The 115,343-nt window shown below is 55.6% G+C and carries 52 protein-coding genes and 26 pseudogenes (1 of these 78 cut by a window edge); 48 read left to right on the top strand and 30 right to left on the bottom strand.

Annotated features, from left to right (window positions below; all coding sequences use genetic code 11):
* The first annotated feature begins 324 nt into the window (after positions 1–324).
* A complete protein-coding gene (gene tnpB, locus ACA051_RS31150; protein ID WP_497375786.1) occupies positions 325–441 on the top strand; it encodes an IS66 family insertion sequence element accessory protein TnpB in 117 nt (38 codons plus the stop codon).
* Between the two features lie 310 nt (positions 442–751).
* Here tnpB (ACA051_RS31150) and ACA051_RS31145 read toward each other — a convergent pair whose 3' ends face one another.
* The gene (locus ACA051_RS31145) at positions 752–1,729 is read right to left on the bottom strand and encodes an IS5 family transposase (protein WP_497375784.1); all 978 of its coding nucleotides are present in this window, start codon (positions 1,727–1,729) and stop codon (positions 752–754) included.
* Positions 1,730–2,540: 811 nt separating this feature from the next.
* Between ACA051_RS31145 and ACA051_RS31140 the strand changes: the two genes are divergently transcribed.
* Positions 2,541–5,408, top strand: coding sequence for a chemotaxis protein CheB (locus ACA051_RS31140; RefSeq protein ID WP_497375782.1), 2,868 nt, complete (start codon positions 2,541–2,543; stop codon positions 5,406–5,408).
* An 8-nt stretch (positions 5,409–5,416) separates the two neighbouring features.
* A complete protein-coding gene (locus ACA051_RS31135; protein ID WP_497375780.1) occupies positions 5,417–7,648 on the top strand; it encodes a putative bifunctional diguanylate cyclase/phosphodiesterase in 2,232 nt (743 codons plus the stop codon).
* 495 nt (positions 7,649–8,143) lie between these two features.
* Here ACA051_RS31135 and ACA051_RS31130 read toward each other — a convergent pair.
* Both ACA051_RS31130 and tnpC (ACA051_RS31125) read right to left on the bottom strand, forming a co-directional pair.
* A pseudogene (locus ACA051_RS31130) lies at positions 8,144–8,492 on the bottom strand (IS66 family transposase); the annotation flags it as partial.
* A 31-nt stretch (positions 8,493–8,523) separates the two neighbouring features.
* Positions 8,524–9,054, bottom strand: a pseudogene (gene tnpC, locus ACA051_RS31125) (IS66 family transposase); the annotation flags it as partial.
* A gap of 78 nt (positions 9,055–9,132) precedes the next feature.
* Here tnpC (ACA051_RS31125) and tnpB (ACA051_RS31120) point away from each other — a divergent pair.
* Entirely contained in the window at positions 9,133–9,492 is a 360-nt protein-coding gene (tnpB, locus tag ACA051_RS31120) for an IS66 family insertion sequence element accessory protein TnpB (RefSeq protein WP_024647222.1), read from the top strand.
* Between the two features lie 18 nt (positions 9,493–9,510).
* Positions 9,511–11,043, top strand: coding sequence for an IS66 family transposase (tnpC, locus tag ACA051_RS31115; RefSeq protein ID WP_497370753.1), 1,533 nt, complete (start codon positions 9,511–9,513; stop codon positions 11,041–11,043).
* A 28-nt stretch (positions 11,044–11,071) separates the two neighbouring features.
* Here tnpC (ACA051_RS31115) and ACA051_RS31110 read toward each other — a convergent pair.
* Together ACA051_RS31110 and ACA051_RS31105 are read right to left on the bottom strand one after the other, a co-directional pair.
* Positions 11,072–11,302 (bottom strand): annotated as a pseudogene (locus tag ACA051_RS31110) (transposase); the annotation flags it as partial.
* Positions 11,303–11,409: 107 nt separating this feature from the next.
* On the bottom strand, positions 11,410–12,159 hold the full coding sequence (locus tag ACA051_RS31105; protein ID WP_497375737.1) for an IS5 family transposase: 750 nt from the start codon (positions 12,157–12,159) through the stop codon (positions 11,410–11,412).
* A 635-nt stretch (positions 12,160–12,794) separates the two neighbouring features.
* On the opposite strand from ACA051_RS31105, the gene ACA051_RS31100 reads away from it, so the two are divergent.
* Together ACA051_RS31100 and ACA051_RS31095 are read left to right on the top strand one after the other, a co-directional pair.
* Positions 12,795–13,823, top strand: a complete 1,029-nt coding sequence (locus ACA051_RS31100; RefSeq protein WP_497375778.1) for an aldo/keto reductase — start codon at positions 12,795–12,797, stop codon at positions 13,821–13,823.
* A 265-nt stretch (positions 13,824–14,088) separates the two neighbouring features.
* Positions 14,089–14,839 (top strand): IS5 family transposase gene (locus ACA051_RS31095; protein ID WP_497375776.1). Its coding sequence is split into 2 segments (ribosomal slippage): positions 14,089–14,523 and positions 14,525–14,839, totalling 750 coding nucleotides; the frame shifts between segments, so codons are not numbered across the junction.
* 149 nt (positions 14,840–14,988) lie between these two features.
* Here the strand turns inward: ACA051_RS31095 and ACA051_RS31090 are convergent.
* From ACA051_RS31090 to ACA051_RS31065, 6 genes and pseudogenes are all read right to left on the bottom strand, one after another.
* Positions 14,989–15,585 (bottom strand): annotated as a pseudogene (locus tag ACA051_RS31090) (transposase); the annotation flags it as partial.
* Between the two features lie 458 nt (positions 15,586–16,043).
* A complete protein-coding gene (locus ACA051_RS31085) occupies positions 16,044–16,325 on the bottom strand; it encodes a hypothetical protein (protein ID WP_497375775.1) in 282 nt (93 codons plus the stop codon).
* Between the two features lie 243 nt (positions 16,326–16,568).
* A complete protein-coding gene (locus ACA051_RS31080) occupies positions 16,569–28,145 on the bottom strand; it encodes an autotransporter-associated beta strand repeat-containing protein (RefSeq protein ID WP_497375773.1) in 11,577 nt (3,858 codons plus the stop codon).
* Positions 28,146–28,533: 388 nt separating this feature from the next.
* A complete protein-coding gene (locus tag ACA051_RS31075; protein ID WP_497376033.1) occupies positions 28,534–29,424 on the bottom strand; it encodes an IS3 family transposase in 891 nt (296 codons plus the stop codon).
* Between the two features lie 165 nt (positions 29,425–29,589).
* Positions 29,590–30,048 (bottom strand): annotated as a pseudogene (locus ACA051_RS31070) (IS3 family transposase); the annotation flags it as partial.
* Positions 30,047–30,883: pseudogene (locus tag ACA051_RS31065) on the bottom strand (IS5 family transposase); the annotation flags it as partial. The pseudogenes ACA051_RS31065 and ACA051_RS31070, both read right to left, overlap by 2 nt.
* Before the next feature lie 255 nt (positions 30,884–31,138).
* On the opposite strand from ACA051_RS31065, the gene katB reads away from it, so the two are divergent.
* Complete coding sequence (gene katB / locus ACA051_RS31060; protein ID WP_497376031.1) at positions 31,139–32,680, top strand: catalase KatB; 1,542 nt, start codon at positions 31,139–31,141, stop codon at positions 32,678–32,680.
* Between the two features lie 59 nt (positions 32,681–32,739).
* The gene (locus ACA051_RS31055) at positions 32,740–33,282 is read left to right on the top strand and encodes an ankyrin repeat domain-containing protein (RefSeq protein ID WP_497375771.1); all 543 of its coding nucleotides are present in this window, start codon (positions 32,740–32,742) and stop codon (positions 33,280–33,282) included.
* 218 nt (positions 33,283–33,500) lie between these two features.
* On the opposite strand, the pseudogene ACA051_RS31050 reads toward ACA051_RS31055, so the two are convergent.
* A pseudogene (locus ACA051_RS31050) lies at positions 33,501–34,252 on the bottom strand (IS5 family transposase).
* 108 nt (positions 34,253–34,360) lie between these two features.
* On the opposite strand from ACA051_RS31050, the pseudogene ACA051_RS31045 reads away from it, so the two are divergent.
* Positions 34,361–35,522, top strand: a pseudogene (locus ACA051_RS31045) (IS30 family transposase).
* A gap of 73 nt (positions 35,523–35,595) precedes the next feature.
* Here ACA051_RS31045 and ACA051_RS31040 read toward each other — a convergent pair.
* A complete protein-coding gene (locus ACA051_RS31040; RefSeq protein WP_497375769.1) occupies positions 35,596–36,786 on the bottom strand; it encodes an EAL domain-containing response regulator in 1,191 nt (396 codons plus the stop codon).
* A 535-nt stretch (positions 36,787–37,321) separates the two neighbouring features.
* Here ACA051_RS31040 and ACA051_RS31035 point away from each other — a divergent pair.
* The 4 genes and pseudogenes from ACA051_RS31035 to tnpC (ACA051_RS31020) all read left to right on the top strand — a co-directional run bounded on the left by ACA051_RS31035 (position 37,322) and on the right by tnpC (ACA051_RS31020) (position 40,862).
* Positions 37,322–38,586, top strand: a pseudogene (locus ACA051_RS31035) (IS3 family transposase).
* Between the two features lie 11 nt (positions 38,587–38,597).
* On the top strand, positions 38,598–38,921 hold the full coding sequence (gene tnpA, locus ACA051_RS31030; RefSeq protein WP_197679976.1) for an IS66-like element accessory protein TnpA: 324 nt from the start codon (positions 38,598–38,600) through the stop codon (positions 38,919–38,921).
* A complete protein-coding gene (tnpB, locus tag ACA051_RS31025) occupies positions 38,918–39,253 on the top strand; it encodes an IS66 family insertion sequence element accessory protein TnpB (RefSeq protein WP_083359309.1) in 336 nt (111 codons plus the stop codon). Before tnpA ends, tnpB (ACA051_RS31025) begins: the two co-directional genes overlap by 4 nt.
* A 61-nt stretch (positions 39,254–39,314) precedes the next feature.
* On the top strand, positions 39,315–40,862 hold the full coding sequence (gene tnpC / locus ACA051_RS31020) for an IS66 family transposase (RefSeq protein WP_497375766.1): 1,548 nt from the start codon (positions 39,315–39,317) through the stop codon (positions 40,860–40,862).
* A 33-nt stretch (positions 40,863–40,895) separates the two neighbouring features.
* Here tnpC (ACA051_RS31020) and ACA051_RS31015 read toward each other — a convergent pair.
* Together ACA051_RS31015 and ACA051_RS31010 are read right to left on the bottom strand one after the other, a co-directional pair.
* Positions 40,896–41,713: pseudogene (locus ACA051_RS31015) on the bottom strand (transposase); the annotation flags it as partial.
* A 99-nt stretch (positions 41,714–41,812) separates the two neighbouring features.
* A complete protein-coding gene (locus ACA051_RS31010) occupies positions 41,813–42,679 on the bottom strand; it encodes a hypothetical protein (protein ID WP_497375764.1) in 867 nt (288 codons plus the stop codon).
* 339 nt (positions 42,680–43,018) lie between these two features.
* On the opposite strand from ACA051_RS31010, the gene ACA051_RS31005 reads away from it, so the two are divergent.
* The 4 genes from ACA051_RS31005 to ACA051_RS30990 all read left to right on the top strand — a co-directional run bounded on the left by ACA051_RS31005 (position 43,019) and on the right by ACA051_RS30990 (position 46,465).
* On the top strand, positions 43,019–43,417 hold the full coding sequence (locus tag ACA051_RS31005) for a topoisomerase C-terminal repeat-containing protein (protein ID WP_497375762.1): 399 nt from the start codon (positions 43,019–43,021) through the stop codon (positions 43,415–43,417).
* Positions 43,418–43,443: 26 nt separating this feature from the next.
* On the top strand, positions 43,444–43,665 hold the full coding sequence (locus ACA051_RS31000; protein ID WP_497375760.1) for a topoisomerase DNA-binding C4 zinc finger domain-containing protein: 222 nt from the start codon (positions 43,444–43,446) through the stop codon (positions 43,663–43,665).
* A 1,235-nt stretch (positions 43,666–44,900) separates the two neighbouring features.
* Positions 44,901–45,317 (top strand): hypothetical protein, encoded by a 417-nt coding sequence (locus ACA051_RS30995; RefSeq protein ID WP_497375758.1) that lies wholly within the window; start codon positions 44,901–44,903, stop codon positions 45,315–45,317.
* 308 nt (positions 45,318–45,625) lie between these two features.
* Positions 45,626–46,465 (top strand): hypothetical protein, encoded by an 840-nt coding sequence (locus ACA051_RS30990; protein ID WP_497375756.1) that lies wholly within the window; start codon positions 45,626–45,628, stop codon positions 46,463–46,465.
* A gap of 304 nt (positions 46,466–46,769) precedes the next feature.
* On the opposite strand, the gene ACA051_RS30985 is transcribed toward ACA051_RS30990, so the two are convergent.
* Entirely contained in the window at positions 46,770–47,321 is a 552-nt protein-coding gene (locus ACA051_RS30985) for an integrase core domain-containing protein (protein WP_497375754.1), read from the bottom strand.
* A gap of 5 nt (positions 47,322–47,326) precedes the next feature.
* Here ACA051_RS30985 and tnpB (ACA051_RS30980) point away from each other — a divergent pair, with 5 nt between their 5' ends.
* The 4 genes and pseudogenes from tnpB (ACA051_RS30980) to ACA051_RS30965 all read left to right on the top strand — a co-directional run.
* Positions 47,327–47,686, top strand: coding sequence for an IS66 family insertion sequence element accessory protein TnpB (tnpB, locus tag ACA051_RS30980; protein ID WP_024647222.1), 360 nt, complete (start codon positions 47,327–47,329; stop codon positions 47,684–47,686).
* 18 nt (positions 47,687–47,704) lie between these two features.
* Positions 47,705–49,237, top strand: coding sequence for an IS66 family transposase (gene tnpC / locus ACA051_RS30975; protein WP_497370753.1), 1,533 nt, complete (start codon positions 47,705–47,707; stop codon positions 49,235–49,237).
* 151 nt (positions 49,238–49,388) lie between these two features.
* The gene (locus ACA051_RS30970) at positions 49,389–50,306 is read left to right on the top strand and encodes a recombinase family protein (RefSeq protein WP_497375752.1); all 918 of its coding nucleotides are present in this window, start codon (positions 49,389–49,391) and stop codon (positions 50,304–50,306) included.
* 42 nt (positions 50,307–50,348) lie between these two features.
* Positions 50,349–50,630: pseudogene (locus ACA051_RS30965) on the top strand (IS66 family transposase); the annotation flags it as partial.
* Positions 50,631–50,839: 209 nt separating this feature from the next.
* Here the strand turns inward: ACA051_RS30965 and ACA051_RS30960 are convergent.
* The 3 genes from ACA051_RS30960 to ACA051_RS30950 all read right to left on the bottom strand — a co-directional run bounded on the left by ACA051_RS30960 (position 50,840) and on the right by ACA051_RS30950 (position 53,994).
* Complete coding sequence (locus ACA051_RS30960) at positions 50,840–51,292, bottom strand: hypothetical protein (protein ID WP_497375750.1); 453 nt, start codon at positions 51,290–51,292, stop codon at positions 50,840–50,842.
* Positions 51,293–51,527: 235 nt separating this feature from the next.
* Positions 51,528–52,073, bottom strand: coding sequence for a hypothetical protein (locus ACA051_RS30955; RefSeq protein WP_497375748.1), 546 nt, complete (start codon positions 52,071–52,073; stop codon positions 51,528–51,530).
* Positions 52,074–53,688: 1,615 nt separating this feature from the next.
* Positions 53,689–53,994, bottom strand: a complete 306-nt coding sequence (locus ACA051_RS30950) for a hypothetical protein (protein WP_497375746.1) — start codon at positions 53,992–53,994, stop codon at positions 53,689–53,691.
* A 551-nt stretch (positions 53,995–54,545) separates the two neighbouring features.
* Here ACA051_RS30950 and ACA051_RS30945 point away from each other — a divergent pair.
* From ACA051_RS30945 to ACA051_RS30925, 5 genes and pseudogenes are all read left to right on the top strand, one after another.
* Positions 54,546–56,260, top strand: a pseudogene (locus tag ACA051_RS30945) (ShlB/FhaC/HecB family hemolysin secretion/activation protein).
* Between the two features lie 134 nt (positions 56,261–56,394).
* The gene (locus ACA051_RS30940; RefSeq protein WP_497375744.1) at positions 56,395–56,835 is read left to right on the top strand and encodes a DUF4810 domain-containing protein; all 441 of its coding nucleotides are present in this window, start codon (positions 56,395–56,397) and stop codon (positions 56,833–56,835) included.
* 9 nt (positions 56,836–56,844) lie between these two features.
* On the top strand, positions 56,845–61,020 hold the full coding sequence (locus ACA051_RS30935; protein WP_497375742.1) for a two-partner secretion domain-containing protein: 4,176 nt from the start codon (positions 56,845–56,847) through the stop codon (positions 61,018–61,020).
* Entirely contained in the window at positions 61,021–62,316 is a 1,296-nt protein-coding gene (locus ACA051_RS30930; protein WP_497375741.1) for a cytidine deaminase-like fold-containing protein, read from the top strand. It abuts the gene before it with no gap.
* Between the two features lie 65 nt (positions 62,317–62,381).
* Positions 62,382–62,777 (top strand): DUF6911 family protein, encoded by a 396-nt coding sequence (locus tag ACA051_RS30925; RefSeq protein ID WP_497375740.1) that lies wholly within the window; start codon positions 62,382–62,384, stop codon positions 62,775–62,777.
* Between the two features lie 272 nt (positions 62,778–63,049).
* Here ACA051_RS30925 and ACA051_RS30920 read toward each other — a convergent pair.
* A pseudogene (locus ACA051_RS30920) lies at positions 63,050–64,025 on the bottom strand (IS5 family transposase).
* Between the two features lie 398 nt (positions 64,026–64,423).
* On the opposite strand from ACA051_RS30920, the gene ACA051_RS30915 reads away from it, so the two are divergent.
* The 3 genes and pseudogenes from ACA051_RS30915 to ACA051_RS30905 all read left to right on the top strand — a co-directional run.
* Complete coding sequence (locus tag ACA051_RS30915; RefSeq protein WP_497375738.1) at positions 64,424–65,077, top strand: helix-turn-helix domain-containing protein; 654 nt, start codon at positions 64,424–64,426, stop codon at positions 65,075–65,077.
* A 161-nt stretch (positions 65,078–65,238) separates the two neighbouring features.
* Positions 65,239–65,554: pseudogene (locus ACA051_RS30910) on the top strand (IS5/IS1182 family transposase); the annotation flags it as partial.
* A gap of 64 nt (positions 65,555–65,618) precedes the next feature.
* Positions 65,619–65,879, top strand: a pseudogene (locus ACA051_RS30905) (transposase); the annotation flags it as partial.
* A gap of 173 nt (positions 65,880–66,052) precedes the next feature.
* Here ACA051_RS30905 and ACA051_RS30900 read toward each other — a convergent pair.
* Positions 66,053–67,076 (bottom strand): annotated as a pseudogene (locus ACA051_RS30900) (IS110 family RNA-guided transposase).
* Between the two features lie 251 nt (positions 67,077–67,327).
* Between ACA051_RS30900 and ACA051_RS30895 the strand changes: the two are divergent.
* The 7 genes and pseudogenes from ACA051_RS30895 to ACA051_RS30865 form a co-directional block, all read left to right on the top strand.
* Positions 67,328–67,537, top strand: a pseudogene (locus ACA051_RS30895) (transposase); the annotation flags it as partial.
* A 237-nt stretch (positions 67,538–67,774) separates the two neighbouring features.
* Positions 67,775–68,524, top strand: coding sequence for an IS5 family transposase (locus ACA051_RS30890; RefSeq protein WP_497375737.1), 750 nt, complete (start codon positions 67,775–67,777; stop codon positions 68,522–68,524).
* A gap of 197 nt (positions 68,525–68,721) precedes the next feature.
* Complete coding sequence (locus ACA051_RS30885; protein WP_497375736.1) at positions 68,722–69,582, top strand: hypothetical protein; 861 nt, start codon at positions 68,722–68,724, stop codon at positions 69,580–69,582.
* Between the two features lie 60 nt (positions 69,583–69,642).
* Complete coding sequence (locus tag ACA051_RS30880) at positions 69,643–73,032, top strand: YadA-like family protein (protein ID WP_497375735.1); 3,390 nt, start codon at positions 69,643–69,645, stop codon at positions 73,030–73,032.
* Between the two features lie 67 nt (positions 73,033–73,099).
* A complete protein-coding gene (locus ACA051_RS30875) occupies positions 73,100–73,921 on the top strand; it encodes an OmpA family protein (protein ID WP_497375733.1) in 822 nt (273 codons plus the stop codon).
* Positions 73,922–74,630: 709 nt separating this feature from the next.
* A pseudogene (locus ACA051_RS30870) lies at positions 74,631–75,600 on the top strand (IS5 family transposase).
* A gap of 712 nt (positions 75,601–76,312) precedes the next feature.
* Complete coding sequence (locus ACA051_RS30865; protein WP_497375731.1) at positions 76,313–77,725, top strand: bifunctional NUDIX hydrolase/phosphatase PAP2 family protein; 1,413 nt, start codon at positions 76,313–76,315, stop codon at positions 77,723–77,725.
* A 221-nt stretch (positions 77,726–77,946) separates the two neighbouring features.
* Here ACA051_RS30865 and ACA051_RS30860 read toward each other — a convergent pair.
* Together ACA051_RS30860 and ACA051_RS30855 are read right to left on the bottom strand one after the other, a co-directional pair.
* Positions 77,947–78,561 (bottom strand): annotated as a pseudogene (locus tag ACA051_RS30860) (transposase); the annotation flags it as partial.
* A gap of 88 nt (positions 78,562–78,649) precedes the next feature.
* Positions 78,650–78,859: a hypothetical protein gene (locus ACA051_RS30855; protein WP_489267206.1), complete on the bottom strand. Its 210-nt coding sequence runs from the start codon at positions 78,857–78,859 to the stop codon at positions 78,650–78,652.
* Positions 78,860–78,966: 107 nt separating this feature from the next.
* Between ACA051_RS30855 and ACA051_RS30850 the strand changes: the two genes are divergently transcribed.
* From ACA051_RS30850 to ACA051_RS30830, 5 genes and pseudogenes are all read left to right on the top strand, one after another.
* Positions 78,967–79,362: a hypothetical protein gene (locus ACA051_RS30850; RefSeq protein ID WP_497375728.1), complete on the top strand. Its 396-nt coding sequence runs from the start codon at positions 78,967–78,969 to the stop codon at positions 79,360–79,362.
* A gap of 44 nt (positions 79,363–79,406) precedes the next feature.
* Positions 79,407–84,806: an autotransporter-associated beta strand repeat-containing protein gene (locus ACA051_RS30845; protein ID WP_497375726.1), complete on the top strand. Its 5,400-nt coding sequence runs from the start codon at positions 79,407–79,409 to the stop codon at positions 84,804–84,806.
* Positions 84,807–85,091: 285 nt separating this feature from the next.
* Positions 85,092–86,060 carry an IS21 family transposase gene (locus ACA051_RS30840; RefSeq protein ID WP_497375724.1) on the top strand — a complete coding sequence of 323 codons (969 nt, stop codon included), beginning with the start codon at positions 85,092–85,094 and terminating at the stop codon, positions 86,058–86,060.
* Positions 86,061–86,080: 20 nt separating this feature from the next.
* Positions 86,081–86,824, top strand: coding sequence for an IS21-like element ISPsy14 family helper ATPase IstB (gene istB, locus ACA051_RS30835; RefSeq protein WP_497375722.1), 744 nt, complete (start codon positions 86,081–86,083; stop codon positions 86,822–86,824).
* Positions 86,825–87,571: 747 nt separating this feature from the next.
* Positions 87,572–87,948 (top strand): annotated as a pseudogene (locus ACA051_RS30830) (IS3 family transposase); the annotation flags it as partial.
* A 263-nt stretch (positions 87,949–88,211) separates the two neighbouring features.
* Here the strand turns inward: ACA051_RS30830 and ACA051_RS30825 are convergent.
* Complete coding sequence (locus ACA051_RS30825; RefSeq protein ID WP_497375720.1) at positions 88,212–90,257, bottom strand: TonB-dependent receptor; 2,046 nt, start codon at positions 90,255–90,257, stop codon at positions 88,212–88,214.
* A gap of 380 nt (positions 90,258–90,637) precedes the next feature.
* On the opposite strand from ACA051_RS30825, the pseudogene ACA051_RS30820 reads away from it, so the two are divergent.
* A pseudogene (locus ACA051_RS30820) lies at positions 90,638–91,234 on the top strand (Tn3 family transposase); the annotation flags it as partial.
* 330 nt (positions 91,235–91,564) lie between these two features.
* Positions 91,565–92,781: pseudogene (locus tag ACA051_RS30815) on the top strand (IS3 family transposase).
* Positions 92,782–92,972: 191 nt separating this feature from the next.
* Here ACA051_RS30815 and ACA051_RS30810 read toward each other — a convergent pair.
* Entirely contained in the window at positions 92,973–95,720 is a 2,748-nt protein-coding gene (locus tag ACA051_RS30810; protein ID WP_497375718.1) for a hypothetical protein, read from the bottom strand.
* Positions 95,721–96,106: 386 nt separating this feature from the next.
* Between ACA051_RS30810 and ACA051_RS30805 the strand changes: the two genes are divergently transcribed.
* Positions 96,107–97,084, top strand: coding sequence for an IS5 family transposase (locus ACA051_RS30805; RefSeq protein WP_497375716.1), 978 nt, complete (start codon positions 96,107–96,109; stop codon positions 97,082–97,084).
* A gap of 129 nt (positions 97,085–97,213) precedes the next feature.
* Here the strand turns inward: ACA051_RS30805 and ACA051_RS30800 are convergent, their stop codons facing one another.
* The 5 genes and pseudogenes from ACA051_RS30800 to ACA051_RS30780 form a co-directional block, all read right to left on the bottom strand.
* The gene (locus ACA051_RS30800; RefSeq protein WP_497375714.1) at positions 97,214–97,621 is read right to left on the bottom strand and encodes a hypothetical protein; all 408 of its coding nucleotides are present in this window, start codon (positions 97,619–97,621) and stop codon (positions 97,214–97,216) included.
* A gap of 477 nt (positions 97,622–98,098) precedes the next feature.
* A pseudogene (locus tag ACA051_RS30795) lies at positions 98,099–99,436 on the bottom strand (C80 family cysteine peptidase); the annotation flags it as partial.
* Positions 99,437–99,583: 147 nt separating this feature from the next.
* Positions 99,584–101,500, bottom strand: a pseudogene (locus ACA051_RS30790) (type VI secretion system Vgr family protein); the annotation flags it as partial.
* Between the two features lie 195 nt (positions 101,501–101,695).
* Positions 101,696–102,154: pseudogene (locus tag ACA051_RS30785) on the bottom strand (putative adhesin); the annotation flags it as partial.
* 321 nt (positions 102,155–102,475) lie between these two features.
* Positions 102,476–102,988: an Hcp family type VI secretion system effector gene (locus ACA051_RS30780; protein WP_497375712.1), complete on the bottom strand. Its 513-nt coding sequence runs from the start codon at positions 102,986–102,988 to the stop codon at positions 102,476–102,478.
* A gap of 390 nt (positions 102,989–103,378) precedes the next feature.
* On the opposite strand from ACA051_RS30780, the gene ACA051_RS30775 reads away from it, so the two are divergent.
* The 3 genes and pseudogenes from ACA051_RS30775 to ACA051_RS30765 form a co-directional block, all read left to right on the top strand.
* Entirely contained in the window at positions 103,379–104,356 is a 978-nt protein-coding gene (locus ACA051_RS30775; protein ID WP_497375710.1) for an IS5 family transposase, read from the top strand.
* A 433-nt stretch (positions 104,357–104,789) separates the two neighbouring features.
* A pseudogene (locus ACA051_RS30770) lies at positions 104,790–104,900 on the top strand (ESPR domain-containing protein); the annotation flags it as partial.
* 99 nt (positions 104,901–104,999) lie between these two features.
* A protein-coding gene (locus tag ACA051_RS30765; protein ID WP_497376029.1) for an autotransporter-associated beta strand repeat-containing protein crosses the window boundary here: on the top strand, positions 105,000–115,343 show its 5' portion. 2,355 nt of this gene lie beyond the right edge of the window; only the first 10,344 of its 12,699 coding nucleotides appear in the window; it begins with the start codon at positions 105,000–105,002; the stop codon falls past the right edge of the window.

The following is a 115,343-nucleotide window of genomic DNA, read 5'->3' as shown; positions in this document are numbered from 1 at the left end:
GCCGTATTCGAACAGGTAAACCGCGATTATAGGCTGCAAATAGTCTTGGAGTGAGGTGGGTTTAATTCATTACCTACTTGCCTAAAATGTCGGGGTTGACTTGCTGTAAATTTTACTGCCAGTGGAAATCTATGCTGCGATAGGGGCGCGGTCGTGAGTGCTCCATAAATCCCACATTCAAAGTCACCACCTGATCCCCGATGCTGTGCTTCCGATTCCTTTCCGGAGCCAGCACCTCATGGCGCATCCCGACGCAAAAGCCGAAAAAGTCCATCCCTATCCCAACTCCGTCGACTCCGAAATCCCATCGACGGCCTGGCCGCCTTGGTCGAACTTGACATCAAGGTCGCGGCGTTTGGCCCGATGCTTTTTATATTCCACAACAAACGTCGAAACCGAGTGAAGATTTTGTATTGGGGTGTGTCACGAACTATGGCGTAAGCCAGCGATGCTGTATCAAAGATGGGAGTAGGCCTCCCGGTGTCTGCTGCGTTCAAAAGGCGTGGTGGTGAGCGACCGGTAAGGGGCCGGTGCACACACCTTCCGAGCCAAGCCGATAAGGGCGATTGTGTCCGCGTATTTTTAAGCGGACACAATTACCGTTAAGGAAGGTCTGAAGTAGTCAGCGATTTTTGATGCCCTCTTTGGTAGAGGTTCAAAAAACACTGGTTTGGTCAGAAATCAGACCTTTCCTGTTCTTAACTCATCGTTTCACCCTTGAACGACGCCTTTTCAAGGCGCTTTTCCCGGATTACAGGCGCACCTCTCCCACAACCAGCAGCCGTTTTCGCATCATCCACAGATTCGACAGGGCAAATAGCGTGGCCTGTTGCGCGGTATTTTTCATCAGGCCGCGAAAGCGCACTTTCGTATAACCAAATTGGCGCTTGATCACGCGAAACGGGTGCTCAACCTTGGCCCGCACCTGCGCTTTCGCGTATTCGATCTTGCGCCGCAGACGACCGATCAAGCTCTTTTTTCCATGCTTTTTATAGCTGCTTGGCCGGGCGGCAATCGACCAGATCATCTTGCGATCCTGATGCTCGGGACGTTTGTCCACGCCGGTGTAACCGGCGTCACCAGACACGTAAGTTTCCTCGCCGTGCAGCAACTGATCGACCTGCGTCACGTCCGCCACATTGGCCGCCGTGCCCACCAGGCTATGCACCAAGCCGGATTCAGCGTCGACGCCGATGTGCGCTTTCATACCAAAAAAGTACTGATTCCCTTTCTTGGTTTGGTGCATTTCGGGATCGCGTTTGCCGTCCTTGTTCTTGGTCGAACTCGGCGCGTGAAGGATCGTCGCATCGACCACCGTGCCATGACGCAACAGCAGGCCACGGTCGCCCAGATAGCCATTGATAACCTGCAAAATCCCGCCTGCCAACTCATGTTTTTCCAACAAGCGGCGGAAGTTGAGGATCGTGGTTTCATCGGGAATCCGATCTAGGTGCAGCCCCGAAAACTGGCGCAGGATCGTGGTCTCGTACAATGCCTCTTCCATCGCCGGATCGCTGTAGCCGAACCAGTTCTGGATCAGATGGACCCGCAACATCGCCATCAGCGGATACGCCGGACGACCCCCTTCGCCCTTTGGATAATGCGGCTCGATCAAAGTAACCAAGCCCTTCCAGGGCACGACCTGATCCATCTCGATCAGGAAGCGCTCGCGGCGAGTCTGCTTACGTTTGCCGGCATATTCGGCGTCGGCGAAGGACATCTGTTTCATGGGGCTCAACCGTCGTGTTCGTGTCAGGCGAGTATTTCACCAGATCTGGAAGTCTTTTTCAGAGTTTCCCTAACGTTGTGCGTCGGCGCCCTTTAGTCGTTCCACGCATGCAGTAAGTAATACGATCAGTGCCTGGATAGTTAATCACAATCAGGTTTTTTACAACGGAATCTCTGCATTCGATCTGTTTTGCTGGCTTTGTAACAGGCATACGAATTCTCCACACAATATTTTGTACCGTAAATAATCATTTTGGCGTCCATCTAATAAGTGAATCGTTAATAAAGCTATTTAGTATTCGAGAGTGCGGCGAGCGGTTAAATAGCAACTGGCCGAACTGACTAAAACGAATATAAGGAGATCAACCGGCTTTGGACAGCACTTTATTTTTCGGCGATTTGGCTTTTATCAATGTTTCAGCAAGCCCGGCACTACTCAAAAACCGTTTTAAGAAGGACATCCTTGCCAAAACGGTTGAGCAAATATCGTTCCATGTGCAAATTTAGCCCAATGCCCGACCCGACGAACGGTAACATCGTGGCATTTCCACGCTCACTTCAGAGAGACTGAAATCTACAGTGTTTAAGTCACGCGTAGCGCGTGGGTGCGAAACCATGGCGTTTCGTAACCGGCCATATCACAGTGAAAGCATTGGATTGTCCCGTTAAAAACTCTTGGGAAGCTCGGGAGTAGCGCTAAACTGACGAGACACCATTTTTACCCCACCATTTCTGTTGCGATAGGATCTTTCGTGCCCCCCAGTAAGAATTTGCACGCGCAACACCACAGAGCAAGTACAGACGGCGGAGCGATGATCGTTGGTCTGGGAGCCTCTGCGGGTGGCCTGAAAGCATTGGAGACTTTCCTTCGGAGCATGCCGAGCAATTCAGGATACGCCTTCGTCGTAATCCAGCACCTCAATCCGGACCATGCCAGCCTCCTGACTGAAATCCTAGCCCGTGCCACGAGCATGCCAGTGCATGAGGCTGGTCAACGGATGCAAGTATGTGCCGACCAGGTGTATGTCATCCCCCCTAACCACAGTATCACTCTACAACAAACACGATTACTGCTCAGTCCGCTGGAACCCACTCGCGCCCAGCGGCTACCAGTAGATAAGTTTTTTACGTCGCTGGCCGAGCAACAAGGACAGTGGGCAGTGGGCATAATATTGTCCGGCACCGGCTCGGATGGTACCCAAGGCTGCCGCGCCATTCTCGAACATGGCGGCCTCACACTAGTGCAGGCACCGGACGATGCTGCATACAACGGCATGCCCACCAGCGTTATCGAAGCCGGTTATGCCAGTCAGGTATTAGAGGTGCAGGGCATGACACAGTTGCTGCTGGAGCGAAGGCAGGGAAACCCAGAGTATGCTGCAAACGCTGCAATGATTGATCATCGAGGCTTGACCCAGATCCTGCTACACCTCCGTCACATCACAGGACACGACTTTACGCACTACAAACACAGCACGTTGTTGCGACGTATCGAGCGACGCATGCAAGCGCAGCAAATAAGCAACGAGACGGCCTACGCCTACTTTTTAAGCCATCACCCAGATGAAACCCGCCTGCTATTTAGCGAGGTGCTGATCAACGTCACTCAGTTTTTCCGTGACCCTGACGCTTTTGTGGTGATGAAAGACAGTATTCTGCTGCCGCTTCTGGCCGGCAAACCGCGCGACGACTTGTTCAGGGTCTGGGTCGCAGGCTGTGCCAGTGGCGAAGAGGCTTACTCGGTGGCGATCCTATTGCATGAGTTGATGGCACAGCATGAGCTGCATTTGACTGTGCAGTTCTTTGCAACGGATCTGGATGACGATGCAATCCGCACCGCCCGCGCGGGCTTTTACCCATTGACTATCGCTCGGGATGTTTCGGCTGCGAGGCTGCAGCGCTACTTCATTAAGGAGGGTTCGGGATATCGGATTCAGAAGGAAATCCGAGAAATGATCGTTTTTGCCGTGCAAAACGTTACAAAGGACCCCCCGTTCACTCGACTGGACTTGCTGTGTTGCCGAAATTTGATGATCTATCTTGGGCCGCAGCTGCAGTCGCAATTGATTCCGACCTTTCATTACGCTCTCAAGCCTGAAGGCGTGCTGTTTCTTTCACCATCGGAAAGTATCGGCAGTCATGGCTCGCTGTTTGCACCGTTACATCGTAGATGGAAGTTTTACCGATCCAATAAAATCCCATCCCCGAAAATTATGACGATCAACAGCAGCCAACCTTGGATTCATGAATGCGTCAGCAAACCATCGGATCACCCAAAAAAAATGAACACGGAATTAAACATAGCCGAATTGACCCGACGCATATTGCTGCAGAAGTTCGTTCCGGATTCAGTGGTAACAGATCTGCGGGGTAATATCGTCTATGTCCACGGTGATACCGGCAACTACCTGCGTCCAGCACCGGGACAGGCGACTCTGAATGTTATCGATATGGCCCGCGAAGGACTGCAACTTGATCTGCGCAACGCCGTTCATCAGGCGGCGGGCATTGGCGAGCCGACGCTGCACCGAGAAGTTTGCATCACCGGCAACAACGGGACGGCGCGTTGCATTCGCTTAAGCGTGCGTCGACTTGCAGATAATCCACAGAGTGAGCGCCTCCTGTTGATCAGCTTTGTCGAGCAGTCGGAGGATATTGTGACCTCCCCGGTTAAGCAGGACGCAAGTTCGTCTACCACACCGTCCGGCGACCGCATCAAGGTGCTGGAGCGAGATCTAGCGTATACCCGCGAGAACCTGCAAGCCTCTATTGATGAATTGCAATCCACCAATGAAGAGCTTCAATCCTCTAACGAGGAGCTGCAGTCCACCAATGAAGAGCTTCAATCGTCTAACGAAGAGCTGGAAACTTCACGAGAAGAATTGCAGTTGATCAATGAAGAATTGTCGACTGTCAATGCCGAGTTGCAGGAAAAAATTGAGCAACTGGGCGATATGCAGAACGACATGAAGAATCTGCTCGACAGCACTCATATTGGAACTATTTTCCTTAATTCAATGCTGACAATTCGTCGTTTCACACGGGACGCAGTGAAGATTTTCCGTTTGAGCTCCGCTGATGTGGGGCGACCATTGGCTGATATCACATCGTGCCTGGATAATATGGATTTGCTGGTACCCGCCCAGCAAGTGCTCGACACCCTGATCCCCTATGAAGTTGAGGTATGTACCACCTCCGGTCGTTGGTTTTTGGCGAGGCTGTCACCCTACCGAACATTGGACAATGTAATTGACGGCGTTGTGTTGACGTTCCACGACATCAATGCACGGGTCGCTAATGATCAGGCCATTCGAGCTGCGCTGGAGCTGGCCGAGGCAATCATCGATACGGTTGTTGAGCCGCTATTGGTGCTTGATGACCAGTTACAGGTGATTTCGGCCAGCCGCTCTTATGTTAAGAGTTTTTTCACTACGATCATGGCTACGGTCGGCCGCACACTTTACGAATTAGATGATGGCCAATGGAACATCCAGGCCTTGAGGGATCAGTTATGTACTATCCTTAAGGAAGACAGCAGTTTTGAAGGTTTTGTAGTGGAGCAACACTTTCCCACAGGGGAAACACGTAGGATCACGCTGAATGCTCGGCGTGTAACCGGATCCGGTGCACGACCGCACCTGATCTTGTTAGCCATGCGGATCAATCTTCCAACGCCCTGAGAACACTCATGAGCACAAAGCCAACCAATGATGCTAAGCCACTGAGAGTCAAGGCAGAACAGATTGCTGACAGTACTCCATTGGATGGCCGTCCGGTCGGGCTGCTACACGAACTTCGAGTGCACCAAATCGAACTTGAGATGCAGAACGAAGATCTGCGCATAGCGCACATCTCGCTGGAAGCCTCTCGCGATCTGTATCAGGACCTCTATGAGCACGCGCCGGTAGGCTACTTGACAGTAGCCGTAAATGGCGTAATTAGCGCCGTAAACCAGACGGGGTCGTCACTATTGGGTCACGCGCGGGAACGGTTGCTAGGGCGACGCTTCAGCACCAAGGTGATCGCTCAGGACCGCGAACGCTGGCAGCTGGTTTTTATGCGCGCGTGTCGCGACGATGCACATCATCAGTGTGAAGTAACCCTGATCCGTGGTGACGGTAGCCGTTGGTATGCACATCTGGATTGTATTCGGCGCGACGTTTTGGAGTCCGGGGTTCGTATCACTTTGATTGACCTTTCGGAGCGACATAAAGTCGAGTCGCGCCTGATGTTGGCCGCCAGCGTGTTCACCCATGCCCGCGAGGGCATTATGATCACGGATGCGACTGGCGATGTGCTTGAGGTCAATGATGCATTTAGCACAATCACTGGCTACAGCCGCACCGAAGTCATTGGCCAGAACCCCCGTCTTCTGGCTTCAGGAATGACTGATCCTGAGTGCTACCGAGAGTTGTGGCGCAATCTTTTGGAGAACCATCATTGGCAGGGCGAAATGTGGAACCGGAGGCGCAATGGTGAACTATTCGCGGTGCGGCAAACCATTACCGCGATCCTCGATATTAAGGGGGAAGTGCAAAACTACGTGTCGCTGTTCAGCGATGTCACGGAACTGCATGAGCACCAGCGTCAGATGGAGTACATTGCCCATTACGATCCACTCACTTGCTTGCCCAATCGTGTATTACTCGCAAAACGCATGAAGCAGGCGATGGGCTTGGCGCGGCTCAGCGGGCACCGGTTGGCGATCGCCTATCTGGATCTAGACGGATTTAAAGTGGTAAACGATACTTTTGGTCACCATGTAGGCGATCGCGTTTTGAGCACAATCGCACGGCGTATGAGACAGACCCTACGTGAAGGCTGCACCCTGTCCAGGTTGGGTGGCGACGAGTTCGTGGTGATCATTGTCGAGATCCAACAAATCAGTGACAGTGTGCGGACCCTTGACCGTTTAATGGCAGTGGTCGCTGAGCCCATGCAGGTCAACAGTGAACACATCCAAATTTCTGCCAGCATTGGTGTCAGCTACTTTCCGCAAGAGGGTGAGGCTAGCGCCGATCAACTGCTACGCCAAGCTGACCAAGCCATGTATCAGGCCAAGTTGCTGGGCAAGAACCGGGTTCACTTCTTTGACGCTCAACATGACCTGGATATGCGTGGGCACAACGCTCGACTGGACCGAATTGATCAAGCGATACATGACAACGAACTGGTGCTTTATTACCAACCCAAAGTGAATATGCGCACCGGCGATGTGATGGGGCTCGAGGCTCTCCTGCGTTGGCAGCATCCGGAACATGGGCTGCTTGCACCGGATTTGTTCCTGCCCTTGATTGAAGGCAGTCAGCTGTCCGAAGCCATCGGTGACTGGGTAATCGAAAGCGTGTTGATTCAGATCGAAGACTGGCTGACCTCCGGGGTACAAATCCCGGTGAGCGTCAATGTCGGCGCCCAGCAACTGCAGCAGCCAGACTTTGTGAGCAATCTGATCAAACGCCTGACATCTCACTCGCGGGTACCACCGGCGATGTTGATGATCGAAATTCTCGAAACCAGCGCACTGGAGGATATCGAAAGGGTGTCGGGTACCATCAAGGCCTGTGCGGCGCTAGGCGTACTTTTTGCGTTAGATGATTTCGGCACAGGTTACTCCTCACTGGCCTACCTCAAGCGTCTGCCGGTAGCGCAACTAAAGATTGATCGCAGCTTCGTCCAGGGGATGCTTGATGACTCGGAAAACCACTCCATCCTGCGAGCCATCCTCAGCCTAGCTAACGCCTTTAAGCGTGAGGTGATTGCTGAAGGTGTGGAGACTGCCGCTCAGAGCATCCACTTGCTGCAGTTAGGGTGTGAGTTAGGGCAGGGGTTTGGTATTGCTCAACCAATGCCGGCCAAGGCCGTGCTCGACTGGATGGCGCAGTGGCAGCCGGAGCGAATATGGCAAACAAAGGACGTTTAGGTCGGCAGCGGCCCACTATTAAGGTGCTCACATTTGAGATGAGACTTTCGGACCGGCTACATTCGAGCCTTACAAAACAGCTAAATCTAATTCTGGATACTAATGGGGAACGGACAGTTGAAAAGCTCACCAGCATCGGTTTCTGCTGCACTCAACCACTACGTTGAGGAAAAGGGTATTCACTGGAAGGTTCTGGCAAAATTTGTGCGAGGAACTGCAAACTGGCGAAACCACTTTTAAAAAGCGATAGTGCCCACACAACATGGGGGCTATCGCTTTACTCGTGTCAGCGCTGACGACAAAAACTGGAATAGCCTTTCTTGCTTGCTCAAATGTCACGCGGCTCGCGCAGTGCTTACAAAACCACCCGCAATCCACCCTCCTCGCTCAGGTGCTTCTCCGGTTTGCCCGGAATGTTTTGAAGCCATCTTTCAGTGTTTAAGTCACGCGGTGCCCGTGATATGAGTATCCGTCCGGGCATCACGCATTGCGTAACTAAACCGGTTGCCACTTATGTGGCAGGCTCCGCAATATCACTCGCCCGCTGCGTCGGCAGCCGCGTGAGAACGTCCTTCAAATAGGCATACGGATCATGCCTATTCAACCGCGCAGACTGGATCAAACTCATGATCGCTGCTGCCCGTTTTCCGCTGCGTAACGACCCTGCGAAGAGCCAGTTCTTGCGTCCAAGAGCCTATGACCTGATTTGGTTCTCACACCAATTATTGTCAATGGGTACGCCCCCGTCGTCGAGGTAGCGCGACAGCGCTGCCCAGCGTTTGAGGCTGTAATCCAACACCCTGCTGATAGCCGATCCTTCGGGTACAAGATCACGCCGGGCGATCGTATGCGTCCGGGCATCACGTCTTGCGTGATTAAACCGGCTGCCACTTATGCGGAAGCAGCTGCTCGATTTCACTCGCCCGCTGCGTCGGCAGGCGCGTGAGAACATCCTTTAGATAGGCGTACGGATCATGACCATTCAGCCGCGCAGACTGGATCAAGCTCATGATCGCCGCCGCCCTTTTTCCGCTGCGTAGCGATCCGGCGAAGAGCCAGTTCTTGCGTCCAAGGGCCCATGGTCGGATCTGGTTCTCCGCCCAATTATTATCAATGGGTACGGCCCCGTCATTGAGGTAGCGCGACAGCGCTGCCCAGCGTTTGAGGCTGTAATCGAGTGCTCTGCTGATGGCCGAACCTTCGGGCACAAGTTCACGCTGGGCAATCATCCAGGCATGCAGCCTATTCATCACCGGTGCGGCTTTTTCTTGCCGTATCCGGCATCGTAAATCCGGCTCCAGGTCACGCACTTCGCTCTCGATTTCGTACAACAACTGGATGTAGCGCAGCGCCTGCTCGGCGATCTGGCTCTTGTTCGTTGCGTGCAACTCGAAGAACTGTAACCGCTCCATGAACCCCACATTCAAAGCCGCCAATTGATCCCGGATGCTGTGCTCCCGATTCCTTTCTGGAGCCCATCCGCCATGATGCGACCCGACGCAAAAGTCGAAAAAGTGTATCTGTACCCCAAGCCCGTCGACTTCCGAAAATCAATTGATGGCCTGGCTGCGCTGGTCGAGCTGGACATCAAGGTCGCCGTGTTTGACCCGGTGCTCTTCGTCTTCCTCAACAAACCGCGCAACCGCGTGAAGATTTTGTACTGGGAGCGCAACGGCTTCTGCCTTTGGCTCAAGCGCCTTGAATCTGAGCGATTCAAAACATCGCCCGATGCCACCGACGAGGCGATTGTCCTAACTGTTCAGGAACTCAACTGGATGCTCGACGGTTTCGACCTCTGGCGTAACCGTCCTCATCAGGTTTTGACGCCGCGATTCGTGGCCTGATTCGTTATAATCCAGGGCATGATTTCAATGCCCAAAGATCTTCCTGACGATCCTGCGCTGCTCAAGCAATTGCTAGAGCAAATGCTGCTTGAGCGCGAGTCTAACAAGGGCCGTATTGTTCATCTTGAAGAAGAAAACGCGCTGCTGCGTCAGCGCCTGTTCGGACGCAAGTCCGAACAAACAGCCGATCCGGCCACGCCGCAGTTAGCTCTTTTCAACGAAACTGAAAGCATCGCCGAACCCGTCGGCGAAGACGCTGAAGAAGAGGTCGTCGGTCCAGCCAGGCGTCGCGGTAAACGAAAGCCGCTGCCCGCCGACCTGCCACGTATCGAAGTCATCCACGAACTTCCCGAGGATGAACTGACTTGCGTTTGCGGCTGCCGCAAACACGCCATTGGCGAAGAAGTCAGCGAGCAGCTTGAAATCGTGCCGATGCAGATTCGCGTTATCAAACATGTGCGCAAAGTTTATGGCTGCCGCGATTGTGAGACCGCACCGGTCACTGCGGATAAGCCGGCTCAACTGATTGAAAAAAGCATGGCCAGCCCAAGTGTTCTGGCGATGCTGCTGACCACCAAGTACGTGGACGGTCTGCCGCTTCACCGTTTTGAAAAAGTACTAGGCCGCCACGGCATCGATATTCCGCGCCAGACCCTGGCTCGCTGGGTTATCCAGTGCGGCGAGCACTTCCAGCCGCTGCTGAATTTAATGCGCGATAGCCTGTTGGCCAGCCGTGTCATCCACTGCGATGAAACACGCGTACAGGTGTTGAAAGAGCCTGACCGAGAGCCGAGCAGTCAGTCCTGGATGTGGGTGCAAACCGGCGGCCCGCCAGACAAACCGGTGATCCTTTTCGACTACTCCACCAGCCGAGCGCAGGAGGTACCGTCGCGCCTGCTCGAAGGTTATCGCGGCTACGTCATGACTGACGATTACGCGGGTTACAACGCGCTGGGAGCACAGGCCGGAGTTGAACGTTTAGGGTGTTGGGCTCACGCACGGCGTAAATTTGTCGAAGCGCAAAAAGTACAGCCCAAGGGCAAGACAGGACGGGCCGACATCGCATTGAAGTTGATCAGTAAACTATATGGCATCGAGATCGCCTACAAACGGAGTGGTGATGAGGCGCGGAAAAGAGGCCGCCAGGAGTTGAGCGCCAGCGTGCTGAGTCAACTGAAAGACTGGATGCTAAAGACGCTGCCGTACGTGACTACACAGAACGCATTGGGCAAAGCCGTCAGCTACTTGGCAAACAACTGGAACAAACTCGAGCGGTACGTCGAGGAAGGTTACTTGCCCATCGACAACAACGCCGCAGAACGTGCAATACGGCCGTTCGTTATCGGAAGAAAAAACTGGTTGTTTAGCGACACGCCAAAAGGGGCGACGGCTAGCGCTCAACTTTACAGCTTGGTCGAGACTGCTAAAGCCAACGGCCAAGAGCCCTATGCGTGGCTGCGCCACGCACTTGAGCGCCTGCCAATGGCGGCTTCGGTGGAAGATTACGAAGCCCTGCTACCTTGGAAATGCGCACCCCAATCTCATAGCTAACCGCACCGCCCACCTTTGACTAGGTGGGTTTTATGGAGCGCTTACACTTACCTGACGCGGACCAGGCATTGAAACGCTTGTAGACTTTGCTCCAGCTTCCGAATGCCTCGGGCAAGTCTCTCCAGGGGCATCCTGTGCGCATGCGATACAGCATGCCTTCGACGGTCATCCGTAGATCACGCTTGTTGTAGATGGCCTTGTGCAGCAGAATTTCCCGCAGCTTCGACCAGTGCTCATCACTGAGCAGTAATCGGGGCATTGCAAGCTCGTATTGGTGTTGTGTGAGAGCTATAACGATACGAGCTTGTTCTTATATATCAATGGCTTAGATCGAAACGGGAACAGCCCCTAGGGCCTGTTGACGTTTCACATGGGTAACCAGAGGAACCCGCAGGCCATAGCCACCGTGCTCTCATAGTTCCTCTTCAGTTTGTCGTATCGAAACGCCACTGCGCGGTAATGTTTCAGTCGCGCAAAGGCATTTTCGACCAAGTGCCGGTAGCGATAAAGGCCTTTATCCAGATCGCCATTGCCTTTGATTGAGTTACGCTTTCTCGGGATCACTGGTCGAGCACCTTGGGCTTCGATCTGTTCGCGAATACGCTCACTGTCGTAGCCCTTGTCGGCAACGATGACCTCGGCTGATGGTAGCTGCGCAATTAATTCACGGGCGGCAGTACAGTCATTGACGTCACCTCCAGTGATCTCGAAAGCCACAGGCAAGCCATGTGCATCGACAGCCAGGTGGATCTTGCTCGTATGGCCAGCGCGGCTTTTGCCGATCGCTTCTGGTTGGTCACTGGCGGCCCCCGTGCTGTGCTGATGGGCCTTCACATAGGTTCCGTCGATGAAAGCCCAATCAAAATCTGGGTCTTCGATCAACGTATTGAAAACCTTGAGCCACTTGCCAGCCACCGACCACGCATTGAAGCGCTTGGAGACTGAGTTCCAGCATCCAAAAGCGCTGGGCAGATCTCGCCACGGACAACCAACGCGCATCCGGTAGAGCATCCCCTCAACGGTCAATCGCAAATCAGGCTTGTGGTAAATAGTTTGCTGAAGCAGAATTTTTTCCAGCTTCGACCAAAGCTCGTCACTGAGCATCACTCGGGGCATTGCAAGCTCGCAGGATTGTCGGTGTTGGAACCTCTATTCTGCGGGTTTGCTCTTCTTCCTCTGCTGTTCCGGTGAAACGTCAACAGCCCCTAGAGCTGTCAGGTAGTCTGGTTAAATGACGGCAGATATAAGTCTCAACGTCGTCTGAAAGCCGGGGAGAGTATCCGTTGGAACTGCTTCAGCTTCAGGAAGAAACACCCATCAGTTTGCGCGATTCGTAGAGATGCCGGTCCAGCGATCCCGCGCTTTGGATCGTACTAACTTGGTCGCTGACATTGCCTGGACCAGATCTTTGATGGGCTCTCATTGATCATCGTGCTGCAATAGAGCCTCACCCCTCGCTCCACATGGCTCAGTGGAAGCCACCGAAGGCAGCTGCGAGGTCAACCAGCGAGGCCGAGATATTTCCTACAATCATTTAGTCCGTTTCCTACATGAGGCAGGTGCGTATGGAGTTAGCGTAGCTGGGTAAATGTATGACAATCATGGCAATCTCATTCCACACTGGGTTATTCATACTGTGCATGGCTTCAGGCCGGCACCACTCTAATCGTAAGGCGAAGCTCGCCGCCCCAGCTGAGAGGCTTAGGTGGCTGCAATATTAAACGCCGCGCTATCTTTGAAGGAGTAGCACTATGGAATACCGCCACCTTGGTAAATCAGGCCTCAAGGTCCCTGTATTAAGCTTTGGCACTGCAACCTTCGCTGGCAAAGGCGATTTTTTCAGCGCTTGGGGCAACACTGACGTGGCCGAGGCCCGCAAGCTGATCGACATATGCATCGATGCGGGCGTCAATATGTTCGACAGTGCTGACATCTATTCGGACGGCGCCGCTGAGTCGGTACTCGGCGAGGCGATCAAGGGCCGGGCGCGCGACAAACTCATCATCTCGACAAAAGCCACCTTTCGCAGCGGCGAAGGGCCGAACGAAGTGGGGTCCTCGCGCCACCATCTGGTGCGGGCGGTCGATGCAGGGCTCAAGCGACTGGGTACCGATTACATCGACCTGTTCCAGCTACATGGCTTCGATGCGAGTACGCCAGTGGAAGAAACCTTGTCCACGCTCGACGATCTGGTACGCGCGGGAAAACTGCGCTATTTAGGCGTATCGAACTTCTCGGGCTGGCACCTGATGAAGTCGCTGGCCGTCGCCGAGCGCTACGGCTACGAGCGTTATGTAGCCCACCAAGCCCATTACTCTCTGGTCAGCCGCGAGTATGAGTGGGATCTAATGCCACTTGCCCAAGACCAGGGTGTGGGCGCCGTAGTATGGAGTCCGCTTGGCTGGGGTCGACTTACGGGCAAGATCCGCCGCGGTCAGCCGTTGCCCGAAAACAGCCGCCTACATGCGACGGCAGACATGGGGCCGCCAGTTCCCGACGAACTGCTGTACCGAGTCGTCGATGCGCTCGAGAAGATTAGCGCCGAAACGGGCAAGACCGTGCCGCAGGTCGCGCTTAACTGGCTGCTGCAGCGACCGACAGTATCGAGTGTGGTTATTGGTGCGCGCAACGAAGCGCAACTGCGCCAAAATCTCGGAGCGGTTGGCTGGAAGCTCGCCGTGGAGCAGATTGCTGAACTCGATGCGGCTAGTGCGACAACGCGGGTCTACCCCTACTGGCATCAGCAGGTTTTCCTCGAGCGCAACCCAAACTTGGTCTGACTAAAGACCAGCCAAATCCCCTCGACTCGAAGTGCCGGAAGGGGATACTCGAATAGAAAGCGCACACATACCTGTTGCCTGCGCTCGACGCCTCTTTCTCGACAGTAAGCTCGGAAAAGGCAGTGCGCATTCATTTTCCTGGCCGTACTCGGCTAGGAAACCATATACAGCCCTAGGGGCTGTTCCCGTTTCGATCTAAGCCATTGATATATAAGAACAAGCTCGTATCGTTATAGCTCTCACACAACACCAATACGAGCTTGCAATGCCCCGATTACTGCTCAGTGATGAGCACTGGTCGAAGCTGCGGGAAATTCTGCTGCACAAGGCCATCTACAACAAGCGTGATCTACGGATGACCGTCGAAGGCATGCTGTATCGCATGCGCACAGGATGCCCCTGGAGAGACTTGCCCGAGGCATTCGGAAGCTGGAGCAAAGTCTACAAGCGTTTCAATGCCTGGTCCGCGTCAGGTAAGTGGCTCAAGGTTTTTCAGGCGCTGGTGACTGAACCGGACATGGAATGGGTTTTCATCGATGGCAGCTATGCCAAGGCCCACCAGCACAGTGCAGGTGCTGCCAGTAGCAAGGATGAGGCCATAGGGAAAAGCCGAGCAGGCAACACCAGCAAGATCCACTTGGCTGTAGATGCCTACGGGCTACCAGTCGTGTTTGAAATCACTGGAGGCCAGATCAACGATCTGCACACAGGCGTCTGCGTTGATTGCCAGGGTTCCCACTGCTGAAACGATCATTGCGGACAAAGGTTATGACAGTGAGGCCATACGCGAACAGGTTGAACAACAAGGTGCCAAAGCCGTGATTCCGAGAAAACGCAACTCAGTGAAAGGCAATGCGGATCTGGATAAAGAGCTTTACCGCAACCGGCACCTGGTAGAAAACGCTTTTGCCCGGCTGAAGCACTATCGAGCGGTCGCATCGCGCTTCGACAAACTCAAGAGAAATTACGAAAGCGTGGTGGCTATGGCTTGTGCCTTCCTCTGGTTACCCATGTGAAACGGGAACAGCCCCTAGGGAAGGTCTGAAGTAGTCAGCGATTTTTGATGCCCTCTTTGGTAGAGGCTCAAAAACCTAAGACAGTCAAATAATCACCCTAACTCATGGTTATTTCCAATAATCGCGCAGCTTCTGGTTATTAGCCCACATTACAGACGTGCCTCGCCCATACTCATCAATCGTTTTCGCACCATCCATAGTCCCGACAGCGGGAACAATGTCGTCTGCTGAGCGATGTTTTTCGCCTCGAAATGGGTGCTCAACCTTGGCTCGAACATGCGCTTTCGCACATTCGATTTTTTTGTCGTATGCGGGCGATCAAGCTATGGTGTTTATTTTAGCTTCTTGGTCGGGCCGCAATCGACCAGATCATATTGCAGCCAAAATCTTCAGGACGCTTGTCTACTCCAGTAACCTGCATCGCCAAACACGTAAGTTTTCTCACCGTGTAGCTATTGATCGACCCGCGTCACGTCCGCGACATTGGCCGCGGTGCCCACCAGGCGGTGCACCAGGTCTGACTCGTCTACACCCATATGCGCCCTTCGTCTGTTACCATTGATTACTGTCTGGGCCGGCGCGTGTCCAGGTACCGGCCTTGTTCTTGATCGAGCTAAGCGCATAAATGATCGTGGCATCGACCACGGTGCCTTGGCTCAACATCAGGCCACGGTCACCCAAAAACCGTTGATGATCTACAAAGCTCCGCAGGCTAACTCATGCTTTTTCATCAGGTTCGAGAAGTTGTTGCTAACTCCAAAATATCCTCCCATTCTTAATAATTTTTTCTTGCGGCTTTCTAAAGTGATCCAATGTTTCACGGTGCTCGCTATTCCCCGGTTTAAACCCAGTGCGCCGTTAAGAAAGACGATCAAGCGAAATATTCATTCCATTCATTTGCATAACCGCGAACATATCGCAACGCCATTTCCGGCATCACACACGAACCCCTCCTGGATTTTCAGTGAACACCTGCCTCCATCCTAATAAAAGCATCGACTGGCAGGGTGATTTCGACGTTTTTTTATAGCACTGCTAATAATAAATATACTTTTCAGTTTTGCAGAGCATTAGGCTGTTTCACTGATGAAAAACTAGCACTTAACCATTTCTATATTGTTCAATCCGTACTGGCGTCATACCGATGCATGGATGCTACTAGTCAACATCGGACGGAGAGCGTCAAAAAACTCCGACAAGGTTTTCAGTTTTCATTCGAGCCTTCCACATAAGCTTGCTTGAGTACAGAGTTTATTTGTTTGATCAGGTCTGGTGCCCACCCCAAAAGAACAGCTCGATTGACGACCTCGTGCAATAAATCCTTCAGCTTGTCGTTATAGGCTTCCAAGTAAACCATCCGCAATGCGTTCAATAGCGCGAGTTTTCTTTCCTCATCACACACTGCTTCATCAGTTATCGGCTGTCTCATCGCGTTAACCAGTTCGTGCCGCCAGATATCATTTTCCAGATCGGCCCAAACGGCCATCGCATTCAATGGCAGCTTAAACTACCCAGCGCGGCACATTGATTGATTTATTATTCCTCATATCCGAACCTCTCCATACGGGCCATCGCAGAACTTATCTGACAGCGGTCCTTTGGCCATTCGAATTAAAAAATCATCAATTAGTCATTGAGAGGTCAACTGATGTCGTCGAATGACCTGGCCCCTCTAGCCTCCCCTTTCGTCATCAAGAACCCGCGACACCATTGTCATTGTTCAATCGACTCAGAAAGGAATGGACAATGAGGTCGTTACTCCATTATCCGCGTATTCGCTACTGAACTGACCTCGGTATCCCACGATCAACCTTGCAGCCGAGGCGAAGTCGATGGTCACACCCACCTCGACCGGAAAGCTGTCTCGTCCAACGGGCGCGCCTTCGATCTTGAATTGTGAGGAACCTTCAAACTGGAAAGTACGCTCGGGAGTATATCCCTCAAGGAGTCGCTGCCAGGCGACCGATCCGCTCGCCGATACCGTCGCATGATTAATTCGCCCAATCGTTACGGCCCCCCGGGCGCCAAGCGTAGAGTACGTAAGGCTATGACGGGTTTTGCCACCTTCAAGTGCAGCTGTTCCCCCGAACTCATGGAAAGAGTCATCGCCGCCTTGTTGGACGTAGGCCAGACCGGCGAACGGTTCCAACGGTTCCCCCTGTGCATGAACTTTATAGGACAGCTCACCATACACTTGATCCGTTTGAACGTCGTAGCTTGATTTTGGCGTCTGTATCACGTTGGCCAGTTCAACTGCACGCTTGGTGTCGACTTTATGCAAGGTATGCACGGCCCCGAGATGGACACCGAGCGGGCCGAAAACCCCATTGCTGTAAATCCCTAGATGATAGGAGTCCACGCTCGCCGAGGATTGGCGCTCGTTGACATCGACGCTACTGTTTTCATAGCCGGTGACTAGGCCCACACGCCAGTTATCGGCAACTTGTGTATCGCCACCAAGGTACAGGCCGCTCACGTCCCGCTTCACTTGTGCCGCATTGTCGTTGCCATCGATGGTTGCGAATGAACCGAACGCCTGGCCCCAAAGAGTGAAACTGCCCCCTGAGTCGTGCGGCATCACCGGACAGGTGGACTGCCTCCTATCAATAGGTAGTGCGTCTCTCTGCTCGCTCTGCGCATTGCAGGTTCGGTTCAGGGTCGCTTGACGGATGAAGCGACTGTCATCCAGCAGAACGCCAAACAGACTGGAGTGAATCTCTCCGGAAAGATGGTTATAGGTCTGCTGAATAGTATCGGCATCCGGGAGGTTCAGCACAGAAAGGGCCAGCGCTGAGTTCTGATCGAGCGACGCGAGACCTCCAGCGACACTCCGCTCGTTCCCTGTGGTGGCAAAATCGGTGAAGGAGGTGTCGTTACGCGCCACCTGCAAATAGACCGAGTTCGGGTCATATCCAAGCGTGAGGTCGAGGAATGGCAACGAAAATTGCGTGTTGCTGAACGTGCCGTTGACGCCACTACCCGCACTAATCAGTGTCCAGCGATTGCCGGGCGCATACGTACCGCCCTCAGCGGCGATATCAACGGTACCGCCGGCGATCGACACCGTACCTGACACGTTCAAATGGTCGGCCGCGCCTGACGGGGCAATTTCAGCGGCGAGAACCGAATGGACGCCGAAAGTGACATCCCCGTCGACCGTCAGCGTTCTTATACCGTGACTGCCCGGGGCGATTGTGCCCTCGTTCAGTACATTACCGACGATCCGCCCGGAGCCGGCCAATCCTGCACCGGCGCCTATCTCGACGGAAGGAGACGTCAACTGACCGGCAACATCAAGCTGCCCTGCATCGACCGTCGTACGGATGCTGTAGGCTTGATCACCGGTCAGCGTCGCGGTGCCGGTATTAGTTTTGCGCAACACTTCAAAACCCGTCACGTGGGCGGCGGAGAAGGTAAGGTCCGCGGCATTGTTCAACACCAGCGTATCGCCCACTGCCGAGTTGGTGCCCCCGACGAGGATACCGGTGAAGCCTTGGAGGTCTGCACCATCATTAAGTGTCAGGGTGTCATCGCCTGCACACAGATCGATGGTGCCGCTGCCTGTCACATGACCCGAGACGGTCAGGCTGTCATTACTGGCACCACAACCAAAGTGACCATCGACGGCCAGCGTCGCTCCGCTGGCAACTAGGGTATCGAGTGTCCCTCCTGCAGGGGCAACAACGGATGTGCCTGCGGCAACAGCCAGGGTTCCGGCAGTGACGTTGATCGTCGAAAAATCCGAGTTTCCTGTATCAGCAAGGGTCAGCGTCCCCGCCCCGCCCTTGTTCAACGTTTCAAAGTTGACTGTAGAGCCCAACGTTGCGGCAGTGGAAATGTCCGCTCCAATTGTGTCGGTGCCCGCCCCCCCGTCGAGGGCGCCAATAAGTGCAGAGAGGTCCGCACCATCGTGCAGGGTCAGCGTATCGTCACCATCGGCCAGATCAATTGTCCCCGTGCCAGTCACGCGCCCGGACATATCGAAGGTGTCGGCGTCTGAGGTGCCGTTAAAATGCCCACCTTGCAGATCCAGCGTTGCACCTGACGCCAGCGTCGCCGTCTGGGTGCTGACGTTGCCGCTGACCGCCAGTGTGCCAGCGCTGATGGTGGTGTCGACGAAGCTCGAATCACCGGTGATTTTCAATGTGCCCGCACCGGATTTTCCGAGAGACTCGAAACTCAGCAGGCTACCAAGGGTCGTCGTGCGTCCATTGGATACGTTGGTGTTCAAGGTATCGTTACCGGCACCACCATCCAGCACGCCAGTCACCGTCGTCGAGTCGTAAACCTTGAATGTGTCATCGCCGGCACCAAGGTCGAACACACCGCTTATGTTCAAGGTACCCGCCACGTCCAGCGTGTCGTTGCCATCGCCCAGGTCGCCCGACGCATTGAGCGTGCCGCCTTCAGCCACGCTGACCGTGTTTGCCCCGTCACTGCCGGAGATGGCGATCGCCGGCCCCGAGTTGCCGCTTGTCGTGCGACCGCCAGCGACCAGGAAGCTCGTATCGTCCGCCATGATGAGGGTGTCTGCGACGAGCGTGGCTGGCGCCCCCGTAGCCCCCAGATTCAACGCTCCCTGTGTGAGCTCAATGTTTGACCAGGTCTGTGGGCCGACAAGAGTGGCGGTGCCAATGTTCTGTTTTTTCAGGTTTTCAAAATTGACGATTTTACTGCCGTCAAGCGTAAACCCTGTGGCGACATCCAGCACCACTGTGTCCCCGACTGGTATATGAGCGCCGCCATCCAGTGGATTGGTCAGCCCGGAGAGATCCGCACCTTCATGCAGGGTCAGGGTGTCGTCACCATCCGCCAGATCAATAGTTCCACTACCACTCAGTGTGCCCAAGACGTCCATGTGATCGCTTTGCGCACTGCCGGTCCAGCTACCGTCGACATTGAGAGTCGCACCACTGTCGATGTCTGCGTTCAGCGCGCTACCCGCCTGCGCTACTACGTGAGATCCGGCCTGGACATCGAGGGTCCCGGCTTCAACCGTAACCGCGACCAATTCGGAATCGGCGGGGCCAGTTAGGTTCAAGGTGCCGATACCGCGTTTGGTCAGCCCCTCGAACTCGGTCACGGCGCCGATATTGGCGATACCCGCCAGATCGTAGATGCGCGTATCGAAACCGGCGCCTCCGACCACCGTACCGTTCACAGTCGCTCCGTCATGCAGTACAAACGTGTCATCACCAGCGCCTAGCGTGAAGCTGCCGCCAACCCCTCCATCGAGGGTCCCGGCGACGTCCAGGGTGTCTTTGCCGTCGCCCAGATCACCGGTTGCCGTGAGCACGCCACCATCCACCACCGTGACCGTATTCTGCCCCGCACTGCCGATGATCAACGCTTGGGTAGCGCCCACTGCCTGTAAGGTACCCGCGACGATCAATGAGGTGTCATCTTTCATGGTCACCGTCGGCGTTCCAAGATTGCCAGTGACGAGCAACGTGCCTTCTTCAAGCTGAGTACTGTCGCTGTAACTCTGGTTACCGGTTAGCGTGACGATACCGGTATTGGTCTTGATCAGGGTTTCGAAGTTAATGATAGTGCCCGTGCCGAACGTCAGCGCCTGTGCATTGTTCAGCACGATTTTGTCGCCGGCACTGTGGTTACCGCCGTCAAGGGTCCCGGTAAAGCCACTCAAATCAGCACCATCGTTCACCGTCAGAACGTCATCACCGTTACCCAACGCAATATCACCGCCCCCGCTGATAGCACCCGACACGTCCATGGTGTCGTCACCGACCGAACCGCTGTAATTGCCGTCAACATTCAATCGAGCACCCGCGTCCACGGTGGTGCTGACCACTCCACTGATACTGCCCAAGGTCGATACGCTCAGGGTGCCCCCCTCTACCAACACAGTGGTGAAGTCGGAAAGCGACGCACCGTTTATGTTCAGTGTGCCGATATTGCTTTTGGTCAACGACTCAAAATTAGCCGCCCCGCCCAAAGTTGCGCTGCTGGCAATATCCGCCACCAGCAGATCAGCGCCCGCGCCACCGTCAATGGCGTTGGTCAGTGCGCTCAAATCGGCGCCGTCACGCAGGATCAGGGTGTCATTGCCATCGGCCAGACTCAGAGTGCCGCTGCCGCTCACCCTGCCCGCGATATCTAAACTGTCGCTTTGATCACTGCCGGTCCAGTTGCCATCGATATTGAGGGTCGCACCACTCATAACCTGCGCGTTCAAGGCACTGCCAGCCTGGGCAACTACGTTCGTGCCCGCTTGGACATCCAGCGTACCGGCTTCGACCACGACATTTGCCAACTCCGAGTCCGCAGGCCCGGTCAGATTGAATGTACCTGTGCCTCGTTTGGTGAGGCCTTCGAACTCGATCAGCGCATCGACATTCGCCGTCCCCGTCAAGTCATAGACCCGGGTATCGACACCCGCGCCACCGGCGACGGTGCCTGTCACTGTCGTGCCGTCATGCACCACGAAGGTGTCATTCCCATCGCCCAACGTAAGCGTACCGCCCACACCAGCATCCAGCGTGCCGACCACATCCAGTGTGTCATTACCGCCCCCCAGATCCCCTGTGGCCCTCAAGGTCCCGCCAGCGCCAACCGTAATCGTGTTCACCCCGCCAGAGCCTGTCAGTTGCAAGGCTGTGCCGCCCACCGCGCCCAGGGTTCCATCGACCTTCAGCGTGGTGTCGTCCGCCATGATCACCATGGGGGTATCAATCAGGCCCATTACGGCCAATGTGCCGCCATTGAGTAGCGTTCCCGCACTGAAATTTTGATTGCCGACCAGCGTCGCCTCACCCAGATTGTCTTTTTGTAGTAACTCGAAGTTGGTGGTAGTGCCGACATTGACACTGAGTACACTTGCGTTATTGAGCTGCAGCACATCAGCCGCACCCGTACCGCCGCTAATGGTATTAGTTAATACAGCGCCATCATTGAGGGTCAAAGTATCGTTACCGTCGCACAGATTGATCGTGCCGCTGCCTGACACCATGCCCGACACGGTCATCGTGTCATTGCCTGCGCCGCAGCCATAGTTGCCGTTGATATTAAGTCTGGCGCCTGCAGCCACCAGGGTATTCAGTGAATTGCCGAGCACTGGCACCACACTGCCGCCCTCAGTAACGTCCACAGTGCCCTGGAGCACATTCACAGTCGTAAAGTCAGAAGACAGTGGCCCTGTAATGTGGAGCATACCGTCCCCGGTCTTGCTAAGCGTTTCAAAACCTTGCACCGCACTCAGATCGGCGCTCAAGGCCAGGTCTGTGTTGAACGTGTCCGTCCCTGCCCCAGCGGAAACCGCCCCTAGAATTTTGGTTCCATCATGGATGGTCAGGGTGTCATCGCCATTACCTAGCGCAAAGCCCCCTGGACCGGTACCGAGGGTTCCGGCTACATCCAATACATCATCGCCGTCCCCCAAGTCGCCGCTCGCTAGGGCCGAACCATTGATGATCACGGTGTTCTTACCGGCGCTGCCGGTGATGTAGCTGGTGGTAGCGCCGACCGCTTGCAGCGTTCCGTCGACGGTCAAGACGGTGTCATCACCCAAGGTCATGGTCGGTGTAGTCAAGTCACCACTGAGCACCAATACACCTGCAGCAATGGAGGTGCCCGCGCTGAAACTTTGGTTGCCGATGGTCGTCAGGGTTCCGACGTTTTGTTTGCTCAAAAACTCGAAGCCACTTACACTTGCACCGTCGAGTGTCAGCGCGAAGGCATTGTTCGCCACCAGCGTGTCAGCCCCAGTGGAACTGCCACCGTCGATGCCAACACCCGTGATGAGCGCGCCATCATTTATGGTCAGAGTGTCGTTGCCCGCGCCCAATCTCAAAGCAGCGGTGCCGGTATCGAGTGTACCCGTCAGGTTCAGGGCATCGGTGCCATCACCCAGGTCACCATTGGCCCGCAAGGTGGCGCCTGCATTGACGTTGACGGCGCTGGCTGCTGCGTCACCAGTGATTAGCGTCGCGGTGCCCCCGGTGGCCTGCACCGTGCCATCCACGTTGAGAGTGGACACGCCATTGATGCCGATCGTCGGCGTGGTGAGCGCGCCATTCACATCAAGAGTGCCAGCACTGATCCTTGTCGCACCGACGACGTTGTTGGCAGAGGTCAGCGTTGTGACGCCGGTGCCGATCTGGGCCAGCGTCCCGGGCCCGCTCAAGGTGCCACTGAACACAAAGTTATTGCTGCGGTTGATCGATAAGGTCGAACTGGCCGAGTCGATGATCACATTACCGCTGCCAGCATTGCCGCTGGTGCCGCCATTGCCGATCATCAGGTTGCCATTATTGATGACGGTATTACCGGTGAACGTGTTGTTACCCGTCAGCGCCCAGGTACCACTGTCATTTTTGGCCAGCGTTGTCACACCGGTGCCGTTATCACCAATGGTCCCGCCCAGAGTATTGTTGCCGGTGTTGGTGCCGCCCAAGGCGATGGTGCGTGCGGTGTTGGTACCCGACAGGGTGACCGCGCCGGTGCTGGTAAAGTTAATCGCGCCCGTACCCGATGACTCGATGAAGGCAACACCGGGAGCCAGCGTGAACAACCGATTGGTGCTGTCGCCACTACCCAGGTAACGCAGGGTCGAACCGTTACCGATTACCAGGTTGCTGGCCACACCGGACGAAGCCCCGATACTGCTGGCGACACCACCGTCGGCCAGATCAGTGACGCTGAGAACACCACCATTGATGGTGGTTATGCCGGTGTAGGTATTGCCGGCATTGGCCAGTTCCCACGTACCGGTGCCGGACTTGGTCAGCGAGATGGCGCCGGTGCCATTGTTGGTCAACTGCGCCGACAGACGATTGCTGTTCGTATTGGTGCCGGTGAGTGTGAGTGTACGTGCGGTGTTGGTGCCCGCCATAACCAAGGGGCCACTATTGGTGAACTGAACCGCACCGCTACCCGAGGCATCTAGACTCCCACCTGCGGTGCCCAACGTGAACAGGTGATCAGTGCTTGAGCCCGTCCCAAGGTACTGTAATGTGCCGCCATTAATCAGCAGGTTGCTCGCGAGCGCCCCAGAGTTGCCAATCGAGCTGTTACTGCCGCCATTACTCAGGCAGTTAACTGACAATATGCCACCATTGATGGTGGTGCTACCGCCGTAACTGCTGTTACAGCCTGACAATTTCTGAGTACCCGCACCGTTTTTAACCAACCCGCCGCTGCCACTGATAGCGCCGGCATAGGTCTGGCCGTTCCCATTACTGAGTGTCAGGGTGGCTGTCCCCATCGTGATATTGCCGCCCGTGGGGCCGCCACCTTGTAACCACGTGAACGTCTGGTTGAAACTGTTGGCATCCAGCGTGGCACCCGCCGCGTTGCTCATGTCCAAATGGCCGGTGCCGAAGGCTGTCGCCGAACCGGCGCGCATGATGCCCGCGGTGACTTGTGTACCGTCCGTATAGGTGTTGTTGCCGGACAGCACCAGGGTGCCGGAACCGTCCTTTCGCACAGGGGCACCACCCACAACCGTTCCACCGACCCACAAGGTGGTGGCCGCATTGGCCACGTCGATGGCGGCCACACCGCTCTGCGACGTGAATCCACGGTCGATGTTGACGCTACCGCCTGTGTATCGGAGCAAGCCCGTGTTGAATACCAGATTGGAAGACACGCTGGAGGAGACACCTATGCCGCTGGCAAGACCGCCATTAGCCAGGCAGTCCACGTTGATCTGGCCGCCGTTGAGGCTGGTGACGCCGGTATAAGTATTGTTACAACCGGACATCGTTTGGGCAATGCCGCCGAATCCCCCACCCCGCGTGAAGCCGCCGCTGCCACTGATGCCCCCGCTGAATGTTCCGCTGTTAGCGGTGGACGTCAGCGTCGCGGAGCCCAGGGTCACACTGCCACCGCCAACGAGCGCCCCGATCGAGGTGTTGAAATTGTTGTGATCCACTGTGGCTCCGCTCGCCACGTTCAGGGTGTTGGCTGTGTTGCCGAAAGCCTGGGTGGACCCTGCCCGCAGCGTGCCGGCATTGACCGCATTTCCTCCCGCGTAGGTATTGGTGCCGGAGAGCACCAAGATGCCAGTACCTTCCTTGCGCAGACCGTCATCACCTACTGCCGTACCACTCATCGTCAGGGTGGTCGCGGCGTTGCTGACGCTGATGCCACCGCTGCTGCCACCAGCACCAGGAATGCCGACAGTGAAGCCGTGGTCGGTGCTCGTGGTCCCACCGTTATATTGGAGCGTGCCGCCGTTGAGGACGAGGTTGCTGGAGGCGCTGCTGGAAGCGCCTATGCCGCTGACCTGGCCGCCATTAGCCAGGGTGTTTACCGCCAGCGTGCCGCCAGTGACCGTGGTGGCGCCTGTGTAGTTATTAGCCGAGTTGCCAAGCGTCAGCATCCCTGGGCCGAGTTTGGTAAAGCCGGCATTATCACCACTGGTCACTTGACCATTGAACGTCAAATTGGTGACCGCGTTGCTGACATCAATCGAGCCGCCCAGAACTGCACCGGACTTGGACGTCGTGAAACCGCGATCGCTTATGGTCGTGCCGCCTGTGTAGCGCAGCGTGCTGCCCGCCAGTACCAGGTTAGATGGCGCGGCTGCGGAAGCACCGATGCCACTCCCCACACCGTCGTTACCAATGTTGCTGACGGAGAGAATCCCCTGCGACACTGTCGTTGGACCGGTATACAGATTATTGGCGTTAGTCAGTGTGACAAGACCGGTGCCCACCTTTGTAAAACCGATGCTGCCACCGTTGTCGATGATCTGCGAATCAATGGTGAAGTTACCGGTACTGTTCTGCTGGATCCCTAACCCCCCCCCCCCGAGGGTTCCGCTGATCGAGCCACCCGTCACGGTTTGATTAAACGCGCCTACCGAAGGTGCGACGATGATGACGCCATCGAACCCGAGCGTTTGACCGGCCGCAATGGTGACGGTGGTGGACACTGGCCGGGTATACCGCAAGCCAGCCAGTTGCACACTGTTACCTACGGTTCCGAAGAAGCCGGCCGTATCGGTAATAAATTCGTTGGCCAGCCAATTGGCCGCATTGTCCTTTTGAGTGTAATCAGCAAGGGTGAATGCTGTGATGTTGCCAGCCACCACTTTGGCGTAATCGGTGCCATTAACTGTGGCCCAGCCACCCAGAGTGGTGTTACTGGTGGTGAAGTTGCCGCTGACGGGCAAGCCGAAATTGATCAGCCCCCCCGTATGGGTGATCGCCCCGAAATTGAAGCTGCTGCTGCCCCCGGCCCCGGAGGTCGCGCTGATCGTGTTGTTACCGTCAGTGACATTGAGACCGTTAAAGGTCTGCGTAGACGCCCCCCCGCCAATGCCAATTACATTGAATGTGCCACCGCCCATATTTAAAGTCGAGGTGCTGTGGATGATATTGCTGGTCGGCGCGCCGGCGGCGGCGAAGTTCAGGCCCAACGTACCGCCGTTGACTGCGGTCGCTCCGGTATAGGTGTTGACGCCGCTCAGTGTCAACGTGCTGGCCCCCAACTTGGAGAGTCCGCCACTGCCGGTGATGCTGCCGGCGTAGTTGGTGTTGGTGCCGGCGGGGCCGTTCACTGTCAACGTCGCGCTGCCCAAGGCAACGCTCCCCCCCGTACCAGCCAGCGAGGTAAAAGCCGTATTGAAGCCGTTGAGGTCCAGCGTGCCACCGTTCACCACCGCCGCGGCGGGTGCCCCGAAGGCTTGCGCACTACCGGCACGTAGGGTGCCGCCGTTGACGGTGGTGGTGCCGGTGTAGGTGTTGGCGCCGTCGAGCACCCAGGTTGCGACGCTGCTCTTGGCCAGGTTACCGGTACCAGAGATGATGCCCGTGAAGTGGTTGTCGCTGCCCGTGAAGCTGCCGCCTAGGGTACCGGTGTTGGTGATTGCCAGATTGCCGACGAGAGTCAGAGCCCCGCCGCCGTCGCTATTTATCGTGCCGTTATTGAGCGTCCAAAAACGGTTGCTGGTGGCACCGCCGCCGGTGTAGCTGAGCACGCCATTGCTGGCGATATTAATGCCGCCTAGCGTGCCGGTGCCAAGGGAGCTGGCCACGCCCGTGTCCGCCAGCACGCCAGCCCGCACCGTCACGTTATTCATGTTGCTGGCGCTGGTATAGGTATTGACGCCGCCGAGCGTAATACTCCGTCCGATATTGCCACCGTAGACGACTGTTGGGACGTTGGTACCGCTGATCACCCCCAGCAACATAAGGTCGGCCGTATTGGCAGTGAATCCGATATGACCCGCCCCGAGCCCGGACATCGCGATATTGCCGGTCAGGGCCAATGTGCCGGTACCTGAGTTGATCAAAGTTACCGGCGCCGGGGCTCCGGCGGAATTCAAAGCCCAGTTGCGGTTGGAGCTGTTGCCTGTGCCACTGTAGACCACCCATGTGGCGACCCCTCCGCCTGAATTTGCGCTGATGGTGCCATTGGCCACGGTGGTCGGCGCGCCCAGCGAACTGGCCACGCCGAGGTCGGCAATGGAGGTGAAGGTATAGGTACCACCGAAGCCTGGGTGAAAAAATACTGTCTGGCCGGTATAGTCGTTCGCATCATTTGTCAGGATGACCCCACTCTGCGCATTAATGCTACCTGCACCGGTAATCCGAGCCGAGCCTACTCCCGTTCCACTGAGGATCACGGAGCCACTGCTAACATTAATCACACGGCTGGCGGCCAGTGCTCCGGTACTGGCCAGCTGGGTGCCATTGGCCATGGTAATGTTATTGCCGGCGGCACCGAGCGCCGCGTCGCCGTTGACAAAGAGACCACCGGCCCCCAGGTTTATACCGCCACTAAAAGTGTTGACACCATTGAGGGTCAAGTTGCCGGTGCCGGCCTTGGTCAAACCCACCGTCCCGGTGATGATGGAGTTGATCGTGGTGGTGACGCCCGGATTGGAAGTAATGGTCGGGGACACCCCGCCCAACGTCAGTGTGCTGCCATTGAGCGTGTAGCCCGTGGTCTGGAAGGTTAGATTGTGTACATTGATCGGCGCCCCCAACGCCACGGCACCTGCAGTGCCGCTAAAGATTGCGTCATCGAACGCTACGTTACTCCACGGTATGTAAGGACCGCTGACACCATCATTGTTAGCGCTCCAGATAGCGCTGGAGGTATTCCAGGTGCCAGTTCCACCCAGGCCAACCCCGGTGCCATTGACATCCCAATATCGGGTCGCCGCATTCAACATAGTGCTGAGCATTATGTTTGCAGATAGCAGAATTATCAGGGCATTTTTTATACTGTTCCAACGTCCCGTGCGAGCCCCCTTTGTGTGGGACTTGGCGTGCTCACTGACCGCGATAAAAGTGCTGACACTGGCGCTCCAGACGACACGGAATACATGATTCATGATCTTCGTCCTTTGTTTTTTCTTGTCGGCCATACGCACTGACAGCGTGATGCGCTTGACCGGGCTGCGCCAAGATCAAATGGATACGGTCTTTACGAGACTTGGCAAGAAGGGCAATAGGAACATTGTAGAAATGCGGAAAGGCCTCATACTCCTAGGGGGCGAGTCAATAAACCTTGAACCGTGAATCTCTTAGTTCAGGGCTCAGTTCAAATGCGAGGAACACCCTTTTTTGAGAACCTAACCGCCCTGGATGAATCAAAAACGTCCCAGCCAAGACGACCGTTTGTTGATTATTGTCGTTATCCGCGATTTTAGTCGGGCGAGAGATCTATTTTTCGGATGAACGGTACGTGTCAAGGTACCTGTCGCGTTGGTACTTCTGCTGCTAACCCATTGCGCCGTTAACTTCAGGGCGTTCTGGGTTCAAATACACCGCATCTGCAAGCTTCCAGTTGCGTGTCCTGGTACTCCAGCGGCTCGGATTCGCTTCACTGGCCTCTTCATAAAGCGCTGCTCTAGCTTGTAATAAAGCCGTCGCTTTGCCTTCGTGTCGCTCGTTTGGTGTCACGTATTTCAAGGCACTGTGGCGGTGATCTTCGTTGTACCACTCGATGAATTTCTGCACCCAAAGCCTTGCATCAGTCACCGTTTCAAAAGGTTGATCTGGCCAGAGTGGGCAGTACTTAGCGGTACGGAAAAGTGCCTCGGCATAAGCGTTATCGTTGCTCACCCTAGGCCGGCTAAAGGATGGCTCGACGCCCAGCGCAACCATACTTTCACGCAACAAAGAACCTCTCATCACGTGCCCGTTATCCGAGTGCAGCACCAGCGGGCGACCCGCTGTGTGTTCACGTAAGCACCCCTTTCTGAGCAGTTCGCACGCGTGTTCGGCGCACTCCACCTCATGTACTTCATTGGCGACCAGCTTGCGGCTGTAGACATCCTTGACCATGTACCAGTAGAAAAACCGGCCTCTGACGGTACTTGGCAACCAGGTGATATCCCAGCACCACACCTGATTGGGGCTGTCAGCGCGATGAGTCGTCAGCACCCTGCGTTTCGGGGCTTTGGTTCTGCCACGACGCACGTTTTGGTTGGCGGTTTTTAACACTCGATAAAACGTCGACTCCGAAGCCAGGTAGATGCCTTCATCGGCCAGCTTAGGAACGATTTGGTGCGGGGTGAGGCTGGCGTAGCCAGCCTGATTGGCGGCATCAAGCACTGCTTGGCGTTCCGTCTCACTGAGCTTATTAGCCGGAGCTGCCCGTTGAGCCAGTCGTCGTCGATCACAACCAGTGTGTCTCCAGCGTTAGACTGTGCGCAGGCTCAACCCCAACTCATTGCACGCTCGATATCGACGAGCGCCATTCAGTACCGCGTCTGCAATCAACTTCATGGCTTGCGTGCGATCAAAGGCGTCGATCAGTCTTCCTTGTAGTGGTCAACTAATCCCGGACACGACGTTAAGTTTTTCTTCGGCCCGAGCTGGCGCCAGCCCACCGTTGAATTGATGGGGCCGAATCCAGTTGTACCGATGCATCAAGAAATGGCTGATATCGCGTTGGGCTTCTTGAGCAGTTCTGTAACCTGTGGTCGGTATCCATTCAGTTTTCAAGCTGCGGAACACGCGCTCCATCGGCGCATTGTCCCAGCAATTCCCCCGACGACTCATGCTCTGGCGCATGCGATAACGCCACAGCCGCTGGCGAAATAAACGACTCGCATATTGCGACCCTTGATCCGAGTGAAATAGCAGGCCCTGAGGCCTTCCTCGTTGCTCGTAAGCCATATCCAGAGCCTTAGTAACCAGCTCGGCATCCGGCTTTTTCGACAATGCCCAGCCCACCACCCGACGCGCGCAAAGATCCAGCACGACCGCCAGATAGTGCCATTTCCCCTGGGTGCTCGACCTTGGCACGCAGTTGCGCCTTGGCGTATTCGATCTTGCGCTTGACCCGGTACAGCACACTGCCTTCGCCGTGCAGCTTGTAGCTGCTTGGCCGTGCTGCAATAGACCAGATAACGTCCCGCTCAGCATGCTTCGGTCGCTTGGCTGCACCGGTGTATCCAGCGTCACCCGAAACATAGGTTTCGGCACCGTGCAGCAACTGGTCAACCTGGGTGACATCCGCCACGTTGGCGGCCGCCCCTACCACGCTGTGCACCAGCCCCGACGTGGCGTCGACACCAATGTGGGCCTTCATCCCGAAGTGCCATTGATTGCCTTTCTTGGCCTGATGCATCTCAGGATCACGCTTGCCTTCTCGGTTCTTGACCGAGGGCGGCGCGGCGATCAGGGTAGCGTCGACGATAGAGCCTTCCTTGAGCAGCAGACCCCGGCTGGCCAGATGCAGGTTAATCGTTTCAAACAGCACCCGCGTTAGTTGATGGGTTTCCAGCAAGCGGCGAAAACGCAGCAAGGTAGTGGCATCCGGTGCCGACTCACGGCCCAGGTCGATACCCATAAAACCAAGGATGGCCTGGCTGTCGTAGACGGCATCTTCGCAACCTTCATCGGAGAAACCGAAACACTGCTGCACGACATACATGCGCAGCATGCGTGACAACCCAATCGCAGGGCACCCGCGCTTGCCTGTGGTGTCGCTATAGAACGGCGCCACTTGCGCCTCCAGCTGTGCCCAGGGCACAAGCTGCTCAAGATCAGCCAGGAAGCGATCTCGGCGAGTCTGCTTTTTCTTGCCGGTGTATTCGAGTTCGGAGAAAGTCTTCTGCACGCGCGTAACGCTCACGGAGAGGCTGGCTGGTTGAAGGTACTCAGTGTGCCAAGGGTGGGGACGGTTGGCTATTTTTGCAGCGTCTCCTTAGTTTGAAAATTGCCAGTGATCGCGCGCGAAATACAGGTTCACTCACTAAATTGCGACACAAAATTCTGGATCATCACGCTGCGATATTTCTATTTAGATTTTACCGCTTCGGTCTCTAGCCTCTGCTCTACGCACTTGTGCGTCATGAAAACAGAGGAACCTGATATGAATTCGACCATTAGCCTGGGGACTTTTTCCCATCGTCGTACCCTTGGCGTTTTAACTGCCACTCTGCTGTCCTTCTCCGCCCATGCCAGCAACCTGACCCGAGATAACGGTGCAGCCGTGGGAGATAACCAGAACTCACAAACCGCCGGTGCCACAGGCCCAGTGCTGTTGCAGGATGTGCAACTGATCCAGAAGCTGCAGCGCTTTGACCGTGAACGTATTCCTGAGCGTGTGGTGCATGCTCGTGGTACTGGTGCCCATGGCAACTTCACCGTGACCAATGACCTCAGCGACCTGACTAAGGCGAAGGTGTTCGCTGGTGGCCAGAGTACGCCCGTATTCGTGCGTTTCTCCTCCGTAGTACACGGCAACCATTCACCGGAAACCCTGCGCGACCCTCGCGGTTTCGCCACCAAGTTCTACACCGCCGACGGCAACTGGGACCTGGTGGGTAACAATTTCCCGACCTTCTTCATTCGTGACGCGATCAAATTCCCGGACATGGTCCATGCGTTCAAACCAGACCCGCGCACCAACCTTGACGATGATTCGCGGCGTTTCGACTTCTTCTCCCATGTCCCTGAAGCCACTCGCACCCTGACAGAGTTGTATTCCAACACCGGCACTCCCGCCAGTTACCGGGAAATGGACGGAAACGGTGTGCACGCTTATAAGTTAGTTAACGCCCAAGGCGACGTGCACTACGTGAAGTTTCATTGGAAAAGTTTGCAGGGGATTAATAATCTCGATCCAAAGTCGGTGGCAGTAGTTCAAGGTAAAGATTACAGTCACATGACCAATGACTTGGTCGCGCACATTAACAAAGGTGACTTTCCGAAGTGGGACTTGTACGTCCAGGTGTTGAAGTCGCAAGATTTGTACAAGTTTGATTTCGATCCATTGGATGCGACCAAAATCTGGCCAGGAGTTCCTGAACGAAAAGTTGGACAGATGATCTTGAATCGTAATCCTTCGAATGTCTTCCAGGAAACCGAACAAGTTGCCATGGCACCTGCCAATCTAGTTCCTGGTATCGAGCCTTCGGAAGACCGTTTATTGCAAGGACGAATGTTCTCCTACGCCGATACGCAACTCTATCGTCTGGGGGCCAATGCGTTGCAGTTGCCGATCAACGCGCCAAAAGTTGCTGTGAATAACGGCAATCAGGACGGCGCGATGAACATCGGCCATAGCAGCACGGGCGTGAATTATCAGCCGAGCCGATTGATGCCCCGCGAAGAGCCTCAATCCGCGCGATACAGCCAAACGGCGCTGACGGGCAGTACCCAGCAGGAGAAGATCCAGCGCGAGCAAAACTTCAAGCAGGCCGGTGATCTGTATCGCTCCTTCAGCAAAAAAGAGCGAAGCGACCTGATCGAGAGCTTTGGTGGTTCGCTTGCGACAACCGATGACGAGAGCAAGCACATCATCCTGTCGTTCCTTTACAAGGCCGACCCGGAATACGGGACAGGCGTGGCCAAGGTTGCCAAGGGTGATCTGAGCCGGGTCACGGCGCTGGCAGCCAATCTGGTCGACTGACCGCATTTGCCTCAAACGCGGGACCTCCGGTGAGGTCCCGTCGAGCCAAGGAGCTTGCGATGCGTATTTATCTGTTTCTGCTGCTGGTGTTTCTGTCGACCGGTGTCTTTTCCTCCACGACCGAAGACTCGGCGGCGCTGTCGGCTCAACTGCGGGACTACTACTTCGACGCCGCTCGCCGTGGCGATGTGCCAATCCTCGACACCTTTATTGAGGCTAGGTACTCACTCGATACCCGCGACAGTAAGGGTTATACAGCTCTGATACTGGCCGCATATCACGGCCAGTCGGCCGCAGTAGACCGCTTGCTCGCGGCCGGTGCAGATGCCTGTGCTCAGGACCAGCGAGGCAATACGGCGCTGATGGGGGCAATTTTCAAGGGGGAAGTCCAGACCGCTCGAACCTTGTTGTCGGCAAGTTGCAGCCCTGATCAGCGCAACGGCGCGGGACAGACTGCCGCGATGTACGCCGGACTGTTTAAGCGAACCGAACTGCTCCACGCACTCAAGGCCAAAGGGGCAGACCTGAACACCGAAGATCCGTTGGGCAACAGCGCCACGCGTCTGGCCAGCGGCGAAATCCGTACCACTGCGCCGCGCTGATTGACGTCAGTTGAGCGATCATCGCGGTTTTACAGAGCGTTCAGATGACCAAGGCCAAGCGCATGTTCGCCCGCACCGTGTGTGGCTCAAACGGTCGCGGTAGGAATGGTAGTTACCTGCCCCACCGCGCACATCCGTACGTGTGGAACTACGCGGTAACAGGCGTAATGACACGAGGTGAAACCACTGAAGGGATAACTGCTAGGGGGTGTTCTCAATCAGGCCAGCCATATGACGACTGATACAAGACTCAGCATCGACTGGTAGTTTCTTGCCAGTCGCTCATATCTGGTTGCAATACGGCGGTACTGCTTCAGTTTCTGGAAAAAACGCTCCACCAGATTACGTGCCTTGTAGGTATGTCGATCCAGCTTTCGGGGCGTCAGACGATTCCCTCTTGAGGGGATGACGGCTTCAGCCCCATTGGGCTGTATTAACCCCACGAAGGCATCTGAGTCATAACCTTTGTCTGCCAATACCGCATCGGGCGTAAAACCTTCGATCAGCGCTTCGGCTTGGCCATATTCAGAGCTTTGTCCGGGCGTCAGCAGCAGGCGTACCGGGTTCCCCAGGGCATCGACGGCCGCATGAATCTTGGTGCTCAGTCCGCCTCTGGACTTGCCCATGGCTTCGGCGTCCTGCCATGTTTTTTTGCCGCACCTTGCTGATGAAGGCGCACTATGCTGCCATCCACCATCAGGTGTTCTAGGTCAGCGTCAGTCGCAAGCGATGCCATGATCTGTAACCAGACGCCTTTGCGTGACCAGCGGTTATAACGCACATAGACCCGATGCCAGTGACCGTAGGTTTCAGGTAGATCCCGCCAGGGCGCGCCAGTTCGGGCAATCCAGAGTACCGCCTATACAAATAGACGGTTATCGCGGGCGGTCACGCCACGGTCGCTGGCTTTACCCCGCAGCAGTTCCTTGATGCGCACCCATTGATCGTCACGCAACCTATAGCGGCTCACCAGTTACCCCCAAATAGCGCAAGGGTATCGAATGGCACTAATTAGCTGTGGATTCAACCGGTCGACGCAACACAACTAAATTCTGTGTAAGCAGAAGGAGTGTTGCAGATGAAGCAGAGACCTCGGATCTATTACACCGAAAGCCAGAAAAAACTGATGTGGGATCACTGGCAGAAAGGCGACTCTCTCCAGCACATCGCCCAACTATTTGATCGAAACCATTCATCGATACAGCGCATCTTGGCGGAAACAGGCGGTATCAGACCCGCTGTACGCCGCAGGTCCAGATTGGCGCTGACGTTGGCTGAGCGCGAAGAGATTTCGCGTGCAGTGGTGGCAGGTAACTCGATCCGTTCCATGGCTGCGCTGCTAGGTCGAGCAGCCTCTACGATCAGTCGTGAGATCAGACGCAACGGTGGCCAAGGATGCTACCGGGCTAATCGAGCTGATCAGGCTGCCTGGGATCGCGCACATCGACCCAAGGTCTGCAAACTTGTTGAGAACCGAACGGTGGCGCAAATTGTTGCAGACAAGCTTCAATTGCAGTGGTCGCCGGAACAAATTGCCGGTTGGTTGAAGCGTACCTACCCGGACGATACGAGCTATCAGGTGTCACACGAGACGATCTATCGCACGCTCTTCATACAGGCTCGCGGGGCTCTGAAGAAGGAGTTGCTAGAGCATTTACGGCGCACGCGGGCCATGCGTCGCTCGCGCCATCACACGCAGAAGAAAGAAAATCACGGTCGAATCACTGACGCGGTATCGATCCGCGAACGCCCGGCTGCGGCTAAGGATCGGGCGGTGCCAGGTCACTGGGAGGGCGACCTGCTTTGCGGTAGTAGGAACAGCCAAATTGCCACTCTTGTGGAGCGTCATACCCGCTACGTAATGCTGGTGAAATTGGACGGTAAGGATAGCGAGACGGTCATCAGCGCCCTGATCGAAAACGCCCGCAACTTACCCCAAGAACTCTACAAATCGCTGACGTGGGATCGCGGCAAAGAGATGGCTGACCATAAGCGTTTTACGGTGGCTACCGACATAAAGGTCTACTTCTGCGATCCTCATCGTCCTTGGCAACGGGGATCGAATGAGAACACCAACGGTGTTGTTAAGGCAGTACTTCCCAAAAGGAACCGACCTTGCGGATCACTCGCAAGCCACGCTCAATGAAGTCGCAAGGCAGCTAAATAGCCGCCCTAGGAAAACACTAGACTACGAAACACCCGCTGAACGATTTAGCCAATCTGTTGCGTCGACCGGTTGAATCCACAGCTCAAATGAGAACACCCCTAGGCATAAGGTGTTTGATGGGCCTTGAGTCGAGTGCTGCACGCCAGTTAGTCGCCTCGATAGTTTTTATATTGCCGCAGCCAACTAATGAAGGTGCCGCCGGAGAGCGGGCGGGAAAATAGGTAGCCTTGGCCAATAGCGCAACCTAACCCTTGCAACAAAGCCAATTGTTCCTGCGTTTCGATGCCCTCGGCAACCAGCTCGATTCCCAGTCGGCGCGCAAGATGCAATAGACTCTCCACTGCCGCCAATGTCCGCGGATTGTGCGGCATGCTGCAGATGAAACTGGCATCCAGCTTTAGCTCGGTACAGGGCATTTCACAGACGCGCTGCAAGGAAGAAAATCCAGCACCAAAGTCATCGATGGAGATCCCACAACCGAGTAGGCGCAGGCGCACCAGATTCTCAATACTGTTAATAGGTGCCTGCATCAATCCACCTTCGGTAATTTCCAGGATCAGGCTTGTGGCGGGTATCTGCTGCAGATCAAGCTCCTCACGCACAGCTTCTACCAGACCGGGTAAGGCCAACTGGTTCGCCTCCAGATTGATCGACAGCCGCATCCTACCAATCAATCGCTGCTCACGAAAAAAATGGAGGGCATGTTTCGCCAAAATCCGTGTCATGGAGTTTATTGCACCTGCACGCTCCACAGCCTCCAGGAACAGTCCGGGAGCTAGTAATCCATGCTGTGGATGCTGCCAACGTACAAGCGCTTCCGCTCCAACCACGTCCAGCGACTGCAGGTCGAGTTTGGGTTGGTAGAACGGCACGAACTCTCCGGCAAGTAATCCTGAGTGCACCTCGCCATTAGAGAATGATAATTTTATGGGAGATGGCATAGGGCGCTCTGAGGCCGGTCGATAGCGCTGCATTAGCACTTTTAGTTCATCAGAGGAGAAGGGTTTGCCTAGGTCCCCCAACACCTGATAGCCAGACAGTCGCGCAAGCTGTTGAATGGCCAGCCGCAGGTCAGCTGCAATCGCGCTAGAAATAATTAAGGCTGTGATATGTCCAACTTCGTAGGCCTCACGTAAGAAAGCCAAGCCATCGATACCGGGCATCTTAATGTCACAGATAAGCACATCAAAATGGCCTTGGGCCATAAGCATTGTGAGGGCTTGCTCGCCGCTTTCTGCGGCGTACAAATGGGTGAAACCGAGCTCTCGAAGCGCCAAGACGAGCATCTTACGAGTTAGGGCGTGATCTTCAAGAATCAGGATTTTGATACCGTTCATAAATCAGGGCTCTGCACGTATAAGCTGCACTCCTTGAACTCTAGCAACAAAGCCACAGGAGTGAGGAGGCGTTTTATCGCAACTCGTGTCGCGACAGATGAATGCCAGCAGCCTAAATAAATCTAACAATTTGGGCTGTGCCAAATTCAAGGTAAAACAACGACCGTCGCTGGAGAGGCAGTCGTCCCTGTGTTTCCTAGTGGGGAGGGCTGCGATTGGTCAGCAAGAGCCATGCATGCTGGTGAGCTTTCCTGTTGGCTATACCTCGAAAAATCCCAGAGACAGATTTAAAGCTGTTTTGCGAGACGTTACTGTAGGAAAACTCTGAAAGAATACTTTGTGGACAGGCCGTCAGCACAGGCTGGTGAAATGCACATCCCTCGCTGTCACACCGCCACTAGCTTGACCCGTGCCTTGTAGAGTGCCGAGCCACACTTGTGTTTGGCGACACTGTTGCAGCCGATCTGGACGAGCCCCCTGAAAGACAGGACACCGTTTCCCCCTTAACATAAGGGATAGGCAAACGACTGTGTATATGACTAATAGAAACGATAAGGGTGGGGAGCTTTTGGGTCAGGAGCGGCGTCGCCGCTGGAGCCCGGAGCAAAAACTGGCCATGGTTCGCGAGAGCCTGCAACCGGGGCAAAGCGTCTCGGTGGTGGCTCGGCAGAATGGCGTTAATGCCAACCAGCTGTTTCAGTGGCGCAAGCTCTATCAGAGCGGCAGTCTCTCGGCCGTCAGTGCTGGCGAGAGCGTGGTGCCTGCTTCCGAGCTGACCGATGCGCTCAAGCAGATCAGGGAGCTACAGCGCATGCTCGGCAAGAAAACCATGCAGGTCGAGATCCTCCAGGAAGCTGTGGAGATTGCTCGGTCGCGAAAATGGATTGCGCACTCACCCTTGTTGCCGGGGGACGACCAGTGAAGCTGATCAGTGAAAGTCTCGGTGTAGCGCGCTCGCAGTTAACGGTTCGACTCAACCCTGCGGCACGGCCCGAGCGGCGTCGCCCTGCGCTGGACGATGCCGCACGGGTCGAAGAAATTCAGGCTGAAGTGAGTGAGCTGCCCAGCTATGGCTACCGCCGTGTGTGGGGGTTGCTGCGTCGTCGGCGTGAAAAGTAGAGTCAGGCGCCGATCAACGTCAAGCGGGTTTATCGCGTCATGCGCGATCATCAGTTGCTGCTGGAGCGACGGGTTAAACAACCGGGTGTGGCACGCCGTCACGAAGGCCGAATTGCCGTGGCCACCAGCGATACGCGGTGGTGCTCGGACGGGTTTGAGTTTCGCTGTGATGATAACGCCAAGCTGAGCGTGACCTTTGCCCTGGACTGTTGCGATCGTGAAGCCATCGGTTGGGTGGCCAGCCCGACCGGGTACAGCGGCGACGATATCCGCGATCTGATGCTGGAAGCGGTGGAAACACGCTTCGGTGAAGAACCACCTGCCACCCCGGTGCAATGGCTGAGCGATAACGGCTCGGCCTACATCGCTGAGCAGACACGCCAGTTTGCCCGACAGATTGGCTTGCAGCCGGTGACGACACCGGTGCGCAGCCCGCAAAGCAATGGAGTGGCCGAGAGCTTCGTCAAAACGATGAAGCGCGACTACGTCGCCCACATGCCCAAACCTGACCGGGAAACAGCCTTGCGAAACCTGACAATTGCCTTTGAGCATTACAACGAGGAGCATCCGCACAGCGCGCTGAAATACCGTATGCGTCCGGCCAAGTCATCTACCCAACCCCGCAAAGCCGGGACATGGTGTGCACTTAAATTTAGGTGGGCACCAGTTCTAGCCTTTTAAGCGGGTATTTCATGCAGCCAACACGCCGTTCGTATTCCAAATCCTTCAAAGCCCAGGTCATTCAAGAGTGTGCCCAACCCGGCGCATCGATTGCCAGCATCGCCCTCAGCCATAGCCTTAACGCAAACCTCGTTCACAAATGGATTCGGGTGCAAGTGCAGAAAAGCACGGCGCTTCAACCAGCATTCATCCCATTGCCTATGCAAACAACGGCGCCCGTATCTTCATCGAATATCAGCGTTGAGATTCTGCACCCACGCGGCACCGTCAAAGTGAACTGGCCAACCGATAGCGCTGCTGCCTGCGCCGCTTTCCTTCGAGACCTGTTGCGATGATCCGCATCGACGCCATCTGGCTCGCCACCGAGCCCATGGATATGCGCGCAGGCACTGAAACGGCGCTGGCGAGGGTGGTCGCGGTGTTCGGTGCGGCGAAGCCGCACTGCGCTTATCTGTTTGCCAATCGCCGCGCGACTCGGATGAAAGTGCTGGTACACGATGGGATTGGCGTATGGCTGGCGGCACGTCGCTTGAACCAAGGTAAATTCCATTGGCCAGGCGTTCGGCAAGGCAGTGAAGTGCAGTTGGATACCGAGCAACTTCAGGCTTTGGTACTAGGCCTACCTTGGCAACGCGTGGGGTCTGGCGGAGCTATTACGCTGCTTTAAAAACTGTAATTAGCATCTCGGTTTGCTGCCGCAATCGGTCTGCTTTGGTAAAATCCACGGTATGACTTCCTCGCCCAATCTCGATCAAATGACTCCCGACCAACTGCGTGCATTCGCTGCGCAGCTGCTGTCGCAAGTCGAGACCATGGGCAGAACGGTCGAAACCATGGGCAAGAAGATCAACCGCGATCAAACGGTGATCGAGAAGCTGACCCACGAGATCGCACAGCTCAAGCGTTTGAAGTTTGCCAAGCGCAGTGAGCAGATGAATCCTGAGCAGGCCAGCCTGCTGGATGACCTGATCGATACCGATATTGCGGCGATTGAGGCCGAGCTTCAGGCGTTGCAAATAGCACCAGCGGCGACCGAGAAAAAGCAAAAGCCCAAGCGCACGGCATTGCCGGCAGAATTCCCGCGCACGTTGATCCATCACGAACCGGACAACACTCACTGCCCATGCGGCTGCGCACTGAAGCGCATCGGTGAAGATGTCAGCGAAAAGCTGGACTACACGCCGGGCGTGTTCACCGTTGAGCGCCATGTTCGTGGCAAGTGGGTTTGCGATGACTGCGAAACACTGATCCAGGCGCCGGTTCCGGCGCAGGTCATCGACAAGGGCATTCCGACCGCCGGGCTGCTTGCCCACGTCATGATCGCCAAGTTTGCCGACCACCTGCCTCTTTACCGTCAGGAATCGATTTTTGGTCGGGCTGGCTTGGCGATTCCACGTTCGACGTTGGCCCAATGGGTTGGCATGACGGGCGTGCAGTTGCAGCCCTTGGTCGATGCCTTGCGTGACGTAGTGATCGGGCAACAGGTCGTGCACGCGGATGAAACACCCGTGCAAATGCTCGCTCCGGGCTCGAAGAAAACCCACCGCTCTTATGTTTGGGCGTACGCCACCAGCCAGTTCTGCGAAACAGCCGCTGTCGTTTATGACTTCAGCCCCAGCCGCGCCGATGAGCATGCTCGTAACTTCCTGCAAGGCTGGAAAGGCAAGTTGGTCTGCGACGATTTTGGCGGTTATAAGGCCAGCTTCGAACTCGGCGTGACCGAGATCGGCTGCATGGCCCACGCCCGGCGCAAGTTCTTCGAGTTGCACGCAACGAACAAGAGCCAGATCGCCGAGCAGGCGCTGCGCTACATCCAGTTGTTGTACGAAATCGAGAGCGAAGTGCGTGACCTGGAGCCGGATTTACGATGCCGGATACGGCAAGAAAAAGCCGCACCGGTGATGAATAGGCTGCATGCCTGGATGATTGCCCAGCGTGAACTTGTGCCCGAAGGTTCGGCCATCAGCAGAGCACTCGATTACAGCCTCAAACGCTGGGCAGCGCTGTCGCGCTACCTCAATGACGGGGCCGTACCCATTGATAATAATTGGGCGGAGAACCAGATCCGACCATGGGCCCTTGGACGCAAGAACTGGCTCTTCGCCGGATCGCTACGCAGCGGAAAAAGGGCGGCGGCGATCATGAGCTTGATCCAGTCTGCGCGGCTGAATGGTCATGATCCGTACGCCTATCTAAAGGATGTTCTCACGCGCCTGCCGACGCAGCGGGCGAGTGAAATCGAGCAGCTGCTTCCGCATAAGTGGCAGCCGGTTTAATCACGCAAGACGTGATGCCCGGACGCATACCACCCAACCGATGGCTTCACGATCGCAACAGTCCAGGGCAAAGGTCACGCTCAGCTTGGCGTTATCATCACAGCGAAACTCAAACCCGTCCGAGCACCACCGCGTATCGCTGGTGGCCACGGCAATTCGGCCTTCGTGACGGCGTGCCACACCCGGTTGTTTAACCCGTCGCTCCAGCAGCAACTGATGATCGCGCATGACGCGATAAACCCGCTTGACGTTGATCGGCGCCTGACTCTACTTTTCACGCCGACGACGCAGCAACCCCCACACACGGCGGTAGCCATAGCTGGGCAGCTCACTCACTTCAGCCTGAATTTCTTCGACCCGTGCGGCATCGTCCAGCGCAGGGCGACGCCGCTCGGGCCGTGCCGCAGGGTTGAGTCGAACCGTTAACTGCGAGCGCGCTACACCGAGACTTTCACTGATCAGCTTCACTGGTCGTCCCCCGGCAACAAGGGTGAGTGCGCAATCCATTTTCGCGACCGAGCAATCTCCACAGCTTCCTGGAGGATCTCGACCTGCATGGTTTTCTTGCCGAGCATGCGCTGTAGCTCCCTGATCTGCTTGAGCGCATCGGTCAGCTCGGAAGCAGGCACCACGCTCTCGCCAGCACTGACGGCCGAGAGACTGCCGCTCTGATAGAGCTTGCGCCACTGAAACAGCTGGTTGGCATTAACGCCATTCTGCCGAGCCACCACCGAGACGCTTTGCCCCGGTTGCAGGCTCTCGCGAACCATGGCCAGTTTTTGCTCCGGGCTCCAGCGGCGACGCCGCTCCTGACCCAAAAGCTCCCCACCCTTATCGTTTCTATTAGTCATATACACAGTCGTTTGCCTATCCCTTATGTTAAGGGGGAAACGGTGTCCTGTCTTTCAGGGGGCTCGTCCATACCGTTGGACGTTGCCATGCGAAGTCGTTCAGTTACCTGGTACTTCTACTTCGGCCTTGGCCATCAGATAACGTTTAGACTCACGCTCATACAGAGAGACCAGTGTAATCCGCACGTTGATCGGTGTTTGCTCCCACTCTTCAGCACTCGGCGCATAACCGGCCCATTGAGGATCTTCCTGCATCTTCCGAATAGACAGCCAAAGTTGTTCGTTCAGGTCCTTAGAATTGAAAAAATCTTCAGCAGTGAAATGCTCTGCGAGGAGGTAGACCTGAATGAGAGGAAGGCCCAGAAACTCAGCAATTTTTTGAAGCTTCTCTTTACCCAGCGATTTGATTTGGCGGTTGCCATTCGCCAATGAGTTCCAGTAGATCTGCGTCACGCCGACGATATCGGCGATCGCTCTATCCTGAAGGCCGCGCTCTACAATGGCCTTTTTGATCATTTTGATCAGACGAGCGCCTTCGATTTTATTGCGATCACGGGGCGAGGTCTCATCGTCGTTCGTCAATCCTGCTTCCGCAGCCGTCTGCGCTTCTCGCGCCAACTGGGCATCCGCTAACGCCTTTTTAGCTACCGCCGAAATTCTAACTTTCGGGTTGGTTTTAGCCGGCTCGACGGTACTCGCAGCTACTGTTGCCGTTTCAGGAGCAGGCTTCTTTGCCGCGGCGGAAGAGCGCACTCTTGAAGTGGTCTTTTCTTTAGCCGGAGTAGCTTTAGGTGTAGAAGCTTTTGCAGTGCTAGCAGCTACCGGTTTTTTTGATGGAGCCCGAGGCTTGCTCTGCGGCTTTTTTGTTTCGGTTGGACTAGCAGGAGTCGAATCTACATTTTTTGCTGAAGCGCGAGACCGCCCTTGCGTAGAGCCACTTGGTTTCTTGTCGCTAGGTTTTGTCATGGTTACGGCTCCAGTGTGTTCGCGTTGGGGTCGAAGTGTGGGCGCCCCTTGTATAAATAAAGCAGGGAAATGCCATTATATGTGAAAATTAATTCTACACAATTAACAACAAGATTCAATCTCTTGTTCATGTGAAACAAGAGACTCACTGCCCAGTTTTTAAACCTCAACATTGAGGGAGGTCCCCCCTAATAGGGGAGGTTAGAGGAGAAAATGCCCTCAAAATAGAAGGCGCATCCGAGGGATAGAGAGACGCCCTGTACCGGTTCCTACTGGAGAACAACATCCAGGCACTGACCGCCGATCCTCACCGGTGAATGGGAGCAGAAACTGCGTTTGATGGAGAAGGGCCAGTACAGCCGGGCGACCTTCAAACAGGAGCTGTCCGAACTGACGATCCAGATTTTCGACACCATCAAAGAAAAGTATGCCGGCATCACCGTCAAGGAACTCAATGCCCCATGCCCAAAGTGCGGTGGCGCCGTGGAAGTCCAAGCCAAGACGTTCGCCTGCGCTATGCAGTGCGGTTTTTCGATCTGGCGTGAAATTGCCAAGCGGACCCTCAAGGTTTCAGAAGCGGAGACCTTACTGGCAGAGAAACTGGTGCTTGGCCTGAAGGGTTTTGTCAGCACAAATTCTGGAAAAAATTCGAAGCTGGATTACGGCTTCTTGATGACGGCAAGGCGGAATTCTATTTCGATCCGACCGCCAACACCAAGGATTCGAAGGGCAATGTAGTGACCTGCCCGAAATGTCAGGGCTCCATGCGCCGGATCAAAACCGCTACTGGGTTTTTCTGGGGATGCTCTGACAGGGATTCGTGCAAGCACACAATGAACGATCGCAACGGAGATCCAATCGAGCGGCCTAGGGCCCATGAATGCCCAGAGTGCGGTAAGCCCATGTACTTGCGGAACGCCGATAAATCTCCCTTCTGGGGATGCAGCGGATTTGTTAAGGGGGCGGCGGCTGCAACAACACCCTGAAGGATAATGACGGAACACCGGTACCGAAATCATCACCTGCGCCGGCCCCGCGCCCCTAAAGCCTGACCAAACATCCAATTCCCAACAGATGCCTGATGAGGTGTTTTTGTGAACGCAAACAACAGAATCATCCGAGCGGCCTGTCTTGTCTTGTCTTGTCTTGTCTTGTCTTTGGTTTTTGGTGGCTGGTGTTCACGCTGGTGGAGTTTGGAGGCAAGCCTTTAGAGGGGCGCCCACAGAATTCGGAAAAAATCGTACGCTAAGGTTTTCGACTGCTGCCTCCGCCTCCAGTAATAGTCGTCAGCCTGATCCAGATATGTTCCAAAACAGTGGCGACAAGTATTAAAAACAACTCCGTACTCACCGGCATCAATCAGCCCTCGCTTGCCCCCCGCCCAGGATAAGCCCGCCGACCTTGGGTCTTTGCATCATCGGGCCGTGAGCCGATTGAACGCCAATGCCTGAGCGAGCGAAGAACTCATCGAAGCTGGATTTGGCGTTTGGCGTTTGGCGTTTGGCACAATCGGCGCGTCGCTTGACGCATTCAGTAGCGCGCCTTAATTCGCGAACTTTTATCCTGACCTCGGAAAAGTATTGGGTAAGGAAAAACCGATTCCGAATGGGGTAAATCGCGCCTTGCTGACAACAGTAACCTTGCAAATTCGACATGAGCTGACAAAACTAGCCTTTAGCGCCGTAAGGTTGCGTTCCCTTCGTGTGCTCATTGTTTGTACTGGCGGTTAATGCATCAAGCGTTCATCAGATGAATGCCACCATACAAGGGTAAATTCAGAAAATTCCTACATTAAATCGGTGACCCGGAGCCTATAGTTCAATCCCATTTAGGTGGGGGGGCGCGAGACTAGGAAAATCGCAGGACCGGAAACCCCGTTTAACGAGGTTCGAGTGTTTTTACCTCACTGGCCTCGCCATTTGTTTTGCCTAAGTCTCTGCTTGCCGCTGAGCTCGGCACAGGGCTGCGGCCCGAATTTTCCCCAGCGGTTATCGGACAGCCGTGGTCAGTCACCAGCGGAATTGACTGAGGCCATTTCAGTTTCGAGGTCAGCTGCCTTGGCCACGCCCGCCATCCCTGGATTTGAGAATCCTCACCGGGGCGGCCTTGTATGTGTGACGCGGAGAACACCGCCCACCGCCCATCGCATATAATCCGAGTAAGTAAAAACAGAAAATTATAATTATTCCAGTTGGCTTGATACAAAAAGAGAAAGTAAAAAATGATCTCATGCCCGCGCGCCAGAGTCGTTGTTGGTTTTGCGCTTTGCCCATCGATACTTGGCCTTATTCATGGGTTTATTCAGGAATACACGTCTATAGACACTCTAGTTACCAATGCGCTAGCTGAAGTAGGCGCTATTACAATGGTTTATGGCGCCTATGGGTTGCTCCTCGGTATTTTATTTTCCTATTTACAATTACATAAAACAATTCTTTCTCTGCTTTTTGTCTCGTTCTTCACAGGCATCACGGTAACTCTTTGGTCTCTCATATTATTCGGCACTGGAGAGGAGTCAGGCTACGGAACTGATTCCGGCAAGCCCATTAGCGCATGGTCCTTCCCCATACATGTTTTTATTGTCGGAAGCCTATTTTCTTTTTTTGTCAGCCTAATAATTCTTCCGAAAGAAACGTAAGGAATATCGTAACTCACAGACTTTGATTAAACCAGCGACAACCAAAATAATATTTATTGCCAATTAAGCGAGATGATTTTGTGAAATGCATTACCATAGTAGTAACTATTCTAACTTGTGCGCTATTGGCAAGTTGCGACAGTGTGGACTTCATCGAAAAACCCGAACCACTACCAGCCGAGTTTGCAGATTACAAGGGCATTGATGAAGTTTCGTAGTTCGGAAATTTTACCATTGAAAAATTCAAAGGCTCCTCCGGCCCGACTGAACACAAGTTTGACGAAGATACAAACAATGTCATCATTAAAGTGACTGCGAAAATTGACGACGACCATCGTCAAACTTCCTTCTATAAATTGGACCCTTCGGGAAAAATTATTGATACTCATCAGTTTATGATGAGTTACTTGATCGCTGATGCCACCGGTGACGAAGAATGGGTTGGTAATAATTTTTTGGTAAATAAAGAGCTGGGATATTATACGACCTGGTCATTGAATGGTAGCAATATAAAAAGACCGTTTATTGAAATTAATGCCGATCGAAACTGGAACGAAGACAAGGTCCGCGAGCACTATAGCGATATTGTCATGAAAAGTGCATATCTGGATGACGTTGAAACATGGGAAAATGTCTCAGAAGGAAAAAACAAAAAACGTATAGCCAAAGTGTACTACCTAAGAAGTACAGGTAAATGGTACATGTTATATGGAAACTCATTAACTGAAGATGGGTATGGACGACCTTTGTCTGGCTTCAATAATACTTTGTTCGAGAATTTTACCAGCAATGAACGTTTCTTCGGACGCTATATTCCACCAAGCAATATTACGATACCTTATTTTCAAAAACTTAAATATGAAAAGTATTGCGCTACAAATCAGGTCGGCTGCAGTATGTTTTACAGCTGGGGCGGGATGGGATATTACAATGTGGCGATAGGTGGAAGTATTCTGAAATTTAAAAACAAAGGCTCCCTGTCGACAACTGAGTTTAAAAACAAAGTGTTCCCACCAAAAGAAAGCTTGCTTGTTAGTTTTGCCTATTTCACGCACCAGAATTTGAAGTATGCGCTGTTTTCAGCTAACGACGTGCTTTATATAATTAAGCAAAAGAAGTCAGCAAATCAAGGGCGGCAAAGACAATAATGCTCACAAACTTCCGATTTTTGCTTAAAGTTAGCTGCAACTGTGCTTGCATTCATCGACGCATGCTTCCACTCCATTACTACGTGCTCACATTAACTGCAACCAGCAGTTGGGGGACTGAGGGCAATGAAAGTGCGCGGCAACCACGGCGTCAGACGCGGTCTTTCTCCCAGCTGATGCATTCCATAGCGCTTCTGATTGAGTGAACCTTTACCCTGTGGTCTTACGTGAAATCGCTTAGGGTGTCATTTCGCCCCCAGACGGAACTGGACTGGCCCCTATCAAACCGGACACCTGCACCCCGTTAAATTGATGCCGCTGCCAAACGCCCAAACTCCCGTGGTGAACGGTATTTCAGCGCGCTGTGCGGATGCTCCTCGTTGTAATGCTCAAAGGCAATTGTCAGGTTTCGCAAGGCTGTTTCCCGGTCAGGTTTGGGCATGTGGGCGACGTAGTCGCGCTTCATCGTTTTGACGAAGCTCTCGGCCATTCCATTGCTTTGCGGGCTGCGCACCGGTGTCGTCACCGGCTGCAAGCCAATCTGTCGGGCAAACTGGCGTGTCTGCTCAGCGATGTAGGCCGAGCCGTTATCGCTCAGCCATTGCACCGGGGTGGCAGGTGGTTCTTCACCGAAGCGTGTTTCCACCGCTTCCAGCATCAGATCGCGGATATCGTCGCCGCTGTACCCGGTCGGGCTGGCCACCCAACGTATGCGTCCGGCCAAGTCATCTACCCAACCCCGCAAAGCCGGGACATGGTGTGCACTTAAATTTAGGGTAACCGCTCCATGAACCCCACATTCAAAGCCGCCAATTGATCCCGGATGCTGTGCTCCCGATTCCTTTCTGGAGCCCATCCGCCATGATGCGACCCGACGCAAAAGTCGAAAAAGTGTATCTGTACCCCAAGCCCGTCGACTTCCGAAAATCAATTGATGGCCTGGCTGCGCTGGTCGAGCTGGACATCAAGGTCGCCGTGTTTGACCCGGTGCTCTTCGTCTTCCTCAACAAACCGCGCAACCGCGTGAAGATTTTGTACTGGGAGCGCAACGGCTTCTGCCTTTGGCTCAAGCGCCTTGAATCTGAGCGATTCAAAACATCGCCCGATGCCACCGACGAGGCGATTGTCCTAACTGTTCAGGAACTCAACTGGATGCTCGACGGTTTCGACCTCTGGCGTAACCGTCCTCATCAGGTTTTGACGCCGCGATTCGTGGCCTGATTCGTTATAATCCAGGGCATGATTTCAATGCCCAAAGATCTTCCTGACGATCCTGCGCTGCTCAAGCAATTGCTAGAGCAAATGCTGCTTGAGCGCGAGTCTAACAAGGGCCGTATTGTTCATCTTGAAGAAGAAAACGCGCTGCTGCGTCAGCGCCTGTTCGGACGCAAGTCCGAACAAACAGCCGATCCGGCCACGCCGCAGTTAGCTCTTTTCAACGAAACTGAAAGCATCGCCGAACCCGTCGGCGAAGACGCTGAAGAAGAGGTCGTCGGTCCAGCCAGGCGTCGCGGTAAACGAAAGCCGCTGCCCGCCGACCTGCCACGTATCGAAGTCATCCACGAACTTCCCGAGGATGAACTGACTTGCGTTTGCGGCTGCCGCAAACACGCCATTGGCGAAGAAGTCAGCGAGCAGCTTGAAATCGTGCCGATGCAGATTCGCGTTATCAAACATGTGCGCAAAGTTTATGGCTGCCGCGATTGTGAGACCGCACCGGTCACTGCGGATAAGCCGGCTCAACTGATTGAAAAAAGCATGGCCAGCCCAAGTGTTCTGGCGATGCTGCTGACCACCAAGTACGTGGACGGTCTGCCGCTTCACCGTTTTGAAAAAGTACTAGGCCGCCACGGCATCGATATTCCGCGCCAGACCCTGGCTCGCTGGGTTATCCAGTGCGGCGAGCACTTCCAGCCGCTGCTGAATTTAATGCGCGATAGCCTGTTGGCCAGCCGTGTCATCCACTGCGATGAAACACGCGTACAGGTGTTGAAAGAGCCTGACCGAGAGCCGAGCAGTCAGTCCTGGATGTGGGTGCAAACCGGCGGCCCGCCAGACAAACCGGTGATCCTTTTCGACTACTCCACCAGCCGAGCGCAGGAGGTACCGTCGCGCCTGCTCGAAGGTTATCGCGGCTACGTCATGACTGACGATTACGCGGGTTACAACGCGCTGGGAGCACAGGCCGGAGTTGAACGTTTAGGGTGTTGGGCTCACGCACGGCGTAAATTTGTCGAAGCGCAAAAAGTACAGCCCAAGGGCAAGACAGGACGGGCCGACATCGCATTGAAGTTGATCAGTAAACTATATGGCATCGAGATCGCCTACAAACGGAGTGGTGATGAGGCGCGGAAAAGAGGCCGCCAGGAGTTGAGCGCCAGCGTGCTGAGTCAACTGAAAGACTGGATGCTAAAGACGCTGCCGTACGTGACTACACAGAACGCATTGGGCAAAGCCGTCAGCTACTTGGCAAACAACTGGAACAAACTCGAGCGGTACGTCGAGGAAGGTTACTTGCCCATCGACAACAACGCCGCAGAACGTGCAATACGGCCGTTCGTTATCGGAAGAAAAAACTGGTTGTTTAGCGACACGCCAAAAGGGGCGACGGCTAGCGCTCAACTTTACAGCTTGGTCGAGACTGCTAAAGCCAACGGCCAAGAGCCCTATGCGTGGCTGCGCCACGCACTTGAGCGCCTGCCAATGGCGGCTTCGGTGGAAGATTACGAAGCCCTGCTACCTTGGAAATGCGCACCCCAATCTCATAGCTAACCGCACCGCCCACCTTTGACTAGGTGGGTTTTATGGAGCGCTTACGAAACACCTACTCATCTCTGAGTTAGCTCTCATTATGGTTTTAAATACTGGTATCGTTAATCAAGGTTCTATTTTAAATTTCTCTGTTGAGTAAACGGTACTTTTGATGAAAATTGGCTATGCGCGGGTGAGCACTCGGGATCAGAACGCTGACCTCCAGATCGATGCTCTGAAAAAGGCAGGGTGCGAGCGGATCTATCAAGACGTTGCCAGTGGCTCAAAAAGCGCGCGTCCGGAATTGGATAAATTATTGGCTCATGTGCGGGCCGGTGATGCCGTGGTGATTTGGAAGCTGGATCGTCTGGGACGTTCGCTCAAGCACCTGGTGGAATTGGTCGGTGAATTGGCCGCTCGCAACGTTGGACTGCAAAGTTTGAATGACCCCATCGACACCACTCACGCACAAGGCCGCTTTGTGTTCAACCTGTTCGCTTCGCTGGCAGAGTTCGAGCGCGAATTGATCCGTGAGCGCACACAAGCAGGCTTGTCCGCTGCACGGTCACGTGGTCGAGTCGGTGGCCGTCCGAAGGGGCTGCCCGCTCAAGCGGAAGCGACGGCTATGGCCGCAGAAACGCTGTATCGAGAGGGTCGGCTAAGCGTGAGCGCCATTGGCAAGAGACTGCACATTTCCAAAAGCACGCTTTACCGCTACCTCCGGCATCGCGGCATAACGATCGGCGCATCTGCAAAAATCTCCCAGCATCTTGGCATAACAGCCCCACCGGTAGTGGACGATGCCGAACGGATCGCGTCGGTCATATTGCGTCTGGCCGTCGAGAACAACAGTAAGTTCGTGCGTGGCAAAAAGCGGGCAAAGGATTACATCGAGCGTTACTGCCTGGAACCCTATGGCATGAAGCCGCTGGAGTCGGGCAACTACGCGCTGAGCATCCCATATCGCAACGATGAGGCACTGGATAAGACGGTACATGATCTGCTGATCGAGATCAGCCAAGAGGCCGAGATGCGTAATTGCTTTATCGAGGCGGATGCCTGGGAAGAAGGCTCTGAACGGCGGTGGTAGGGCTTACGTTGGTTTTTGGTTCCATTGCTCCCCAAACCCCGGCAACAGGTCGTGCATGCCGATGAAACACCGGTGCAGATGCTGGCTCCGGGCTCGAAGAAAACCCACCGTTCTTATGTTTGGGCTTACGCCACCAGCCAGTTCTGCTAAACAGCCGCTGTCGTATACGACTTCAGCCCCAGCCGCGCCGGTGAGCATGCTCGCAACTTCCTGCAAGGCTGGAAAGGTAAGTTGGTCTGCGATGATTTTGGCGGTTACAAGGCCCGCTTTGAACTCGGCGTGACCGAGAACGACGCAGATCGCTCATGGGGTTGTTCGGTACATCGTTTCGGGTGGTCCGGGCTCACCGGCGCCGGGACCGCTCGGCGGTGTTGAAATGTGCCATCGTTAGTGACGGACCTTTAAAGCCGCTGCCGCCCCTGAATTCAGGGGAGTTGCCGTTCCCCAGATGTGCCATCGTTAGTGCTTGATGGTTCGGATGGCACAATTGGTCAAGTCGGCGCTGCTTTTGCTCCGTCACAGATGGCGAATCATTACTCCGAAAATAGATGCTTCCGGCTTTGCCAGAAATTTGCGTAATCCGGTTCTGCAAGATTGCGTATCCAGGGAATGGTGCCTACGCGTTCACTGACCTTCATCAGAACCGATGTAAATTGGCAGTAGTCGCCTGCATGGACTCTGACCTTAGCTCCAGACAGCAAGCCTTCGGTCACATGACGCCGTTCGATAACCACCGCATCACCCAGCACAGCATCGAACCATTCCTCGTCCATTCCCTTCGCCGGGACAGCTTTGACTGGCCACAACCGCCCAAGGTCTTTTGAAGTGTCTTCAAACCAGATGGCCAATTCCACGTACACGGGCAGGCGATACCGATCTTCCCTGATCGGTGCTGCTGATCCTTGCTCAAGTACCGCTGGGCCCGTTTCTGCCGTTGCAGGTAGAAAAATGCCGGTCAAATGCCGCAAAAATGAAAAAGAGAACATTTGTACTCCGCCAGTGAAAATGAAGCCTTGGCCACAAAAGCCAAAGCCGGATTACAGAAATACGGACTGGACAGCCTGCGGCGCCGGCTCAGCAGTTCGGGCGCCCTTCCGACCCGACTTCTTGCCTCGGCCTGGAGTATTCAGGCTCTCGCCGTACAGCTCACACAAACTCGCCAGATGCTCACCGTTCAGAAGGCGGTGGGTTTGGCTCAAGCGCAGCAAGATCGCTTTAGGCTTACCGGTACCGCAGCGGGCGATCGAGGGGGAATCCTGCCTCTGGCACCGGTGGCAGCTCGGCGTCGATTACGGTCGAGCGCATGGCCAACCACCGGGTACGGTCGGAATCTCGCGCATGGTGAAAGTTCACGCTGCCGATGATCGCCATGGGATTCACATTCAGCGCGGTAGCGACCTGCCAGGCGTGGTAGTTGTCGAGCAGGTCCTTGCCGGTGCGCCAGCGTGAAAACTGGGTTGGGCTTACGCTCAGGAACTCCGCCGCCGTCACATCGCCATGGAACCCTTTGGCCTGTTTGAGTTGATCCAGCCAACTCGCCGCCGACTTCACCAACTTCACATTCGGGCTACCGGTGTCGTTGGCGAACGTCGTAGATCGCTTCGAGCGTTGGGACAATGCGGCGGCGCCAGCGGCAGCGGCCAAGCGCAGATTGGCGGTCAGCTGCACCCGGTCGTCATCGCACTCGCGGCCGGTTTCATCAAGCCGGGCGGACAGGTTGACCAGAATGCCGATCGAACGATTTGTCAGAGCCTCGTTGCTTGCCATCTCTCCTACCTCCTCGGTACAGGTATCGCCATTGCGCCAAGGCGTGCCATGCTCAGGCGGGCCGGTGACACGAATGCCCCGGCCCTACCCTGGCGCAGATCTACAGCTTCAGGTCCTTTCGGATCTGGGCCGCCACCAACGAAGTGCAAACGCTTGGTGCCAAGCTAGGCTACCGCGCTGGCAAACAGTTTGGCGTTGGTACGGCCGATGATTGCGTATGGCTGGGTACGGTCTACCTCGAAGCGAGTAGTGAGGTCCAATCGCGACGATCGCACCGGTTCCTGCTCACACTAGCCTTCAAAAGGCCGCTGAATGGATAATAGATCCTCGCCACCTAAACAGCTCATCGATGCTCATGCGTCCTAGCCTTCATTCGCCAGGCGCAAGCGATTCACGCCAAAGACGGGGTGACTAACTCCCACGGCAAAGGGGGCTTGATCTTTTCGATCCACATCAACTGACCCGCGGCGTTGTCCATCAATCGGTTCCTGAATACCCCGAGCGGTGGGCCAGGCCTTAACTATTTTCGCCCCGTCTTCAAGAAGTAGTTCCGTCACCTGACGCCCTACATGAACGCTATGACCCAGTTGGCAAGCGAGAGGCAACCGGTAGAACTGACTGAAGCGTAGTGCGTACCAGTTATCTCTGAGCCGGTGACGGAGCGCTTCGCTCGTCCAGCCCTCACTACTACCTTTCGTTTGTTTCCGTTTCAACTCCTTTATGTCAACTAGCCTCCTACCGCAGTGTGTTTGTGACTGCATTCGTGAGCACGTCATGAGTATCAGTTGACACCTTAAATTGCCGATATAGCGGCTTAAATTATTATTTTTGCTTTTTTCTGAGGTTATCGATTGGCAGTGCCTGAACGCTGTCTTCAAATAGGTCTCTGCTTACTTAAGTAAGTCACCACCATTTGCAGAACTTGGTGAGTCACTTGCTGTGAAGGAGGCGTATCGTGATAGAGGACTGTAGGCATTGGTTAACCTGGAGCGTGATTTGTTGAACTGTGGGCATTTGCGTCTACTTATGCCAGTACTCAGCGAGGTGGAAGATCGACTTTCTCCTGCAGTCTGGACCCGACCGTGATTGGCTGGCCCCCTTCCTTTGTTCCACTGCTCCGCTTTTGAGCATTCGAATGTCCTGAGTCACAGTGACAATTTGGTGCGGAAAAGACTTAGCCATCCTGGCGAGCACATCGTCGAGGTTCACGGGTGGGTTTGAATCTTCAGGCATAACAATCTCCCTATTGCGCTAAAGGTGAGTGGGTTTTCTTGCCTCTACTCGATGGCGTCAGGTCCGATGCTGGTTCGCATGACTTCGCCGAGCGCCTGACCGAGGTCGGCGCTTGAGCCCTCGGTGTAATCTGGCCAAGGCGCAAAGGGCGCCCCACCAAATTGGTTAAAGAGAAATCCAGTTGGGCACCGATATTTGGCAGGCTCTCCCTCAACATAATTGGCAATAATGATGTCGCTTTCGCACTTCATGTCATGCACTTCCGAGCGAAAACTCCGAAATTCACCATGCCAGAATGAGAGTCGACAAAGGAGAACTGTTTACCAGCGGCGACAGCTCCAACACCGCCTAAACAAATGCCTATGACACAAACCCTCATCGATCAGAAATACGCGGCCTTGTCAGTCCTCCAAATCCGAAAAAGCCCATACATGGCTTGAAGGACGATCAAAGAGGCTCCGACCAGGGAGATGATCACCGAGACGGTTCCTTGCGTCGCCGTCAGCCCCCCACCCGACTGAAACATGTAGGCGTCATAGAATGACGACCAGATTGGGGCACCCATCATCAAAGGTGCTACTGCCCACACAAACGACCGATGGAAGCCGTGAATGTCTCCGAGCAATATCGGCCTCATCATCTTGTAGGACGCCAGGGCAAGCAGAAGGGTACAGGCAGTGAAGTACATGATCAGTCCATGTCAAAAGGCTCATTGAAATTCAGGATCTGTCATATTTACTCGTTGTTAAATCATCGGCGTCCCCGTCCGACCTCACAGCCTGGTACACCCTTTGACGCTGCCGCACTGATATCGCTGGCGCGTTCGGTCATAAGATTGGCGCAAGCGGGCGATCTTCTCAGGGGGAAAACCTTTATCTTTATTTTGATGCCGTTAAATGGAGATGCTTTTTAAATCTCTCTAGTTGTAAAAAATCAACTTTTGATTTCTTTTCACTGGCTGATATCCGTGCCGCGCCTGATGATTATCTGGCTGTGACGGCCTTGTCATGCCCTGCTAACCGATGCTGGCGCTTCTAAAACGAGCTGCACTCGCGCAAGCGCACATTATTTTTGCGGGGAAACCCTGCGTCCTTTTCAGAAAATTCCTACATCTACTTATGTCGGCAGTCCCAATACTTGGCGTTTTTAAAGCGCCTTCGGTTTGATCAATAGCCGGGTGTGCTTAACCACTAATTTGGCCCGATCAAGCCAAGCTTACACATCAGGGATGGGGTTGGTATGCGGGCAAATCACCTCAACAAGAGGTTGTTTTCGTGGGCGCTATTGGGTGGCTTGAGTGCACTCGGTTCAGCCCAGGCCGCTCCCGAGCCCAATCCTGGTGACCAGGGCCTGATTCGCGAACGGCAGGAACGCTTGCTGGAACAGCAGCAACGCCGGCTCGAAGAACTCAAGACGCTGCCGGGTAAAGCAGCTCAGCCCACCCCACCCGTGGCACCGGTCGACACCCGTTGCTTCTCGATCAAAGACATCGAGCTGAAGGGGGCCGACAGCCTGTCCGCCGGTGAGCGCGGGCGTCTGCTCAAACCCTACATCGGCCAATGCCTGGGCGTCACCCAGCTCAACGAACTGCTGAAGGTCATCACCGATCACTACATCGACAACGGCCTGGTCACCAGCCGTGCTTACTTGCCACAACAGGATCTGTCCGGTGGGCACCTGAAGGTACTGGTAGTCGAGGGCAAGCTCGAAGGACTGAAAGGCGCGGACGGCAGCCAGCTGTCGGACCGTGAACTGGCCATGGCCTTTCCCGGCAAAACCGGCGACTTGGTCAACCTGCGTGAAATCGAACAGCTGGTCGATCAACTCAACCGCTTGCCGTCGTATCAGGCGCAGATGGAGTTGGCCCCCGGCAAAGACGTCGGCGGCAGTGAGGTGCTGGTCAAGAACACCCCGCAAAAGCCTTGGCGTGCGGGGTTTTCACGCAGCAACGACGGGCAGAAAAGCACCGGCCAGCAGCAATGGGGCACGACCTTCGATTGGGACAGCCCGTTGGGTCTGGCGGATCAACTGTCGTTGCGCGGCGGCCATGATGCGGTGAGCGATCACCAGCACACCTCTCAAAACGCCATGCTCTATTACAACTTGCCGTGGGGCTGGTGGAACTTCAGTTACAGCTACAGCCAGAGCGAGTACCGCTCGCTGGCCGAGGCCAACGGCTTTAATTTCAAACAAACCGGCGACAGCCAGACCCATCAGCTGCGCGCCGAGCGGGTGATCCATCGCGATGCGATGAGCAAGACCTCGCTCAGCGCCGGGGTGTCGACCTTGCGCAGCAACAACTTCATTGAAGACAGCAAACTGGCCCTGAGCAGTAACCGCATCAGCGAAGCGCAGGTTGGCCTCAACCATGGTCGGCGCATCGGCAGTGCCTTCGTCAACCTGGACGTGGGCATGCAGGACGGGATCGGCGCGTTCGATGCACAAGCCAATCACGATCCCGGTCCCGGCGAACCCGACGCCCGTTACCGCAAATACACCGCCACCTTGAGCTACCTGCAACCGTTCAAGGTGTGGGACGAGGCCTTCAGCTTCAGCAGCCTGATGACCGGCCAGCACAGTGAAGACGTGTTGTTTAGCCCACAACGCACCAGCCTCGGCCTGTCGTTGATTCGCGGTTACCAGGACCAATCCTTGTCCGGTGACAGCGGCGGCTACTGGCGCAACGACCTGCGTTGGAGCCGTCCCGTAACGTTGGAATGGCTACACCCGGTGTTCGCCGAATACGGCACCAGCCTCGGTTATGACCAAGGCGTGATCACCCATGGTCATTACAACGGTGATCAGCATGGCCGCCTGTCCAGCAATTCATGGGAGCTGTTTGCGCGCGGTCAGTACCTGTCGCCAGCGTGACCTTTGCCCATTCATTGGAGCGCCCCGAGGCGCTGACCGAGCACGAGGCGCCGATCTATTTCAGCCTGGGAGTTTCTTTGTAGTCCGCTAGGTAGAGGCCGGCGGTCGCGGTACCTGAAGCCATACAAACAATAAAAATGAGCGATAGAGGGCACTACACATCATGGGCAATACATCGAGAACCTGGTGTCTCGCTTGGGTCTTGCTGCTGATGGTTATGACCCTGATGGGCTGCAAACAAAAATCGAGGCGCCCCGCCTGGGACGGTTATTACCCCCCGGCGCATCTGCAATACCAGGAGGATGCGGCACAAGAGCTGATCGAGATCCTGGAGGCCGACGTTGAGGACATCAAGGCAGAAGGCGGTGTAGTGCCGCCCGGTTACTACGCCCAGCTAGGCCTGTTGTATTTCAACCTGGGTAAAACCGAGCAAATGCGTCAGCGGCTCAAGGCGGAACAGGACCCTTTTCCAGACTCGACCGCTGTCATGAACGACCTGATGAACAACGCCAAGGCGGTGGAGCAGCCTGAGCCGGTCGATGCACCCGGTCCACCGGATGCGCTGATTGAGTCCCCCGCACGCAACGATTCCAGTCTTGAGCGGTTTTCGTTGATTCTTGCCTTTCTTCGCAGTGATGCGCGGCCCCTTATTTTTTGAGTGATTCACATGGACGTTCGCCAGTTGACCTTGCCAGTATCTCAGCCCTCGGCCGCCGTCGTGCCGCGTGAGCAGTTTTTGGGCATGCCCAAGCGTGGACTGGCGTTCTTGCTGGCAAACGTCATGTTCTGGCAGCCCATCTGGGCGCAGGCTGACGGCATTGCGGTCAGTGGACCGGGCACGTCCTTGGTCCACGCCGGCAATAGCGTGCCCATCGTCAACATTGCCGCCCCTAATGCCAGCGGTCTGTCGCACAACCAGTTCCAGGACTACAACGTCGGCGCCAACAGGGTCATTCTCAACAATGCCACGGTGCGCACGCAGCCGACGCAGCTGGGCGGGATCATTCAGGGTAACCCGAACCTCAACGGTACCGCCGCGCAAATCATCCTCAACGAGGTCAATGGCGGTCGCCCGAGCCAGCTCAACGGCTACACGGAAGTAGCGGGGCAATCGGCCCGCCTGATCGTCGCCAACCCTTACGGCATTAGCTGCAACGGCTGCGGCTTCATCATCACCCCTCGGGTGACCCTGACCACCGGCAAGCCGGTGTTGAACGGTGCCGGCGGCCTCGACCACTACCAGGTCGACGGTGGCAGCGTATCGATTGACGGCGTCGGCCTGAATGCCAACAACGTCGACGTGCAATTAAGTGCCGCCAGCCTTGCCAATGCCTCTGGCACCGTGCAAAACCAGGGTGCTTTGGCGCTGACCCTCACGGGCGACATCGATAACCGAATGGGGCGCCTGATCGCGCAAAACAACGATCTGTTGCTCAATGCTGGCAACGTCGATAACCGGGGCGGTGTCCTCTCCAGCCTGACCGGCGCGGTCAGCGCCTGGCTGTCCGGCATGTTGAATAACGGCCAGGGCGGCATTGTGCAGGGCCAGTCGCTGGACCTCACCGCACAAGGCGGCATCGACAACACAACCGGGCGTCTCGCCGCGCAAACCGGTGACGCGCTGATTCACACCAGCAGTTTTAACAACACCACCGGCGGCCTCTATGCCACCGGTGGGATCAATCTCACCGGCAGTTCGCTGGACAACAGCAACGGCCAGATTGCCGGTGATCAAATTGACCTGGCCCTCAGCGGCGCCCTCAGCAACCGCCTGGGCATTGTTGAAAGTGGCAGCACCCTGAACGTCACTGCCGCCAGCGTCGATAACCAGAGCGACAAACTGCGCGCCCTGGGCACCAGCGGGCAAACCCGTTTCCAGATCGGCGGCCTGTTCGACAACCAGAATGGCACCTTGGAAAGCGCCAACACCGACCTGATTCTCGCCACCGGCAATCTTCTCAACGCCAACGGTACGGTGTTGCACGTCGGCACTGGCACCTTCGACATCGACAGCCGCCAGGCCATGGCGGCGGGTGGCAGCCTGGTCACGCGTGGTGCATTGAGCCTCATCGGTAATGGCTTGACCAACCGCAGTGTGATCCAGGCGGGACGGCTGACCCTTAACCTGAACAACTTCAGCCAAACTGCTGACGGCCAGTTGCTCGCCTCGGACAGCCTCATCGGTACCGGTGTCAACTGGAACAACGACGGCCTGATTGCCAGTGACGGCAGTATCCACCTGACGCTGGGCGGCGCTTACTCGGGCAACGGGCGCCTGAGTGCGGCGGGTGATCTGACCCTGAACAGCGATCAGGTGTCGCTGAGCAACACCGCCAGCATTGCCGCTGGAGGCACGACCACCCTCAACGTCGGCGGTCCGCTGATCAACTACGGGCGCCTCACCTCCAGTGGTGACCTGATCCTCAATGCCGACAGCCTCGCTAACTACGGCACCTTGGGCAGCGCGCAATCACTCACTGTCACCACCCCTTCCTTGCTTAACGACCACGGTCTGATTTTCAGCGGCGGTGATATGTCGTTGCGCGTATCCGACTTCACCAACAGCTACGCCGACGTCTATAGCCTGGGCAAGCTGAGCATTGATCGCGACGGCAACGGCGGCTGGGCTAACAGCATCATCAACAGTTCATCGTCGATCCAGAGCGATGGCGCCATGAGCCTCGCGGCCAGCACCATTCAGAACGTGCGGGCGTTGTTGACCGTGAACAATGCCGGGATCTACACCACTCAAGCCTACGAACTCACCTGCATCGAAGGCGTCAACGCCGGCGACTGCAGTGGCAAACAAAACCACGCTTGGGAGATCGTGACCCGCGAAAAACTGGAAGTCACCGCTGCGAGCGCCGCTTCCAGCATCACTGCCGGTGGCAACCTCAGCCTCACTGGCGGCAACTTGCTCAATGCGAGCAGCACTATCGCCACCAGCGGCAATCTGACGGCGGTGCTGAATAACCTGACCAACAGCGGCGTCGAAACCAGCGACACCGAGTACACCCGCCAATTCATGAGCGAGCGGACCAACAACGCCAGCAACCTGTACAACGCCGCCGCAGGGATCACCGATCAGTACTGGTATCAAAGCGCTCACTACGACCCCAACAACCTGGGTGGCATTGATGCGGCAATTGCCAACTTCATCGCCATGACGGAGCGCGAGCTCACCGAATTCAACACCACGACCAAACTGTCGACGGGCGACCAATCCTATGCAGCGGTGATTCAAGCGGCAGGCGCGGTCAACATCACCACCCAGAACAATTTCGACAACAGCACCGTCCGCGCCGGTTATACCTATGTCGGCAGCGGTACTAAGACCAATACCGATACGGCGGGCAGCGCTTATTCCACCCCCGTTTCGCTTAATCAGCAACTGTCTCCGGACCTGGCACAACAGCAGGTCAATCCCACGACGCTGCCGGGCTTCAGCCTGCCCACCGGGCAAAACGGTTTGTTCCGCCTGAGTGAACAGGACTCCTCAACTGGTAGCACCGGACCCCAGAGCTGGACCTTAGGCGGGGCCAACCTGCTGATTGGCCAGCACCAGGATGCCGGCACCAGCGTGGCACGGGTACGCGGCGTGCCCACCAGCAGTGGCGGCTCCCACCCACAGAAGTACCTGATTGAAACCAACCCGGTCCTGACCGACCTCAAGCAGTTCATGAGCTCGGACTACCTGCTCGGTGCCCTCGGCTACGACCCCGACCAAAGCGCCCGGCGTCTGGGTGATGGCTTCTACGAACAGACCCTGATCTGGCAAGCCATTGTCGCTCGCACCGGGCAGCGTTTTCTGGAGGGTGAAACCTCCGATGAGGCGCAGTTCCGCTACCTGATGGACAACGCGATCGCCAGCAAGGACGCGCTGAATCTGTCGGTCGGCGTCAGCCTAACCGTCGAACAGGTCGCGGCTCTGAAGGATCTGCACCAGGAGAGCCACGAGAAGAGCAGCAGCGATCTGGCGTGGCAATCGGCCAAGGGTAAGGGCAACATCGATGAAACACTGCGCCGGAGTGAGCTGACGGCCAACGGTCAGACCGTTATCAATGCGGTCAACGGCTTGCACATCGACTTCAAGCAGATCGACCAGAAGTCGGTGAGTGAAACCATCGACACCATGGTGCAGGCCGACCCGAGCCTAGCGAGGTTGAAGGATGCAGAAGCCCGCGGTGATGTGAATTGGCAGCAGGTCAAAGAGATTCACGACTCCTTTGACTACAGCAGTTCCGGCCTCGGTGCCGGAGCTATGCTGGCCATCATCATTGTGGTGGCGGCCTTAACAGCTGGAGCCGCCAGTGCACTGGCGGCATCCGCGGGCAGCGCAGTGGGGGCTGGTGGCATCATGGCTGCCGCGACAGTGGGAACGGCGGCCGGGCTGGGCAACATTATTGCCACTTCGGTGCTGACCGCGATGGCCGGCAACACCACTGTCAGTTCGATCAATAACAAAGGCAACCTGGGTTCGACCTTCGCGGATACGTTCAGCAGCGAGAGCATGAAAAACTACATCATCGCCGGCGTGACCGCAGGTCTCGCTGCCGGGGTGTTTAACGGTTGGACGGGAACCGAGACCAGCGCTGGGATACCCTTGACCGATTCCACCAGTGGGGCCTTGGCCAACACCGGTAAGGTCACGGTGCCCGCTCCCGGTGGTCTGAGCAGTCTGGAAGCCATCAGCCAGTTTGCTGCGAACCAGGCACTGCAAAACACAACATCTGCCTTGCTCAATATAGCCTTGGGCCGCGATAGTAGCCAGGGCGATGCCTTGCAAAACAGTTTGGTCAACGCATTCGCTGCTTACGGTTTCAATTTGGTCGGGGATACCTGATTGCCTAATGGCAGTCTGGCCAAGATCGGTTTGCATGCGCTGATGGGGGGCTTAGCTGCGTTGGCCGCAGGCAGTGACTTTAAAACGGGCGCCTTGGCCGCCGGGGTCAATGAAGCCCTGGTCGATGACATGGCCAAAAGCTATGCCAGCTTACCCCAAGAGGAACGAGACCGCCTGCTGACGATGAACTCGCAGTTGGTGGGATTGCTGGTGACCGCTGCTCAAGACCCAGATGCGGATAGCAATAAGCTGCAAAGGGGATCATGGGTTGCGCAGAGCGGTACGCAATATAACTACCTGAATCACCAGGACGTAAAGGACCTGGAAAAAGCGCTGAGTGAATGTCAACCAACAGGCCATTGCGATGCGGTTCGGGCGGAGTTTGCCCAGCGCGATACGGCTAACACGGAGAGGCTCAATAACTGTGACGCGACAGGTAACTGTGCGCAAATTCGGGCTGAAATTGATGAAGGCTCTCATGCCTTGAGTGCGCTGTATCTAAACAGCGACTCGAGCATTGTGGCTGATTTCATGCGTAAAAATACCAGCGACTGGCTCAATGCCAACTCGCGAACAGCCATTGACCACCTTCCACCAGGCGACCCGGCCAATGCAGTGAAAACTTTGGCGGCAGCGGGTGTCATCGTTGTGGCTCCTGAACTGATTCCTCTGCTGGGAGAGTGGGCCGTAGCAGGAGCGACGACTTGCGCCGCCAACCCAGTATTGTGCGCGAATGAAGTGGCGATCTGGACTGCTGATGTTGGCATGTCGGAGGCGCTTCCCGCTGGCCTAGGCGCCGCAGCGGGAGGATTGACTGCCCAGGAACTGAGCAATCTTCGTGGTTTGATGGAGATTGAAGCGAACACAGAGACTAAACTGACGGCTGATCAGATTGGCACTGTTATGGGGCAGGAAGCGCTGGCTGCAAAAGGTGTTCCTCCCCAAGTGGCAGCGGAAGGGCAAATTGGCGGAGAAACCTTCAAAGATGTTAACCAGACTGCTAGGCCTATCTCCCAAGCAGACCCAACCCAACTTACTTTGATTGCGGATAGGGTCGCAGATAAAACTGCGGCTAATGCAGGAAAGAATTACCCGAATGGAAATATGGCAAATGCTCACACAGAGATTGGCGTCATCCAGCAGGCATATAATTCTGGCAAAACCGCTGGTGCAAAAATGTCCATGACTGTTGCTGGAAAAGATGTGTGCGGTTATTGCAAAGGTGACATTGCTGCTGCCGCGGAAAAGGCCGGATTGAGATCTCTTACTGTCCAGGCTGTAGATAATACTACCTGACTTCCATAAATTTATTACTGGAATTCGGGCATGAAATCTATCAGGGGGAAAAATGATACAGCTGGGTGGGGTATATTATTGATGCTGAACTTGGTCGTCTACAGATGCCAGTTATTTACAACCCATCACCTGTAGATGTTGATATTGTTGTAAGTCGGTTTTCCAGTCGAGATCGCGTTGCTTGTTTGTGTGTTAAACCCGCACCGAAACATGGCCCCTATGAACTAAATCTGTATGCTGATTCAGGCAATTGTTTTCTTATGTTGAATCAGCATCTTGATGATGGCGAGCATGAAATTAGAGTGATTGACAACCCTAGGGCGGAGGCGGCTATGATTGATGTGCTGGGTGATTTTTACCCTGCGAATGCTATGACAAGAAGTATTGAGTTGATATGCGTATGCTTTAAAGAGTTTTTGAATTTTGGAGATGTACGCTCTAAAATTTTTAGGGTTGATTAGTTGTTGGAAAACGTTTCGGGCAATGGGCTGAAAACAATCAGTACAATCGTTATTGGGGGAGCTGCTGAATTGTTCAGTTTCAGGCTTCTAAAACACCCTGGAGGCCTTGATTTATCAAAGCATACGAATTGGTTATTTTTAATAAATCAGCGCCGCCTTAGAGACGTTCCGATCAACTTGCCGCACCAGCGCGGCAGGTTGAAAAAACTCGCTACATCTCGCGAAATACCCCGCGCGTACCGCATGGGGGCGTTTCAGCCCAACTCTCCGTGTTACCCGCGTAACTTGCCCATACCCATCAGCGTTTTCGAGCCATTCACAAGTTCGACAGCGCAAACAGCGTGGTCAGTTGAGCCTTGTTTTTCATCAGTCCGCGAAAACGTACCTTTACGTAACCGAACTGACGCTTGATCACCCGAAATGGATGCTTAACCTTGGCTCGCGTCTAGGCTTTGAGGTACTCGATTTTGCGCTTGGCTTTGCAGATCAGGTTGCTCTTGTTCAGCTTGGAATAGGTGTTGCGCCGCGCTGCGATCAGCCAAACCACCTAGCGGTTCTCATGCACTTAACGTTTCTCGACATAGGTAGCCCGCATCGGCGTAGACCGCGTTTTCCTCGCCATGCAGCAGTTCGGCGACCTGGCTGACATCGGCTACATTCTCCGCCGTGCCGAGAACGTGGTGCATGAGCCCAGACTAAACGTCAGCACCGATATGAGCCTTCATCCCAAAGAAATACTGGTTACCTTTTTTGGTTTGATGCATCTCTGGATCGCGCTTCCCTTCTTCGTTTTTTGTCGAGCTTGGCACTTGAATGATCGTCGCGCCGACGATGGTGCCTTGACGAAGGGAGAGGCCTTTTTCCTGCAAATAGCCGTTGATGACCGCAAAAATTGCAGGGGCCAACTGTTGCTTTTCCAACAGATACCGAAAGTTCATGATCGTGATGTCTTCAGGGATTGGTGTACTCAGAGTCAACCGCGAACTGGCGTATGGGCGTGATTTCATACAGCGCCTCTTACATCGCAGGGTCACTCAGGGAGAACCAGTTTTGCAACAGATGAATGCGCAGCATAGCTTCCAGCGGATAGGGTTTTCGACCACCGCCTGCCTTCGGATAATACGGTTCGATCAGCTTTAGCAAAGCGCTCCAGGGCACGATCTGATCCATCTCGGTGAGGAAGCGTTCGCGGCGAGTTTGCTTACGTTTGCCGGCGAATTCGAAGTCGGAAAAACGCATCTGGCTCATCAAGGGCTCAGGTCAGGCGATGAGGTCGTATTCCAGCATATTTGAGGACTTGTTCGGAGTTTTCCTAGCATCCGCTCAAACCCTTTCAGCAACACGATCAACTTATCTGATTTTTCATGAAAACACCAAAATATAAATTCGTAAAAAAAACTTACAAAAAATAAAGATTTTATGAGGTTTAAACATCGGTCTGCAATCAGACTTTCAATTGAACTAAATAGGTTGCGGAAAGACAATTGAATGGATTTAAGCAATAACTTAAACACCGTAAACCTACTATCTAGCAAACAAAACAATCCTGATTAGCTGCTCTAACTCGACTATTTAACCTTCATGCATAAGTTCACCCCGTACGACGAAAAGAGCCTTCGCCCCCCCTATTGACAAGAGTGCCTAAAATGAATGATATTCATCTATTCGGATTTAATTACGAGCTAAATTCCGCCAGCGCCAGCGCCAGTGTGCGGTATTTGTATTGTTGGATTAAAAAGAACGGCACTAAAAAAATAGTCGAATCTGGGGGGGAGCTATTGGGTGCTAGCCCAAACTCGATATTTACGATTGAAAGCGGTACGTGGCGCCTGTTAGCTGGCGAGGGAAAGGTCATAGGCATTGTAGGGGCTGGGGGGGGAGTATTGCTTGCTCGCCATCCTAAAACCTCACACGCTCCATTTAATCAATATGAAGTACTCTCACACTCTATCTATTATGAGTTCCCCATGGACAGTATGCACCTGGTTATGCCGGACAAAGAGCTATTTAAGGGGCTGCTTGAGTTTATGGCTTGGAGCGCCCGTAATATCTCAAAAAAATGGTTGGCACAATGTATGGGGGATAGCTACACCGAAGTTAAATCAGCATTAGAGTGGATGAACGATTTGCCAGAGTCTATTCGGTCAAAATTTACTGTTATTACATTTATTACCGATACAACAGGTGTTTCTCGCTCCCATACTTTATCTATAATAAAGTCGTTAAGGCAGGGAGGGTATGTTGAAATGGACGGTGGATACTTGATAAGTCTAACAAGAAAGCTGCCTGATGGTTATTGAGTAGAAACTAATTTCCGCTTCGGCCATGCGTGGCCAGGCGGTATTTTTTGTTGGTCATCCAGCTTAAAAATAACGCACCGAAACTGTCTATGCTTGCTTTTGATAGAGTAATGTAGTCTATAGGTGGTGCTCGATGAGCACTAATACTATATGAGGTGCGTCGGGTTAATCCGATGCGGAATTGGTTCGGTTACAGCGATCTGGCGATGGAAGAAGCGCTCCACGTAACCAAGATTCTACGCCGGTTTTCGGGTCCGCATCTGAATCGGATTCCGAATGAAAGGGCAACGCTCAACTTCCGGCGCAGGTTGGAAAAACATTAGTTAGCCAGAGGGATTTTGCAGGTCATCACGGTCATCTGGGTGCCCGTGGACTGCCGTTGCGCCAAGGCACTGTGATCGATGCAACGATCATCCATGTGCCGAGCTCGACCAGAACAAGGATAGTAAGCGCGAACCGAAAATACATCAGGCAAAGTGTAGTGGTCTAATGAAACTGGACACCCATTTAGGCGAGAATGCTCGCCAGATCGAGGTGTCAGATGACCAAACAACGCCGTGTGTTTTCGGCTGAATTCGAACGCGAGGCTGCCGACCTCGTACTCAAGCAAAACTACAGCTACATCGAAGCCAGCCGTTCACTCGGTGTCGGCCAATCGGCCTTGCGCCGTTGGGTCGATCAAGTCCAGAAGGAACGCCAAGGCGTTACCCCGAAGAGCAAGGCGCTGACATCTGAACAGTAGAAAATTCAGGTACTGGAAGCTCGTATCGCTCGACTTGAGCGAGAGAAATCCATCTTAAAAATCTATGGTCACCCCCTTTTTTGCAATGCTGATTAACGGGCGAAGTGGTTGGCTTGCTTAAATCTATCCGGCGTCTATTGGGTGAGTCACCCGCGCCATGATGAGAGTCACGCCTGACGATCCTGAAAAGGCAAAACCTGAAGGTGGCTCGTGGCACTAGAACAACAGCTGAGTCAGATAGCCACGGCATCTGGCCCTGCGTTAAATATTCCATGACCAGCTGAGATCGCCCAAGCGATCCGAGCCAGTTTGTTGGCCAAGGCACATGCCACCACGTTCGAATGCCGTCGTATCAGCAGCGAACGAACCCACTCCGCCAACGCGCCGTGCTAGCTCTTCAATTGCTGAAGATAAACTCGAGCGCACTGAACCAATAGTCGCCTGAGATTCTTGTCGCCGCGCTTGCTGATCCCCTGCAAATTGGCCTTGCCTCCGGTGCTGTATTGCCTGGGTACCAAGCCAATGGAGGCAGCGAAGTCACGACTACCTGCGTACTGCTTGGCCATCGCCCATTTCCACAGCCAGCAGGCTGGCGGTGATCGGGTCGACACATGGCATACTCAGCAAACGACTGCCAAGATCATCGTCAGCCAGTTGGCAAGCCAGATCCTTAAGATCCTTGATTTGGGCGTCCAGGTAGTTGAAGTGTTCGCGCAAACGATCCAGGAGGCTCATGAGTCGAGTGCGTATCTCATGTTCAGTCAGGATGACAGGCAGACGCTTCATGACGGCCAATCCTCTGGGTAGGCTAACCCCGAACACCAGCAGGAAACCATGCATCTGGTTGGCGGTTTTGGTGCGGTCTCGCACCAGTGATTCACGTAGACGATGCGAAACTGAAAGCGTCTGCTGGGGCTCGGTCTTAGGAGAAACGAAACGCATAGACGGGCGTGATGCGGCTTCGCAGATGGCCTCGGCATCGACAAAATCGTTTTTGTTGCCCTTGACGTAAGGGCGGACGAACTGCGGGGAAATCAGTTTGGCTTCATGGCCCATTACCATCAGCTGGCAAGCAACGAAATGCGCTCCGGCACAGGCCTCCATCGCCACGGTACACGCCGGAAGGTTGCTGAAAAACCGCATCATCTGCTGACGTGAGAGTTTTTTGCGAAACATTTCCCGGCCTGTTTTGTCCTGACCGTGCAGGTGAAAACTGTGTTTGCCGAGATCAATCCCGACCATTGCTAACTCGCTTATGAGGATGGCCTCCGAAACGTAACCCTCAGGGAAAGCCTAGCCCTCGCAGGGTGTGGGGGTGACCATCTCATTAGGCTACTGCGCTCTTGATGTCGGAAGATCACGAGCGTACGCGCTGGTCAATCAGCTGAGCGTCCATGAGCCGCTTAATTGGCTGTGCAAGGTGTTTGAAGTCACCCGCTCGTGTTTGGGGTTTGGGGTTTGGGGTTTGGGGTTTGGGGTTTGGGGTTTGGGGAGCAACGGAACAGAAAGTGCACTACCGGGTCAAGCGCAAGATCGAATACGCCAAGGCGCAACTGCGTGCCAAGGTCGAGCACCCATTCCAGGTAATCAAGGTGCGCTTCAATCATCGCAAGGTTCGCTACCGTGGGCTGGAAAAGAATACGGCGCAGTTGTTCAGTCTGTTTGGGTTGGCCAATCTGATGCTGGCCAAGCGGTATTTGCAACGGGCGGCGGGATAAATCCGTCTAAAAGGCGAGGCTGACCCGAAAATCAGCAAAATGAGGGCGAAAATCGGCCCCGGAAATGCAAAATAAGGCCGGTAGGTTGAAAAAACCGGATTGGAAATGGGGGCGGTGCGAACGGGTTAATTGTTCAGCGTCTCCCTAGGGGCTGTTGACGTTTCACCGGAACAGCAGAGGAAGAAGAGCAAACCCGCAGAATAGAGGTTCCAACACCGACAATCCTGCGAGCTTGCAATGCCCCGAGTGATGCTCAGTGACGAGCTTTGGTCGAAGCTGGAAAAAATTCTGCTTCAGCAAACTATTTACCACAAGCCTGATTTGCGATTGACCGTTGAGGGGATGCTCTACCGGATGCGCGTTGGTTGTCCGTGGCGAGATCTGCCCAGCGCTTTTGGATGCTGGAACTCAGTCTCCAAGCGCTTCAATGCGTGGTCGGTGGCTGGCAAGTGGCTCAAGGTTTTCAATACGTTGATCGAAGACCCAGATTTTGATTGGGCTTTCATCGACGGAACCTATGTGAAGGCCCATCAGCACAGCACGGGGGCCGCCAGTGACCAACCAGAAGCGATCGGCAAAAGCCGCGCTGGCCATACGAGCAAGATCCACCTGGCTGTCGATGCACATGGCTTGCCTGTGGCTTTCGAGATCACTGGAGGTGACGTCAATGACTGTACTGCCGCCCGTGAATTAATTGCGCAGCTACCATCAGCCGAGGTCATCGTTGCCGACAAGGGCTACGACAGTGAGCGTATTCGCGAACAGATCGAAGCCCAAGGTGCTCGACCAGTGATCCCGAGAAAGCGTAACTCAATCAAAGGCAATGGCGATCTGGATAAAGGCCTTTATCGCTACCGGCACTTGGTCGAAAATGCCTTTGCGCGACTGAAACATTACCGCGCAGTGGCGTTTCGATACGACAAACTGAAGAGGAACTATGAGAGCACGGTGGCCATGGCCTGCGGGTTCCTCTGGTTACCCATGTGAAACGTCAACAGGCCCTAGCTCGGTAGTCAGGGTGCATTACAGCACCTCTGAAGACTTGTTCGGAGAATCCTTCGTGCTCAGTGCGCCAAAAATAGTCTCCTTCGGAAAATTCCTACAACTCACAGGGAGAAATCGAATATCACGAAGATTCCATTATCCATACTCTGTTGTGACCGACAACCAACCAGTATTTAAAAATGAACATCAAGTACAAGTTTTTAAAGGAACCACATGGCCGTGGTTTAAAACTTGGAAAAGGACTTCTGCCCCAACCTCTGCAAGCGCAGCCTATCTTAAAATTTATACACATTCCGACCCGCTCTGTGCGAGTTGCAGTGCTTAGTATTTTCATGGCTGGAGCTTTTTTTAGCACGCTTCCCAATGCGCACGCTTCTGCAAAAAATCCAGTCACAGAGTCTAGTCAATATATTGGCGCTGACACCACTGCTAGCGTTCCAATATCTCGGGACGAGCGTGCAAACCTTATATCTATTTTCAAACAAGCCGTTGCTGATGATGCTGCGGGGCGACACGAACAAGCCCGTAAGTGGTATGACGCCCTCGAAGGCGCGGAGCTGAATTTTAGTGTTGCAGTTCCGTCAGCGGTCAATCTGGCTGTACTTGGTCGCTATGACGATGCTAAAAAAGCGTTCAAGAAAATAACAAAAAGTGAAGATGAGCGCGAGGCCAGTTATGCCAAATTGTGGCAATTATGGCTAACGGCCCGCACTTACACCGGCAAACCTGCTTCTCTACAGAAAGAGTTGAGTAAGTTGGTTGTCAATATGAAACCGAGCGCTGCGTACCAACAAAAATTGGTCGCCGTCTTCGCAGGAGACAGTGAAGCTGCAGCAGTGTTCAATGTTATTAACACAACAGTCAGCGAAGGTTTGTCAATGCGCGATGCGCGCTCTGAAGCTGCATTCTTTGCTGGCGGTTATCTACAGTACGTCCGAAAGGATACTGCGGCGGCGCGGCGCCTGTACCAGCGTGAGTTACCCCAATCCGATGCCTCTTTGGAAAAGCCGCTCATAGAGCAGGCCATTAAGTCTATTTAACCCCCCTCCCCCTTATCAACTAATTAGCCTACGGTCAAAAGCCAAGGTTACGGAGTCCCCGTGAATAAAGTTTTTCGCTTAATCTGGAATGTAAGTTTGAACATTTGGGTTGTAACCTCTGAACTTGCGACTGCAAAAGGCAAAAGCAAGAGCCGTACTCGTGGCTCAGTTATGCGCGCCGGGGGTGTGGTTAGCGCACTGGCGATTACGATGCTGGCAGGCCCTGCAAATGCTTGGGTCGCAGAGACTGGTGTAAGCAGCCCTATACTGGATAACAATAGTAGCTCCAACACTTCAATAAATGGGGGGCAGGCGTCCGGGAATAACAGCATTGCGGTAGGTCCATCTGCCGTGGCAGCTGGCAACTATGGCATTGCAATGGGCGATGGCGCTAAGGCTAACGATATTGATACTCTTGCCTTCGGTCGCAACGCAAGTGCGACCGGAGCGGATGCAATAGCAACAGGACACAACTCGGTAGCTAAAGCAAATCAAAGCTATGCTGCTGGAGTGAACGCGAAAGCTTATAACATGTCGACTATTGCCATAGGGGACAGTGCGGTAGCAGGTGTTGACGGAACTGCCACTATCAACCACAACACAGACCCGCATGACGCTGCGGTAGCCATTGGTCGTGGTTCTAATGCCACTGGATATCGCTCTGTAGCTTTAGGCTCTTTCGCTACCGCAAATGGCATCGGCTCCACCGCCATTGGAAACCAGAGTCAAGCGCTGAACAGTCAGGCTGTTGCTATTGGCCCTAATGCTAGTGCGTTAGGGGGCTCGTCAGTTTCTATCGGTTACCAAGCAAGTAACCAAGCGAACTCCTCGGAAAGTATAGCTATTGGTGTATTGGCAAAGACTACCGGCGGTATCGCCGTCGCCATTGGTTCTGGTTCTTCCGCTAGCAACACCAGCGTCGCCTTGGGTAACAGGTCGTCCGCTACTCTGCTCCACAGCGTCGCGTTGGGTGACAATTCGCTCGCTGATCGGGCCGGAATGAATGGTTCGGCGGAGAAGTTTAGTGGCGCTAAAGTGCTATCTTCATACGCTGGTGTATCGGTAGGTAAAACAGACTTAGAGCGCCAGATCATCAACGTTGCCGGCGGTACACAAGCGACTGATGCTGTGAACGTCCGTCAGCTACAGGCTGTTCAAGACGGTGCGGTCAAGTACGACACAAACCAGGATGGCACGATAAATACTTCGAAAGTGACATTGGGTGGTCCGATTTACAACTCCATCACGCATGTGGGCGGAACGACCATCAACAACGTGGCCAATGGCGTAGTCGACAGCGACGCGGTGAACATGTCGCAGTTGAATCAAACCAACACCCAAGTGGCGAACAACACCACCAATATCAACACACTGGCAAACGATGCGTTGTTATGGGATCCGGCTGCCAATGGTGGTAACGGGGCATTCAACGCCAACCACGGTGGTACGGGTCCGAACAAGATCACGCATGTAGCCGATGGTACTTTGTCTTCGACCAGTACCGATGCGGTGAACGGTTCGCAACTGAACGCCACTAATTCAATTGTGACCAGCATCGGAAACTCGCTGACAAATATCTACGAAACGGGCACCAAGTATTTCCACGCCAACTCCACGGGTACCGACTCGGTCGCGTCGGGCCAGGATTCGGTTGCTATCGGCATGGGCGCCGTAGCCAGCCATGACGGCAGCGTCGCACTCGGTGCGGGTTCCGTTGCAGATGGCATCACCTTGAGCAAGCAGGCCTATCTGGTGGGTGGGGCCGCAACAGGTGAAGTCAACATCGGTGATCGCCGGGTCACGGGCCTGTCGGCCGGGGCCGAAGATACAGATGCAGTCAACGTGTCGCAGCTGAAGGCAGTCAGCAGCGCCGCCGTCGCTGATGCGGTGATGTATGACAACGCTACGCACAACAACATTACGTTGGGTGGCAGTACATACGACAACAGCACACATGTGGGCGGCACGACCATTACCAACCTGGCCAATGGCGTAGCCGACAGCGACGCGGTGAACATGTCGCAGTTGAATCAAACCAACACCCAGGTGGCGAACAACACCACCAATATCAACGCACTGGCAAACGATGCGTTGTTGTGGGATCCGGCAGCCAATGGTGGTAACGGTGCGTTCAACGCCAACCACGGCGGTACGGGCCCGAACAAGATCACCAACGTGGCCAATGGCACCTTGTCTTCGACCAGCACCGACGCGGTGAACGGTTCGCAGCTGTTTGCTCTGGGTAATCAGATCTCCAATGTCGACGGTCGTGTCACGACTATCGAAAGCAACTTCACCAACATCAATAACGGTGCTGGCGTCAAGTACTTCCACGCCAATTCTACCGGGGCAGACTCTGTTGCAAGTGGTACTGATTCTGTGGCGATCGGTCCGAAGGCGAGTGCATCAGGTGTCGGCTCGATTGCTTCGGGTAACGGAGCCAATGCGTCAGGCGCGGGTTCCGTCGCCATGGGGGACGGTGCCTCGTCTACAGCCGCAGGAAGTGTTGCTTTGGGTAAAGGTGCCAGCGATGGTGGCCGTGGTACCGAAAATTACACAGGAAAGTACTCCGGCACTGCTAACAACACCTCTGGGACCGTTTCCATAGGCAATGCGGCAACCGGCGAGACTCGCACCCTCAGCAATGTCGCAGACGGCAAGGAGGCAACCGACGGGGTCAACTTGCGTCAACTCGATGGTGCGGTTACCGAGTCGAAGAAGTACACCGATGACTCCCTCAATAAAATAAACACTACCGTCTCGAATGTGGATAGCCGGGTGACCAACATCGACAACCGCATTAGCAAGACAGAGGGTGATGTTAATAACCTCAAGGATGGCACTGACGGCATGTTCCAGGTGAACAACTCCAGCAAGCGGCCGAAGCCGGTGGCCACCGGTACCGATTCGGTCGCAGGGGGGGCAGGCTCGAGCGCATCAGGAAACAACTCCACAGCATTGGGTAGCAATGCCAATGCCTCGGGTAACAATTCGGTCGCGCTGGGTGCTAACTCAATCGCGGACCGTAACAACAGCGTTTCCGTAGGCGCGGCAGGGAACGAGCGGCAAATCACGAATGTGGCGGCCGGTACGTCAACAACTGACGCAGTCAACGTTGGTCAGTTGAACAGTGGCCTAGCTGATGCCACCAAGACCGCCAATGCCTACACCGACTCGGCTTACCGTGCCTTAAACAAAGACATTAAGGCGCTGGACGATGACTTGAGCGCGGGCATCGCCGGCGCCATGGCTATGGCCTCGCTGCCCCAGCCTTATGCTCCGGGTGCAAGCATGGCTTCCGGTGGTTTGGGCACCTACCGCGGGCAATCCGCAATGGCGCTTGGTGTGTCACGCATTTCCGACAACGGTCGTTGGGTCACCAAACTACAAGCCACCGCTAACACCCAGCGTGAAGTCGGTGCATCTGTTGGCGTAGGCTACCAGTGGTAATTACTTCATAAATAAACAGGCCCGTTGCGAGGCGGGCCCTTCACAGTAAAAGATTCGAGAATAACTCATGTACAACGCAACAGTTTCAAATTACTTCCGCTTGGCCGCTGTGACTTTCACGTTGCTCACTCTCTCTGCATGCGGTACTCGTACCATTAGTGATGTCGACGTCCATGGAACCACCAAAGCTCCAATATTCCCGGCCGTAAATGATGCTAGCCGTACAGATGGAACCTACGTAAACTTGGAAAATTTGCACAAAATTGCGGGAGGGATGACTAAAGCACAAGTCCGCGAACTGATTGGAGCTCCTCACTTCTCGGAGGGAATGTTCGATGTACACGAGTGGGATTACATCCTCAAGTTCCGCCAACCTGCCGGCCAACCTGATGAGGTATGCCAATACAAGGTATTGTTCGACAACAACATGGTCGCTCAGTCGTTCTTCTTCCTGCCGGAAAACTGTATGCAGCCGACATCACAGGAGAAATCGGCGAAATCGGAGAAGCAGATCAGTATTAAATCTGAAGATGTAACACTAGCGGCCGATTCTACGTTTGCATTTGGCAGTGCACAGCTAAGCACTAAGGGAAAAAGCACACTTACCAAACTGTTCAACGATCTGAAGCTATCGAGCGTGAGTAGTGTTGACATCGTAGGCTACACCGATCGTATCGGAAACCAACAGCGTAATGAGGAGCTGTCGTTGAATAGAGCTGGCTCTGTCCGCTCATACTTGATTGAACAAGGAACGCCTTCTCAACTGATCAGCATTGATGGGCGTGGAGCTGCCGATCCGATTGTCGCGTGCCCTGGTGCGGAATCTCCTGAAGCGATCAATTGTCTAGCACCAAATCGCCGGACCACGGTAACTATAATTTCCAAGTAATAAGAAATAGGGCGGTGGTCTTCCGCCGCCCTCGATGATTTTTTCCTTTTAGCTCCGCGGGCATGGTTCACGTGAGAGAAATAAATTTAGTACGTACTATTTTAAAACACCCCTAAAAGGCACCCTCCCCCTCGAATAGCAAATACATTAATCCTCAGTTATTGTCCACCCCCATGCGCTCGCCTGAGTCACAATAGAAACAGTGTCAACTAGTACCACAGCAGTTCAAAGTCACTGGAAAAACTATACCTGCCCTGCCAGTCACCCAAGAAACCGTGCTTTCTCCGGCATCTATGTGTCTAATCAGAGCAACCTTAACGGCTGTATACGCCGCGTATTCCTTCAGCGATTATTCCGATATCTCCAAGCATAAGCAAGGGGTTGAGTTTTTATCATCACCGGGACGGTCATTACTCATTTCTAGTTCATCAGGCTTCTGGAGCGGGGTGCTGCTCAGAGTCGAATTTTATGTGCCTCCCTACCCACAATGTAACTTGTGTAAATAGCTTTCAAAAACGTCCTACAGCCAAAATGATGAGTAGGTTGTCAGTCTGTATAAGAATAAAACTGATGTTCAACGGATAAATTTATTGGGAAAAACCAAAGGTTTACGTCTTCCATCGTAGGGCAGACAATCTAAGGAAACTCTGAAAAAGACTTCCAGATCTGGTGAAATACTCGCCTGACACGAACACGACGGTTGAGCCCCATGAAACAGATGTCCTTCGCCGACGCCGAATATGCCGGCAAACGTAAGCAGACTCGCCGCGAGCGCTTCCTGATCGAGATGGATCAGGTCGTGCCCTGGAAGGGCTTGGTTACTTTGATCGAGCCGCATTATCCAAAGGGCGAAGGGGGTCGTCCAGCGTATCCGCTGATGGCGATGTTGCGGGTCCATCTGATCCAGAACTGGTTCGGCTACAGCGATCCGGCGATGGAAGAGGCATTGTACGAGACCACGATCCTGCGCCAGTTTTCGGGGCTGCACCTAGACCGATGAAACCACGATCCTCAACTTCCGCCGCTTGTTGGAAAAACATGAGTTGGCAGGCGGGATTTTGCAGGTTATCAATGGCTATCTGGGCGACCGTGGCCTGCTGTTGCGTCATGGCACGGTGGTCGATGCGACGATCCTTCACGCGCCGAGTTCGACCAAGAACAAGGACGGCAAACGCGATCCCGAAATGCACCAAACCAAGAAAGGGAATCAGTACTTTTTTGGTATGAAAGCGCACATCGGCGTCGACGCTGAATCCGGCTTGGTGCATAGCCTGGTGGGCACGGCGGCCAATGTGGCGGACGTGACGCAGGTCGATCAGTTGCTGCACGGCGAGGAAACTTACGTGTCTGGTGACGCCGGTTACACCGGCGTGGACAAACGTCCCGAGCATCAGGATCGCAAGATGATCTGGTCGATTGCCGCCCGGCCAAGCAGCTATAAAAAGCATGGAAAAAAGAGTTTGATCGGTCGTCTGCGGCGCAAGATCGAATACGCGAAAGCGCAGGTGCGGGCCAAGGTTGAACATCCGTTTCGGGTAATCAAGCGTCAGTTTGTCTATACGAAAGTGCGCTTTCGCGGCCTGATGAAAAATACCGCGCAACAGGCCACGCTATTTGCCCTGTCGAATCTGTGGATGATGCGAAAACGGCTGCTGGTTGTGGGAGAGGTGCGCCTGTAATCCGGGAAAAGCGCCTTGAAAAGGCGTCGTTCAAGGGTGAAACGATGAGTTAAGAACAGGAAAGGTCTGATTTCTGACCAAACCAGTGTTTTTTGAACCTCTACCAAAGAGGGCATCAAAAATCGCTGACTACTTCAGACCTTCCTTAACGGGAAGCACAAGCGCTGGCTGTAGGACAATTCCTGTTAGCGGCGCTGATTTGCCTGTTCCATGTCATTGCAGAGAGCGAATGGTAACCGCACTCGCATGAGAGTTTGAATGGTGGCCTTTTGCGCACTGGCGGCCATCGTTACGAAAGTTGGCTTCTGGCTGATTGCAATCGTTATCGCGGGCCGGGCAAGGGGGGGGGGATCATGACCTGGGAACCCTCAACGTTGCCTGCAGATTGCCCCTGCAAGTCCAGCCAAGGCTCTTACCCCGGCTTGGGTTTCTACGTAATCCTGTGTAACAGTTTTTTTCGGCATAAGCCATCTCCCGCTACAAGGGCTCAGTGCTACTCCGTACAATAACTTCCCCGTGAAGAGTGCGTAAAAACACTTGTTGATTATGAGTACGCAAAAGGGTGCCAAATCGATTCTTTGAGTTACAAAGCTTTCCGCCCCCCCCTCCCGTTGGCGTTGGTAACCCTCCTTCCGGCCCTACATTCGCTCTGTGCCTTTGATATTTCGTCGTTATTGTCGACGGGTAGCTGGCCTCTCTCAGGAACACTACAGTGAGAAAAATCACGTCAATCTCAACGCTGTTCATTCTCTGCATTCTGCTGCTCAAAAATATCGCCCAAGCTGCAGAGGTGTCCCACAAAACCGCGGGCTGTGTGATCAGCTCGCAAGACCGAATATTATTGGTACAAGGAGGGCCAGGCAATAAATGGTCTCTACCAGGGGGCTATCCAGAAGAAGGAGAAACACCGGGGCAAACAGCTCAACGAGAAACGTTCGAAGAAACCGGCTTGAAGGTAAGTATTGTTGAGCCAATCGACATAGGGGAGCAGCGGATTCAGCTTTTTACATGCGTAACCGAAAACGCACTCCAAACTTCTGCCAATAGGGTCAACATATTAAATGCTCCTCACCTCGGGCGAGAAACGATCCAAGCTGGCCTATTCTACGCAACAGAAATTGAAGCACTAAAACTGAGGTTCCCCGAACAAGTTCGCGGACTATTCCAAGTCACCGAGGCCTGGCATGATAGTTTAACGGAGGGACTCGTTTTTTTTTCGGATGGCCTACCGCACATTCAAGCCTTCGAGCTTATCTGGATGGATAAGTTGACGATCGCCACGTCCAAGTGGGGCGGATTTTTTCGAGTCGGAAACTTCTTGGGCGAAATGTGGTTCTACGTTTTGTGTCTACCCCTTGTAGCCTGGCTGCTCGGTTGGCGCTACCTGCACCGAATGCTGTTAGGTTTGATGCTGGTGACACTCCTAACGCAGGCTCTCAAATCGATGGCCGCCATGGCCAGACCATTTAACTACTTACCACGCCTGAGTTTGGATGGCGCTTCTGGATTTGGCATGCCCAGCGGACATGCATTCAGCGCGATGTTTTTTTTCGGTGCGCTGGCGTTATGGTCGACTTCAAGATTCCCCTTGAGATATAGCGCATTTATTGCTTTGACGTTGGCCTTATGGACCGCCATGGCAAGAATCTGGCTCGGGGTGCACTTTGTTTCAGATGTGCTGGCCGGTCTTGGCTTGGGGCTCGCGCTTCTCGGTCTGGAACAACTGCAGAGCAAATATGAACGATTGACTGGATATCAAATTGCCGCTCAACCGTCCACGTGGTTCGGCCTAAGTGCGCTAAGCCTGGTCATCGGCCTCATATACAGCCAAGAAAGTCTGCTACTTCCTTTTGCTGTTGCAATCGGTTATGGATTGGCGGGCAGTCGTCTGGTAAAAGGAAAGGCTACGCCGGCAACGGCCATCTGGATGGTGATAGGCATGTCGGGGTTGGTGTTGCTCAAGGGTTATCTGACCCATCAGCTAACCGTCTTCTGGCAAATAGCGGTGAAAGATGTGGTCATTTATCTATTGTTGGGGTACTGGCTGCGGGTTGGCGCTTATCGCACCTTCCAAGGCATATTTAAGTCCCCTCTTTCACGTCGACCTGAACATGGCGAGAACTGAGTGGCCCGTCAGTGGACGAACTTTCTGAAAATCAGGACGCCGCTCTCCCCTCACCAGATGAATGTTGATACTTTCAATGAGAAGAAATGCCGGGACTAACTTCGTCTTATCGAGCCGGGCATTGAGAATGCTGACACGCAATCAGGGCGTGGCAGATAGAAAGGTCAGGGATTTTTGGAGCGATTGAGTGCAACAACTGCGCAGTCTTCAAGGGTTGGCAGGCTTTGAGGATCCGTCAGCGACAGGCGCTTCGGTAGCGTTTCGGCCAGAGCCTCTTCATCGAGGGCTTCAAGGTACTCACGCACGGCGCGGGTGCTCAGGGCCGGATCGCTCCAGTTGACCGGTTCATCACCCGGTACGCCGCGCTGCCGACTCGCATCCGCTTTGATGATGCTGGCTTCCACGGCAAAGCCTTCGCCTTTGACCAGTCCTGCGTCCATGCAGCGACGCAGCACTTCATTGAACAACCAGCGAAACAGATCACTGTCCCGAAAACGGCCGTGTCGATTTTTGGAAAAGGTCGAGTGGTTGGGGACTTCATCTTCAAGGCTCAACCGGCAGAACCAGCGATACGCCAGGTTCAAATGGGCCTCTTCGCACAACCGCCGTTCGGAGCGGATGCCGTAGCAATAGCCCACGATCAGCATGCGGATCATCAGTTCAGGATCAATCGACGGACGCCTAATCGGGCTATAGAAATCGGCGAGGTGATGGCGCAGGTCGCTCAGATCGAGACACCGATCAATGCTGCTCAGAAGGTGATTGGTGGGGATGTGATCTTCAAGGTTGAACGAGTAAAACAGCCGCTCCTGCCCACTCGATAACTGTCCCATCATGCTGCGTGCTTCCCTTCTGGCCAATGCAGAGATTTTGCCGCAGGCCAGACAGGGGAGCTACTTTTTCAACAGAATCGGCCGATAACTGTCACTCAGGCGTCATTAGGACTGCGAGCGTCAGCTTGATGAACTCCTCGTTTTTGTCGATCGTGTCCAGGGCACCGCGTACGTTGTCGGCGACGTCGGCCGAGCCGCGGGCCTCGACCCAATTGGAAAGCTCCATGATGGCGGCTTCTAGGGCGAGCTGGTTTTCATTGATTTTATACAGCAGGGAAGGGAGCAGGTCTGTATTTGGCATCGCGATTTCTCTGTGAAAAGAAAGCGTAGCAGCTTGAACACTTCATGGATCGGGTGGATTCATGGAGATTGGGCGCCAATGCACCAACGTATTTGACAGTAGCGACAGTGCTCGGGATTGAAGCCGAAAACGGGCCAAAGAACAACGGCGTCATCAATGGAGGGGACGGTGTATGGCAGAGCGCGGGCAGTGACGACAATTGGACCGAGGCGACGGGCGCGCTCAATGCGCCCTTCAGCAACAGCGCCTTTGCGATATTCATGGGCCCGGCAGGGACCGTCACGGTCGACAACAGCCTGGGCCAGGTCACTGCGTCCGGCCTGCAGTTTGCCAGTGACGGCTATGTGCTGAGCGGTGCAGCGCTCAGCTTGAGTGGAACACCGACCAGCATCATTCGTGTCGGCGATGGCACCGCGGGCGGTGCCGGCTATACGGCGACCATCAACGCGGTGTTAACGGGCGCCTCGGCCGTCGAGAAAGACGACTGGGCACCCTGGTCCTGACGGGCACCAACACTTACACCGGTGGCACCGACATCAACGGTGGGGTGCTGCAGATCGCCAGTGATAGCAACCTGGGCGCGGCGGCCGGAACGCTCAGTCTGGATGGCGGTACGCTGCGCACGACCGCGGATATGACCACGGCGCGGGACACCACGCTGGGCAGCACAGGCGGTACCTTTGATACCCAAGCAGGCACCTTGACCCACAATGGCGTCATTGCCGGTGCAGGCGCCTTGACCAAGTCCGGTGCCGGCACCCTGACCCTGACCGCCGCCGAGACCTACAGCGGCGGCACCACTGTGGCGGCTGGCACTTTGCAGCTCGGGGCTGGCGGCAGCAGTGGCAGTCTCCAGGGCGATGTTACCGACAACGCGACCCTAGCCTTCAATCGCTCGGACGTGACCACCTTCAGCGGTGTCATCTCCGGCACCGGGTCGGTGGTCCTGCTCGGCTCCGGCACGACGGCCCTAACCGGTAGCAATACCTACTTGCAGCTCGGGGCTGTTGGCAACAGTGGCAGTATCCTCGGCGATGTCACCGACAACGCGACGTTGGCCTTTAACCGCTCGGACGCATCCACCTTCAGCGGTGTCATCTCCGGTACGGGATCGGTTATTCAGGTGGGTTCCGGACAGACCACGTTGACCGGTACCAACACTTACACCGGTTCTACGAACGTGGTGGCGGGATCACTCTATGTTAATGGCAACCAGTCCGCGGCAACCGGCCTGACCAGCGTCGCCGCAGGCACCACCCTGGGTGGCACTGGCACCCTGGGCGGCAGTGTGAGCGTCGCCGATGGCGCGACACTCTCACCCGGCGTCCCGGGAACCGCGCCTGGGCAGCTCAATATCAACGGTAACCTCGGACTGAGTGCCGGGTCGCTCCTGGCCTACCGTTTCGGCCAGGCCGGTGTGGTGGGTGGTTCGCTGAATGATCTCACCACGGTCGCCGGCGATCTCACCCTGGATGGCACGCTGAATGTCACCCCTACGGCGGGCGGCTCTTTCGCCCCGGGCATCTATCGGGTCATCAGCTATGGTGGCGCCCTGACCAACAATGGCCTGGCGCTCGGCACGACCCCGTTGCCCTCGACACTGAGCGTGCAGACGGCCGTGGCCAATCAGGTCAATCTGGTCAATACCACGGGGCTGACCATGGGCTATTGGGATGGCGCGGCGGGGCCGAAGAATAACGGCGTCATCAATGGCGGCAATGGCGTCTGGCAGAGCGCGGGCAGCGACGACAATTGGACCGAGGCGACGGGCGCGCTCAATGCGCCCTTCAGCAACAGCGCCTTTGCGATATTCATGGGCCCGGCAGGGACCGTCACGGTCGACAACAGCCTGGGCCAGGTCACGGCTTCGGGGATGCAGTTCGCCAGTCACGGTTACGTGCTGAGCGGTGGCCCCGTCACCTTGAGTGGATCACCGACCAGCATCCTCCGTGTCGGCGACGGCACCACGGGCGGGGCCGGTTATACGACGACCATCAACGCCGTGTTGACCGGCGCCTCGCCCATTGAAAAAGACGACCTGGGCACCCTGATCCTGGCAGGCAACAACACGTACACCGGTGGTACCGCCATCAACGGAGGGGTGCTGCAGATTGCCCGTGATGGCAACCTGGGCGCGGCCGCCGGCGCGCTCAGTCTGGATGGCGGTACGTTGCGCACGACCGCGGATATGGCCATGGCGCGAGCCACCACGCTGGGCGGCGCGGGCGGCACCTTTGACACCCAGGCAGGCACCTTGACCCACAATGGCGTCATTGCCGGTGCAGGCGCCTTGACCAAGTCCGGTGCCGGCACCCTGACCCTGACCGCCGCCGAGACCTACAGCGGCGGCACCACTGTGGCGGCCGGCACCTTGCAGCTCGGGGCTGGCGGCAGCAGTGGCAGTATCGTCGGCGATGTCACCGACAACGCGTCCCTGGCCTTCAACCGCTCGGACGTATCCACCTTCAGCGGTGTCATCTCCGGTACGGGGTCGGTGGCGCAAATCGGCACCGGCACGACGGCGCTGACCGGCCGCAATACTTACAGTGGTGGCACCACAGTGTCGGCCGGCACCCTGCAACTCGGGGCTGGCGGCAGCAGTGGCAGTATCGTCGGCGATGTCACCGACAACGCGACCCTGGCCTTCAACCGCTCAGACGTGTCGTCCTTCAGCGGTGTCATTTCCGGCACGGGCTCGGTGGCGCAGGTCGGCTCTGGCACGACGGCGCTGACCGGCAGCAACACCTACAGCGGTGGCACCACCATTGCGGCCGGCACCTTGCAGCTCGGTGATGGTGGCAGCACGGGCAGTCTCCAAGGCGATGTCACCGACAACGCGACCTTGGCCTTTAACCGCTCGGACGTGACCACCTTCACCAATATCATCTCCGGTACGGGCTCGGTGGCTCACGTAGGCTCGGGACAAACCACATTGACCGGTACCAACACCTACACCGGTTCAACGACGGTGGTGGCTGGGTCGCTCTATGTCGATGGCAACCAGTCGGCGGCGACCGGTCGTACCAGCGTCGCATCTGGAGCCAACTTGGGCGGCAATGGCACCTTGGGCGGCAGCGTGACCGTCGCCGATGGTGCTTCCCTCTCGCCGGGAGCCGCAGGAACAACCCTCGGCCAACTCAACATCAACGGTAACCTCGGGTTGAGTGACGGGTCGCTCCTGAACTACCGTTTTGGCCAGGCCGGTGTGGTGGGTGGTCCACTGAATGATTTCACCGCAGTCGCCAGCGATCTCACGCTTGATGGCACGCTAAACGTCACCACCGCCCCTGGTGGCGCCATCGTGCCTGGTGTCTATCGCGTCATCAGCTACGGTGGCGCCCTGACCAACAATGGCTTGGCGCTGGGCGCGATCCCTTCGTCTTTGACGTTGGCTGTGCAGACGGCGGTGGCCAATCAGGTCAATCTCGTGAATACCACGGGGCTGACCATGGGCTATTGGGATGGCGCGACGGGGCCGAAAAATAACGGCGTCATCAATGGGGGGAGTGGCGTTTGGCAGAGCGCTGGCAGCAGCGACAATTGGACGGATATCACTGGCACCGTCAATGCGCCCTTCAGCAACAGCTCCTTTATTGAATTCATGGCCCAACCAGGGACCATAACGGTCGACAATAGCCTGGGTCAGGTGAGTGCTGCTGGGATGCAGTTTACCAGTGACGGTTATGTGCTGAGCGGCGGAGCGATCGCCTTGAGTGGCGCGCCGACGAGCATCCTCCGGGTCGGTGACGGCACCGCTGGCGGTGCCGGTTATACGGCGACCATCAACGTCGAGTTGACGGGCGCTGCGCTCCTCCAGAAAGAGGATCTGGGCACCCTAGTCCTGACTGGCGCCAACACTTACACCGGTGGTACCGCTATCAACGGTGGGGTGCTGCAGGTTGCCAGTGATGGAAATCTGGGCGCGGCCGCCGGCGCACTCAGTCTGGATGGCGGTACACTGCGGACGACCGCTGATATGGCCATGACGCGAGCCACCACGCTAGGCAGCACTGGAGGGACTTTTGACACCCAGACAGGCACCTTGACCCAGAATGGCGCCATTGCCGGCGCGGGTGCCTTGACCAAGACAGGTGCCGGCACTCTGTTCCTGGCCGCAGCCAATACGTACAGCGGTGGGACTGCTCTAAAGGGTGGGCAGATCACGCTTGGAAATAGTCGTGCCCTAGGCGAGGGCAGCCTGTCTATGGACGAAGGTACTACATTGGGCTTCTCCGTCGCAGGCCTGAATGTGGCCAACGCCATTGTCCTCACCGGTACCAGTGATCCCATCGTCAACACTGGGGCGTTCAATGAAACACTTTCAGGCACCATTTCAGGCAATGGCGCACTGACCAAGAAAGGCAGTGGCACCTTAGTGCTTTCTGCGCCCAATACCTACAGCGGTGCAACCACAGTCGAGGCCGGCACATTGCAGGCCAGTGCAGTAAATACCTTCAGTGCCGCCTCTGCCTATAGCGTCTCGCCGGGGGCCACGCTAGATACGGCAGGCTTTCATCAGGATCTCGCCGCGTTACACAATGCCGGCACTGTCAGTTTGATCGGCGCGATCCCAGGCAACACGCTCAGGGTCACTGGGGCTTATGTTGGACAGGAGGGCGTGCTGAAGTTGGGAACTGGATTAAGCAGTGGCACCGCTAGCGTGAGTGATCGCCTGGTTCTGGATGGTCCCGGGGCCAGTGCGAATGGCCACACCCTCATCCAAATCGCCAACCTGGGTGGCCTCGGAGCAGCGACTACGGGCAATGGCATTGAGGTGGTGAGCGGGCTTGACGGTGCCACCACCACCGCGCAAACCACCCAAAGCGCTTTTACGCTGGCCAATGGTCACGTGGATGCTGGTGCGTTTGAGTATCGACTCCATGCGGCTGACAGTCAGGGCGCTGGCGAAAATTGGTACTTGCGTGCTACTACACCTGTGCCGCCGACGCCCGAACAGCCCACACCTCCTGGTGTTCCGACATATCGCTCCGAAGTTCCATTGCTCGCCGCACTGCCTGCTCAGATGCAACAAGCGGATTTGGCAATGCTCGGTACGTTTCATCAGCGTATCGGAGATGACTTCGGCACAAGTGCGACTATGTCTTCGGGCTCGACCACAGCCCCCCGTCAGTCCTGGGTGCGGGTGGTTTCCAGCAATCTCGATATTGAGCAATCGGGCAATGCCAGCCCTCACGCCGACACCAACATGAACGGTGTGCAAGCCGGTACTGACCTGATCGTGGTCGATAGCTGGCGCGCCGGTGTTTACGTCGGGTATCTCAAAGGCAGCGCCGATGTCAGTGGTAACGCCCATGGCACCACAGGCGATGTCGGTAGCAATGACCTGGAGGCGAACTACTTGGGCGCCTATGCCACATGGATGGATGCCAGCGGCTTGTATGTCGATAGCGTGCTGCAGGGCGGACGTCATGACTACACCGTTCACCCCGACATCAACCCCAACGTTTCGGGGAAAGCCTACAGTGTGGCCGTTTCCGTTGAGGTGGGAAAACCTTTCGTGCTAGAAGGCCCATGGAGCATCGAACCGCAAGCGCAGTTGATCTATCAGGAATCCAATCCGGACGGCGTGAATATCAGCGGAGCCAAAGTCAGCTCCGATGATAACCATGGGTGGGTGGGGCGTGTAGGCGTACGCCTCAAGGGCGACATGGTCACTCCGGCAGGGCGGCTGCTTCCCTATACTCAAGTGAACTTCAACCATGCCAGTTTCAGTGACAGCAAGGCCTCGTTCATCGGTCCGGCAGGTGAAACGACCTTCAAAAGCCCGAATGGTTACGATACGGGGGAACTGGCCGTCGGTTCGACGTTGGTATTGTCACCTTCGACCAGTCTGTACGGTGAGCTTGGTCACCAGTGGAGTCTTGGAGGGGACACGACGATTAGTTCCAATGTGCAGGGAACCCTAGGCGTGAGGGTTAATTGGTAAACTGACCCCTTCAGTTTTCAATTCCGACGTCTACAGTTCTCCGATGCGAATAAATGGGTTTTGTACGAGTGACCGGGACGTTCTTGATTCTCGTGAAAAAGAATTCGCTATCTCGGGTAACCCTGTGCTCTGGTTTTGAGTTGGGTAAGGGAGCGTAGTCAGGCATTTCCCTGCCGCTCCTCAGCGAACCGAACCGTTTGGAAAACCTTAGCGTACGATTTTTTCCGAATTCTGCGCGCTCCCCTCTTTTATCGAAGCAGAGAGGTCGTCGTGGAGCGGTTATCCATGCGTAAGATTCGAGAAGTGTTACGTCTCAAATTCGAGGTTGGCCTATCTGCCCGGCAGGTCGCTGTCAGCTTGCAAGTGGGTCGAGCCAGCGTCGGTGCGTACCTCAATCGCTTTGCTGCCAGCGACCTGACTTGGCCGTCTGCGCTAACGGACGCCGAGTTGCGCCGCCCCGGCGTAACCCTGGCCCTGCTTTGGCAAGAGTATCGACTCGCCCGTCCGCAAGGCTTCCAGTACAGCTGGTTCTGCGAGCACTACCGCCTCTGGGCCGCGAAGATCGATGTGGTCATGCGCCAGGAACACCGTGCCGGCGAGAAGCTGTTCGTTGATTACGCCGGCCAGACCGTGCCAGTCATTGATCGGCGAACCGGCGAGATCCGCCAAACGCAGATCTTCGTCGCCGTCCTCGGCGCGCCCAGCTACACCTTCGCCGAGGCCACCTGGTCGCAGAAACTGCCCGACTGGCTGGGCTCGCACGTGCGCTGCTTCGCCTTTCTCGGTGGTACATCGCAGATCCTGGTAACCGCTAAGACCGTCGAGTGCTTCCACGCCAACCAGCGGGTGGCCAGCCATCTGCGCTCACCGCACAAAGGCCGCCACACCACCCAAACCGAGCACATGCCCAAGAGCCATCGCGAACACGCCGAATGGACGCCGCAGCGACTGATCCACTGGGCAGAGCAGACCGGCCCGAATACGGCCGGCGTCATCGCCTACATCCTCGAACGCCGGATCCATCCGCAGCACGGCTTCCGCGCCTGCCTGGGCATCCTGCGCCTGAGTAAACAGCACGGCGAAGAGCGGCTGGAAGCCGTTTGCCAGCGTGCACTGGCACTGGGCGCGTGCAGTTACAAAAGCCTCGAATCGATCCTGCGCCAAGGCCTGGAACGGCTACCGCTGGCCCAGCAAAACCTGCCGTTACTGCCCGAAGAACACATCAACCTGCGCGGCCCTGGCTACTACCACTGACCTGAAAAAGGAGCACCAAAATGCTGCCTAACCCGACCCTCGACAAGTTACAAACCCTGCGCCTGCACGGCATGATCAAGGCGCTTGGCGAACAACACGCAACGCCTGACATCAACGATCTCAGCTTCGACGAACGCCTCGGTCTGATGGTCGACCGCGAGCTGACCGAGCGCGAAGACGCACGCCTGACTACTCGCCTCAAGGCCGCACGACTGCGCCATAACGCCTGCCAGGAAGACATCGACTACCGCAGCCCGCGCGGCCTGGACAAATCGCTGATCCTTCAACTGGGTAGCGGCCAGTGGCTGCGTGACGGCCTGAACCTGATCATCGGCGGCCCTACTGGCGTGGGCAAAACCTGGCTGGCCTGCGCGCTGGCCCACAAGGCCTGCCGCGACGGTTACAGCGTGCGTTATCTGTGCTTGCCACGCTTGATGGAAGAACTAGGCCTGGCCCACGGCGACGGTCGCTTCGCGAAACTGATGGCGGGCTATGCCAAGACCGACTTGCTGATCCTGGACGACTGGGGCCTGGCGCCATTTACTGCGTCGCAACGACGCGACATGTTGGAACTGCTGGACGACCGGTACAGGAACCGCTCGACGCTGGTAACCAGCCAGATGCCGGTGGACAAATGGCACGCGCTGATCGGCGATCCGACCTTGGGCGATGCGATCCTCGACCGGCTGGTGCACAACGCTTATCGGATCGAACTGAAGGGCGAATCGATGCGCAGACGCGCAACGAAATTGACGGCGACATAGACTTCAGACTAACAATGCAAACCTGCGTCGCTGCGCTCCGACTGCCCGGCCGGATGAGCGTGGAATAGGTGGCCGGATGTTGGTGGGCTGAGCGGCCGGATGGTGTGGAATGCGCAAAATATCGGCAGATCTGTTCATTTTCACTGTGAAAATCCTTCACGGCGACGTCTATTTTTCAATGTGAAAAACTCCCTTTCTTCATAGCCAACTGCCCTTCCTTTCGGCTATTCCACCTCGCCGGCGCAGACACCCGCGGCCCCTGACAATCGAAGCCTTTGACCCACAAGCTGTGCCAAAATACTCCTAGCAGTACGAGCTATGCACAACACCCCGTGCATTGCGCATTATGTAGTGTGCATTGCATACTGCTAAGTGCGATCCACCCACTGAGTGACGCATTAAGAGGCGGTATTTCAGGCTACTGTTCCAGGTACGGGTATGTGTTCTTTCGGCAGCCTTGGTCGTCTACCCCTTGTTTTTCACAGTGTTAAACTGTGCCTCACCTATGTTTTTCACTTTGAAAACCTGCCCCTCGATTTTCGCAATCAGCGTCAGATCTGTTTCGGGCGAGTTTTTCACAGTGAAAATCCTCGCTTCTATTTTTCACCGTGAAATAGCTGGGTCGAATTCAGCACTTAGGCTCAACCAGACTCCGCCAGCTCTGGTTTCACAGTGAAATTACCGACTATGCAGCTGTACATGTTGTTAGCGATCCATAGGCGCCGTATTCGACAGCTTGAGTCTTCGGACGACGAAGCTCGTACACGTGATGATTTGCTGGCCGAATTGAACCAGTTACGGATGGAAAAGTTAAAAAAGCTCGATGCCTTGGTTCAAACGAAGGAGCGAGCAGCGCAGCGAAAAAAGCGCAAATCGTGATTGAACTGAGGCAACAGCACCCTCTGGAAGGCCTTCTGAAACTGGCGGGCCTGGCCCGTAGCACGTTTTACTATCAACAAAAGGTACAGCAAGCCGTTGATAAATACGCGGTACTGAAGACCAGGATTTGCTCAATTTTCGACGAGCACAAGGGCCGATATGGCTATCGCCGTATCACTGCTGCCGTTCGACGAGCGGGCCACCTCGTGAACCACAAAACTGTTCAGCGCCTCATGGGCGAGCTTCGCGCCTAAACTCCCGTGGTGAGCGGTATTTCAGCGTGCTGGGCGGATGCTCCTCGTTGTAGTGCTCGAAGGCAATCGCCAGGTTGCGTAGTGCCGTTACCCGGCCAGGTTGGGCAGCGGCATCAATTTAACGGGTTATAGGTATCCAGTTTAAAAGGGACCAATCCAAGAATAGGTATCTGAAAACGCCCGAAGTCGAAAGCAGGGCTACACCAACATCTCGCTACAAGCGAGACATTGGTTAACTTTGCAGGCGATGGGGTTTAGAAAGTAGTTCGCAAACCCACCTGAATGCTCCGTCCTTCCGCAGGCGCGATATCCCGCAGAATTGAGCTAGCGTAACGAACGGTTTCGTTGGTGAGATTCTCGGCATTGACGAAGGCGAGCCATTTGCTCTGCCCGACATCAAAGTGATAACCCAGGTTCGCCCCCAAAGTGGTGTAGCCATCCGTGCCGCGCTCATTGGCAGGCACACTATGCTGGGAGCTGGCGTGCTCGACGTCGATCCGTGCTTGCCAATGATCCAGTTCCCAGAGCAAACCGGTATTGAGTCTCAGCGGTGCGATGCGCGGCAGGTCTTCGCCGGTGTCGAGGTTTTTGGCGCGGGTGTAGTCGCCTGATAACTCAAGCGCGAACTTGCCATAGTCGTTTTCACCGAGTGTCCAGCGTTCCTGAGCCTCAATACCGCTAAAGCGTGCACGCACACCCGAGTAGCTATATTGGGGGATCCCATCAGCGTCCTCCTCCCCTTCGTCGTTGAGTGTGCGACCGGTTTTGAGCAGGCCTATGTAGTTGGAAAAGAGGCTGTAGAAAACACCCACGCTGCCCTTGTGCGTACCGTTATCAAACCGCAGTGCCAGGTCGCTGGACACGGCTTTTTCTTTGGAAAGATTAGCGTTACCCAACTCGTAGGTGCCAGTAGCGACGTGCGCGCCGTTGGCGTAAAGCTCATAGAACGTGGGGACGCGCTCAGTGTAGCCCAAGGTGGCGGCAACCGACCAGATCGGCGTCAGAGTATAGACCGCGCCGGAGGACTGGCTACCGGACGTGAAGCTGCTGGAACGATTGGCGTTGGCGAACCGCTCGTTGCCCTTTGCGTCCGGATCCACGGTGGTGTGTTCCAAACGCCCGCCGAGGGTGAACAACAGTCGATCAGTGGCTTGCAGCTCCTCAAGAATGAACAGCGCGCCAGCATTGGTATCCGCCTGCGGAACGAACGCCTCTTCGCCCAAGGCGGAGAATTCGTTGCGAGTGACCTGGACGCCAATCACGCCGTTGAACGGCCCCAACGGCTGGTGACGAGCCTCGACCCGGGCCTCGTAGCCCTTGTTCTTGAACGTCGTACCGACCTCGCCGCCCTCGATTTCCCGATGTTCGTAATCGGTGTAACCGGCGTCGAGTTTGACCGAACTGAAGGGCCCGTCGAGGTTACGTATCTCGGAAGCGAAGGCGTAGTGCTCCTGCTCCATGCGAATGCGCACGTCATCTTCGGCGGGCGAACCATAATTGGAGTCGTAATTGCTGTACGACACACCGGCGTAACCATCATCCCAGGTATACGACCCGCCCACTGCCCCACCATGCTGGCGGCCGTCGCTATTGGCCAAACGGTGTTTTTTGGAATCGCCATCGTCTGTGGCGCGTTCGCGGCTGGTCTTGGCGTAACCCGGAATTTTCAGATCGTTGAATTCACGGGCACTGGCATCAATGTGCAACGCGAATACCCCATTCCCGGCTTCAAGTTTGCCGGCGCTGCTGCGGGTGCTATCGGCACCGCCATAACGCAACTCTCCAGCGCCCTGAATGCCGTCGATGGCTTCGGTCGGAATGCGATTGTCGAAGGTGTTGACCACTCCGCCGATGGCACTGCCGCCATACAGAAGCGCTGCCGGGCCGCGCACGATTTCAATTCGTTCGACGTTGACCGGATCCAGCGGCACTGCGTGATCGTAGGACAGCGACGATGCATCCAGTGCGCCGATGCCATTGCGCAGGATACGAATGCGATCGCCATCTTGCCCACGGATGATCGGGCGACTTGCGCCTGGGCCAAAATAGGACGAAGAAACGCCAGGCTGCTTGTTCAGCGTTTCGCCCAGGCTGCCTTTCTGCTGCAGCGTCAGGTCATCGCCACTCAATACAGTCGAGGGTGAGGCAAGCGTCTGGCTTCCCAGAGGATTGCCGGTGACGACTTGTGGCAGCAGCTCAATGGTCTCAGCAGCGTAAACCGATGAAGTCATCAGTAATACGGTAGCCACTGGTATCAGGCGCCGTTTCAGAGAAAGAGGATGGGAAGAACGGGAAGGCATTTCAGAGTTCCATACGGTAGAAAAGCGATGATTGCCGTTGCACTTACCTGCAGGCAGCGCAAGCGGAAACCTGATGAAAGAAAATTAATGACACTGTATAACATATCATTTCGGCATCGTGATCCTTCCCTATCCGTTCAGAGAAACTCATCGCAACCCTCTTCTATTAGCGCTCTATCTCAACGACTTGCGCAACTCGTTCATTTGTACGCATGCTCAGTCCTTCGGGGTACGATAATCCCTTGGCCACACCTATTCACCGAACAGTCTCTATTGACCTGTTGGCGCTGATTGAAAACTTACCGCCTGCCGATTGAAATTTGACCCAGGGCGGATTGCTGATTTTGCGTCAGCAGTTGTGGATAAGTTTAGCAGCAGTGTTGCTGCAACTGCGCCCAGCCGTTGCCGACTTGATGCCGCGTGTCGATCTGCCGAAAATCCTATTGGAACTCGCCGCTCGTACCGGTTTCGCTGAGGCTTTCACCCATGCGTCCGAACGCAATACGCGGGCCGACAACCTGGTGACGAGCCTGTGTGCGGTACTCCTGGGGGAGCCTGCAACACCAGGCGGAACCATTGATCCGCAACGACAACCAATCGCTACGCCGTGACCGGCTGTCCTGGGTAAGCCTGAACTATCTCCGTGACGATACCTTCTCAGCAGCTAACGCCATACTGGTGGCTGCGCAAAGCCAACTGGAGCTAGCTCAGATCTGGGGCGGCGGCAAAGTGGCCTCCGCCGATGGCATGCGTTTTGTCGTGCCGATGTGCATCTTGCATGCTGGCCCCAATCCGAAGTATTTCGGCATCGACCGGGGCGTCACCTGGTACAACCTGATTTCCGACCAATTCTCCGGCCTGAATGCCATTACGGTGCCCGGTATCTTGCGCGACAGCCTCGTATTGTTAGCGGTTGTGCTGGAACAAAAGACCGATTGCAGCCAACACAAATCATGACCGATAGCGGTGCCTACACCTAGGGCTTTTCGGCAGTACCAATGCACGTCACCAAGACTGTGAAAACACATCCTCCTGACAATATTTTGCCGCATGCGCTACGGCTTTTTTGCCCTATCCTAGAGCATCTTCACCCCTGTCGCTGCCTGCGTATCGCGCCTGCTAACGACCATGCTTTTTTCGCTGTCACTAGGCTGCAACCAAATGGCGTAAACTGTTCAGGACAGGGTTTGTACTCCCGCCATACATGGCGTCCGTACCACCGGCGATGCTGCAGTCGTGGACGAGCCCCCTGAAAGACAGGACACCGTTTCCCCCTTAACATAAGGGATAGGCAAACGACTGTGTATATGACTAATAGAAACGATAAGGGTGGGGAGCTTTTGGGTCAGGAGCGGCGGCGCCGCTGGAGCCCGGAGCAAAAACTGGCCATGGTTCGCGAGAGCCTGCAACCGGGGCAAAGCGTCTCGGTGGTGGCTCGGCAGAATGGCGTTAATGCCAACCAGCTGTTTCAGTGGCGCAAGCTCTATCAGAGCGGCAGTCTCTCGGCCGTCAGTGCTGGCGAGAGCGTGGTGCCTGCTTCCGAGCTGACCGATGCGCTCAAGCAGATCAGGGAGCTACAGCGCATGCTCGGCAAGAAAACCATGCAGGTCGAGATCCTCCAGGAAGCTGTGGAGATTGCTCGGTCGCGAAAATGGATTGCGCACTCACCCTTGTTGCCGGGGGACGACCAGTGAAGCTGATCAGTGAAAGTCTCGGTGTAGCGCGCTCGCAGTTAACGGTTCGACTCAACCCTGCGGCACGGCCCGAGCGGCGTCGCCCTGCGCTGGACGATGCCGCACGGGTCGAAGAAATTCAGGCTGAAGTGAGTGAGCTGCCCAGCTATGGCTACCGCCGTGTGTGGGGGTTGCTGCGTCGTCGGCGTGAAAAGTAGAGTCAGGCGCCGATCAACGTCAAGCGGGTTTATCGCGTCATGCGCGATCATCAGTTGCTGCTGGAGCGACGGGTTAAACAACCGGGTGTGGCACGCCGTCACGAAGGCCGAATTGCCGTGGCCACCAGCGATACGCGGTGGTGCTCGGACGGGTTTGAGTTTCGCTGTGATGATAACGCCAAGCTGAGCGTGACCTTTGCCCTGGACTGTTGCGATCGTGAAGCCATCGGTTGGGTGGCCAGCCCGACCGGGTACAGCGGCGACGATATCCGCGATCTGATGCTGGAAGCGGTGGAAACACGCTTCGGTGAAGAACCACCTGCCACCCCGGTGCAATGGCTGAGCGATAACGGCTCGGCCTACATCGCTGAGCAGACACGCCAGTTTGCCCGACAGATTGGCTTGCAGCCGGTGACGACACCGGTGCGCAGCCCGCAAAGCAATGGAGTGGCCGAGAGCTTCGTCAAAACGATGAAGCGCGACTACGTCGCCCACATGCCCAAACCTGACCGGGAAACAGCCTTGCGAAACCTGACAATTGCCTTTGAGCATTACAACGAGGAGCATCCGCACAGCGCGCTGAAATACCGTTCACCACGGGAGTTTAGGCGTTTGGCAGCGGCATCAATTTAACGGGGTGCAGGTGTCCGGTTTGATAGGGGCCAGTCCAGTAACTGCCGTCCCTACCGCGACCGCCGGTCATCCATTTCTCGCGGGACAAGCGTGGACGGCGCGAGACGAATCACACGCCGTACCACGATTGCCGAGGACTTAGAAAGTGATGCGGCGCATCGGCGCACGTTGCATCTATTCAGTCAGTGCCGTCACGCCCGTCGAGGAATACCATTGAGCATCTCTTCGGCCAGTGGGATCAATGCCCTGAAGGAAGGCTCCTGTTTTTTCAGTTGCGCCAGTGCGTACAGCGTGCGTGCGGTTCGACCATTGCCATCACCATAAGGGTGGTAACGCACAATGGCAGCAAAGAGCGTTTCACCCACATCCACATGGCCAGCCTGAACCTTGACTTTGATCGCATCCAGCGCTTTCTCAAAACCGACGCGGGCGATATCCGAACCCATGAACAGCGGGTCGCTGCTGGAGCGAAACACCCGCTCTGCTTGCCCTGCTGCTGGCTGGTATACCGCGCCGTGCAAACGATCTATGGTAGCGATATCCAATACATCGGCCTGACGATTTTGGAAAAGCGCATTCTGGACACGTGTTTTTAATTCGCTGATCGACCCTGGGTCGGTGGCGGAGCTGCTATTACTCGTTATCCACGCCGCCGCAACGCGCTCTGGCTCCCCTGGCAAGATTTGGCGTGGTACGACGGGGGGCGTGTCCAGAAGCTTACGAATGTGATCATTCACCTCGCTCAAACGCGTCAGGTCAGACTGTAGCCGCCGCAGAACCTGCGCTTGCTCAAATGCAAAGTCCCCCCAAGCGAAGCGGTTACGTATCGTACCCAAGGAATCCAATAACAAATTCTGGCGTATCGAGTGCTCGACATCACCGAGACTGCTCACGCGCGCCAAATTGCGAGCCGGTGTGCTGTCCTTCATGATGTCAACCAATAATTCGATTTTGGTTGTATCGGCCAGTTTTGGCCAAGTCACTTTGCGTAATACCGCCGGAATGAGCGTGTGCTTTGCCAACTTGGTTTGCCGATAAAGGGCAGCGGCATTAGTAATCCCTTGCAGGGTCAAGGGAGCTCCGCTAGCGATAGCCCCCAGGCCACTCAATACGCCAGCAAAGATAGCTTCGTCGCGAAAGGCAGCGGCATCTTCCGGCCGGTCAGCCATCTGCGCTTGTGTCAAGCTGGCAGCTATGTAAGCACCGTCTACAGCCAAGGTGGCCAAAAACAATCCGACACGACTTAACAGCGACCCCGTTCCGGGAATGACGGTATTCAACGCAATCGCAGCAACCGCCAGAATGGTCTTGGCCACCTCCAGCAAGTGCCCGGTGGTCTGCTCCCAAGAACTGAACACCAGGTAATCAATGTCTGACTCCAGACGGTTCATCAGACTTTCATAGAGCTTAACCGCCAGATCGGACTGACTTTGGGTAGACGTAAAATAAAAGGGGCGCTCCAACCATACTGCTGGCGGCACTGCCAGCAGATCAGATCTTACCTGGGTACTGAATACTGAAACTGGACTGTCTTTGTACTCCTGGGCCTTAACGCGGGGCAACTTGGCGAGAACCCATTTTTTAAACTCAGTGGAGGCAGGAAAATCAGAGACTGATTCGGTCACCCACTCCCCTATTCCCCTGTAGGTAAACTCCCGGCTAGCCACATGGACAACAACAGGATCATCCACACTGAAAAGCACGCCCCCCGCATAGCCGTGAGGTATCAGAAAGACCCCGTTCAGCTTCACCCCTTTAAAGGACACTTCCTGGGCCTGGGTAGTACCGCTGAGAAAAGCTTGCACCGCTTGTCGATACGTGAGGCCCCGGCTTTGGTCGTCGACATACAGCAGACAGCGGAGCTTTATCAGTTTCTGATAAAGCTCCGTCAACCCGGTTCGGTTGGCGGAGGTGCTGCGGTACGTCGACAAAGCCCGTTCCATCACCGTTTGCAAATTTTCCCGAGTCAGTGCAGTGATCAGCCCGCTTGGCTCGAAAGTGGTTCGGGGATACGAGTATTGTCGGCCTAACGAGTCCCTAGCTTGCTTGAACGCATAGAGATAGTGCCCCATCACGACGTCCCGTAGCATTACGCGTACAGTCATGCTGCTCGGCGCTTGCTGGTTGGGGGGGATCGTTGTGGGATCGTATGGGCCTGGATGGTAAGTCACACTGACATAGCTGTCTGGCAACAAGTGTGTGGTCGTGCCGCTTTCTTGCTCATAGCGTTCAATCCCCGTCTTGATATAATTATCAATAAACGCCGAGGGGTCCAGAATGGGACTGGACAGTGCATCGAGTTGTTGCAAGGTCTGCTCGGCAGCGCGCTCAATACGTGCCTGATGCGGATCGATTTGCGGTGTTGTTGGCCCTTCGATTTCAGAGGGAGGGGACTGTGTGCTACTAATTAAAACGGCCTTATATTGGTTCACTCTGGATTGACCATAAGCATCAGAGAGGCCCTCCGCCATGGCCCACAACCCATCCAGCAGTGGACGGTAGGTTTGGATAGAGGCGAAATTTAACCTCTCGATAAAGGTTGACAAATATTCAATAGTTTTGAGGAGTAGTTCGACATTTTTTTCTGCCGGCAGTGCGAACCTTACCGCTTCTGAATTATTAGCAGTCGTCAATATGCCAGACACAATCGAACTGCCAGAAAATCCTGTTTCGTGAACAACACTCATAATACGTTGAGGGATGGATTCATTACTGACCTGTGTACTTCTCTTTGTGCGGATTGCTGTGCGTTCTTCGGGAAATGACGCTGGTGCGGCGTGCAATAGTTCCTGCTCCATGGATGGGTGTACGCCACCAGCTCGTTCATCAACTAGCAGCGCATTAGAACGATTCGACTCATCCCCTTCCGCACGCCCCATATCGACTGAAGATGTTGGCAGGGAAACGACATCTGCTTCAGGATAGTATTCTTTGCTCATCTCTTATATCTCCAACAAGATTTATATTAATTAGTAATTCGCAACTCAATCGGCCTGCCACTGAATTGATAGGTAGCACTACACGACGCATACACATCAGGACGCCATTCAACGGCGCCACGTGGCTCGCAGGAAGAAGAGCGTACCGTCGGAAAAGACTTTGACGCACACTTCGCGGGATCGGAAGAACTAAATCAGACAGTCACCCCCGGTGCGATCACCAACCGACTGGATGATGGGCATAGCCATGGATAGAACACCTAAAGACCCCGAATAACAAGACCCCATACTGACCGCAAACTCTACTTCCAAGCTAAGGAAACTCTGAAAAAGACTTCCAGATCTGGTGAAATACTCGCCTGACACGAACACGACGGTTGAGCCCCATGAAACAGATGTCCTTCGCCGACGCCGAATATGCCGGCAAACGTAAGCAGACTCGCCGCGAGCGCTTCCTGATCGAGATGGATCAGGTCGTGCCCTGGAAGGGCTTGGTTACTTTGATCGAGCCGCATTATCCAAAGGGCGAAGGGGGTCGTCCGGCGTATCCGCTGATGGCGATGTTGCGGGTCCATCTGATCCAGAACTGGTTCGGCTACAGCGATCCGGCGATGGAAGAGGCATTGTACGAGACCACGATCCTGCGCCAGTTTTCGGGGCTGCACCTAGATCGGACTCCCGATGAAACCACGATCCTCAACTTCCGCCGCTTGTTGGAAAAACATGAGTTGGCAGGCGGGATTTTGCAGGTTATCAATGGCTATCTGGGCGACCGTGGCCTGCTGTTGCGTCATGGCACGGTGGTCGATGCGACGATCCTTCACGCGCCGAGTTCGACCAAGAACAAGGACGGCAAACGCGATCCCGAAATGCACCAAACCAAGAAAGGGAATCAGTACTTTTTTGGTATGAAAGCGCACATCGGCGTCGACGCTGAATCCGGCTTGGTGCATAGCCTGGTGGGCACGGCGGCCAATGTGGCGGACGTGACGCAGGTCGATCAGTTGCTGCACGGCGAGGAAACTTACGTGTCTGGTGACGCCGGTTACACCGGCGTGGACAAACGTCCCGAGCATCAGGATCGCAAGATGATCTGGTCGATTGCCGCCCGGCCAAGCAGCTATAAAAAGCATGGAAAAAAGAGTTTGATCGGTCGTCTGCGGCGCAAGATCGAATACGCGAAAGCGCAGGTGCGGGCCAAGGTTGAACATCCGTTTCGGGTAATCAAGCGTCAGTTTGTCTATACGAAAGTGCGCTTTCGCGGCCTGATGAAAAATACCGCGCAACAGGCCACGCTATTTGCCCTGTCGAATCTGTGGATGATGCGAAAACGGCTGCTGGTTGTGGGAGAGGTGCGCCTGTAATCCGGGAAAAGCGCCTTGAAAAGGCGTCGTTCAAGGGTGAAACGATGAGTTAAGAACAGGAAAGGTCTGATTTCTGACCAAACCAGTGTTTTTTGAACCTCTACCAAAGAGGGCATCAAAAATCGCTGACTACTTCAGACCTTCCCTAATGTAGCCAGGTGCCATAAGGTTCGTAACGCCAATCATCACCATCCCATAAAGCAGCGGGATCAGAGATAGACAGAGCGCAAGCTTGGTTAATCTTTCAAACAGCAAAATATATCCTGTTCTTGCATTGCAGCGAGACGCCCCATTAGCTGACTTCAATGCCAGCCTTGCGCGAATCAGATCGTAAACTGAAGCTGCGCCGCCTATAAAACAAATCCAAGCTATGGGATCATTCAGCATGAATTTGGACTGAGATCCAAAAAAATAAAGGGCGAGGTAGCCAACAGGTGCGATCAGCAGGAAAAACACAACGCCGTAAATATCGAAAGCCGCCTCGATGAACTGTTTCTTCCTATCTCCTTTTAGTTCTCGACTGATACGCCAATACATCAGAGGATGTGAATAATATCGCTATTACAAAAGCAAAGGCCGCGGACACCTGGACCCACTCCTTTACGTAAAAACTTTCGAACACAAAGGCGATTTCTTATAACTAAATACGGCACACTAAGCATCAGACGACAATGCTCGCTTGAAGCGACTTCAAGAGTGCAAAGCGGATACTGCTAAGTCCAGACGTGTTTCTGTTGTGTTTTTGAGAACGAGAGAGCTATCCCGATTTAAATGGCTTGAAGAACTTGTCAGGTGCAAGGTATAGCTTTCCTCGTATTCTCGAAAAAGCTACACATAGTTTGTTTCTCGTCTGAGCTGGGAGCGTATTCAGACCAGACTTTTGATAACAGCTCCAATGCTTAACCGCATCTGCTACCCGCCACCGGAGGAAAACAACATCTACAACTGACTTACTCAGGATTTGGCTTAGTGTTTTGCTTCTCGTAAAAACGAGAAAACTGCAATATTTATTTTTTAACTGTCGCTGACAAGAAATTCTATGGGGACATTTGTTCCTCTCGGAAAGCCTAAGATAAACGCATCTGTCCCTACAAAAATAGAGCCCTTGTCAGGATATACCCTTCCGCCAAGCGCTAGTGCTTCCCTGAGTGGAAAGCCAATGATTGTTGCTTCGCCTCTACCGTAGTTCTTCACTCCTTCTATTGCGGCGGGCACCAACTCTCTAGGGACAAGAGCAACGTTAAGCATTTCCTGTCCAGTTTCAAGAGCGACATTTTTAGCAAGTACGCTCGCTTGATTTCTACTTCCGCCCGGGTACCAGTCTTCAATCGTAGCAGATGGGCGCTCAGTGCCTCGCGTAGTACTTCGTCTAAAATCAATATTTTTATTTTTTTGTATACGTACAGCGTAAAAATCTACGGCCACATTGTGCTCGATCATAATTCGAGCGGTGATATGACCATCGGGAATGCTTGCAAATAATGCGGCATCCGCGTCACTGAGCGGCAAAGATACAGTGGCTTGCGCGTACGCATAACTTGCTTCCTTTACAAGAAACTCATAATGAGCCTCCTCCCTTTTTAATGATTCAATACTCGTATTGAGCTCTCGTATTTTTTGGGTACGAGTCCACATGAAGTCTTGATAGGTTATACCCGCCGGCTTAACAACTCTTAGTCGACCCGTATCACTATTCCGCACTGCAGTTCTTTCAATCTCTGAGAGTTTACTTTGAGCAGCGGCTAATCTTTCCTTGGATGCAGTATAGCTAAACTGCGCCTCTTCCAAAGCTTGCTTTGATGGATGTGTCGGAGGATTTGTTAGCTCAGACGAAGTGTCCGGTTCCTCAGCTCCTAAAAGCTTTCCAAGCGCGCCCCCCAACCCACCTTCAGTCACACCTTGCTTCCGACCATCAGAGTTCAGATCAATCCGCCCTTGATACCCCTTGATCCGTGCATCAATACCTTGGGCCAGCAATTCACCTTTAACGTCACTCGCTAGACTTGGACAACGCCCACAATTCGCCGTATCACACCCCACTACCGTTACTTTTGTCACTTGTGTGGGGCGAGCACCTGTCTTAAGCGCCCTGTCACGAACCTTGACCACTTCCCGTGCAATCTCGTAAGCGCTCAGCCCCCCTAGGCTGTATGTACTACCCTCCTCTTCTTTGCCGTGGCCTACCAGTTCAACCTTGGTCCTGCCGCCTATGTTTTGTTCTCCCCCAGCCAGTACCGTATAACCACCCTGCGCATCAAGTTCGATTAGTACGCTGTGGTCAGAATGCTTGTCGTAGATGCGCTGAGCAGACCGGTCGATTGTTGTATCCGCCCCCAGTTTCACGATCACGCGGGTATCATACTTTCTGTCCACGGACGGAAATTCGTTCATTCCACGTTGAATCTGATCAGCCCCTTCCGGTTGGTCGGTATGGGAGTAAATTGTCGGTGAGACATGCTCACGGATCTCAACGCTTGGTGTGGCTCGCATTGACGCTTGAGGTACTAACACTTGCCCCGCCATATCCTCATCCTGCTTCAACGACCCTGGTATCAGAGGCGCCGCCCCGTTCCCAATGCTGGGGCTGCCGCCGGAGTTTATGTTAATCACCGGCCCGCTCAGCGTCACCCCGCTGGCATCGATCTTGATGAAGCTGCCGCCGCCCTTGAGCGTCAATTCGCTACCGGCTTCGAGCACGACTTTCATACCGCTGCTCAGGTGGATTTCCTGGCCCGCTTCAATGAACTGCCCGGTGCCGATCTTGATGTGCTGATTCACGCCCACGGTCAGGTGGTCGTCGGCGCGGGCTTCGACTTTGCGGTCGGCGTAGACGGTGTGGTGTTCTTCGGCCTTGAATTCGCTGTAGCTGTTTTTCTCGACGGTGTCGTGGCGTTCGTTGCCGACGCGGATTCTCTGGTCGTGTTCGACGTTTTCGTCCCAGTCGCGCTGGGCGTGCAGGAAGATTTGTTCCTGGCCTTTTTTGTCTTCGATGCGCAGTTCGTTAAAGCCGCCACCGCCCTTGGAGCTCAGGGTTTTGAAGGTGCTGCGGGTTTTGTTCGCCGGCAGTGGGTAGGGGACGACGTTTTCCTTGTGGTACAGGCAGCCGCTGATCAGCGGTTGGTCGGGGTCGCCTTCGAGGAAGGTGACGAGGACTTCCATGCCGATCCGCGGGATGGCGATGCCGCCGTAGTGGGCGCCGGCCCAGGCGGAGGAGACGCGCAGCCAGCAACTGGTCTTGTCGTCGGCCTGGCCTTCGCGGTCCCAGTGGAATTGCACTTTGACGCGGCCGTACTGGTCGCAGTGGATCTCTTCACCCTTGGGCCCAGTGACCACGGCGCTTTGGCTGCCGAGGATGCGCGGCTTCTTTTGCGTCAGCGGAGGGCGGTTCGGCACGTCCCACGGTGTGGCCTGGAAGCGGTTGCGGTAACCCTGGTGGAAATCGCCCTTGAGGCTGGTGGTGTCGCTGGTCACCGACTCTTCCAGCACTTGCGGCTGTTTGCCTTCGTGCAGGACCTCGGTCAGCAGCCACAGGTCGTTCCATTTGGCTTTCGGGTGTTGGGTCAGGGCCAGGAAGTGGCCGCTGACCAGCAACGGCTGATCGCTTTTGCCTTCGGCGAGTTGGAAGTCGCTGCGGTGGCGTTCCAGGTTACGCTTGGCCAGATGTTTGCCGCGCTCGCGGTGGATGAAACGACCGGGGTAGTCGTAGTCTTCGAGGTCAGGCAGGGCGTCGCCGCGGCTTTCGCTTTCGAGGGGAATGCGCGGTTTTTCGAAGTCGTAGTCGCGGCGGGTGGTGCGGCTGGTACGGGTTTCCAGGCGCAGGTCGAAGCGCTTGATCACCGGGTCGTTGGCGACCATGCCGGAGTCTTGCTGGTAGGCCACGGGGGCGAGTTTCGGGAACACCGTCTGGTCATCGCCGAACACCAGCTTGTGGGCCGTGGCGCTGTGCTGGAAGTGGTAGTGGATACCTTCTTCCTCGCACAGGCGCTGGATGAACTGCAGGTCCGATTCATCGTACTGAACGCAGTAAATGCGCTCGGGATAGATCGCCCCGACTTTGAATTCATAGGCATTGCTTTGGATGCCGTGCTCTTCAAGGACCATGCCGATGATTTTCGGCACGCTGAGGTTCTGGAAGATGCGCTGGTTGATGCGGTGCGCGAGGTAGGACAGTTGCGGGCGCAGGGTCACCGCGTAGCGGGTCAGGCGTTTGCCGGAATCACCCTGGGCGGCGCGATAGATCTGGCCATGGATGCCGCTGCCGTCAGGCGAGAGCTGCAAAAAGGCTGGTTTGTGCAGCAGGGTCTCGAGGTCCAGGGACGGCTGTTCACTGACCAGCTCCACCTCAAACACAAACGGTTGGCTAATGGCTTCCCGACCGTGAAACGATAAAACCTGAAAGTCTTGGTTGCCCCCCATGACATTCAAAATAAAACGGCTTTGTGAATAGGTTTTGGGTACTGAGGACTCGATGCTACGAGATGGGCTTACAAGCCCACTGGAAAAGGCCAATACGGGGGGCATTGGAGATGCTACATCAGTGGGCAGTGGCGGCGAAACTCTCGAAGCATTGTGCATCACAGGGGTTCGATCAAACATAGAGCTGCGGCAGAAATCACAGTCCATTTTTTCGTAGTGAATGCCTTCATTCGCGAGCGCGGAAAAAACATCCTTCAATGACAGGGTGGCCTTGGCCAACAGCAACGAAGGCTGTTTCCGGTTGCGAATGGTCAAAACATCAACACCTTCGATGGCGACGCTATAGTTGATTGCGACGTAATGATCACCATGATATTTGGACAGTAAGTAATTACGCACCGGACTGTGTGCAGGGAAACTCTCATAAGGAGCGATCTGATTTCGCATCACATACGCCAAACCTGGATCGTTTAACGTTTGACCATCCGGACCGTAGAAAAAAAGCGTCGTATTGGCGGGGACCTGCGTATGCATGCCCGGCACGTACGCCCCATGGGACGTGATGATGAGTCTGGAACTCGGTGTACCAGGATTCTTTTGAAACAGGTAGAAGTGTTCGCCGAGAGGGCTGGCGCCTGTTGGGTGTTGTTGCATGATCGCGCTTCCTACTTTGACCGGAGTTTTCTGATTAGTTCACCAGGGGAGCAGGGCAGTGCATTGATATCATGCACGACGCGATCCATTGAAATAAACGTAACTCGCGACCGGGGAGCGCCAGACTTCAACCACCGAAGTACCGTGGGTTTAGGTGATTTTACGCAGCGGAGATTGGCTGGTGCAGACATTCTTGTTCCTCGTGCAGTACTGCGGCGTGCGCGAATGGCCAAAAAAGGCCTCAGTCGACGCAAAACTCTGGATTAGCGAAAACCACATCGACCAGCAGAGCTGGCCGATGCTTGAGACGGTCGCCCTGGATCAGACCGGCACACGCCAGTCATCGGACCCCGAAGTACCAGAGACTTCGTGGGTCCAAGTGATTTTGCGGTACGTGAATTGCACTTCTTCCAAGTGAGTGAAGTGCGAGTTATCCGGGTCCTGGCAGTTGTGCATTTTGTTGTTGATGGCGACGATGATCGCGTCTTCCAGTTTGGTGGTGTAGTAGTGCTCTTGGGTACCTTGAGCCGAGGTGCGGTACCACTGGATAACGATTTCGCTCATGCGCTCGCCGGAGGTCAGAGCCGCCTGCAGCAACGGCGAAGCCTTGTCGTAGACCTTGGTGATCACGACTGGCTTGTGAACACGCTGACCGGTCGGTTGGCCGGACTGCGGGTCACGCGGGATGATCACGTCGTGGCTGAAGGCCTGAACCATCACCTGGTTTTCGTGACCTTCCTGGTAGGTGTTTCCAACCGAGTCAGCGGTGAACGCATTGGCAGTGATCAGACCTTGTTTCTCGCCCACGACGGACATGTACGCTGGAGTAGCCATGGATGTGCTCCTTGCTAAAAGTGAGGGTGCCCGAGAGGCGGTGTCGCCGTCGGGTGCCTGACTGTTATCAAGGTTCGTGCCAGAAATATTATGGGTTATATAAACCGGGGAATTGAGGACGATTTTTCAATTACTTGAACTGGGCTGAAGCTAGATAGCCAGTGAAAGTGCGCAAGAAGTTGCGCACCACTGCGCAACTTCTTGCGCACTTGCCTACACAGACTGAATAACGTGGGCCTGGAGGATGTATCCACAGATTTATCCATATTTGAGTGCGCAACTTCTTGCGCATACTAGCTATTAGATATCAGGGATACTTAGGGAAACTCTGAAAAAGACTTCCAGATCTGGTGAAATACTCGCCTGACACGAACACGACGGTTGAGCCCCATGAAACAGATGTCCTTCGCCGACGCCGAATATGCCGGCAAACGTAAGCAGACTCGCCGCGAGCGCTTCCTGATCGAGATGGATCAGGTCGTGCCCTGGAAGGGCTTGGTTACTTTGATCGAGCCGCATTATCCAAAGGGCGAAGGGGGTCGTCCGGCGTATCCGCTGATGGCGATGTTGCGGGTCCATCTGATCCAGAACTGGTTCGGCTACAGCGATCCGGCGATGGAAGAGGCATTGTACGAGACCACGATCCTGCGCCAGTTTTCGGGGCTGCACCTAGATCGGACTCCCGATGAAACCACGATCCTCAACTTCCGCCGCTTGTTGGAAAAACATGAGTTGGCAGGCGGGATTTTGCAGGTTATCAATGGCTATCTGGGCGACCGTGGCCTGCTGTTGCGTCATGGCACGGTGGTCGATGCGACGATCCTTCACGCGCCGAGTTCGACCAAGAACAAGGACGGCAAACGCGATCCCGAAATGCACCAAACCAAGAAAGGGAATCAGTACTTTTTTGGTATGAAAGCGCACATCGGCGTCGACGCTGAATCCGGCTTGGTGCATAGCCTGGTGGGCACGGCGGCCAATGTGGCGGACGTGACGCAGGTCGATCAGTTGCTGCACGGCGAGGAAACTTACGTGTCTGGTGACGCCGGTTACACCGGCGTGGACAAACGTCCCGAGCATCAGGATCGCAAGATGATCTGGTCGATTGCCGCCCGGCCAAGCAGCTATAAAAAGCATGGAAAAAAGAGCTTGATCGGTCGTCTGCGGCGCAAGATCGAATACGCGAAAGCGCAGGTGCGGGCCAAGGTTGAGCACCCGTTTCGCGTGATCAAGCGCCAATTTGGTTATACGAAAGTGCGCTTTCGCGGCCTGATGAAAAATACCGCGCAACAGGCCACGCTATTTGCCCTGTCGAATCTGTGGATGATGCGAAAACGGCTGCTGGTTGTGGGAGAGGTGCGCCTGTAATCCGGGAAAAGCGCCTTGAAAAGGCGTCGTTCAAGGGTGAAACGATGAGTTAAGAACAGGAAAGGTCTGATTTCTGACCAAACCAGTGTTTTTTGAACCTCTACCAAAGAGGGCATCAAAAATCGCTGACTACTTCAGACCTTCCTTAGCTTCCCTGCTAGGCGCAGCACATTTAAACCCTCTCATCACAGTTAGGCAGAGCCGCAAGGACCCCACCTGAAAGTTGCGCCATATGTCTGTAGGGAAATCCTTAAAACAACAAAACACTTTAGGTGTTTTTACCCACCAAAACCAGAAAACCCCTACACAGATAAGTTCGTGCATCTTGCATACTTAATTCAAACCCCACTACAGCTTTAGGCCGAGATAACTCGAATGGCGAGAGATCGGCAGCTCGTTGTGCGCATCATCAATCATTGAGAATAAATAGTTCATGAATGCTGCTTATCGTATTATTTGGAATCAAGCAACAAGCTGCTGGATTGTAGTCTCTGAGCTAGCCAAGAGCCGTGGAAAGCCGGGAAGATCCCTAACAGCCCGCGGCCTGGCTGCGAAAGTCCAGAATAAATCTTCACAAGGGACTGCTGGCTATTCCAAGACCTTACTGACCGCCAGCCTTGCCGCGCTAATGCTGTCGGCGACAATGGCTGCCCCTGTCCAAGGGCAAAACCTGGCCTGGTCACCCGACGGCACAACGCCTTCGGGCGGCGGTAGCGGTGTCTGGGATACCACGGGATCATCCTGGTTCGACGGAACAGTATTTACGCCGTGGAGCAACCTGTCCGATGATAGCGCGACCTTCGGCGGAAGCGCTGGTACCGTCACATTGACCGGCCCGATCAGCTTGCTAAATATTACCTTCGCGACCGACGGCTATCTGCTTCAAGGCGGCTCGCTGAATCTTTCCAACGCATCGACAATTGAAGTATCTAACGGGCTCAGTACGATTGCGTCGATCCTTGCCGGCAGCGGTTCCCTCATCAAAAATGGGACCGGCACACTGGTATTGACCGGTTCCAACACTTACACCGGCGTAATGAAGATCAACAGCGGGACGGTGCGCGTTTCAGCAGATAACAACCTGGGCGCCCTGGCCTCTGCCCTGACCTTGGATGGCGGCACACTGGAGGGCGTGGGGTCGTTTGACATAGCTCGTAACGTTACTCTCGGCTTAAACGGCGGCAGTTTTATCGCCTCAGGGCTTGACGCTCTGACCCTGAGCGGCGTGATCTCTGGCATAGGCAACCTGACCAAGATCGGTATCGGCACCCTGGTGCTGACTGGCGTCAACACCTACACCGGCACCACGACCCTGGCAGGCACCCTGCAAGTGGGCAACGGCGGTGCCACGGGTCAATTAGGCGCAGGCAATGTAATCAACAACGGTACGCTTACGTTCAACCGCAACAATGCCTATACCTACGCCGGCGTGATTTCCGGAAGCGGTGCGCTGATCCAGAACGGCAGCGGCACTACAACCCTGCGCGGTGCGAACAGCTATGTGGGCGGCACAACGATCAATGCGGGCAGCCTCTCTGTCTCGGCCGATAACAATCTGGGCGATGCCTCGGGTGGCGTGATCCTCAATGGCGGCTCACTGACCACCACCGCCAACTTCAGCTCCTCGCGAGCGGTGACGCTTAACGGCGGCGCATTCAATGTCACTGGTGGCACGTTCAGCCTGAGTGGTTTGGTCTCAGGGGGAGCACTTACCAAAAATGGCGGCGGTACTCTGGCTCTCTCCAATATCGGCAACACTTACCTCGGTGACGCGCTCGTCAACGCAGGCTATTTGTCCATCTCCGATGATCGAAATCTCGGCGCTGCCGTCAACCGTGTGGTCTTGAACAACGGCGGTGGGTTGCTCACCACTGGCAGCTTTGCCAGCAGTCGCAACCTCTCACTGACCGGCTCGAGCGGCCAATTGAACATCGGCACCGGGACCGTCACCTGGAACGGCTTGATCACTGGATCTCTGCTGGTCAAGGCTGGTACCGGTACGTTGGTGCTGGGCAATACCACTAATAGCTATACCGGCGGAACGCAGTTCAATTCCGGCACGTTGCAGGTTTCAAGCGACGCGGCCCTCGGTGCCTTGAGCGGCGGCTTGGCGTTTTACGGTGGTACCCTGCAAACCATCGCAGATGTCACTAGTGCTCGAAATGTGACTCTCGGCGGTAACGGCGCCTTCTATGCTAACGCAGGCACGACGCTGACATTAAACGGCCTGATTGCCGGGACAGGTCAACTCTTTTCAACCGGTCCCGGCACGCTGATTTTGACTGGAGCCAACACCTACACCGGCGTCACAAACATCAATAGCGGTACGTTACAGATTGCCAGTGACAGCAACCTCGGGACCGGTGCCATCAACTTCTCCGGCGGCATGCTGCGCACCACCGCGGACGTCACGTTCAATCGCGCCGTGACGCTAAACAATGGGAACGGCCAATTTAATGTCGACGCCGGCACCACGACGACCCTCAATAACCCGGTTACGGGTTCCTACAGCATTGTCAAATCAGGTAATGGAACGCTGGTGCTGGCGGCGGACAATACCTACAACGGCGTCACGAACATTGACGCCGGCACTGTGCAGGTGGGCAATGGTGGCACCACTGGTGGTCTGGGGGCAGGTGGTTCCACGAACAATGGCGCACTGGTGTTTAACCGCAGCGGTTTCTTAACCGTGGCCCCGGTCATTTCGGGCACCGGCAGCGTGTCCCTGGTTGGCCCGGGCGTTATCGTGTTCAGCGGCAACAACACCTATAAAGGCGCTACGACCGTATCTGGCGGCGCGCTTTACATCAATGGCGTGCAGAGCGGCGCTACGGGGCTGACCACTGTAACCAACGGTGCCACCCTGGGCGGGGCGGGCACGATTGGCGGCGACGTCAACGTGGGCAATGGCGCCACCCTGGCACCTGGCGGCAATGGCAGTGCCGGTACATTGACCATCAACGGCAACCTGGCGCTGGGTAACAGTTCGATCCTCGCTTATAGCCTCGGCCAGTCGGGCACTCCTGGCGGCACGCTGAACGACCTGATCACCGTTAAGGGCAACCTGACGTTGGGCGGCACGCTCAACGTGACTCAAACCCAAGGCGGCCTGTTCGATCCGGGCGTCTACCGTGTGCTCAATTACGCAGGCTTGCTAACCGACAACACCTTGCATGTCGGCAGCTTACCAGCAGGCTTCACCGGGTCTGTCCAGACGTCGGTCGACCACCAGGTCAACCTTATCGCCAGCTCGAATACCCCGCTTCAATATTGGGACACCACCGTCGGCAACAGTGCCGTAAACGGAGGTACCGGCGTTTGGCAAGGCACAGCCGGCAATAGCAACTGGACCGATGCCAATGGCGTCGCCAATGGGCCTTGGACGACCGGCTCCTTTGCTATTTTTCAAGCGGCACCGGGCACCGTGACCGTGGACAGCAGCACCGCCGGCCAGGTCACCAGCGCCGGCATGCAGTTCGCCACCGATGGTTACCGCCTTAACAGCGGCGCCATCACGCTGGTCGAGACTACTCCGGGATCGGCGGCCACCACCATTCGAGTGGGCGACGGCACTGGCGCCGGCGCCGCCTACACGGCCACTATCGGCTCGGTGTTGCAGGGCAGCACGGTACTGAAAAAGAGCGACCTGGGCACCCTGGTGTTGACCGGGACCAACACCTACACCGGCGGCACCCAGATTGTCGGTGGCTCACTGCAACTGGGTGACGGCACCACCAATGGTTCGATCATTGGTGATGTGGGCACGCAATCGGCGACCAAGCTGATCTTTGATGCCGCAGACGGGACGAGCCTGGCCTATTCGGGCGTCATATCGGGCGTGGGGAGCGTGTCGAACATCGGCGCAGGCACCAGCGTGCTGGTCGGAAACAATACCTACACCGGCGGCACTACCCTTTCTGCCGGCACACTGCAATTGGGCGATGGCACCACCATTGGTTCCATCAATGGCAACGTCACCAACAATGCCGTGTTGGCATTCAATCCGACGACCGGCAGCACCGGCACCTTTACCGGTGTGATCTCGGGCACGGGCAAAGTGCGGCAAACGGGTCAAGGCACCACAGTGCTGGTCGGCGCAAACATCTACACCGGTGGCACCGAGATCTCGGCAGGCACCTTGCAATTGGGCGATGGCACCACCACGGGGTCGCTCAATGGTAACGGCACAATTGTCGGCGATGTGCTCGACAACGGGACCTTGGCCTTGAGCCCTGCCTACAACACCACGATTAACCTGACTGGAACGATATCGGGCAGCGGCGTGGTTCAGAAAATCGGCGTAGGCACTGCGAGGTTGAGTGGTAACAACACTTACGCCGGCGATACGGCAATCAATGCCGGCACCTTGGCTGTCTCCAATGATAGCAATCTAGGCGCGGCCTCTGGCGGGTTGATCTTTGATGGCGGCACCCTGAATACCCTCGGGACCATCACCACTCAGCGAAATGTGCTCATCAACGTCGGGGGCGGCTACCTTAACACCGCCAACGGCACCACTCTGACCCTGGGTTCGGTGATCCAGGGCGTGGGTGCACTGGGCAAAAATGGTGGCGGCACCGTCGATTTGCGTGGCCTGGCCAACACCTACACCGGTGGCACCCGCATTGACGGCGGCACGCTGAAAGTATCGAGTGACAACAACCTCGGCGCGGCCTCGGGCATGCTTCGGTTCAACGGTGGCACACTCAATGCAACCGACAACATCGTCACTGCCCGAAATATCGATATCGGTGCTGGCTCTAGCGCGACATTTAACGTCGATGCCACCAAAACATTGAAACTCACCGGTGTAATCACCGGCGGCGCTAACGGTGGTCAGGCTTTGAGGGCTGGCTGGTTTGGCAAGAGCGGTGACGGGACCTTGATTGTTACCGGCAACAATTCATTCCAAGCCGGTTTTAGCAGTGGTTTCTATCTCACCGGCGGCATTTTGCAGGTCGGCGATGGCGGCAGCACCGGCACATTGGGGGCAAACTCTGGAGATGACGCTTTCAACACAATGCGTACCAGCGCAGGCACCACTCTGGCCTTTAATCGCAACAATGTCTTTCAGTTTAACGCCCCCATCACTGGAGCGGGCCAGGTGCAGCAAATCGGCACCGGCACCACCATCCTCGGCGGTACCAGCACCTACACCGGCAATACCCTGGTCTCGGCGGGCACCCTCCAGGTCGCTCGCGATGCGAACCTCGGTGCTACCTCCAGCACCCTGATCATCGACAACGCCACACTGGCCACCACGGCGACCTTTGACTTGACGCACGCCGTCGCGCTGAACACGGGCATGGGCACCTTCAACGTTGCCAATGGCACCACCCTGACAGCCAACGGCGTGATTGCCGACGGCAGCGGCACCGGCACCCTGAACAAAACGAACACCGGCACCCTGGTGCTGGCTGCCAGCAACACCTACAGCGGTGGCACCACTATCAATGCCGGTACGGTGCAAGTTTCCAGCGACGATAATCTGGGTAACGCGCTCGGCGGGCTGAGCTTTAATGGCGGCACACTGGCGACCACCAATGACTTCACTTCCGGCCGCGCCACCACCTTGAATGCGCTAGGTGGTACCTTCAGCGTGTCACCGGTTAGTACGTTTACCCTGGGCGGTGTGATCTCCGGTAACGGCGCTTTGACCAAGACCAACCTGGGCACCTTGGTGCTCAGCGGTTCCAATAATTACAGCGGCGCCACCACCGTGTCGGGCGGTACGTTGATCGTCAATGGCGACCAGTCGGCCTCCACCGGTCTTACCACCGTAGCGGCCAATAGCACCCTAGGTGGGTCAGGTACCCTGGGCGGCAACGTCACCGTCGCCGCTAACGGCACCCTGGCGCCTGGCGACGCCACAGGCAGTGTTGGCACGCTGACCATCAAAGGCGATCTGACTGTCAACAGCGGCGCCTCCTTGAGCTACACCTTCGGCCAACTGGCCGGTGCGAGCCACAATGATTTGATCAATGTGGCTGGCAACCTGGCGGTAGGCGGCGTGTTGAATGTCACCACGCCAACAGCCGGCACGTTCGACCCGGGTATCTACCGGATTTTCAACTACGCGGGCAGCCTCACCAACAATGGCTTTGCTATTGGCAACGTGCCAGTTGCGACCACCGTGACGTTGCAGATGTCGGTACCCGGTCAGATCAACCTCGTCAACACGACCGGTCAGTTGCTGGCATTCTGGGACGGTTCGGTACCTACCCAGAAAAACGACGGTTCTGTCAACGGTGGCAACGGTATTTGGAACTACGCCGTGGGCGGTGCAGGCACCAACGACAACTGGGTCGATGCCAATGGTGCGGCCAACTCTAAGTACGCACGCAACTCCTTTACGATTTTCGAAGGCACGGCCGGTACGGTGACCGTCGACAATAGCCTGGGACAGATCAGAACCTCGGGCATGCAATTCTTGACCGACAATTACTTGATTAAAGGCGATGCTTTAACGCTGGTCGAAACATCCAATGGGACAGGATCCACCGCGATCCAGGTCAACCCGGATGTCACGGCGACCATTGATTCGGTATTGCAGGGCACTACGCAACTGCGTAAGACCGACCTGGGCACCCTGGTACTGAATGCTGACAACACCTATGCCGGCGGCACCGCCCTCAATGGCGGCGTGGTCCAGGTTTCCCAAGACAACAACCTCGGTGATGTCGCAGGCGCGCTGTCCTTCGACAGCGGTACGTTGCACACCACCGGTAGTTTTGCCACGGGTCGCAACACCAGCCTCAAGGCGGGCGGCGGCACCTTCGACGTGGATGCCGGCACTCAATTGACCCTCAACGGCACCGTCTCCGGTGCCGGCTCGCTGACTAAAACCGATGCGGGCACCCTGGTGCTGAACACTGACAACACCTACGCTGGCGGCACCGCCCTCAATGGCGGCGTGGTCCAGGTGTCCCGCGACAGCAACCTCGGTGATGCGGCGGGCGCCCTGTCCTTCGATGGCGGCACCTTGCACAGCACCGGCAGCTTTGCCAGCAACCGCAGTACCACCCTCAAGGCGGGCGGCGGCACCTTCGACGTGGATGCCGGCACTCAACTGACCTTGAACAGTGCCGTGTCCGGCACCGGCTCGCTGACCAAAACCGATGCGGGCACCCTGGTGCTGAACTCAGACAACACCTACGCTGGCGGCACCGCCCTCAATGGCGGCGTAGTCCAGGTGTCCCGCGACAGCAACCTCGGCGATGCCGCAGGTACTCTCTCCTTCAACAGCGGTACGTTGCACACCACTGGCAGCTTTGCCAACAACCGCAGCACCACCCTCAACGCGGGTGGCGGCACTCTCGACGTGGATGCCGGCGCGCTGTTGACGCTGAACGGCGCTATCGCCGGCACTGGCGCGCTGACCAAAACCGATACCGGCACCCTGGTGCTGAGCGGGGCCAACACCTATGCCGGCGGCACAGCCGTAACAGGCGGTGTGGTCCAGGTGTCCCAAGACAATAACCTCGGCGCTGCCGCTGGCACCCTGTCCCTCGACGGCGCCACGTTGCACAGCACGGGCAGCTTTGCCAGCAACCGCAGCACCACCCTCAAAGCGGGCGGCGGCACCTTCGATGTGGATGCGGCTACCCTCTTGACCCAGAACGGCGCCATCTCCGGTGCCGGTTCGTTGACCAAGACCAATACCGGCACCTTGGTGATGAGCGGAGCCAACACCTATGCCGGCGGCACAGCCGTAACGGGCGGTGTGGTCCAAGTGTCCCAAGACAACAACCTCGGTGATGCCGCAGGCGCCCTGTCCCTCGACGGCGCCACGTTGCACAGCACGGGCAGCTTTGCCAGCAACCGCAGCACCACTCTCAAAGCGGGCGGCGGCACCTTCGACGTGGATGCGGCTACCCTCTTGACCCTGAACGGCGCCATCTCCGGTGCCGGTTCGTTGACCAAGACCAATACCGGCACCTTGGTGCTGAGCGGAGCCAACACCTATGCCGGCGGCACCGCCCTCAATGGCGGCGTGGTCCAGGTTTCCCAAGACAACAACCTCGGTGATGTCGCAGGCGCGCTGTCCTTCGACAGCGGTACGTTGCACACCACCGGTAGTTTTGCCACGGGTCGCAACACCAGCCTCAAGGCGGGCGGCGGCACCTTCGACGTGGATGCCGGCACTCAATTGACCCTCAACGGCACCGTCTCCGGTACCGGCTCGCTGACTAAAACCGATGCGGGCACCCTGGTGCTGAACACTGACAACACCTACGCTGGCGGCACCGCCCTCAATGGCGGCGTGGTCCAGGTGTCCCGCGACAGCAACCTCGGTGATGCGGCGGGCGCCCTGTCCTTCGATGGCGGCACCTTGCACAGCACCGGCAGCTTTGCCAGCAACCGCAGTACCACCCTCAAGGCGGGCGGCGGCACCTTCGACGTGGATGCCGGCACTCAACTGACCTTGAACAGTGCCGTGTCCGGCACCGGCTCGCTGACCAAAACCGATGACGGCACCCTGGTGCTGGGCGCGAACAACACTTACAGCGGCGCAACCACCATCACCGGCGGCACCTTGCAAGTCGGCACCAACGGCATGACGGGCTCGCTGGGATTGGGTGACGTCGTTGATAACGGCGTACTGAACTTTAACCGCAGCAACAGCTACAGCTACGGCGGCCTCATCTCCGGTACCGGCGATGTCCAACAAATCGGCAGCGGCACCACTATCCTGAGCGGCGTCAACACCTACAGCGGCGCCACCACCGTGGCGAACGGCACACTGATCGTCAATGGCGACCAGACTGGCGCGCATGGCCTCACCACTGCGTCCTCAGGCAGCACACTTGGCGGCGGCGGTACACTCGGCGGCAACCTGATCGTGGCCAACGGCGCCACCCTGGCGCCAGGCCGTGTGATCGGTGGCGCGGGAACCCTGACAGTCAACGGCGATCTGACCGTTGACAGTGGGGCGACGCTTGCCTACGACCTCGGCGCGGCCAACGTGGCCGGCGGGACCTACAACGATCTGGTCAACGTCGGTGGCAATCTGACCGTGGCCGGCACCTTGAATGTGGCGACCCCGGCCGGAGGCAGCTTTGATCCGGGTGTCTATCGCCTCTTTAACTATGCGGGCACGCTCACCAACAACGGTATGACCCTCGGGACAGCACCGGTAGCAACGTCTTATCTGGCGCTGCAATATTCTATCGACCATCAGGTCAACCTCATTAATGCGACAGGTCAGACGCTCAACTTCTGGGATGGCCAGTTGAGTAGCCAGAAAAACAACGGCGTGGCGGATGGTGGCGATGGCGTATGGCGTAGCGGCGTGGGCAGCAGCACCAACTGGACAGATAGCAACGGCAACGCCAACTTGGACTACACCCCCGACTCCTATGCGATTTTCCAAGGTGCAGCGGGTACGGTGACCATCGACGACAGCCAAGATCAAGTCAAGAGTTCGGGCATGCAGGTCTTGACCGACGGCTATGTGTTTGACGGCGGCCCTCTGACCCTGCTTGAGACGACAGCGGGTTCAGGCTCCACCGCGTTCCAGATCAACCCCAATGTCACAACGACGATCAATGCCGTGCTGCAGGGGAATATCCAACTACGCAAGACCAACCTGGGCACCCTGGTACTGAATGCTGACAACACCTATGCCGGCGGCACCGCCCTCAATGGCGGCGTGGTCCAGGTTTCCCAAGACAACAACCTCGGTGATGTCGCAGGCGCGCTGTCCTTCGACAGCGGTACGTTGCACACCACCGGTAGTTTTGCCACGGGTCGCAACACCAGCCTCAAGGCGGGCGGCGGCACCTTCGACGTGGATGCCGGCACTCAATTGACCCTCAACGGCACCGTCTCCGGTGCCGGCTCGCTGACTAAAACCGATGCGGGCACCCTGGTGCTGAACACTGACAACACCTACGCTGGCGGCACCGCCCTCAATGGCGGCGTGGTCCAGGTGTCCCGCGACAGCAACCTCGGTGATGCGGCGGGCGCCCTGTCCTTCGATGGCGGCACCTTGCACAGCACCGGCAGCTTTGCCAGCAACCGCAGTACCACCCTCAAGGCGGGCGGCGGCACCTTCGACGTGGATGCCGGCACTCAACTGACCTTGAACAGTGCCGTGTCCGGCACCGGCTCGCTGACCAAAACCGATGACGGCACCCTGGTGCTGGGCGCGAACAACACTTACAGCGGCGCAACCACCATCACCGGCGGCACCTTGCAAGTCGGCACCAACGGCATGACGGGCTCGCTGGGATTGGGTGACGTCGTTGATAACGGCGTACTGAACTTTAACCGCAGCAACAGCTACAGCTACGGCGGCCTCATCTCCGGTACCGGCGATGTCCAACAAATCGGCAGCGGCACCACTATCCTGAGCGGCGTCAACACCTACAGCGGCGCCACCACCGTGGCGAACGGCACACTGATCGTCAATGGCGACCAGACTGGCGCGCATGGCCTCACCACTGCGTCCTCAGGCAGCACACTTGGCGGCGGCGGTACACTCGGCGGCAACCTGATCGTGGCCAACGGCGCCACCCTGGCGCCAGGCCGTGTGATCGGTGGCGCGGGAACCCTGACAGTCAACGGCGATCTGACCGTTGACAGTGGGGCGACGCTTGCCTACGACCTCGGCGCGGCCAACGTGGCCGGCGGGACCTACAACGATCTGGTCAACGTCGGTGGCAATCTGACCGTGGCCGGCACCTTAAATGTGGCGACCCCGGCCGGAGGCAGCTTTGATCCGGGTATCTATCGTCTCTTCAACTACGCCGGTGCACTGACGGACAATGGTTTGAATCTCGGGACGACACCTGTTTCCCAGAGCTATCTCACCTTGCAGTTATCGCAGGATCATCAGATCAACCTCATCAACACAGCTGGTCTGACGCTCAGTGTCTGGGATGGCCAAATGCCGGTTGAAAAAGACAATGGGGTCGTCAATGGCGGCGATGGCGTGTGGAACAGTGGCCCTGTCGCTAATACCAACTGGACCGACGCCAATGGG

This window comes from Pseudomonas sp. LBUM1669 (genome assembly GCF_059695705.1).
The sequence above is the reverse complement of the archived record's forward strand: the minus strand, read 5'-3'. Positions and strand labels throughout refer to the sequence as shown.

What these genes read in the sequence shown, in the direction of transcription:
- ACA051_RS30800 (WP_497375714.1), bottom strand. Translation starts at nt 97,621, where the DNA reads ATGTATTGGCGTATCAGTCGAGAACTAAAAGGAGATAGGAAGAAACAG.
- ACA051_RS30825 (WP_497375720.1), bottom strand. Translation starts at nt 90,257, where the DNA reads ATGCCTTCCCGTTCTTCCCATCCTCTTTCTCTGAAACGGCGCCTGATA.
- ACA051_RS30810 (WP_497375718.1), bottom strand. Translation starts at nt 95,720, where the DNA reads ATGAGCAAAGAATACTATCCTGAAGCAGATGTCGTTTCCCTGCCAACA.
- ACA051_RS30995 (WP_497375758.1), top strand. Translation starts at nt 44,901, where the DNA reads ATGATCTCATGCCCGCGCGCCAGAGTCGTTGTTGGTTTTGCGCTTTGC.
- ACA051_RS30885 (WP_497375736.1), top strand. Translation starts at nt 68,722, where the DNA reads ATGAACATCAAGTACAAGTTTTTAAAGGAACCACATGGCCGTGGTTTA.
- ACA051_RS31055 (WP_497375771.1), top strand. Translation starts at nt 32,740, where the DNA reads ATGCGTATTTATCTGTTTCTGCTGCTGGTGTTTCTGTCGACCGGTGTC.
- tnpB (WP_024647222.1), top strand. Translation starts at nt 9,133, where the DNA reads ATGATGCGACCCGACGCAAAAGTCGAAAAAGTGTATCTGTACCCCAAG.
- ACA051_RS31105 (WP_497375737.1), bottom strand. Translation starts at nt 12,159, where the DNA reads ATGCCCCGAGTGATGCTCAGTGACGAGCTTTGGTCGAAGCTGGAAAAA.
- ACA051_RS30985 (WP_497375754.1), bottom strand. Translation starts at nt 47,321, where the DNA reads ATGGGCTCCAGAAAGGAATCGGGAGCACAGCATCCGGGATCAATTGGC.
- ACA051_RS31135 (WP_497375780.1), top strand. Translation starts at nt 5,417, where the DNA reads ATGAGCACAAAGCCAACCAATGATGCTAAGCCACTGAGAGTCAAGGCA.
- ACA051_RS31140 (WP_497375782.1), top strand. Translation starts at nt 2,541, where the DNA reads ATGATCGTTGGTCTGGGAGCCTCTGCGGGTGGCCTGAAAGCATTGGAG.
- ACA051_RS31145 (WP_497375784.1), bottom strand. Translation starts at nt 1,729, where the DNA reads ATGAAACAGATGTCCTTCGCCGACGCCGAATATGCCGGCAAACGTAAG.
- istB (WP_497375722.1), top strand. Translation starts at nt 86,081, where the DNA reads ATGCTGCCTAACCCGACCCTCGACAAGTTACAAACCCTGCGCCTGCAC.
- ACA051_RS31085 (WP_497375775.1), bottom strand. Translation starts at nt 16,325, where the DNA reads ATGGCCGTTTGGGCCGATCTGGAAAATGATATCTGGCGGCACGAACTG.
- ACA051_RS30970 (WP_497375752.1), top strand. Translation starts at nt 49,389, where the DNA reads ATGAAAATTGGCTATGCGCGGGTGAGCACTCGGGATCAGAACGCTGAC.
- ACA051_RS31005 (WP_497375762.1), top strand. Translation starts at nt 43,019, where the DNA reads ATGGAGAAGGGCCAGTACAGCCGGGCGACCTTCAAACAGGAGCTGTCC.
- ACA051_RS30890 (WP_497375737.1), top strand. Translation starts at nt 67,775, where the DNA reads ATGCCCCGAGTGATGCTCAGTGACGAGCTTTGGTCGAAGCTGGAAAAA.
- ACA051_RS31040 (WP_497375769.1), bottom strand. Translation starts at nt 36,786, where the DNA reads ATGAACGGTATCAAAATCCTGATTCTTGAAGATCACGCCCTAACTCGT.
- ACA051_RS31000 (WP_497375760.1), top strand. Translation starts at nt 43,444, where the DNA reads ATGCGCCGGATCAAAACCGCTACTGGGTTTTTCTGGGGATGCTCTGAC.
- ACA051_RS30955 (WP_497375748.1), bottom strand. Translation starts at nt 52,073, where the DNA reads ATGGCAAGCAACGAGGCTCTGACAAATCGTTCGATCGGCATTCTGGTC.
- ACA051_RS30840 (WP_497375724.1), top strand. Translation starts at nt 85,092, where the DNA reads ATGCGTAAGATTCGAGAAGTGTTACGTCTCAAATTCGAGGTTGGCCTA.
- tnpB (WP_024647222.1), top strand. Translation starts at nt 47,327, where the DNA reads ATGATGCGACCCGACGCAAAAGTCGAAAAAGTGTATCTGTACCCCAAG.
- ACA051_RS30875 (WP_497375733.1), top strand. Translation starts at nt 73,100, where the DNA reads ATGTACAACGCAACAGTTTCAAATTACTTCCGCTTGGCCGCTGTGACT.
- ACA051_RS30915 (WP_497375738.1), top strand. Translation starts at nt 64,424, where the DNA reads ATGAATGATATTCATCTATTCGGATTTAATTACGAGCTAAATTCCGCC.
- tnpB (WP_083359309.1), top strand. Translation starts at nt 38,918, where the DNA reads ATGATCCGCATCGACGCCATCTGGCTCGCCACCGAGCCCATGGATATG.
- ACA051_RS30775 (WP_497375710.1), top strand. Translation starts at nt 103,379, where the DNA reads ATGAAACAGATGTCCTTCGCCGACGCCGAATATGCCGGCAAACGTAAG.
- ACA051_RS30940 (WP_497375744.1), top strand. Translation starts at nt 56,395, where the DNA reads ATGACCCTGATGGGCTGCAAACAAAAATCGAGGCGCCCCGCCTGGGAC.
- ACA051_RS30780 (WP_497375712.1), bottom strand. Translation starts at nt 102,988, where the DNA reads ATGGCTACTCCAGCGTACATGTCCGTCGTGGGCGAGAAACAAGGTCTG.
- tnpA (WP_197679976.1), top strand. Translation starts at nt 38,598, where the DNA reads ATGCAGCCAACACGCCGTTCGTATTCCAAATCCTTCAAAGCCCAGGTC.
- ACA051_RS30950 (WP_497375746.1), bottom strand. Translation starts at nt 53,994, where the DNA reads ATGTACTTCACTGCCTGTACCCTTCTGCTTGCCCTGGCGTCCTACAAG.
- tnpC (WP_497370753.1), top strand. Translation starts at nt 9,511, where the DNA reads ATGATTTCAATGCCCAAAGATCTTCCTGACGATCCTGCGCTGCTCAAG.
- ACA051_RS30805 (WP_497375716.1), top strand. Translation starts at nt 96,107, where the DNA reads ATGAAACAGATGTCCTTCGCCGACGCCGAATATGCCGGCAAACGTAAG.
- ACA051_RS30935 (WP_497375742.1), top strand. Translation starts at nt 56,845, where the DNA reads ATGGACGTTCGCCAGTTGACCTTGCCAGTATCTCAGCCCTCGGCCGCC.
- katB (WP_497376031.1), top strand. Translation starts at nt 31,139, where the DNA reads ATGAATTCGACCATTAGCCTGGGGACTTTTTCCCATCGTCGTACCCTT.
- tnpC (WP_497375766.1), top strand. Translation starts at nt 39,315, where the DNA reads ATGACTTCCTCGCCCAATCTCGATCAAATGACTCCCGACCAACTGCGT.
- ACA051_RS31010 (WP_497375764.1), bottom strand. Translation starts at nt 42,679, where the DNA reads ATGACAAAACCTAGCGACAAGAAACCAAGTGGCTCTACGCAAGGGCGG.
- tnpC (WP_497370753.1), top strand. Translation starts at nt 47,705, where the DNA reads ATGATTTCAATGCCCAAAGATCTTCCTGACGATCCTGCGCTGCTCAAG.
- ACA051_RS30855 (WP_489267206.1), bottom strand. Translation starts at nt 78,859, where the DNA reads ATGCCAAATACAGACCTGCTCCCTTCCCTGCTGTATAAAATCAATGAA.
- ACA051_RS31080 (WP_497375773.1), bottom strand. Translation starts at nt 28,145, where the DNA reads ATGAATCATGTATTCCGTGTCGTCTGGAGCGCCAGTGTCAGCACTTTT.
- ACA051_RS31100 (WP_497375778.1), top strand. Translation starts at nt 12,795, where the DNA reads ATGGAATACCGCCACCTTGGTAAATCAGGCCTCAAGGTCCCTGTATTA.
- ACA051_RS30960 (WP_497375750.1), bottom strand. Translation starts at nt 51,292, where the DNA reads ATGTTCTCTTTTTCATTTTTGCGGCATTTGACCGGCATTTTTCTACCT.